We start from the raw sequence: 115,343 nt of genomic DNA on the forward strand, positions 1-115,343 counted from the left end.
CGCGCCGCCACCCCCAGCACCTCTGCCTCGACAAGGGCTTCGACTATGACGAGCCGCGCGCCTTGGCCCAGGAGTTCGGCTTCACCTTGCATCTGCGCACCCGCGGCGAGGAGATCAGGGCCAAGCGGCAGGCCAAAGCCAAGGCCAGACGCTGGGTGGTGGAGCGAACGCACTCCTGGCTCAACCGCTTCCGCTCCATCCTGATCCGATGGACCAAGAAGCCCCCCAACTACCTCGCCCTCCTCCACCTCGCCTGCGGCATCATCTCCTGGCGACATGCCCTACCGAGATAGGTTCTTAGCCCGCGTCGAGCTTTGCCTTCAGCACGTCATTCACCAGGGCCGGGTTCCCCTGCCCCTTCATGGCCTTCATCACCTGGCCGACGAACCAGCCGAACAGCGTCGGCTTCTCGCGGTACTGGGCGATCTTGTCAGGATTGGCCGCCAGGATGGCATCCACGGCCGCCTCGATGGCGCCGGTATCCGTCACCTGACGGAGCCCGCGCTCCTCCACGATGGTTCCGGGCGGCTTGCCCGTCTCGGCCATCGCCTCCAGCACCTCCTTCGCCATCTTCCCGGACAAGGTCCTGTCAGCGATCAGGTCCAGCAGCGCGCCGAGATGCTTGGCCGAGATAGGGCTGTCCTCGATCCCTCGCTCCATCTTGTTGAGGATGGCGAAGAAGTCGCCCATCACCCAGTTCGCCGCCACTTTCGGATCGCGCCCGGCCGCAACCTCCTCATAGAAGGCCGCCGTCTCCTTCTCCGCCACCAGCACGGAGGCGTCATAGGCGGAGAGGCCGAACTCGTTCACGTAGCGGGTGCGGCGGGCATCCGGCAGCTCCGGCAGACCGGCCTTCAGCTCCTCGATCCAGGCAGGATCGATCACCAGCGGCGGCAGGTCCGGATCGGGGAAGTAGCGGTAGTCATGCGCATCCTCCTTGCTCCGCATGGAGCGGGTGACGCCACGCGTGGTGTCGAAGAGCCGCGTCTCCTGATCGACCGTGCCGCCCGACTCCCACACCTCGATCTGCCGCCGCGCCTCGGCCTCCACCGCCTGCATGACGAAGCGGATGGAGTTGACGTTCTTCACCTCGCAGCGCGTGCGAAATTCCTCGCCCGCCTTGCGAACGGAGACGTTCACGTCGGCGCGGAGCGAACCCTGCTCCATGTTCCCATCGCAGGTGCCGAGATAGCGCAGGATCTGCCGCAGCTTCGTCAGATAAGCGCCAGCCTCCTCCGGAGAGCGCATGTCGGGCTCCGACACGATCTCCATGAGCGCGACGCCAGAGCGGTTGAGGTCGATATAGGATTTGCTCGGGTGCTGGTCGTGCAGCGACTTGCCCGCATCCTGCTCCAGATGCAGCCGCGTGATGCCGATCTCCTTCGTGCTGCCATCCGACAGCTCGACGGTGATCACGCCCGTACCCACGATCGGATGAGCGAACTGGCTGATCTGGTAGCCCTGCGGCAGGTCCGCATAGAAGTAGTTCTTCCGGTCGAAGCGCGACCAGGGATTCACCTGCGCGTTCAGCCCCAGCCCTGTCCGCACGGCCTGCGCCACGCATTCCCGGTTGATCACCGGCAGCATGCCCGGGAAGCCCCCATCCACGAAGCTCACCTGGCTGTTCGGCTCCGCGCCGAACTCGGTCGCGGCCCCGCTGAACAGCTTGGCCTTGCTGGTCACCTGGGCATGGACCTCCAGCCCGATCACCAGCTCCCAGGGGCCGGTCTCGCCCTCGATGGTGTAGCTCATGCGAAAGCCCTCACCTGCGGCCGCGCCGTCAGATCGGCGGCACGCTCGATCGTCGTGCTGACCGCGAACACGGTTTCCTCGTCGAAGTTCCGGCCCAGAACCTGCAGCCCCAGCGGCAGCCCCTGGCGGTCGAAGCCCGCCGGCACCGTCATGCCCGGAATGCCGGCCAGGTTGGCCGTCACGGTGAAGACGTCGTTCAGATACATCGCCACCGGATCATCCTGCTTCTCCCCCACCGGGAAGGCAGCCGAAGGCGTCGCCGGCGTCAGGATGGCATCCACCTTGGTGAAGGCTTCGTCGAAGTCGCGCTTGATCAGCGCACGCACCTTCTGCGCCTTCAGGTAATAGGCATCGTAATAGCCGGCGCTCAGCACATAGGTGCCGATCATGATGCGGCGCTTCACCTCGTTGCCAAAGCCCGCGGCACGGGTGCGCTCATAGAGGTCCTTCAGATCCTCGCCATCCACACGCGCGCCGTACCGAACGCCGTCATAGCGCGCCAGGTTCGAGGACGCCTCCGCCGGCGCCACGATGTAGTAGGTCGGCAGCGCGTACTTCGTGTGCGGCAGGGAGATGTCGACGATCTCCGCGCCCTCCCCGCGCAGCCAGTTCAGCCCCTGCTGCCAAAGCGCCTCGATCTCGTCGGGCATGCCCTCCAGCCGGTACTCGCGCGGCACGCCGATGCGCAGCCCCTTCACCCCGCGCGCGCAGGCCGCGGCGAAATCGGGCACGGGCAGGTTGGCGGAGGTACTGTCCTTCGGATCATGGCCGGACATGCTCTCCAGCAGGATCGCGCAATCCTCCACGGTGCGCGCCACCGGGCCCGGTGTGTCGAGCGAGGAGGCGAAGGCCACTACGCCCCAGCGCGAGCAGCGCCCATAGGTCGGCTTGATGCCCGCGATGCCGCAGAAGGCCGCCGGCTGGCGGATCGAGCCGCCCGTGTCGGTCGCGGTCGCGCCCAGGGCCAGCCGCGCGGCCACCGCCGCCGCCGAGCCACCGGAGGAACCGCCCGGCACCAGCGTGGTGCCGTCGTCATTCCCGCGCTTCCAGGGGTTCTCGACCCCTCCGAAGGCCGAAGTGGCATTGGAGGAGCCCATCGCGAACTCATCCAGATTCGCCTTGCCGAGGAAGACCGCGCCGTCCCGTAGCAGGTTAGCGGTCACGGTGCTCTCATAAGGCGGCACGAACTCGCCGAGGATCCGGCTGGCTGCCGTGGTCCGCACGCCCTGGGTGCAGAACAGGTCCTTGATCGCCAGCGGGATGCCTTCGAGCTTCCCGACCAGGCCGTCGGAGCGCCGCTTATCGGAGGCCCGGGCGGCCTCCAGGGCGCGCTCGGCCGTCACGGTGACGAAGGCGTTCAGCCGCGGGTTCAGTGCCGCGATGGCATCCAGATGCGCCTGGGTCAGCGCCTCGGAGGTGACGAGGCCCTCGTTCAGCGCCTCAATGGCGCCGCGGATGGTGAAATCAGTGGGGTTCATCACTCGACAACCTTCGGAACGGCGAAGAAGGCGCCGGCACGGTCCGGCGCATTGGCAAGCACCGCCTCCGCCTGGCCACCATCCGTCACCACGTCCTCGCGCATGGGCATGGCCGTGCCCCCGGCGCCGGAGAGCGGCTCCACGCCGGTGGTGTCCACCGACTGCAGCTGCTCGATCCAGCCCAGGATGCCATTCAGCTCGGCTTGCAGGCGCTGGTCCTCCCCCTCCTCCAGATGGAGCCGGGCGAGGGACGCGACGCGCCTCACGGTCTTCAGGTCGAGCGACATGAACGGAAGGATCCTAAGTCAGGGCTTGTCCAGGGGGAGGAAGCCGCCAGCCCCCCCGAAGTCAAGGGGCGTCACCTTCCGACCTGCCCTGCCGACGGGCATTATCGGCGCAGAATGATCAGACCAACGCCTTGCGTCGCAACGCAGCCGGGATGCCCCCGCATGGCCAGCCTCCTCCCGCTCCTTCTCAGCACGCTCCTGGCCGCCTGCGCTGCCCCCCTGTGCCAGCCGGAGGCGGGGGACAGCCTTCCCGTCACCCTGTCCAGCGGGCTGCCCGTTGTGCCCGTGGAAACCAATGGCCGCCGCCTGCCCTTCCTGCTCGACACGGGCGCCAGCGTGACCGTCCTCCGTCAGGAGGGTGCCGCGGCGCTCGGCCTTCCCGTAGACCGGCTACGCGGCACCACCATACGCGGGGTGGGCGGCGACTCTCGCCTGTCCAACGCTTTGCTGGCGCGGATGCAGGTCGGCTCGCGGATGTTGCGGAACCTCACTCTGCCTGTTTCCCAGCACGGCGATCCGGATCACTTCCGCTTCGCCGGCACGATTGGCGCGGACCTCCTTCGGGTCTCGGCGCTGGAACTGGACATCCCCGGATCCCGGATTGCCCTGCACGACGCGCCCGGCTGCGCCACCTCCCCCCCGCCCTGGCCGCTGCAGGCCAGCATCCCGGTCAGGATCCTGCCCAGCGGGCTGGTACTCATCCCCGCCACCCTGAATGGCCGTGCGACCCACGCCCTTTTCGACACCGGCGCCGCCCGCAGCGTGCTGCGTGCAGACCGCATCGCTGACTATGGAATTCCGCCTGAGGCCACGCAGGGAAGGCCCGCCGGCTACGCCATCGGCGCCGGGCCCGGCAGGGTGGACTTCCACATCCACCGGGGCACGACCCTGGAGATCGGCGGGGAAACCATCGCGGACATGCCGATCGTGCTTTCCTCCCTTCCCCCGACCCTGCCCGTGGACCTGGTGATCGGCCAGGACTACATCGGGGCGCGGCGCCTCTGGTTGTCCTATGCCGGGCGACGCCTGGATGTCGCGGCAAGCGCAGGACGCTGAGGCCATGCCCATCACCCCCCTCCCGTCTCTGCGCGCCGCCCTGCCCCGCCATGCGCGGCTGATCGGGCTGGACCCCGGCAGCAAGACCATCGGCATCGCCCTCTCGGACGTGCTGCTGATGCTGGCCACCCCTTATGCCGGCCTTCCCCGGGCCAAGCTGGCCGCCAATGCCGCCGAAATCCGCCGCATTGCGGAGAAGGAGGGCGCCGCCGGCCTGGTCTGCGGCCTGCCGCTGGGTATGGACGGCTCCTTCGGTCCCGCCGCCCAGGCGGCGAAGGACTGGGCCATGGCCTTGTCGGACGCCACCGGCCTGCCCGTGGCGCTCTGGGACGAGCGCCTTTCCTCCTCGGCGGTGAACCGCATGATGATCGAGGCCGACCTTAGCCGCGCCAAGCGCGCCAAGGCCGTGGACGCGGCCGCCGCGGCCTACATGCTCCAGGCGGCACTGGATGCGACCCGTCCCGCAGCGGATCAGCCCGGCGGCTTTTCCATGTAATGGGCCTCCGGGTCGTAGCGCCGCAGCACCGCCTCCAGCGCCGGCTCCGGCACCACCCCGAAGCCCTGGCGACGCCAGAATCCCTGCGTCCCGCCGAGCGCGACGAGCGCCATGGGCAGCCTGCCCGCCGTCGCGGCGAGCTGCCGAATCGCCTCGCCCCCCGCCCCCGTGCCCCGCGCCGCCGGAAGCAGGGCGATATCATGCAGGTAGAGCACCTCGGCGCTCCGGGGCAGCGTGCCCAGTAGCGTGTTGAGCGCCGGCGGACGTTTCCGGTGCCAGGGATGGGCCAAGACATAGCCCGCCGGCAGCCCACCGATCTCCAGCATCAGGCAGCCGGAAGGTGCCAGACGCAGGCGCTCGGCGAAGACCGCATCCGATTCCGGATGGGCGGGATGCACCGCCGCTGCGATGGCCGAGACGGCCGGCAGATCCGCCCCCCGCATCGGCCGCCATCCCCAGGCCACCGCAGCCAGCGCCTTCCCTGGCAACCCCGCCTCCCCTACACAGCCCATGGCGCGACTCCGCGCCGCCCGTTCCTGTCCGCCGCGCGAGGCCCCATGCCCCTCTATCCGCACCGGCACCTCCTCGCGCTGCAAGGGCTCGAGCCTCCCTACATCGCCGAGCTGCTGGACCTCGCCGAGTCCTACGCCCTGCTGAACCGCGGCGGAAAGACGCAGCGGGACGTGCTGCGCGGCCTCACCCTCATCAACCTGTTCTTCGAGGACAGCACCCGCACCCGCACCAGCTTCGAGCTGGCTGGCAAGCGGCTGGGCGCGGATGTGATCAACATGTCCGTCTCCACCTCCTCTGTGAACAAGGGCGAGACGCTGCTCGACACAGCCTCGACCCTCAACGCGATGAAGACGGACCTGCTGGTGATCCGCCACGCCCAGTCAGGCGCCCCGGCCCTGCTCTCCCAGAAGGTGGAGGCCGGCGTCATCAATGCCGGCGACGGTACGCATGAGCACCCGACCCAGGCCCTGCTGGATGCCCTGACCATCCGCCGCCACAAGGGCAGCCTGGACAACCTGACCGTCGCCATCTGCGGCGACGTGCTGCACAGCCGGGTCGCCCGCAGCAACATCCACTTGCTGCTGGCGATGAACTGCCGCGTCCGAGTGGTCGGCCCACCCACGCTGATCCCGGCAGAGGTGGAGGAGTTGGGCGTCGAGGTCTTCCACGACATGAAGGCCGGGCTGAAGGACGCCGACGTGGTGATGATGCTGCGTCTCCAGAAAGAGCGCATGGCCGGCGGCCTCGTCCCCTCCGCCCGCGAGTTCTTCCGCTTCTACGGGCTGGACGCCGCCAAGCTGCGCCATGCCAAGCCCGACGCCATCGTCATGCATCCTGGCCCGATGAACCGGGGCGTCGAGATCGACAGCGCCGTGGCGGACGATCCCACCCGCAGCGTGATCGGCGAGCAGGTGGAGATGGGCGTCGCCGTCCGCATGGCCGTGCTCGATGTGCTGGCGCAGAACCGGCGGCGGAACAGCTGATGACCCTGATCCTCAACAATGCCCGCCTGATCTGCCCGGCCACGGGGCGGGACTCTCCCGGCAGCATCCTGGTCGAGAAGGGGCTGATCGCCTCCCTGGACGGCACCGGCGCGCCCGAGGGCGCCACGGTGGTGGATTGCGGCGGCGCGATCCTCGCACCGGGGCTGATCGACCTCCGCGCCTCGCTCGGCGAGCCCGGCCATGAGCATCGCGAGACCATCGAATCCGCCGCCGAGGCGGCGGCGGCGGGCGGCATCACCACCCTCTGCGCCCTGCCGGACAGCGACCCGGCGCTCGACGAGCCGGCCACGCTGCAATTCATGCTCCGCCGGGGCGAGATCACCGGCAGCCTCTCCATCCTCCCCTATGGCGCCGCCACCCGCGGATGCGCCGGGAAGGAGATGACGGAGTTCGGCCTGCTGCGGGAGGCCGGCGCCATCGCCTTCACAGACGGCACCCGCGCCATTGCCGATGCGCGAACCATGCGCCTCGCCCTCTCCTACGCCCGGGCCTTCGGCAGCTTCGTCGTGCAGCACCCCGAGGAACCGTCCCTCACCCGCAACGCGGCCGCGACCGAGGGCGAGATGGCTACCCGCATGGGCCTCCCCGCCGCCCCCGCCGCCGCCGAGGCCATGATGGTGGCGCGCGATATCGCCCTCGCCCGCCTCACGCGCGGCCATGTGCATTTCGCCCATGTCTCGACTGGCGCCGCGCTGGACCTCATCCGCGCCGCCAAGTCCGAAGGGCTGCGCGTCACCTGCGACACCGCGCCCCCCTATTTCGACCTGAACGAGACGGCGATCGGTGACTTCCGCACCTATGCCAAGCTCTCCCCGCCCTTGCGGCGGGAGGCGGACCGGAAGGCCGTTGTCGCCGCGCTGGCCGATGGTACGATCGACGCCGTCGCCTCCGACCATCAGCCGCGGGACGCCGATGACAAGCGCGTGCCTTTCGCCCAGGCCGAAGCCGGCGGCGCCGGGCTGGCGACGCTGCTCGGCGTCACCCTGGCCCAGTTCCATTCCGGCGCGCTGTCCATGACGCGCGCCCTGGAGCTGCTCACCGCCGGTCCGGCGAAGCTGCTGGGGCTGGAATCCGGCCGCCTCGCCGCCGGCGCCCCGGCCGATCTCGTTCTGTTCAGCCCCGACCGCGCCTGGAAGGTCGAGGCCGGGCGACTGCCCGGCAAGGCGCAGAACTCGCCCTTCGATGGGCGGGCGCTGGAAGGCCGGGTGCTTGGCACCTGGAAGGCCGGGAAGCGCGTTTTCGGATGACCGCCGCCTATGCCGCCATCCTGGGGCTGCTGCTCGGCTCCATCCCCTTCGGGCTGATCCTCACCCGCGCGGCCGGGCTGGGGGACATCCGTGCCATCGGCTCCGGCAATATCGGCGCCACCAACGTCCTGCGGACCGGCAATAAGAAGCTCGCCGCGGCCACCCTGGCCCTGGATTTCCTCAAGGGCGCGGCGGCGGTCTGGCTGGCCGCCGCGCTGTTCGGCCCGGAGGCGGGCGGGATCGCCGCCATCGGTGCCGTGCTCGGCCATTGCCATCCGCCCTGGCTGGCCTTCCGCGGTGGCAAGGGGGTGGCGACGGCGCTCGGCGTGTTCCTGGCCCTTGCCTGGCCCGTCTTCGTGGCCGCCGGCCTTACCTGGCTCGCCATGGCGAAGATCTCGAAGATTTCCTCCGCCAGTGCCCTCACCGGCATGGCCATGGCGGCGCTGGTCGCCGTTCTTTGGGGTGGCTGGCCGTTCTTCTGGCCGGTGGCGGTGATCGTGATCTACGTCTTCATCCGCCACCACGCGAATATCCGCCGCCTCATCTCGGGCACCGAGCCCCGCATCGGCCAGGGCAAGTAGTGAGCCCGGCCGAATCCCTCGCCCGCCTGCGATTGGCACGCACCGAGGGGATCGGCCCACAAAATTTCCGCCGGCTGATGGCGCGCCACGGCAGCGCGGCCCTGGCCTTGCTCGCCATTGCGTCGGACCGGACCGCCGCTTTACCGCGCCCGAGCCCGGCAGCGTGGAGCGCGAGCATGACGCCATCTTGGCCATGGGCGGCCAATGGATCCATCTAGGCGCCCCGGACTACCCGCCACTCCTCGCTTCGATCGAGGACGCGCCCCCGGTCCTGGCCGCCCTCGGCGACGCCACGCTTCTGCCCAGCCGGCAGGTAGCCCTCGTCGGCGCCCGCAACGCCTCCGCCGGCGGCCGGCGCATCGCCGAGGACATCGCGGAGGCCCTGGCGGAGGCCGGCGTCACCGTGACCTCCGGCCTCGCCAGGGGTATCGATGCCGCGGCCCATCGGGGGGCACTGCGCTGCGGCCGCACCATCGCTGTCATACCTGGCGGGCTGGACGTGGCCTATCCGCCCGAGAACCGGGAGCTGCAGGACCGCATCGCCGAGCGGGGCCTCGTCCTGGCCGAGGCCCCGCTCGGCACCGCCCCGCTGGCGCGCCATTTCCCCCGCCGGAACCGGATCGTCGCCGGCCTGTCCCTTGGCGTCGTGGTGGTGGAGGCGGCGCCGCGCTCCGGCACCCTCATCACCGCCAGGCTCGGGGCCGAGGCCGGGCGAGAGATCCATGCGGTGCCTGGCAGCCCGCTGGACCCACGCTGCCAGGGCTCCAACGACGTGCTCCGCCAAGGCGCACACTTCTGTGAACGCGCCTCCGACGTGCTGAAAACCCTGCCCGCGACCGCCGAGGCGATACCGGTCTTCCGCCCTCGCCCCTCGCGCGTGCGGTCGTACCCGCGCCCGCGACGCGCGAGGAATCAACGGCTTCCGACCTCCTCTCACTGATCGGCGCCGACCCGTTGGCTGTTGACGAGGTCCTTCGGCGCTGCCACCTCTCCCCGCCAAATGCCCGTGCCGCGCTTCTGGAGCTGGAGCTGGAGGGCTTGATCGAGGCGCTGCCCGGAAACCGTGTCGTGCGGTCCGGCATTCGGCGCGCAGAGGAATTGGAGGGCTAGCAGGCCCGTAATGACAGACGTCGTCGTCGTGGAATCGCCCGCCAAGGCGAAGACCATCAACAAGTATCTCGGCTCCGGCTACACGGTGCTGGCCTCCTTCGGCCATGTCCGCGACCTCCCCGCCAAGGACGGCTCTGTCCGGCCGGAGGAGGATTTCGCCATGGACTGGTCTTCGGAGGACCGGGGCGAGAAGCAGGTGCGCGAGATCGCCCAGGCCCTGAAAGCCGGCCATGCCAAGCGCCTCTACCTCGCCACCGACCCGGATCGGGAGGGCGAGGCCATCTCCTGGCATGTCCGCCAGATGCTGGAGGGCAAGAAGGCGCTGAAGGGCATCGAGGTCCACCGGATCACCTTCAACGAGATCACCAAGGGCGCGATCCAGCACGCCATCGCCCATCCGCGCGACCTGGATGTCCCCCTGATCGACGCCTATCTGGCGCGCCGCGCGCTGGACTACCTCGTGGGCTTCACCCTCTCCCCCGTGCTGTGGCGCAAGCTGCCCGGCAGCCGTTCGGCGGGCCGGGTGCAGTCGGTTGCCCTGCGGCTCATCACCGATCGCGAGGCGGAGATCGAGGCGTTCAAGGCCCGCGAGTACTGGACGATCGAGGCCGCTTTCCGCAGCCTGGCCGGCGCGCCCTTCATCGCGCGGCTGACGCATCTGGAAGGCAAGAAGCTCGAGCAGTTCGACCTGCCGAACGAGGCCGCCGCCCATCATGCCAGGGCGCTGGTCGAGGGTGGCCAGTTCACTGTCTCCTCGGTCGAGAAGAAGCGAGTCCGCCGCAACCCGCCGCCGCCCTTCACCACCTCCACCCTGCAGCAGGAGAGCAGCCGCAAGCTGGGCTTCGGTGCGCAGGCGACCATGCGCCTCGCCCAACAGCTCTATGAGGGCGTGGATATCGGCGGCGAGACCGTCGGCCTCATCACCTATATGCGTACCGATGGTGTCACCATGGCGCGGGAAGCCATCATGGGCATCCGCGACCATGTGAAATCCGCCTTCGGCCCCGACTACCTGCCCGGTGCCCCACGCGAATACACCTCCAAGGCGAAAAATGCCCAGGAGGCTCACGAGGCCGTCCGCCCGACGGACGTGACCCGCACGCCACAGCAGGTCGCCCGCTACCTGAATCCTGACCAACGCCGCCTGTATGACCTCGTCTGGAAGCGCGCCGTTGCCAGCCAGATGGCATCGGCCGAGATGGACCAGACGGCGGTGGACCTGGACGATTCCGCCGGCAAGGCACGCCTGCGCGCCACCGGCCAGGTCATCGCCTTCGACGGCTATCTGAAGCTGTACCGCGAGGATATCGACGACAGCCGGCTGGCTGCCGATGACGAGAACAAGACTCTCCCCCCGCTTCGCGAGGGCGAGGAGCCGAAGCGCGGCGAGGTCACGGCCAGCCAGCACTTCACCCAACCCCCGCCCCGCTATTCCGAGGCGAGCCTGGTGAAGAAGATGGAGGAGCTCGGCATCGGCCGCCCCTCCACCTATGCCTCCATCCTGCAGACCTTGCAGGACCGCGAATACGTGCGGATCGAGCAGCGCCGCTTCATCCCCGAGGACCGCGGCCGGCTCGTCACTGCCTTCCTCGTCTCCTTCTTCGAGCGCTACGTGGACACGAACTTCACGGCGGCGCTGGAGGAGAAGCTCGACGACATTTCCGGCGGCCGCGCCGAGTGGCGCGAGGTGATGCGCGAGTTCTGGAGCCACTTCCGCGAGGCGGTGGACGCGACCAAGGACCTCAAGATCAGCGACGTCATCGACGCGCTGGACGAGGACCTCGGCCCGCATTTCTTCCCGCCTAACGAAGGTGGCACCGACCCGCGTCTCTGCCCGAACTGCCAGCAGGGCCGGCTCGGCCTGCGCCTGGGCCGGACGGGCGCCTTCATCGGCTGCTCGAACTACCCGGAATGCCGCTACACCCGCCCCCTCGCCGTTCCCGGCGCGGAGGGCGAGGAGGCGGCGAATGACGGCCCGCGCAGCCTCGGCACCGATCCAGTCACGGGCCAGGAGGTTTCCATGCGCCGGGGGCCCTATGGCCTCTACGTCCAACTCGGCGAGCCCGGGACGGATGAAAAGGGCAAGGCCACCAAGCCGCGCCGCGCCTCGCTGCCGCGCGGGATGGATCCGGAAACGCTCACGCTGGAACGGGCGCTGGCACTGCTGAACATGCCGCGCGTCATCGGCCTGCATCCGGAGACGGGCGAGGAGATCACCGCCAATCTCGGCCGCTTCGGGCCCTATCTGAAGATGGGGGCCCTGTCGCAGAGCGTGCAGCCGGGTGACGACATCCTTTCCATCGGCATGAACCGCGCCATGGAGCTGATGGCCAATGCCAAACCGCGCGGCATCGCGCTGGGAACCCATCCCAAGGATGGCGCCCCAGTGGAGGTGAAGCGCGGCCGCTTCGGTCCCTTCGCCCAGCACGGCAACACCGTCGCCTCCCTGCCACGCGGCGTGCAGATGGAGGACTTCACCCTCGACCAGGCCGTCGCGCTGCTGGCCGAGAAGGGGAAGGTGCTGGCGCCAAAGAAGGGGGCGGGCGGCCGTAAGGCACCGGCGAAGAAGGCGGCCGCCACCGCTGAAGCCACCGCAAAGGCCCCGGCCCGCGCGAAGCCCGCGGCCAAGGCTGCCGCGAAGCCGGCTGCGAAGAAGCCCGCCGCGAAGAAGCCGGCCACCAAGAAGGCTCCGGCCAAGGCGGCGGCGAAGCCGGCTGCCGGCAGCAAGCGGTCGGGCTGAGTTGGCGACGCGTCCCCCGCGCAAGCCCCGCCTCGGCGGGCCCGGCCCGGCGGGACGCGATGACCGGCCGCCCGGCAACCAAGGCCAGCGCCTGCCCCGCGCCGGGGCGGACGGCGAGCCCAACCCGCTGCCAAGCCGGGAGAAATTGCGCGCCTTCCTCCGCACCGCCACGGGCCGTGTCGGCAAGACGGAGATCAGCCGCCATTTCGGCCTCTCCACCGATCAGCGCCCTGCCCTGCGCGCCCTGATGGCCCAGCTGAAAGAGGACGGCAGTATCGCTCCCGTCGGCCGCCGCACCGTCCGCCACAGCGCCACCCTGCCCGACATGGCCGCGCTGGAGGTCTTCGGCACCGATGCCGATGGCGAGCCCATGGCCCGGCCCATCACCTGGGAGGGCGTGGAGAAGCCTGTCGTCTACATGCGCCCCGAGCGCCCAGGGCAGCCGGCCCTGGCGCCGGGCGACCGCGTGCTCGCTCGCATCACGCGAGTCGGCGGCAACAAATATGAGGGGCGCACCTTCAAGCGGATCGGCACCGGATCGCCGTCGCGCATCCTCGGCATCTACGGCAACGGCCTCGTCGAGCCCGTGGACCGCCGCGCCCGCGCCAGCTGGGTCATCCCCCCCGGCCAGGAAAACGGCGCAGAGGATGGCGAGCTGGTCCAGGCCGAGCCCATTCCCGGCGGCTCGCGCGAGCGCTTCATGGGGCCGAAGCCCGCCCGCATCGTCGAGCGGCTGGGCCGCATGGACGAACCCCGCGCCGTCTCCCGCCTCTGCATCGCCGCCCATGGCATTCCGGACGAATTTCCGGAGGAGGTCATCCAGGCGGCTGAACGCGCCCGGGCCGTGCCACTCGGCAGCCGCGACGACCTGCGCGACACGCCCCTCGTCACCATCGATGGCGAGGATGCGCGCGACTTCGACGACGCGGTCTTCGCCGAACCCGATGGCGATGGCTGGCGCATCATCGTCGCCATCGCCGATGTCGCGCATTATGTCCGCACCGACGCCCCGCTGGACCGCGAAGCGAAGCACCGCGGCAATTCCGTCTACTTCCCCGACCATGTCGTGCCGATGCTGCCGGAGGCGCTCTCCAACGGCTGGTGCAGCCTGAAGCCGGAGGAGGATCGCGGCTGCCTCTATGTCGAGATGCGTTTCGACCGGGAGGGCACGAAGACCGGCCACCGATTCGGCCGTGGCCTGATGCGCTCCGCCGCACGCCTCACCTATGAGAAGGTCCAGGCCGCGCGAGATGCCGCCGAGGACGCGGGGCTGGAAAAGGACCACATTGCCCGACTCTACGGCGCCTTCGAGGCCCTGCTGGCCGCACGCCTGCGGCGCGGTACCCTCGATCTCGACATCCCCGAGCGCCGCGTGATCCTGGACGACCAGGGCAAGGTGCTCTCCGTCGCCCCGCGCCCGCGGCTCGACAGCCACCGGCTGATCGAGGAGTTCATGGTCGCCGCCAATGTGTGTGCGGCCGAGGAGCTGGAGCGGCTGCACCAGCCCTGCATGTACCGCATCCATGACCGCCCCTCGGACGAGAAGATGGAGACGCTGCGGAGCTTCCTCGGCGGCTTCGGCATCACCCTGCCTCCATCTAACCAGGTGAAGCCGCGCGACTTCGCCCAGGTGCTGGACAGGATGAAGGACGCGCCCGAGTCGCGCCTGATCAGCGAGACCATTCTCCGCGGCCAGTCCCAGGCCGAGTACAATCCGGAGAACATCGGCCATTTCGGCCTCGCCCTGCCGCGCTATGCGCATTTCACCAGCCCCATCCGCCGCTATGCCGACCTGCTGGTGCACCGCGCCCTGATTCGCGGCCTCAAGCTGGGTGACGACGGGCTGACCGACGCCGAGGCAGGCGGGATGCAGGACATCGGAGAGCACATCACCAAGACCGAGCGCCGCGCAGCGCTGGCCGAGCGCGACGCGGTGGACCGTTACCTCGCCGCGTACATGGCAGACCGCGTAGGCGCGCAGTTCTCCGCACGCGTTTCGGGCGTGACACGCTTCGGGCTCTTCGTGACACTGGAGGAGAACGGCGCCAGCGGAATCGTTCCGATGAGTGCCCTTCCGGACGACCAATGGCTTCACGAGGACGCGGCGATGCGCCTGATCGGCCGCCGCACCGGATTGACCTTCACGCTCGGACAGGAGGTCGAGGTGCGGCTGGCGGAAGCCGTGCCGCGCACCGGCAGCCTGACCTTCCAGCTTATGCAGGGCGATCCCCGCGCGACGCGCGGTGCCCGGACGGGCGTGCCGCCACGCGGCCGGCAGAAGATCACCGCGCGCAAGCCGAAGCCGGGCAGCGAGAAGCGCCGGCACTGAGCGCGCCGCGGGACCTCTTCCGCCGGGCACTGCGCTTGGCGCGGCCGCTGCTGGCCGGGGCAGCACTGCTGGCGGCCCTCGCCTCGCCCGCCCAGGCGCAGGACATGGCTGCCACATTGCGGGCCGCCTTCGCGGCCATCGCCGAACGGCATCTGGAGGTCACGGAGCCGCCGCTGGTCGGTCTCTGGGCGCTGAGGGGGCTGGAGTCCATCGACCCCTATCTCTCGGCCACCCGGCGCGGCCAGGCGCTCGTCCTCGCCTTCTCCGACCAGCTCTCGGCCGATCGGCTGGCTGGCAACAGCCCGTACAGCGTCGCCGACGCCGTGGCCGCCCTTTACACGGAGGCCGAGCGGCAATCGCCCGCCCTCCGCCGCGCGGGCCGTCAGGCCATGCTCCAGGCAGGATTCGAGGAGGTGTTCAACCATCTCGACCCCTACAGCCGCTACACCACGGCGGAGGATGCCCGGCAGGGCCGCGAGCGGCGGCTGGGCGCGGCCGATCTCGGCCTCACCCTCGTGCGGGCCGGCCGGAACGGCGTCGCGGTGGGTGAGGTCACGAGGGACGGCGCGGCCGCGCAAGCCGGACTCCGCCCAGGCGATCGCCTGCTGGAAGCGGATGGCATCACCATCGGCGCGGAGGATCTGGGCCAGGCGCTCGCCGTGTTGGAAGGCCCGCCGGGCAGCAGCCTGCTGCTCACCGTCCGGCGCGGGCGGCGGAGACTGGAGCTGCTGCTCACCCGACGTGCCTCGCCGCCTCTTTCGGTCTCGGCCGAGACGCGCGACGGCGTGCTCTGGCTCCGCGTGCCGCTCTTCTCTGCCGCCACCGCCTCGCAGCTGGACCGCGCCCTGGGGGACATTCCGGCCGAGGTCGCGCCGCTCGGCGTGGTGTTGGACCTCCGCGGCAACCGCGGCGGGCTGCTGCAGCAGGCGATCCAGGTGGCCGATTCCTTCATCAGCAGCGGCCCGCTGGCCTTCACTGAGGGACGCCACCCCGATTCGATCCGCCGTTTCAACGCCAGCGGCTCGGATTTCGCCAATGGCCGGCGGCTTGTGGTGCTTGTGGATGGCCGCACCGCCTCGGCCGCCGAGGTGGTGGCAGCAGCGATCGGGGACCGCGGACGAGGGCTGGTCGTGGGCAGCAGCACCATGGGCAAAGGGCTGATCCAGATCCTCGTCCCCCTTCCGAATGGGGCCGAGCTGGCACTGTCCTGGTCCCGCATCCTGGCGCCCCTGGGCTGGCCGCTGCAGATGCTGGGCGTGCTGCCCGTCCTCTGCACCAGCAGGGGCGAGGAGGAGACGGCGCGGAACCTGGCGACGCTGGGCACGCCGGACAGCCCGATGGCGGTCCCCCTCGCCCGCGCCCGTGCCGCGCGGGCGCCGGTGCCGCTGAGCGAGATCGCCGCGCTCCGCAACGCCTGCCCACCCAGCGAGGGCCGGGACGCCGACTTCGCTGTCGCCCGTGCGGTGCTGGAGCGACCAGATCTTTATCACGCCGCCTTGGCCCGCTGAGGCCCCGGCCGGCGCCTTTATGCTTGACGCGCGCGCGTCGGCCGCTAGGTTGCGGCCCCTTCGCGAACCGGCGCCGGCCGGTGAACGCCCCTGTGGAATCGAGTCATGGCCAAGTCCAACACCATCCAGATCCGCCTCGTCAGCTCTGCCGACACTGGCTACTTCTACGTGACCAAGAAGAACACGCGGAACGCGACCGGGAAGATGGAGAAGAAGAAGTACGACCCGGTGGCGCGCAAGCACGTCACCTTCCGCGAGGCGAAGATCAAGTAATTGCCGGGCGGGCCCTCGCCCGCCCTTGCTGCGACTTCCACAGAGACGCCGCGCAGGGGCCTCCCTGCGCGGTTTTCGTGCGTGCGGCCTTCACTCAGGATGGTGGCAGATGGCCTCCACCGGGTTGCCGGCCGGGTCCTTCAGGAAGGCCGCGTAGTCCCTGGGTGACACGCCGGGCGCAGCCCGAGCGCGCCGTGATCCGTTCCGCCTGCTGCCAACGCTGCGTGCCAGAAGGCCTCCACCGACGCACGGCCTAGCGCCTTAACGCACCAATGCCATCCGGGAACCGCACCCGGTGCGCCGGCGACAGGATGGAAAGGTAGCTCCGCCCCGGGTTCTTGCCATCGCCGCATCGTGGAACCGCTCTGCGCGGCCCAACCCCGAGACGGCGACGGAGATGTGGTCGAACATCCCCGGCCCCGGCCCGCGTTCAGGCAGCCTCGGCGCGCAGCACCACCCGGCCGGTTACCTTGCCGTCCCGCAGCCGCTGCAGCACCGCATTCGCCTCTGGCATCGGCTCGGTGGTGACGGGCAGCGCTGCCAGCTTGCCTTCCTTTGCCAGGGCCATGACGGAGCGAAGATCCGCCAGGGAGCCGACATAGGAGCCCTGCACGGTCAGGGCGCGGATGGCCATGAGCGGAAGGGGCAAGGTCAGTTCCCCGCCGAAGAGGCCGACCTGCACCAGCACGCCGCCCTTGCCGAGGGCATCGAAGGCGAAGCGGGCGGTGGCACTGCCGTTCACCAGGTCGATCACCGCCAGCGCCGGCCCGCCGCAGGCAGCCACGATGGCTGCCGTCGCGTCACCCTGCGCCAGGACCGTGTCCGTGGCCCCGGCTGCCTTGGCGGCTTCCAGCTTCTCCGCCGAGAGGTCCACCGAGACGATCCGCTTATGGCCCAGTGCCTTCAACATATGGATGGCGTTCAGCCCCAGCCCGCCCGCGCCTACGAGCACCACCGGACGGTCCGGCGGTATCTTGCCGAGCTTCTTGATCGCCGAATGCACCGTGATGCCGGAGCAGGCATAGGTCGCGGCCACCTCCGGACGGATCCCGTCCAGCGGCACAAGATACTGCGCATCCGGCACCAGCACATGCGTCGCGTAGCCGCCATGCCGGTAGATGCCGAGGGTGCGCGCCGCATTGGGGCACATGTTGTCTTCCCCGGCCGCGCAGCGCTCGCATTTCCCGCAGCCGATCCAGGGGAAGACGACTTTCATCTCCCCGGCCGCGACACCCTTCGCATCCGGCCCCATCGCGGCGACGCGGCCGACGATCTCATGGCCCATGGCCAGAGGCAGGGACATGCCGCGATCCTGCATGGAAAGCCGGCCGCGGCTGCCGAGGTCATAACCGCCTTCCCAGATATGCAAGTCCGAGTGGCAGACGCCGCAATGCGTCACCTCAATCAGGACTTCGGTGCCCTTGGGCTCCGGCGTCGGCCAGTCCAGGGCCTGCAAGGGTTGGCCGGTCTCCACCACTGCCCAGGCGCGCATTCGGTCGTCCTCCTGATCCTTTGGAGGGATGGCACACCGCCGCTCCGGTCAGGTCAAGCGCCGACCCCTGGTGCCGACGGCCCGATGGCGCTACTGCCGCCCGACTATTTCGGAGGAAAACGCCATGGAACGCCGCGCCCTTCTGGGCCGGGCCGGACAGGCCGCGACCCTTGCCGCCGGTACCGCAACCCTCGCCGCACCCGCTATCGCCCAGACGGCGCAGCCAACGCTGCGCTGGCGCTTCACCTCGTCCTACCCCCGTACGCTGGACGCCATCTTCGGCGCCGGCGAGGTCTTCGCCCGGGCCGTGGCGGAGTTGACGGACGACCGGTTCCAGATCCGCGTCTTCTCCGCGGGCGAGATCGCGCCGCCGCTCCAGGCGCTGGATGCGGTGCAGTCCGGCAGCGTCGAATGCTGCCACACCACCAGCTTCTTCTACACCGGCAAGAACGAAGCCTTTGCCTTCGCTACCGGCCTGCCCTTCGGCCTGAACACGCGCCAGCAGAATGCCTGGATGTATCAGGGCGACGGCATCGAGCTGATGAACGAGATGCACCGCAAGTTCAACGTCTACGGCATGCCGCTGGGTGCCACGGGCGCGCAGATGGGGGGCTGGTTCCGCAAGGCGCTCGGCCCCGCGAGCGACCTGAAGGGGCTGAAGATGCGCCTCGGCGGGCTGGCGGGCGAGGTGCTGTCGCGCCTTGGCGGCGTGCCGCAGCAGATCGGCGGCGGCGACATCTATGCCTCCCTGGAACGCGGCACGATCGACGGCGCCGAATGGCTCGGCCCCTATGATGACGAGAAGCTCGGCTTCGTGCGCGTCGCGCCCTTCTACCACTACCCCGCCTGGTGGGAGGGCGGCGCCAGCACCTATTTCTACGTCAACCTGGACCAGTGGAACGCGCTGCCGAAGTCCTACCAGGCCGCCATCCGCACCGCCTGCGCCGAGGCCACCCACTGGATGGTGGCGCGCTACGATATTCGCAACCCGGACAGCCTCCGGCGCCTCATTGCCCAGGGCGCGCAGCTCCGCCCCTTCTCGCGCGACATGATGGACAACTGCCTGCGCGTTTCGCTCGAGATCGAGAAGGAGCTGGTGGCGAAGAACCCGGATTTCGCGAAGATCCACGAGAGTTGGTCCAAGCACCGCGACGACATGCGGGCCTGGCACCGGGTGGCCGAACTCTCCTTCGACAACTACGTCGCCCAGGCCAGCGCACGGCGCTGAGGACGAAGGGAAATCGGGGCGCAAGGGGATCGACTGGCGGGGGGCTGGTGCGGCATGAAGGCACCGGCCCCCAGGCCCAGGGGCCGGATCAGTGCCAGGACGACCCCCGCCATGCCCCGCATCCTCCGCATCGCCGCGGCCCAGATGGGCCCCAACCAGCGCGCCGACAGCCGCGAGGCGATCCTCGCCCGCATGATCGCCCTGCTCGAGGAGTCGGCGGACAAGGGCGCGAAGCTGGTGGTCTTCCCGGAACTGGCCTTCACCACCTTCTTCCCGCGCTGGCTGCTCGAGGGCGCGGAGCTGGACGCCTATTACGAGACGGCCATGCCTAACCCGGCCGTGCAGCCCCTTTTCGATCGCGCCCGTGCGCTCGGGGTGGGGTTTTATGTCGGCTATGCCGAGCGTACCGAGGACGGAAAGCGCTTCAATAGCGCCATCACCACCGCCCCCGATGGCTCGATCATCGCGAAATACCGCAAGGTGCATCTTCCCGGCTCGGTCGAGCCGCGCGCGGGTGACCGGTTCCAGCAGCTGGAGAAGCGCTACTTCGAATACGGCGATCTCGGCTTCCCCGCCTTCCGTGGTCCGGCGGAATGGGGAGCCCCCGTCATGGGCATGCTGGTCTGCAACGACCGGCGCTGGCCGGAGGCCTGGCGCGTTTACGGGCTGCAGGGCGTGGAGCTGATGCTGATGGGCTACAACTCCGCCGCCTATGACCCGAATGGCGGCAGCACCGAGAATGAGGAGATCCGGAGCTTCCACTCGACGCTGGCCGCGCAGTCCAACGCTTATATGAATGCCACCTGGGCGGTGAGCGTGGCCAAGGCCGGCAATGAGGACGGCTCCGGCCTGATCGGCGGCTCCGTCATCGTCGACCCGAACGGGGTGGCCGTGGCGCAGGCGAAGACCCTGGGTGATGAGGTGCTGGTGGCGGATTGCGACCTCGACCTCTGCCGCCAGGGCAAGGAGAAGATGTTCAACTTCGCCGCCCATCGCCGGCCAGAGCATTACCGCCGGATCGTGGATCAGGTGGGTGCAGTGCCGCCGGCCTGAGCCCGCCGAGGCGTCGAGAGCACCGCGAAATCAGTCCGACACAGCGCGGGCACGCGGCGCTCAGGGTCACACTAACTAGTTTACAAAGCTTTCTGACTTCAGACACTGTGTTGCACCGCGTCGCAGCAGAATCGCGCCGCAACGCCTGTTTTGAGGCTCAGGAGGCTTCTGGATGACCAGATTTGGTAAACTTGCCTTTGGACGCCGCGCGGGGCTGACCGGCGCAGCGGCTGCTACCGTGGCGCTTGGCGCCCCTCGGTCCGCGAAGGCCGCGGGCAAGCGTATCTTCGTCCTTGTGCACGGCGCCTGGCATGGCGGGTGGTGCTACCAGCGCGTTGCCGACAAGCTCGCAGCGGCTGGCCACAAGGTCTACACGCCGACGCTCACGGGCCTCGCCGACCGCTCGCACCTCATGCGTCCCGACATCACGCTGAAGACGCATGTGGATGACATCGTGAACCTGATGAAGTGGGAGGACCTTACGGACATCGTCCTGTGCGGGCACTCCTATGGCGGTGCCGTGGTGTCCGGCGTGGCTGAGGTCATGCTGCCGCAGATCGCCTCGATCGTGTTCCTCGATGCCTTCATGCCCGAGAGCGGGCAGACCATCATGGAGCTTTCGCCGGCCAGCCGGGACAACGTGTTGGCATCCCAGGCGCGCGGCGTGATCTCGCTCCCGGCGCCGCCGGCGCGGGTCTTCGCCGTGAACCCGGCCGATCAGGCCACGGTCGACGCCAAGTGCACGCCGCAGCCGATCCGAACCTTCACCGAAGGCCTCACCATCACGGGTGCCCGGGAGCGGGTGCGCAAGAAGACCTATGTCCGAGGCGAGCAATATGCCCGCGACGCCTTCGACGCCTCCTACGAGAAGGCCCGGCGCGACGCCTCCTGGACGGCGCACCGCCTGCCATGCGGCCACGACGTAATGCTCGACATGCCGGACAGGACCGCCGAAATCCTGCTGCAGGCAGCCGCGGATTAGGTAGGGCACGCCGAACGGCAGCCGAGCGGAAGAGGCGGGAGTGGCAGGCGCGGGTCGGCACCCCGGGGGAAAGCCCCTTATCGCGGGCGCCGTCTGCGCCCCTGGGTCGCTACCGCTTCGGCGCCGCCGGGGCGCGCGCCGAGACGAGTGCCCGCCGGATCTCGGCCTCGGCCTCGCCAAGCGCCTTGGTGGCGGCCACCCGGCGCTCGCGGCCTTCCTGCGCAATCCGAAGCGAATCCTCGATCGTCGAGACCAGGGCGACATTGGCCTTCTGCACCGCCTCCAGATCCACCACCCCGCGCTCGATCTCCGTCCGCACTTCGATATTCGCGCGGCGCAGCCCCTCTGCATTGGCCGTCAGCAGCTCGTTCGTCAGGTCTGTTGCCGCACGCACCGCCTGCCCGGCCTCGCGCATGCGCTGTAGTGCGAGCGCCTGCGCCAGCTGCGTGCGCCAGAGCGGAACGGTATTGGCCAGCACCGAGTAGATGCGGCCCGCCAGTGCCTTGTCGTTCTCCTGGATCAGCCGGATCGAGGGCAGAGCCTGCATCGCGACCTGGCGAGTCAGCCGCAGGTCGTGCACGCGGCGGTCCAGGTCCTCCCGCGCCGCGCGGAGGTCCCTCAGCCGCTGCGGTGCCAGGGCGTCATTGGGATCCTCGGCGGCGCGCTCGGCAGCCGGGATGGCCTCGGCATCGGTGCGCGCCAGCACAGCCTCGCCCGCCGCCACATGGTCGGCCAGGGAATGGAACCAGCCCAGCGTCGCCTCATAGAGGCGCTCCAGCCGCTCCACATCCTCCATCAGCCGGGTGCGATGCGTGTCCAGCTTGTCGCCGATCGCCTCCACCTGGCCACGCACGCTTTCGTAGCGCTGCAGGATGGCGGCGGTCTCGGTACCGGCACGGCTGAACAGGCGGGCGATCAGGCCGGGCTTGGAATCCAGTTTCGTCACGTCAAAGCCGCGCAGGGTCGCCAGCAGCTTGGACAGGGAATCTCCCGCCTCGCCGACCGAATCGCTCCGTGCCGCGCCCAGCATCGCATCGGCGGCCGAGGCCGCGCGGCCCTGCGCCTCCTGGCCGAAGCGGGTGATGCTGACGGGGTCGTTCAGGTCGATCCGGCTGGCAAGTTCCGTCACACGTTCCGGCGCAGGTTGCAGCGTATCCTCGCTCACGCGATCCCCTCCTGATGCAGACGGTCCTGAAGGACCTTCACCTGGATCTCCAGCGCCTCGGTCTCGGCGGCGCGCAGATCCTCCGCGGACTGCCGGGCTGCCCTGGTGAGGTCCTCCAGCAGGACCGGCAGCGTCTCCGGCGGGCGGGCGCCCTGGGCCAGGCGCGCGGCGATGCGCTCGAGCCCGTCCACCCCCACGACCAGCACCCGCCGCGCCTGGCCGGCGGCATCGGGGCGCAGCGCCAGCTCATCCAGCAAGCCGCGCATGGCGGTGGCGGGCGGGAGCAGCCGCGGATCGCTGGCCTGCAGGGCGGCGATCCGGGCGCGCAGCGGGTCCAGCGAATCCGGCGGTGGCGCCGGCTGCGGCGGTGGAGGCGGCGCGGCCTCGGTCACCCCCTCGTACAGCAGGCGGGCGCCACCCCAGGCCATGAGGCCGAGCACCACGGCGCCGACCGGTCCCGTACCTCCCGCGAAGCCGGCCGCGAGCCCCGTTCCCGCCCCGAGCAGTAATCCGGCGCGGCGCGCGTCGCCGTGCCGGGCACGGGCGAGCCGCGCCATCGCCAGCCCCACACCTGCGAGCCCGGCGACGCAGCCGCCGATCAGCCGCCCCTCCCCGCTCGCGAGGGCGAAGAAGAAGGCCGGGATGAAGGGCAGCGCGAAAAGGCCGATCGGGATGCCGCGCAAACCTGTCCACCAGCGCGGCAACTTGTCGAACCCCCGGTAGGGGCCGCGGGGCGCGTTCAATCGAATAGCCTCACCAGCACGTGGATGAAGGACAGCAGCCCGGTGAAGCCCAGGCCGGCAGCCAGGAGCGCCAGTCCAGCAAGGCGCCGTGCGGGGGTGGGGAGGAGGACAGGATTCATCGCGCGCCGAAGATCGGCCCGCGGGCGCCTTGCTTCAAGCTCCCGCGAGCACCAGGGCGCCGCCGACCCGCAGCAGCGCGGTTGGCGGCACCTGTTCGCGGCGCGGTGCCGCGGTGGAGGACTGCACCAATAGCCCGGCCCCGGCGGAGGAACGCCCCGCCGGGTTCCGGCGACGGGCTCGCAGCCTCTACAGCTTCACCCGCAGCATCCGGGCCAGCTCACCCACGATGCCGGCACGGAAGGCGAGGACGCAAAGGACGAAGATGCAACCCTGGATGACGGTGACCCAGGCGCCAAACGGAGCGAGGTAAGTTTGCATGCCGACCACGGCGGCGGCGCCGATCACCGGCCCGAAGAGCGTCCCGAGACCGCCCAGCAGCGTCATCAGCACGACCTCGCCCGACATGGCCCAGTGGACATCGGTCAAGGTTGCGATGCCCACCGTAATGGCCTTGGCGCCCCCCGCGATACCGGCGATCCCGGCCGAGAGCACGAAGGCGACGAGCTTGTAGTCATCGGTCCGGTAGCCCAGCGAGGTGGCGCGGGGCTCGTTCTCGCGGATGGCGGTCAGCACCTGGCCAAAGGGCGAGTTGATGACGCGGTGGATCAGCAGGAAGCCCAGCAGGAACAGGCCCGCGATGAACCAGTAGAGGCTCATATCGGCCCGCAGGTCGATCAGGCCCAGGAAGGCACCGCGCGGGATGGCCTGGATGCCATCCTCGCCGTGGGTGAAGGGCACCTGCACGCAGACGAAGTAGATCATCTGGGCCAGCGCCAAGGTGATCATGGCGAAGTAGATGCCCTGGCGGCGGATGGCGATCCAGCCGAACACCAGGCCAAGCCCTGCACCGGTGACGCCGCCGAGCAGGATGGCGAGCTCCGGCGTCAGCCCCCAGACCTTGGCCGCATGGGCCGCGACATAGCTACCCATGCCGAAATAGGCGGCGTGCCCGAAGGAGAGCAGGCCGACATAGCCGATCAGCAAGTTGAAGGCGCAGGCGAAGAGGGCGAAGCAGAGCAGCTTCATCAGGAACTGCGGGTAGAGAAAATAGGGGCAGGCGATCAGAGCCGCCACCATGATGAGCAGCGCGATTCCCTGCGCGCGGGTGAAGCCGAAATAGCCCTGGTGCGTCGCGACGGGCGGGATCCCGGCGGCCGGGACCCCGGGCGGCGCGGTGGTGGCGGATGCCATGATCAGGCCCTCCCGAAGAGGCCGGCGGGGCGTGCGAGCAGCACGATCGCCATAATGACGAAGATGACGGTGGCGGAGGCCTCCGGGTAGACCACCTTGGTCAGCCCCTCGACGAGGCCGAGCGCGAAGCCGGTGAGCACCGAGCCGAGGATGGAGCCCATGCCGCCGATGACCACCACCGCGAAGACGGTGATGATGAAACTCGACCCCATACCCGGGTTCACGGAGTAGATGGGGGCCGCCAGCACGCCTGCGAGCGCGGCCAGCGCCACGCCCCCGGCATAGGTCAGCGTCACCATGCGGGGCACGTTGACGCCGAAGGCCTGGACCAGCGGCGCATTCTCGGTGGCGGCCCGCAGATAGGCGCCGAGCCGGGTCTTCTCGATCACCAGCCAGGTGGCCAGGCAGACCACGAGGGCGGCGACCACCACCCAGACGCGGTACTTCGGCAGCATCATGAAGCCGAGGTCGATCGGTGCTCCGGTGAGCGAAGTGGGGGGTGAATAGGGCAGACCCGAGGAGCCGAACTGGTTCCGGAACAGCCCTTCGATGATCAGGGCAAGGCCGAAGGTCAGCAGCAGCCCATAAAGATGGTCCAGCTTGTAGAGCCGCGAGATCATCAGCCGCTCGATCACCACGCCAAAGGCGCCGACGATCAGCGGCGAGAGGATGAGCGCCCCCCAATAGGGGATGCCCAGCCAGTTCAGCAGCATCCAGGCGACGAAGGCGCCCATCATGAACTGTGCGCCATGGGCGAAGTTGATGACGTTCAGCATGCCGAAGATAACGGCCAGGCCCAGCGACAGCAGCGCATAGAAAGCGCCGTTCACCAGTCCGAGTACGATCTGCGGCGCCGACATCTCAAGTTGGAAAAGCAGTTCCTCGAGCAAGGCGCGTCACCCGTCATGGGCGGGGGGCACGAGGCCCCCCGCGTTGCTGGTCAGGTCCGAACGAGGGAGCAGCCGCCCTCGGCCATCGGGCGGAACGCCTCCTCGGCCGGGGTGGTGCGGATGAGCTTGTAATAGTCCCAGGGTCCCTTGCTCTCCGCCGGTGACTTCACCTCGAAGAGGTAAGAGGGATGCAGCTTGCGCCCATCCTGGCGGATGCTGCCGGCGCCGAAGGCGTCGTCATCCGTCGGCATGGCCTTCATCCGCACCACCGTCTCCGCGCCGCTGGCCTTGGCCTGGGCGACGCCCATCTCGGCCGCCACCTTGAGATAGTGCAGCGCCGCGCTGTAGCAGCCCGCCTGCCACATGGTCGGCATCGCACCACCGAGTCCGGACTTCAGCTTGTTGGACAGCGCACGGGTGCGGTCGTTCAGGTCCCAATAGAAGGTTTCACTCAGCGACAGCCCCTGCGCCGTCTGCAACCCAAGGCTGTGCACGTCGCTGATGATCATCAGCAGCACGGCGAGCTTCTGCCGGCGCGTCAGGCCGAACTCGGCCGCCTGCTTCACGCTGTTGATCGTATCCACGCCCGCATTTGCCAGACCAACGACCTTGGCGCGGGATTGCTGCGCCTGGAGCAGGAAGGAGGAGAAGTCGGTCGTGCCCGGAAAGGGATGCCGCACCGAGCCCAGAACGCGCCCGCCCGCCTTCTTGACCACGTCGCCCGTGTCCCGCTCGAGGGCGTGGCCGAAGGCATAGTCCGCGGTGATGAAGAACCAGCTGTCGCCGCCGGACTTCACCATGGCGCCGCCGGTAGAATTGGCAAGCATCCAGGTGTCATAGGTCCAGTGGATGGTGTTCGCGTTGCAAGCCGGCCCGGTGAGGTCGGCGGTGGCGCCCGTGGAGTTGAGCATGATGTTGTTCTTCTCCTTCACCACGCTGTTCACAGCGAGGGCGCAGGAGGAGGTCGCGACATCGATGATTACATCCACGCCGTCGCGGTCGATCCACTGGCGGGCGATGGTGGAGGCGACGTCCGGTTTGTTCTGGTGGTCGCCCATCAGAACTTCGACATTGATGCCGCGGCCCGTCACGCCGCTGTCCTGCACCGCCTGGCGCACCGCGGCCACCGAGCCCGGCCCGCAGCCGTCGCGATAGGTGCCGGACATGTCGGTGAGCACGCCGAGTTTCAGCGTGTTGTTCGCCTGGGCGCGAGCGCTGCGCCAGGGCAGCGCGCCCAGTACCGGGAGGGCGGCGGCCCCACCCAGGATCGTACGGCGGTCGATGGTCATTCCGGTTCGTCTCCCAAATGCTTCTGCTTGTTATTCGAGGTGCGCGGCGCCTTCAGGCGCCCACCTGCCTAGACCCCGAGATAGGCGTGCAGTCGTTCCAGGCTGCCAGCCATCTCCTGATTCGTGACGCTGTCGACGACGCGCCCATGCTCCATGACATAGTGCCGGTCGGCCACTGTCTGGGCGAAGCGAAAGTTCTGCTCCACCAATAGCACAGTGAAGCCGCGCTGCTTAATCTCCCGGATCATCCGGCCGATCTGCTGTACGATCACGGGCGCAAGCCCTTCCGTCGGCTCGTCCAGCAGCAGCAGTGGCGCCCCGGTCCGCAGGATGCGCGCGATCGCCAGCATCTGCTGCTCGCCGCCCGATAGCTTTGTCCCCTGACTCCGCGCCCGCTCCTTCAGGTTCGGGAAGAGCGCGTGGATGGTCGGGATATCGAGCCCGCCGCTACGCACCTTCGGCGGCAGCATCAGATTCTCGGTGACGTCCAGGCTGGCGAAGATGCCGCGCTCTTCCGGGCAATAGCCGATGCCGGCGCGGCCGATCTGGTCCGGGCTCATCCGGATCGTCTCGCGCCCCTCGAAGACGATCGAGCCACTGCGACGGCCGACCAGCCCCATGATAGCGCGCAGCGTGCTCGTCTTGCCCGCGCCGTTGCGGCCGAGCAGCGTGACCACCTCGCCCGGGCGGATGTCGAGGCTGACCCCGTGCAGAACATGGCTCTCGCCGTACCAGGCCTCGAGATCCCGGATGGCGAGCATCATGTCGGTCGTTATGCCCGGCATGGCGGGCGGCAGGACGTCAGGCATGCGCCGCCACCTCGCCCTGGGATCCGCCGGAGACCGACGGGTCGCTGCCGAGATAGGCCGCGACCACCTCCGGGTTGCGCGAAACCTCGGCATATGGCCCCTCGGCCAGCACCCGCCCGCGCGTCAGCACGGTGATGGTGTCGCACAGCCCTTCCACCACCTTCAGGTTGTGCTCGACCATCAGCACCGTCCGTCCTTGCGCCACACGGCGGACCAGCGCCACGATGCGGTCCACATCCTCATGAGTCATGCCTGCGGTGGGCTCGTCCAGCAGCATCAGGTTCGGATCGAGCGCCAGCGTGGTGGCGATCTCAAGGGCCCGCTTGCGGCCATAGGGCAGCGTGCCCGCCGGGGCCTGGGCGTAGACGCTCAGCCCCACATCAGCCAGCAACTCCATCGCACGGTCGTCATAGCGCCGCAGCACCGCGTCACTGCGCCAGAAGTCGTAGCTGCCGCCCCGCTCACGCTGCAGCGCCACCCGCACGTTCTCGAGTACCGTCAGATGCGGGAAGACCGCCGAAATCTGAAAGGACCGGACCAGGCCGAGGCGCGCCACCTCAGCCGGCTTCATCGGCGTGATGTCGCGCCCATCATAGCGGATCACCCCACGGCTGGGCTGCATGAACTTGGTTAGCAGGTTGAAGCAGGTGGTCTTACCGGCACCATTGGGGCCGATCAGCCCATGGATCGTCCCCCGCCTAATCCGCAGCCCAACATCGGAGACCGCGACAAACCCGCGGAACTCCTTCGTCAAACCCTCCGTCTCGAGGATGTAATCCCGCACTCGGTCCGCCTCATTCCCTGTGCGCCGTCTACGCGGCTGGAACGAAACCATGCCGGGCCGGCCTGGGCCGCGCAAGCGGATTGCAGAAGGGGTGGAGGCGGCAGGGGAGGTGTGGTCGGAGTGACGGGTTCCGGACCGGCGCCGCCCACCGTGCTTGGCTACCCGCCTTTCAGCGAATACAGGGGCTTACCTGCCTTTCGACCAGCCTCTGCGCTGCGCTTTTCTGCGCTTCTGCTCATGTTCAGCAAGGACTCGTTCGTTCCGTCGGTGGCCGCCGGCCGAACCTCACACTGGGTGGTGCCATAGCTTGCCAGCGGCCTTCGCGGAAGTATGTCGCCGCCTTTGGCTATCCGAGCGTGTCGGCTTAAGGCACCGGCTGACGCGCCTTGCCGCGGCAACTGCCGGCCGGCCAGTCAGGCCTCCCCATTTTCGGTCGGGCGGCCGGGCCCCTCGCCCGGAGGCGCACTTCCCGCCTCAAATGCCCCCTTCATATGACAGCAGTTCCATAGCACCTGTGTGGCTCAGCCCGACCACTTGCGAGCCCACTGCGCGAAGATCAGCCTGCCAGGCTGCGTCGGCTTGCGGCAATGCACCAGCACCATCGCAGGATTGCCGACACTTGCTGACACCTCAGTCAGGCATGTCCATCAAGCGGAATGGCCTCTTGGATCGGACTAATCCGTTCGGGCTACCCCCATATTGCTTCTTGGCGTGTCAATGCCATGGCGCAAGATGCAGCAGAACCGTCCGACGCAGGGGGATATGTGGTGCCGTTCCTTCAGAATTCGCGCGGCGGATCTGAGGCTCCGTCGATATCGCTGAGGGATCGGAGTCATGCGACCGAGTGCGCTCCTGGTCTGCATGCGGCGGGAGCCGTCATCGCTGCCCAAACCTCATGCTTCTCGGTCCGCCGGGCGATTACGGGAGGGCACAGACAAACACGGTGCGAGCACCTTTCCACGGTCGCCGCAGCGTCTCGGAGCAACTGGCGGGATCGAGGAGGGCCCATGACACGGCGAGCACCTTGTTGGCCGGAGGCTCGGACACACTCAACCTTCTCGGGCATCGCGTAGATCGATGACGGGATCACGAATAGCTGCACTGCACGGCCGCAGGCCCATCGGACGGCGTCTGACGCCGCCGTTTCGCGTGGACTGCCGCGTGCATCCTGCAGAGGCCGCTCCCAGCTCGCACTGCTGCGCAGCAGCCCTCCAGCTGCCACTTACCCGAGCTGACTCGGCCCGGCACCGGAGGAACGCCGCAGATGTGGGATAAGCCGACATTGATGCGGGCGTCCTGGACCGTGATCGACCAGGGGATCGTCAGTGTCGGAACCTTTCTGGCCAGTATCCTTCTGGCTCGGCACCTTCCAGCCACCGAATACGGGACCTATGCCCTGCTGTTCGGCGGGATGTTCGCGCTGCAGCTCATCAACGCCACCGTTCTGTTTCATCCACTGTCGGTTCTGCTGGTCCTTGCCCATGAATCGGAGCAGCCAAAGTTGCTGAAGACGACGCTTGTGCTGATCACCGGCCTTTCCGCGGTGCTCGGAGCGTTCCTCGGCTTCGCTCTGCTCCTCTTCGGCCGATCCGACCTCATTCTGCCCGCGCTGTCGTGTTTCCTGCTTTGGCAACTTCAGGAAGGCATGAGGCGTGGACTACTCGCTGAATTCCGCCACCGCGTCGCCTCGATCGGCGATGCAGTAAGCTATCTGGGCCAGGTCGCAGTCATCCTCTGGCTGGCAACATGGGCGACGCTCGATCTGACGAATGCGCTCTATGCACTAGCCATAACCTCGGGACTGGCAGCGGCTCTGCAATGCTGGCAACTCCGTATCCGCTTCAGCACCACTCTCGCGCTGCGGCGCACGATGACAGAGTTCTGGGCCGTCGGCGGCTTCTGGGCACTCGGAAACGGGCTTCTGTCGAGCCTCCGCTACCAGATGCTGTCATGGGCGCTGACGATCGGCGCCGGTCCTGCGGCCGCGGCAAACCTGCAGGCCGCCCTCAATATCGTCAACTTGTCCAACCCGCTCATAATGGGCCTATGCAACATCATCCCTCAGGCCGCGGCACAAGCCAGCACGGGCGGCATGATGGCGGCATGGCGGGCGACCAGACGATATCTCGTCCTAGCCGTGCCGCCGCTTCTCGCCTTTGCTTCGGTGGTCTTGATCGCACCCGAGCAGATCCTCCAACTCGTGTATGGGCCGGAGTCGGTGTATCTTGGCCTTTCGCTCCCAGTTCGTCTGCTGATCATCGCCGCCCTCGCCGGCTACTCCACCGACCTGGTCGTTTCCTTCTTGCACGGCTTCAAGGCCGTACCGTTCGCTTTCGCTATCAACGCAATCGGCGCGCTGACGACGGCCGCCCTTGCCCTGGCTTTGATCAAGCCGTTTGGGCTTACCGGGAGTTGCCTTGCGCTGATCGGAGCGAATGCTGCGCGGCTCGTCGCCACGCATGTCGTGTTGACGCGAATAGCCGCAAGCGAAGATCGCCAGCCGGCATGATCACGGACATGTCCCCTTTGTCGAAGACCACGGCTGAATTCTCGGCGCTGGCTCGGGCAAGGGCTAGCACCCTGAGTGCCTCAGCCGGTGCAGGCGAGTACCTCAGGCCCCTCACTCCGTGTCCACCTGACCACGAGGCACTTGGTACTAAACCGGTCCAACTTGCTGAGCCGACGCATTTCACTGGCGAGACCCGCCTCAGCCTTATCACCCCCATTCGATCGCGCAGCCTGCTCGCAGGTTCGCTCGCCCGGAGACGGAGCCGTCGACGACATTGGGAGCCGAGCGATGCATGAGAAGGAAAATTTCATTCAGTGGCTGAGAGCGCTCGCGGCGATGGAAGTCGTGATCTGGCACTCAGATCTCGTGGCGAAGCATTTCTCGCCCATGAAGATTCAAGGCTCGCCTTACGATTATCTCGGCGGCTTCGGAGTCGAACTTTTCTTCATCATATCTGGCTACGTCATTTGCCTCAGTGCACCGCGATACGCGACGGGCACATCCTTCATTCTGGCGCGCTTCGCCCGCCTGGCGCCTGTCTACTGGTTCTTCACCGCGATGGTCTTTCTGGCTAGTTGGATCAATCCGCAGTGGAGCCAGGGGTCGCTCGACTCCTCTGGGACCGCGATCGCGAAATCCCTGCTGTTCCTTCCGCAGCTGGAGATGCCGATTCTGGCGCCGGGCTGGTCGCTTGAGCATGAGATGATTTTCTACGCAGTCGTGGCGCTCTGGCTTATGGCGTTCGGTACGCTGAGAGCCGCAGGGCAGACCGGCGTGGCAATCGTGCTGCTCGCGTTTGGATGCGCAGGCTTCTTTCTCGGCACCGGCTTAGCCAGACGCCTTTGGGACTACCACGTCCTCAGCCCGTACATGCTGGCATTCGCCATTGGCTGGCTTTTCTGTCTGGCACACGCGGCAGTCGGGCGCTCAAAGATGCTGCTGTACGTTGCCCCTTTCGCCATCATGCTGCTGCTTGCGATAGCGCCCATCGAGCTCGGTGAAAGGCCATTACTGCACCGCATCGCGCTCGCAGCAGCACTTTTCGTCTTCGCCTGCAGCATGCGCAGCCTGCTTGAAGCTGCAACTCCGCTCAACCGCATGATGGCGCGAGTTGGGGATGCCTCTTACAGCATCTATCTTTCTCATTGGTTCGGCCTCTCCGTCATCGGTAAATTGCTCGGCTTCATCGGTCCGGCCGGCGGTTTCGATGCGCTGGCGCGATTGCTGGCCGCGCTCGTTTGCGTTGCAGTCGGGCTTGTGATCTTCGAGCGTTTCGAGGGTCCTGTAGATCGCTTTTTAAAGGGCGTGATACGGCCGAAACGGGAGCCTGCTTCGAAGCGGGCCGCTGACACCATTCCCGCTAATGCGGCACATGTGATCATTCGAGGGCCAAGGCCGGCTGGTCCTCCGCACGGTTTGATCGGCAGGGATTACTCCTCGTGAGCTCCTAGCGCGGCTACACTGGACCGGGATCATGATGAATCGCCGGGATCGAGTTATGAAACCAGGGTAAAGGAGTGAGCTTGCCAGGTAGATGTATCCGCTTGCTGACGTCGCAGATGGAAGCTGCGACGTCGCCGGGGGAGGGAGAAAATAGGTGGCTCGTCAGACCGTCCTGAAGCAACAGAAAGCGGCACGCTCACGCCGCTGCCAGCGCCACCGCAGGGAGAAGGTTCAGGTTCATCAACCGCTCCAAGTACCAAAAGCCTAGCTGACCAATGGAAGTTGAAGAACGCCGCTCCCCTTGCACAGCAGTAGTGCGTAATGGAGGAAACAATGCCGAACCACAACAAAAGCCGATCTAAAGGCACAGGAAAGTGCCTTATTCTTGCAACAGGGTCCAGCCTCCAGTATCGGACCCTCAGATGTGCGGCGGCATATTTTGACGAAGCCTATGTACTTGGTACTGCTGAAGCACGGCCACTTTCCTTATCATTCGCCTGCAAAGGCTTTTATGAAACACCGGTCGGTAAAGACCATATCCACGATCTGAGTATTTCCCTCGTAAACAAAATATGCTCGGAGATGAGGATCGGGCACGTACTTCCAAGCGACGGTTCAACAACGCGCTATTTGACTGCCTCCAAGGGTTACCTCAACCCAATATGCTATCCAGTTCCAACCACACAAACCTTTGACACGCTGGACAATAAACTCCTTTTTACTGAGCTCTGCGGAAGCTTGAACCTGCCCTGCCCGGCCACATACTTCGCCGAGAACGAAGCAGCGGTTCTAGAACTGGCTCGGCGAGGAGAGATAACTTCGCCATCCGTGGCAAAGCCCCTCAACATGTTTGGCAGCTTCGGCGTGACCAAGCTTGTTTGGAGTTCACCGACTGACTTGGTTGGACAGGTTACATACAAGCCCATCCTCATTCAAAAATACATCGGCGGCATAGACGTAAGTGCGTTTTTCCTGTGCAGGCAGGGAACAGAAATCGCGTCCGTCCTTTACCGTAAAAATCATCGGCAGCTTGAGTTCATCGAAATTCCGGAGATCATGGATGCATGCAGAAGAATTAACGAACACTTCAGGTATGACGGCGTTATCGGATTTGACGTTCGCATCAGCCCGGATGGGTCATTTTACTTTCTGGAGTGCAACCCGAGGTTCTGGTACAATATGCACGTAGCCTACATCGCCGGTCTTAACTTCGTGGCGCTGGGTTTCGGAAGCAGCTCATCGGCTGCTCCTCCATTAAGCATCAAGGGTGTTTCCGTGATAAACCCAAAGCCTCTGTTGCGAAAAATAGCAACGCCTTGGAAGCTAGATGATCTGGATAGGCAGGCGCTTGGCTACTTCAGGCATGATCTTCTGTCGAACTTGTGGATGCTGCAGCAAAGAATGAGCCGAGATGGACGGGTAGCACATGGGCAGCAACTCTGACGCGGGCATGCCCCTGGCCCTGCGGTAGGCGTGGTCAGGGTAAGTGTCATCTGAGACCTGCGCGCCGCGGCGAGTTACGTCCCCGTTCGGCCGGATCGTTATCGCTATACCGGCACCACCGAGGCTTAGAGCCTCCGCGCTAAGTAGAGGTCCGCTCGGCCGCTAGAACATGCAAGCACTGCGAACCGGCATAGTATCGTTGCCGCAACATCCTTGCTCATCACCGTCTGCATGGAACGTGCGGGCGAATGAACTCCACACAGACCATAATGACGGCTGCTTCCCTGCTCCATCCTAGCATGGTCCCGCTTTACGCTTGAGCACCCAAACCGCTCCTGCTCGCGCTTAGACAATCGGCCCAGACAGACAGGATCTCGGCTGTGCACCTGATCCTTACGGCAGGTCAGCCTAAAGTCGAAGTGTCGCATGTTCGCAAAATGCCAGAGGTCATGTTCGAACGGCGCGCCACTGCTTTGGCGATCTGACGTCCTTCTGGGTGCCTTTTCCGCCGCCGAGGCGCTTCAAGCCAAGTTGGGTGCAGTTCACTACCCGCGCGATGAAATGGCAGACGCAAGATCCTATGGCGAGTCCGCCACAGACCATAAGGGCGCTGGACTCTCCCATCGAAGCTTCTGCGGTGCGACGCCTCCCGACTCATCAGCAATGCACGCCCAGCGCTCGAGTCACACCTGTTGCGTGAGTTCTACAATATTCATCTCGTTTCAGGGGAATGACGCCCCGGTTCTGTTCCTTCTGGTCAGCAGTTCAACGTCAATAGTTCGTGACATCCAACTCGACAATCAAAATCCTTTGATCATCCGTGTCTAAATTATGATACATCAAGGCGTTTGAATTGATCCTGTCTCAATAATCATCACGCTCGCGCCGAAGCGGACCGTCCCAAACGCCCACATCTCTACCAGCACGGGATAAGCGTTCGAACGCGATCATCCAGCGGGGGAATGTCCCGGCAGAAGGCTCAACAGACGAGAGCAGGACAACGCTCCCCTGCTCTGAGGTTGCATTTCATTGTGGTCAATAATTCGTTTGTCGAACGTCCATCGGCGGTTATTGTTTCTCAACGGCAATATCTTCCCCCAAGCCGTTGGCTCGCTCACCACGGACTTCAGACCGTCTGCACGTTCTGATTGAACCTGCTCGTCCATGACGCGCGACCTTTAGCAAGGACTGACCCAGCATGTCCCAAAAGCGTCACACCGAATGGAATGATCCAGAACCCATCAATGCGGTCTTGGTAGCCTCGCAGAGGCTGTTCCGAGAAGCACTCCAACGCATCCTTGAGGCTCCACCACTGACAGTGGTCGGCCAGGGTCCAACCTTGGACGACGCCCTCACCCACCTCCCCCCCGGCACCCCCCTACACCTGGCCATCTATAATTTTGCCTCCGACGCAGAGGCGGAACGCGAGCTGGTGAATGTCCAAGCCTCGCGCGAGCGGCATCCGGGCATGAAATCGATCGTCCTGACTGATTGCCAGGAGCCAACGGTGCTGCTGAAGGCGGTACGCATCGGCGTCGAGGCCTTTCTCTCCCGAAATGTCTCTGTCGACGTTCTGCATCGGACACTGGAACTCGTCCTCCTGGGCCAGTATCTCCTGCCAACCGGCCTCGCCAACTTGCTGCTGGATCCGGTACGGGCGCCCCCCACGCCTGCCCCCCAAAGCGAGGCCAGCCCGCCCCCGCTGGAGCTCGCCCTACCTGATCAGCGGCGTACTACTGCGCTCACCCCGCGCGAGTGCGAAATCCTGCAGTGCATCACTGACGGCCGATCGAACAAGGAGATCGCACGCGACCTCAACCTTACCGAGGCGACCGTGAAAGCGCATGTGAAAGCACTGCTTCGGAAGACACAAATGACCAACCGCACGCAGGCTGCAATTTGGGCAGTCTCGCGGAACTTCAACTTCGGCGGGAATGTGGCGGCCGATGTACCGTCACCTCTCGCTCCTGAACATCAAGCAGTCTTTTCGCCGATGACCATGCCGATCCGCAAAATGATCGACATGGCCTGAACGGAACACTTCACTGCCGACTGCATTTAGATCCGCGCGGTGCCATCAGCACCGCGCGTATGCATCCTCAAGCCGGACGATGTCGTCCTCTCCCAGATACGAACCAACTTGTACCTCGATAAGTGCCAGCGGGATCCGTCCCGGGTTGACGAGGCGATGCACGCAACCGAGTGGCAGGTAGATGCTTTCGTTCTCCCGGAGTAGCACCTCCTCGGTATCCCGCACCACCAGAGCCGAGCCCTCGACCACGACCCAGTGCTCGGCACGGTGGAAATGCTTCTGCAGGCTGAGCATCTTACCCGGCTCGACGACGATCCGCTTCACCTGAAAACGGGATTGCAGGATGAGCGTTTCATAGAAGCCCCAGGGCCGGTAGCAGCGGTTGTGGCTCAGCGCTTCCTTGCGCTGCGTTCCCTGCAGGCGGCGCACAACCTCCTTCACCTGCTGCGCCTGGTCCCGATGCATCGCGAGGACCGCATCCGGGGTGACGACCACAACCGCATCCTTCAGCCCGACGACGGCCGTCAGGATCCCATCACTCCGGACGTAGCAATCCTCCGACTTCACGAGCAATGTGTCGCCGACGGCAACATTGCCCTCCTTGTCCTTCTGACCAAATTTCCAGATCGCGTCCCAGCTGCCAATATCGCCCCAGCCCATATCGGCCGGCACAACGGCCGCATGGCTGGTTCGCTCCGCCACCGCGTAATCAAGGCTGAGGCTCGGAGCAGCGCTGAAGGCGGCGAAGTCAAGCCGGATGAAGTCAAGATCCTGCCTGCACTGCCGCACGGCATCATTGACGCGCTCCGCCACCTCCGGCGCATGCTCCCGCAGTTCCCGCAGCAAGCTGCGGGCCGTGAAGACGAACATGCCGGAGTTCCAGAGATGCCGGCCAGACGCGACAAAGCCCGCCGCGACATCGGCAGGCGGCTTTTCCTCGAACCGCGTCACGACATGGGCACCTGGCACAGCATCGAGCGCCGCGCCGACCTCGATGTACCCGTAACCGGACTCCGGAGCCGTCGGCTGGATTCCGAAGGTCACGATGCTTCCGAGCCGCGCAGCAGCTGCGGCCACTGGGAGCAGACGGTGCAGAGCCTCTGTGTCCGCGATCATGGCATCGGCGGCCATGATCCATATCATCGCGTCCGGATCCTCTTCGGACACCAGCAGTGCCGCTGCCGCCGCCGCCGCCGCGCTGTCACGGCCAACCGGCTCAAGGATGATGCGAGAGTCCGTGACTCCCGCGGCAGCGAGCTGCGCTGCAACCAAGAAGCGATGCTCCTGGTTGCAAACCACGACCGGTGGGGCAAAGTCTACTCGACCAGCCGGATCGGTGCAGGCCCGCAGCACCGTCTCCTGCAGCATGGTCCTGTCGGAGATCAACGGCCACAGCTGCTTCGGAAAGCTCTCGCGCGAAACAGGCCACAGGCGTGTTCCGGAGCCCCCCGACAGGATGACAGGCACGATCCGGGTAGCCACAGGCACGACGTCATTCGTCAGTACTTCGTTAGCCCGAAGCAACTCGAGGCCGAGCTCGTCACTGACCAGCGCCGGATGATGTTGAGAATTCACGTGCATCGATGTGATCCTTGTGAGTGGCTACGAGGCAGCGTCCTACTCGGCGCCAACCGCCAGTTCCGACCGCTCGGCCAAGCGTTCAGCGAAGTACGCAATCGTCCGCCGGAGCCCCTCCTCCAGTGGCACGCAAGGCTCCCAGCCCAGCACCTGTCGTGCTCGGGTAATGTCGGGACAGCGCTGCGTCGGGTCGTCCTCGGGGAGCGGGCGGTTGACGATCCTGGAGCGCGCCCCGGTGAGGGTGATGATCTGCTGAGCCAGGGTCTGCATCGAGATCTCATGCGGATTGCCGAGGTTGATCGGGCCCGTCACATCGTCGTCGGCGTTCATCATCGCGATCATGCCGCCGATAAGATCGTCGACGTAGCAGAAGGCGCGTGTCTGCTGTCCGTCACCATAGATGGTGATGTCCTCGCCACGCAGCGCCTGAAGGATGAAGTTCGACACGACCCGCCCGTCACTGTCGTGCAGCCGCGGGCCATAAGTATTGAAAATTCGGACGACGCGAATCCTCACCCGGTGCTTTCGTGCATAGTCAAAGAAGAGAGTCTCCGCGCACCTCTTGCCCTCGTCGTAGCAAGCGCGCGGACCGAGCGGATTGACGTTGCCGCGGTACTCCTCGGTCTGCGGATGAACATCGGGATCACCATAGATCTCGCTGGTCGACGCCTGGAGAATGCGCGCTCCTACCCGCTTGGCCAGGCCAAGCATGTTAATAGCTCCGACGACGCTGACTTTTGTCGTCTGCACCGGGTCGTACTGGTAGTGCACCGGAGAGGCCGGGCAGGCCAAGTTGTAGATCTCGTCCACCTCCACATAGAGTGGCAAGGTGATGTCGTGGCGGAGCACCTCAAATTGAGGATGCGACATGAGGTGGGCGATATTCTCGCGCCGACCGGTAAAGTAGTTGTCGACACAGAGCACGTCGTGTCCGGCGCCGAGGAGGCGTTCACACAGGTGCGAACCTAGGAATCCGGCGCCGCCTGTGACCAAGATCCGCTTGTGGCCTGTCTTCATGGGGGTCCCTCTGTGGCTGGACTGATATCGTCGCCGGGCGCCAGGATGGCTCCGCCTAACGGGCTCCGCGCGCGCTCAGCACCGCGGGGAAGGTCTTGAGGAAGATGTAGAGGTCGAGCCAGAGCGACCAGTTCCGAATGTAGAAGCTATCGATCGCCTCCTGCCGCGCTAGGTCCGCGTTGCTGCGGTCCGACACCTGCCACAGTCCGGTGAGCCCTGGCTTGACGCTCGCGCGGAGCGCCTGGAATTCGGGATTGAAACGCCCGACATGATAGGCGGGAAACGGCCGCGGACCGACCAGGCTGAGATCGCCGCGCACGACATTCCAGAGCTGGGGTAGCTCATCAAGGCTGCTGCGGCGCATGAAGTTGCCGATCCAGGGGAGCACGCGCGGGTCGTTCGCCAACTTCATGTGGCTGTCCCATTCGGCGCGTGCTTCAGGGTCCCTTGCGAGCAGCTCCGCCAGCAACACATCGGCGTTGAGGTGCATCGTGCGCAACTTCAGCACCGAGACGGTCCGGCCTAGGTGGCCGACCCGCGGCTGGACGTAGATGGCGGGACCTGGGCTGATCAGTCGGATCAGGATCATCAGGATGCCGATTACCGGCGCCGCCGCGAGGAGCATCGGCACTGCAATACAAAGCTCAGCCGCGCGCTTTATGCGGCGATGCGTCGAGGCCTGCGCCCGGTTTGCTACCTCAAGCCCCAGTGCACCCCCGAGGTCCCGTGATCTCACCCGCAGGGCCGGCAGGTTGACGCCCGCAGGCATGGCGATGATGCGTCGGAATGGAAGGTTGGCGACCTCGAACTGCGGGCAATCCGGCGAAACCGCAATCAGGACAGCAGGGCTGCCACCAAGGTTGCGCGCGGCTTCATCGATAGTGCCAAGATAGGGCACTGGCATTCCGCCATCGGTAGGCGGCGCGTCGGCGACAAAGCCGATGGGCCGCAATCCCAAGTTCGACTGACGCAGCAGGGCCTCCACAACACCCGCGGTCGCAGCGCCGTGGCCCAGCAGAATAGCCTGTGTCCCCCACGCCGAGTGGCGGATCAGGAGCGGCCGCAACAGCACTTCGAAGGCGAGCCCGAGCAAACCTGCGAGCAGGCCGCCGATCGCCAGGGTGGGCAGTGCCTCCGTCTCCAGATGGCCTAGTAGTGCGAGGCCGGTGATCGCCAGACAGGGCGCCACCAGCGCGCCAACCACCCGGAGCCTCAGCCGCTCCAGAGAAGCGTGGCCTGCAGTGTCATAGAGGCCCAGCCAAAGATGAACCGTGCCCACAGCACCGGCGAGCGCCAGCACTAGTACCAGCGGCACGACAGAAGAAGGCGGGTCCGCCAAGCTCTGCAGCAGAAAGGCCCCGACCGTGGCAAGCAACACTGCCATCATGTCCGCGAGCGGCAATGCCAGCCAACGTTGCAAGGCACTCCGCCAGCCTGGCTGCCGAAGAAGGTCCAGCAATGGCCGACCGTGTGCGGCGAAGCCCGCAGCCGGCGTCGAATACATCTCACTCATCTGATATGCTCCGGCGCCGGAAGGGACGAGACCTGGCCGATCAGTCGGCCGCGTGCGTCAACTCAGGCTCGCTGTTGCTGACTTCAGCAGGCGCATTTACACGCGAGGAAATCCAGGCGTAGGTTGGCACAATGCCCTCCCGCACCGAACGGCTCGGCTCCCAGCCGAGGATCTCGCGCAAACGGCTGTTATCACTGTTGCGGCCGCGAACTCCTTGCGGCTTGGACGTGTCGTGGCGCTTGCGGACGGACTTACCCGCCACCTCCGACACGATGTCCACCAGCTCGTCGATCGTGACCAGTTCGTCGGTCCCCAGATTCAGCGGCGCGCTGTAACCAGACTCCATGATGCGGTGGATGCCTTCGACGCAGTCATCCACATACATGAAGGAGCGGGTCTGCTGGCCATCGCCCCAGATCTCGAGGTCTTCCCCGTCAGCCAAGCCGGCAATCTTGCGGCAGATCGCCGCCGGCGCCTTCTCGCGCCCACCGTCATAGGTGCCGAGCGGGCCGTAGACGTTGTGGAAACGCACGACACGCGTTTCGATGCCGTGATCCTGCCCGTAGTACTCGCACATCTTCTCAGCGAACAGCTTCTCCAGGCCGTAGCCTTCCTCCGGCGCCGCCGGCCAGGCGTCGTCCTCACGCAGCGGAACCACCTCGGGGCTAGTCTGCAGGTGGTGCGGATAGACGCAGGCCGAGGACGAGTAGAGGAAGCGCCGCGCGCCGGCCTGCTGCGCCGCGTCAAGCATGCCGATGTTCATCAGCGTGTTATTTCGCGCGATGACGGCGTGGTTGCCGGTGATGTACCCGATCCCGCCCATGTCCGCAGCCAGGTGATAGATGTCGTCGATGTCCTGGGCCGCAGCCGCACAGTTCACCGGGTCCCGAAGGTCACCGACGAGAAACTCGTGGGCCAGCGTGTCGCTATACTCCGGGGACTTGATGTCCGCGCCGCGGACCCAGAACCCTTTGCCCACAAGGTACGAAACCAGGTGGTGCCCGATGAAGCCACCAGCGCCAGTAACCAGAACTCGCTTTGCAGCCATGGCGAGAATTTCCCTTTGCCAAGCGTCATGCCTGTTCTCAGGTATACGGCGGTGACGGTTGGGCGCATCGTGAGCAAAGGGAGTATCTCCTATCGAGCCAAGGTGCCTTCATCATTCCCCTGCAGGTATCGAGATGGCATGGCGAGTTGCCCCGCCGCGCGCAGCACGAAGGCCGGGTTATTTCTCAGGTACCGGGCGGAGAGGCGGCGCGGCTCCGACGCCATTCGGAAGAGCCATTCCAAGCCGTTTCTCTGCATCCAGCGCGGCGCCTGCGGAATCTCGCCTGCGATGAAGTCGAATGCAGCACCGACGCCGATCAGAACGGGGGCGTTCAGCCGGTGAACATGCCGGGCCATCCAGCGCTCCTGCTTCGGGGTGCTGAGGCCCACCCAGACGATATCGGGGTTGGCATCGTTGATCTGACGAATCTCCTCTTCGTCCTCTTCTTCCGTTAGGGGGCGGAAGGGCGGCGCGAGGCTTCCGGTCAGTTGCAGCCCCTCGTAGGCACGGGCGAGAGAATCGCTGAGCTTGGACAACGTGCCGGGCCGGCTGCCGTAAAGGAAAATACGGTAGCCCCTTTCGGCCGAAACCGCGCACATAGCGCGCATCAGATCCGGGCCGTATACCCGCTCAACGCTGCGCTGGCCTAGCAAATGCGACATCCAAACCAGTGGCACACCGTCCGGTGTCACCATGCCGGCCGCATTGTGAATGCGCAGCAGCTCCGGATCGCGCTGGCTTTCCATGACCCCGTGAACGCCGGTGACGCACACATACTGGCGATCGCGCGTCAGGATCCATCGCTCGATGGTCGACAGCGCCAGTTGCATCGTCAGCGCGCTAACCCGAACGCCCAGGATGTTCACCCGCGCCGTAGGCTGAAGGCTCTCCATATGCGTCGCTCCCACCGTGGATGCTGCGTTATAACCGATCGGGCGGTGGCGGCATGCCTTCTCCCGCAGCGCAGGAGGATGAGGGTTCAGCCGCCCGGGCGTCGGGATAATCCGAAGGGACTACTCCCAATTCGCGCTTCGGAACGGCGGCTTACTGACTGCATGATTAGGCATCGCCGTTCCGGATCGTCGGACGCTGCAGTGCAGTTTCCGGCGTCTGGCTCCTGGCTCACGATGAGGGAAACAGCGCGGTGGGTTGCCATCCTTTCGATATCGCGCGTGACCCAACACTCCCGCCATGCACGTGATAACAGGACACCCCGATGCGCATCCTCATCACAGGTGGTAACGGCTATGTCGGGCGGCATCTTGTCGATCTGCTTCATGGAGAACACCAGCTCTGCGCCGTAGACCGGCTCCGCTATGGCGGCTGGCGCTTCGCCGAGGATATCCGCCGCACCATCCGCCTTGAGGCGATCGACATCCGAGATGCGGCTGCGGTCGAGCGCGTCATGACGTCCTATGCGCCAGACGTGGTGATTCATCTTGCGGCGATCCATTACATCCCGGAATGCGAGGCCAAACCCGCCCTTGCGGTCTCCACCAATGTCGACGGCACCTTGAACCTGCTGACGGCCTGCCCGGAGGGCGCGCGCTTCGTCTTCGCGAGTTCCGGTGCCGTCTACCGCCCAGAGGACCATCCGCATTCGGAGCTCCATTCGGAACTCTCACCCAGCGACATCTATGGCCTGACCAAACTTCACGGCGAGCACTACGTTCGCCAGATCGCCGCCGGGCGCGGCTTGCAGGCGATCATCGTACGCCTGTTCAACGTCATCGGCCCCGGTGAGACGAATCCCCACCTTCTGCCCGAGATCGTCGCACAGCTGAAGGCTGGGCGCAGCACGATCGAACTGGGCAATCTCGAATCGAAGCGGGACTACATCAGTGTCCGCGATGCGGCAGCCGGCTTCCGAGCGGTTGCCTTGGGCGGGCAGCTCACAGCGGGCGAAACCTGTGTCGTGAATCTCGGGACCTCCTCCGCATATTCGGTGATCGAGGTGATCGAGAAGCTTCGGCGGATCTCAGGGCAGGATTTCGGCATCCGCCAGTCCCGCGGACGTGTCAGGCGCGTCGACCGGCCGTTCCTGGCGGCCGATACGCAGCAGATGGCAAGGCTCTTCGGCTGGTCGCCGTCCTATACCATCGACGATACGCTCGCTGAGCTTTGGTCGGCACCGGACCTCGATGAGGTTCTGGTGGCAAGATACCGGTGAGCGCCGACGTAATGCCCGGCTGGGCCGCGACACATCCGCTGCGGGTCCTTGCGACCGTTGTCGTGCCGCCACATCTCAGTGTAAGCGGCGGCGCGAGGGCTGCAGAGCAGCTGAGTGCAGCGCTCAGCCCGCATTGCGACATCACTTTCGCCAGTATGATGACCGGCACTGGCAGCGGGGCGGATTCGCCGATGCCGCGCCTCCCAGTGCGATCCTGGCTTCCGTCCGGTGTACCCTGGTCGCGCCTGCCATCCCGTTACAGCACCTTGTTCTACCGTTCCGACCTGCCCGGGCTTGTCAGTCGCGGACAGTACGATCTTGTGCATCTGCACAATCCGATGCCGGCGTTGGAATTTGAGCGCACCGCCAGGGCCTGCCTAGCGCGGCGCATTCCTTATGTGATTTCGACCCACGGCTTCAATGAGATCGCCAATGGTGGCGAGATCTACGGTTTTGGTGCCACCAAACGTCTGATCTGGCAGCGCCTTGTGGTCGAGCCGGTAGCGCGGGCGGTGCGGCAGGCGGCCGGCATCTTTGCCCTGTCACCGGCCGACACGGCAATTGTCGCGGCGATGGGATTCTCAGGGCCGGTTACTCTGGTCTCGAACGGCATCACGATGCCGGAGGCGGGCGACGAACACCAGGACCGGGTTGCTCTTGCGCGCCTTGGCATTCCCGCAGAACCGGTTGCCGGCGAGATCACTTGCATGTTCCTGGCGAACCATACGCCAAACAAGGGCCTGCCGCAGCTTCTCAAGGCGTTCAGGAACCTCGATCGACCATTCCTGTTGATCGTCGGGGGCGAGCAACGAAGTGGCATCGACTACCAGGGCGCGATCGATGCGTGTCGCCTAGGCCAGCGGATCGTCGTGACTGGGCGGCTGAGCGACGCGGATGTTGGGGCCGTGTTCCGGCGGTCGGATCTGTTCGTCTTCCCAACCTTGGCGGATACGCTCCCGCTTGTCGTGCTGGAAGCCATGGCGCATGGCCTCGCTGTTGTCGCATCCAGCGTCGGCGGGATTCCGTTCCAGATTGGGGGCGGCTGCGGCACATTGGTGCCGCCCGGCGACAGCGAGGCACTGGCAGCGGCGGTGACGACCTTGGCAGATGATCGTGCGCAGCTCAGTTCCTTCGGTGAGCGGGCGCGGCAGCGAGTGCTTGAACGCTTCACCTGGAGGCGGGCGGCGGACCAGGCTCTGCTCGGCTACGCCAAGGCACTGTATGGGCACGAACGGGCGCCCGTTGAGAGTCTGCCGCTGATGGCGAATCGCAGTGCACATTAGCCCATATTGGGGCGCTTCCGCCGGATGGTCAGCGCTGGCGGCGCCAGCATTACGCCCGCCTGGTGATCACCTGACGCCACGGGATCCGGCACGCATGTTGATGATGTGTAGGCTTTTGGCATTGAGCCGGAAATCTAGCTCGCGGGAGATCGAACAATGATTGTGACAGTCGTGACGCCGACCTTGAACGGGATCGACTACTTGCCGGAGTGCATCGCCTCGGTTCGGCGGAATGAGACACGCGGCATTCAGATGGAACACGTGATCAAGGATGCCGGCAGCACGGATGGCACGATCGAATACGCGGAGTCCCAAGGACTGCGCGTGCTGAAGGGCAAGGACAGCGGCATCTTTGATGCAATCAACAAGGGATCCTTCGATTCGTCTGGGGAGCTTCTCGGCTTCCTCGGAGCGGATGACGTGATGCTCGATGGCGCCATGGAACACGTTGTGGATGCATACCGGCAGAGTGGGCGGCGCTGGGTAGTCGGCGGTATCCGCTGGATTGATGAGCGCGGCGGCGACCTTGGCAAACTTGCCGCACCGCCGAGCTGGATGAACGCGCGGATGCATGTGTGCCTCGGCTGGAATCCGATCATGCACATGGGGACCTACTTCTCGCGGGAGTTTTTCACAGAGTTGGGCGGCTTTGACATCGCCTACCGTGACTCCGGAGACTATGAGATGTTCGCGCGTGCGCTCGCCATTGCCCCCTATGCCCGGCTTGCGCGGCCGGTGGCCTGCTTTCGGCGCACGGGGTTGAATAACAGTGCGGTGAACTCCGTGCGGGCCTCCGAAGAGTGCCGGCGCGTGCTGGAAGGCTTCGGCCCGCGCTCAAACGGCGAGCGGCAGTTCTGGCGGTACGCCCTGAAGGCGTGGTTCAACTTTGCCAATCCTGAGTGGCTGATGTGGAAGATGTCGCAGCGGGTTCCGCTATGGCGCCAGGAAAAGGGCTATTTCTAGGATGGGTCCGGATATGCCCGGCTCGGGCTATGGGCAGTGGGATTACGGCTGTGGCAGCCCTGCCCCTTGAGCGGCCTGGGGACCATGTATTTTGTGACGGATTTCGCCGACCTGGGGCTTCTCCTCCCGCTGGTGGCACTGGTCGCCCTATCGCTCGCGGTAGTAGGGCGAAAAGGCCAGGCTGTGGTTTGGCTGCTGACCGTCACCGGAACCTTCGGCATGATGCTGGTGCTGAAGGTCCTGGCCTTCCTCACCCTTGGTGCGGACGAAGTGCCAGCCTGTTTGCTTTGCCTCAGCAACCCGAGCGGCCATACGGCCGCTGGCAGCGTGGTCTATGGCGGGCTGCTGGTGCTGCTGGGCGAAAGGCTCGCCTCGCGGCGGTCGTTGGCTCTGCTGGCGGGGGCGGGCTTCGGCCTCCTCTTCGGCATCAGCCGGGTGACGCTCGGGGTGCATTCCGTGGCAGATGTGCTGGTTGGAGGAGCGGTAGGGCTCATTGGAGCACTGGCGCTGGCTTGGCTGGCAGGGCTCCGCCGGTCGGAAGCGCCGGCAACTGGGCTCGTTCTCGTCGCTGCTGTCGCGCTCTTCGGGGTGCTGGCCTTTCACGGCAACCGGCTCGGCGCGGAGGAGGCGCTTCGGGCTATCTTAGCCGAGCTGAGGCCAGCTTGACCGGGGCATGCCGCAGCCTACCACCTCCAAATTGTTGTGTCGTCTCCACAATGGACGTTAGATCTGGGCGCAATTCCGAAACGGAGTCGCTGCAACCGCTGCCAAGCCTTGGTATCCTAGGGCTTCGCTGCGGTTTTGGTGGCGATCGTTTCTGCTGCGGGCCATTGCTCTCCCTCAATGGGAAGTCTGTTGGCCCCTGGCCACGGCTTTGTTCTCTGAAGGAGATGCGTTTGTTGCGCATTACTTACGTTGCCGCGGTGGTGCTCTTCGTGGCCGCTACTGAAGCCTCAGCTCAGACGATGGGGCCGGAGAGTGTCGCACGTGGCGTAACGGTCGCCACCCGGCCGCGGCCGGAGTTCGATCCGTTGGGCGTCCGGCTCGGTGGTTTCCGCCTGGATGGCTCGGTTGAAGGGGGGGCAGGCTTCAGCGACAATCTCGTGCCCGATGTGGGACGCAACCGCTCCGGCGCCTTCTTCGATGAAACCGTTCGGCTTGGGTTGAACAGCGATTGGACCCGCCACGCCATCGGCGTCACGGCTTCGCAGGCGACCCGGCAGCACGTACGGGACAGCGACCTCAATTGGCTGGACTACGCGGTGGGGCTCAACGGACGCTATGACATCGGCCGGGCCTCATCTCTCGGCCTCGAATACGACCACATTCGCGGCCATCTGGAAGTGACGGACTTCGACGCGGAGCAAGTTGGACTGACGCGTCCTGTCCCCTTCGATACGGACCGAGTAAGGGTGAACGGCACGGCGGCGATCAATCGCATTTCACTGACAAGCGCCCTCGAATACTACCGCATCCGCTACGAAGAGGAAGAGCGGGAAGGCCTGGGCGGCAGCGGTTTCGGCCGTGTATCCGGCAGGGACTATGAGCGCTTCCTTGGCGAAGCAGGCGTGGCCTACAACTTCTTTCCCGGGCGCGCGGTCACCTTCACCACGCGACTTTCTGATATCAATTACCGGCGAGAGGACCGCTCAGGGGTGAATTCCTTCACCTGGGAGGTACTGGGCGGTGTACGCTACGATTTGACTGGGTTGTGGGCAGTGCGCTTTGCCGCCGGCTACCGGCACCGGGACTATGAGGGCGCGGAGCTTCGGAGCCTATCCGGCCCGGCCTTCGAAGGGCAGATTGTATACCTGCCCTCGCTGCTGACCACCCTCACCCTGACCGCCAGCCGCACCATTGAGGAATCCATTCGCGCCGAGAGTGTCAGCTTCGTTCGGACGCAAGTCCGGCTGGGTGCGGATTATGAACTGCGCCGCAACATCATCCTCAGCGGGGAAGTGCGCGGCGAACGTCGGGAGTATCAGCAGCCGGACGAGAAGGTCACGGATCTTGTCGGGGTTGTCGGCGCCAGATTCCTGCTGAACCGCAACTTGTCGCTGATCGCCAGCTATCAGCATTTCGAACGCCTCCAGGCGCCCGGGGGCGCCCGTGAATTTGGCCAGAACCTCTTCCAGCTGCGGCTGAGATTTGCGTTGTGAGGCCACTTCCCGCCAACCGCCCGCAGGACCTGATGCGGGCCATGAGCACGGAGGCGCCGCAGTGTCCGCGGGTACCGGTGCTCATTCAACGATTCCACCAACGAATGGCGAGAACGCCAGACTGGAGGTTTCATGTCCGCTTCGCCGTCCCATTCCGGCCTCGCCAAGCGCCGCCCGAGGCTGCATCGGGGCGTATTCCGGGCCGTTCCGCTCCTCCTGATGCTCGCCGGCTGCGCTGCTCCGGGTTCTGACCTTCCCGTCCTGGCCGAGGAGTCGGTGGGCCCGTATCGGCTCGGGCCCGGCGACCAGGTGCGCATCACGGTCTTCAACGACCCGCGCCTGACCGGAGAATTCCGGGTGAACGACACGGGCACGCTTGCCCTGCCGCTGGTGGGCTCGGAACCCGCGCTCGGGCGCACCACCCAGGAGACGGAGCGCTCAATCGAAGCCAGTATGTTGAAGCGCGGTCTTTTCACGGAGCCGCAGGTAGCGGTTGAGGTGGTGACCTACCGGCCCATCTTCGTGCTCGGCATGGTCGAGCGTGGCGGGCAGACGCCTTACCAACCCGGCATGACGGTGCTCTCCGCCGTCGCTGTGGCAGGTGGCTTCAACTATCGCGCCGTGACCGACTATGTCGCCCTCACGCGAATCGGGCAGGACGGACGGGCGCAGGAATACCGTGCGGGGCGGAACGCTCTACTCCGCCCCGGCGATGTCGTGAACGTCTTCGAGCGCCGGTTCTGATGGCCCGCTCCGGCGCCTGCAGCAAATGGCCGGCGGCCGGCCTGGGAATGCTGTTCGCAATGCCCTTCCCCGGCCTTGCTTCGACCCAGCCGGCCTCAAGGCCGGCCCCGGTGGATCTTTGCCGCTCGGCCATTGCCGCCGCGGAGACAGCCGAGCGCCTGCCGCCCGGACTGCTGCTGGCCATCGGCCTCGTCGAGTCTGGACGACGGCACCCAGCCTCCGGCACCGTCTCGCCCTGGCCCTGGACAATCAACGTTGAAGGCACGGGCCGCTACTTCGAGACGCGGGAAGAAGCCGTTGCTGCAGTGGATGCGCTGCGCGCAGGGGGGGTGCGACTCATCGATGTCGGCTGCATGCAGGTCAACCTGCATCACCATCCGGCCGCCTTCGCCTCCACGGGCGATGCGTTCGATCCATCACGCAACGCCCTTTACGCCGCCCGCTTCCTGAAGCGCCTGCATGATGCCGCGGGAAACTGGATGACAGCCGTGGGTCGCTATCACTCCGCTACGCCTGGCCGCGGCGAACCCTATGGTGCCCGCGTGGCTGCGGCCTTGCCGGAGGGTCGGCGGGCCGCCGCCGTCGATACCCGGCGCGAGCGCCTGGTGGAGGCCTGGGCCCGGACGCTGGCGGCTAACCGCCAGCTGGCATCAAGCACTGCCGGCGCCCCGGCGCGGCCCGCCGCCTTCCAGAGTCCTGTTGATCGTATGGCGGCGGCTTGGTCTGCCATGCAGCCTGCCGGCGCGTCAGGACGGCCGCCGGCGGGCTCGGCCTCAAATGGACTCTCCCCTGAAATGTGGAGGCGGCCTACGGAGGCAGTTGCACGGCCGCGAACCGGACCGAGGCGTTCAGGATCGGAGGCGCGAAGGATTGGGCAGAGAACCCGGGTGCCGCCGCATCGGTTGATGGAAGTTGCCGGCGACATCCCCGATGCGGCGACGCCAATGGTTCAGGCAACGAGGTGAACTGGCGCGCTGGTGCTGGTTGCCCAAGGCATCAGGAAGACGAATCTCAAAACATCGGATCGGGCCGTGGCGGCCTAATTCAGGATCGGCGCGGCGCGCGTAGAGAGAAGCGCACCCGCTGCCAGGCAGATCGGTTATGGTGCTCTAGCAGGGGCCGCGCCGTTGCCCACCAGCAGTCACCGGAGCAACTCTTTCAGGTAGTTCGGACCAGACCCGGGGATCCACGCTCCTAGGATCACGTGTGATGCCGCGCCGCTGCACAAGCATTCTGCTGCCATTCTCCGAATGGCCCACCACATCCTTCCAGCTTCGCGCCCCTTCGCCGAGTTCCCAATGCATTCCGGATATGGTCGGCACAACGTACTCGTTGTTCTCCCATCGATTGGGCCACTGCAATGCAACCGCCTTGTTGAAGGCGGTCGTGAAGCCGTTGATGCCGCCAGAGTCCAGGTGAACAATGGTGTTGTGAGAAATGATGTTGTTCCTGGTATCCCAGGGGCCCAACACACCCCTTCCCCGGTCGTCATAGACCATGGTGATCCCATTCCCGACGCGGATGCCAACCTCCACATAATTGCATCGCACCCGCACGTTCTGGGAATTCTGAACCAGGATCTGCGATGGCGTGAGATGATCGCGACCGCCTTGGCCATTCCGAAGCACCACATTGCCTTCGATCACCGCATGGTAGGAGATCTCGTGCATGATGCCACTTTGCGCATTCTCCACGACAAGGTTCCCTTCATACCGGGTACCGATCATGTCGATGTCGCCCCAGAGGCCGACGCCGTTGTTGTGGTGCACGTAGTTGCCCGCCATGGTCACGTCGCGGGAGGCTGCGATCTTGACGCCACCTGCCTCCCAATACACGTCGTAACCGGCATAGTTGTTCCCAGAAATTTCGACGCCGTTGATTGTCGCGCCATGCGCCGATCCCCCACCGATCCCGAGCTGCCCATTCTCGTAGACACGCCCGCCCCTCACCACGAAGCCCTGGCCTAGGTTGAGCCCTGCCCCGTGGTTCCAGCGGACGACTAGATTGGTCAGGGTCCAGTTCCTGCCGGCATGGCCATGAACTGCACCGATCTGCGGTGCCGTTGCGTATTTCTCGATGGTAAGATTCTGGATGGAGACGTTCTCGGCATCGCCTCCTATGGCCATCCCCTCGCGGCCAATCTCGATCGTCCGTCCCGATGGATCGATCCCCAGAACCGCTTCATGCGACTGCGCATCGTAGAACCACGTGCCGGGCTTGATCTCACCGGGGGACGCGACGCGCCGGTAGAGGAGGTTGTCGACGAAGAGGTCCTCCCGGAATGCACCAAGTTCCGCACCTGGCCCCATTGGTCCCGTGGGTGCCAGGGCACGTGCCGGCAGCCTTGCCCGCCAAGCGACGCCGCTCCGCCTCCATCGGCCAAGGACGACGCTGCCGCTGAGAACGGCACCAGTTTCACCGACGAGGGTCTGCCCGTCGCGCGGAATAATGCTGCCCAGACGGTAAACGCCCGGCTTGAAGCGAAAGACGCTCCCGGCAGGGCTCGCGCGAATGATCGCGGGAACGTTCTGCGACGGATCCAAGGGAATGTCCACGACGGTTTCCTCGCCTTGATGCGGCAGGGCAACTTGCTGCGGAGGTCCGCCGCCCTGGCTTTTTGTCCGGTGGGCCCGGCGCCTTCATCGCCGAAGGCGCCACACCGTCCCGTCCGGCGCTAGAGCAGATCCCTCACGCAAAGGATCCTTCGGAAGCGCTAGACCGAAGCGTCTGAGGTGACCGGATCATGCTCTAGCTATCTTCGTAGGCTTCCAGGCCATTCCGCGATCTCACTTGCGACAGCACAATGCCGGAGATCGAGGCAGTCGCCTTCGACAGCCGCGCAACGCAATCCTGCACCAGGGCTCGCGGAGTCCGGTTCCACTGGACCACGAGCAAGGTCTGGTCGGCGACCTGCGCGAAGATCTCAGGCTCGGCGGCAACCGTGAGGGGCGAGGTGTCGATGATGATCAGATCGAAATCATGGGTCAGCCTGTCGATCGTCGAGCGCAACAGGCTGCTGCCGAGCAGCCGCTGAATGCCTTGCGTTGATCGCCCGACTCCCAGGAAGCAAAGACCGGAGTCGCCGATCTTGGCGATGACATCATCCAGCTCCCGCGTCTGGTCGAGGACATCAGCCAGCCCGGGGCTGGCCTGCAGGCCAAGCGAGCGAGTCAGCCTGGGCGCACGGACATCGCCGTCGATCACGAGGCACCTGTAGCCGATATGGGTTGCCAGATGCGCCAGCGACAAGCTCACATAGGTCTTTCCCTCGCCCGGCAAGCACGAGCCGATGGTCACGACGGTCCCACGACTTCCCGACTTCCCGATCATGATGCGGCCAAGCAGCATGTCGATGGATTCAGCGAAGCGGGATCGCTGCTCGTCGGACACATGCCCGCCGAAATTCTGCTTCTCGTTGCGGAGCTTGATCTTGGGGATGGCCGACAGCACGCTGATGCGCGTGGCGCGCTCGATATCCTGGATCCGCCTGAACCCGGGCTCGAAATGTACGATAACCCGCAGAGCAAAGGATGCGGCCAGGAGACCTGTGGCGACGCAGCCGGCCATCAGAATGATTGGGCTGAGGCTCGCGGGGTTGGTTGGTGGAACGGCAAGACCGATGACGCGGGCATCCCGCCGCAGGAAGCTCTCCTGAGCGACGACGTCCTTGATCCGCAGCAAGACGTTTTCATAGATGGCGCGGGTAGCGCCGGCATCGCGCTCAAGTGCGCGGAGTCCGATCGTTGCCGTGCGCAGTTCGCCGAGCCTGCGCGTCAGGGCTTCGATCTCCTGCTGAAGGCTGCTCTGCAGCGCCCGCGCGGCTTCCGCATCGCTTTGCATGCCGCCGCGGATACGGGCGGTTTCCTCGCTGATCGACTGCCGGACACGCGCAAGCGCACTCCGCCGGGCGACGAGGGTAGGCGATGCAGCCCCGTTCGTCGTCGCCAGCTCCGCAACCTCCTTGGCCAGTGCCGCTTCCTGAATCCGCAGCTGCTGGATGACCTGGGAGTTCAGCACCTCGCTTGTTCTCTCCAGCGAGGCATCGCTGCCGATCCGGTTCAGTCGGGCGGTGATATCCGCGAGGCGACTGCGCGCCTGCGACAGGGCCAGGTTCGCCTGGCTGAGCCGTTCCCCGATCAGCCCCGTACCATCGCCCTGTGTCAGGTCGTAGCGTGTCCTGTGAGCCTCGATGGACCGTTCCGTCGCGTCGAGTGAGCTCTTCAACTCGGCCATGCGCGTCGCGAGCCAGTCCGCCGTCTCGCGCGTTCCCTCGCGTTTCAGCTCCAGCGCCATCTCGATGTATTCGTGGGCGACCGCATTGGCGACTTCCGCGGCGATCTCGGCGTCATAGGCGCGGTAGGACACCGTGATGACGCGCGAGCGCTCCACCGGCGTGACCGTGATACGTTGCAGGAAGCGCGTGACGAGCGGCGCCTCCGCAGGCTCCTCACTGCCGGAATGCTCTTGCTGCCCCCTGAGGTAGGACAGCGCCAGAAAGATCCCCGTCTTCTTGGGATTGAGGTCTTCGACGACGCGCTCGGGCAAGCGGTCGAGGACACGCTGCGCCAGGTTCGGCGACTTCAAGACCTCCACCTCGCTGCGGACCGATTCGCTATCGAGGGTTATGCCGGCAACCGCGCTTTCAACGTTGAGCCGTAACCGTTCGTTCGGCTCGATAAGCACCCGGGTCGTTGCGACATAGGTGGGGGGTAGCGAAGCCACCAGCCATATCGAGGGTGCCGCGACGAGCGCGAAGACCAGCATGAACACAAGCCAGCGCTCCCGCAGAACGCCGATTATGTCACGCAGGTAGTATGTGTTCTCCGCATGTGGCCGATGCAGCTGCACCACACCAGGACTTGCCGGAAGAGTGACCGAGCTATCCATTATCATGCATCCTGATCAAGGGGGCGGTGCCGAAACTCATCTTTTCCATAACCGGACTTCTCTGCAGGCAAGGGTGACGACCAACAGAGGAAACCAGAACAGGTAGGAAAAGCTGTATTTCTGAAGTATTGGATTGAAGCTGATGAAGGTGCAGAACACCACGATAAGGATGTAGAGCGAGCGGAGCAGAGTGGTCGCCGCACCGTGCTGGGCTTCTTCCGCCACAACCAGGGAACGGCCGATCTGTCTGACCGCACCGAGCAGGCTGAGCGCGAAGAGGCTGTATCCGAGGATACCGCCTTGCCAAAGCATGATCATGAAGTCGGAATGCACCGGGGCTTGGCTGGCCGCTGCCAAGTCCACTCCAACTTCCGCGCCAGTTTCCCACCCATCGATAACGGATCCTACATTAACATTTGTGGTTCCGGTAAAGCCTTGTCCGGTTGCCCAGTGCGACTCCAAGATTGCTTCGCGGGCGAGTTCCAGCACAGCCATCCGGAAGGAATTGTTGCTGGTTGACCCGAGCAGGCCCTCCTTCACCATCGGCTCAATGCCGTAGATAAGATTGGTGAAATCAGGCATCGCAATGAAGATGATGGGAAAGAGCATCAGCACGCTCAGGAGTGCGTTGCCGACGGCCATTGTCAGCACCCGCCGTTGCAGCAGGAAGCCGAAGGCCATGGACAGCCCGATCGCGAGGCCCGCGATGAAAGTCGATGACGGGCGGATCAGCAGGCTGATGACGGTCAGGCTGCCCAGGAAGCAGAAGAGGCGCCAGCGCCCTTGAAGCGCCGACAAACACAGCGCGAAAATTGCGAAGAACGTGTTTTCGTGGATGGTCATGCTGAACCAGTCTTCGGGCACGAATTTCCAGAACAGAAAAACAACCTGGGACATCACGTGCAAGATCAGGAATGCGACCGAGAAAACCTCAAAAAACTTGGTAGTCGCATCGATGTCCATGCGGCTTTGGTCTTCGGGAATGAAGACCACAAGACCAACCAGCAGCATCGGGAATAATGCGGAAGAGTAGCTGATCATCTCGCCATCTGCGCGGCCCGCCACCAAAGCGAATATCGATATGATCGCCAGGATCAGAAAACCCAGCGGGTATAGGGGAAAGGTCGTGATTGATAAATTGACCGAGAACGTACCCGCGGCGACCAGCAAAATGGCCAGGAAGATCCCGTACTTCAGAAAGGAAAGCTGCGGCAGCAGAAGCGTGCATGCCCCGTCGCAAGCCACGACGATCATAAGCACCTTCAAAAGGCGAAATCTTGCGCTTTCCTGAAAATTCGCGGGCGAAACCATGGACGCCTTTCAGGATGACCAGATCACCGGCATTGGAATGAAGGTAATCAGACCAGCTTGTATGTGAGTCCTCAATGCGGCATCTGGTCGCGCGCCTGGAAATTGGGAGTAATATCGCCCCGGGCTTAACCCCAAAGGGGTAGCCACGATGGGTCAGTGGTGATCACGTTGATATTGTGCAGAGCTCGCTCACGGCGTCGCCGCTGTCGATCACCCAGGCCCTGTGTGCTGCGGCGGGCTCTCGTTTTGGGCCAAATCGAAGCGTCGTCGGTTCGGCAAGACAGATGCCGCCGACGCCCCCGGCCCGTAGCCGCAGCTCGGATCATCGCGTGTGTATTTGTGAGGCGAGGGGGTTTTGGTCGGAGCGGCGGGATTCGAACCCACGACCCCCAGTCCCCCAGACTGGTGCGCTACCAGACTGCGCTACGCTCCGGTGCGGCGGGGTCTAGCATCCGCCTGCCCGCCCCTCAACCCCGTTAGGGCCGCATTCGGTGCCGGTCAGCGAGAAGTGGCAAGGGCCTTGAGGCTGGCGGCAATGGATTCGAGCTCGTCGAGGCAGGCGCGAAGTTCCGTTCCCTCCGGCGGCAGTTCTGGCAGCGGCGGCTCATCGCCCTCTCCGGCGGCCTCCACCCCTTCCAGCCCACCCTCGCGCAGCAGGCGCTGCACGCCCTTGATCGTATATCCCTGGGTGTAGAGGAGGTCGCCGATCCGGCGCAGCAGGTTGATGTCCTCGGGCCGGTAGTAGCGGCGGCCACCGCCGCGCTTCAGCGGCTTCAGCTGGGGGAACTTCGTCTCCCAGAAGCGCAGCACGTGCTGCGGGATGTGCAAGTCCTCCGCCACCTCGCTGATGGTGCGGAAGGCATTGGGAGATTTGCGCGTGCGCGCCGGGGCGTCCGGGGCGCCCTCGCTCATCTCCTCAAGGGAGGCCGGGGTGATCTCGCCAAGCACGCTCATGCCGCTCATCGCGCTCCTGCTCAGTCCTCGCCCCGCGGCGGCGTCTCGCCGTTGATGCGGGCCTTCAGCACCTGGCTGGCGCGGAAGGAAAGGACGCGGCGGGGGGTGATCGGAACCTCCACGCCCGTCTTGGGGTTACGACCGATCCGCTGGGCCTTCTGCCGGACGGAGAAGGTGCCGAAGGCCGATAGCTTCACCGCCTCACCTGCCTCGAGCGTGCTGGAAATGCGGTTCAGAACATCCTCGAGCAGGGCCGCGCTCTCATTTCGCGAGAGGCCGACCTGCATATAGATCGCCTCCGCCAGCTGCGCGCGGGTGATGGTGTTCATGCGGCCATGCCCCCTCTCGCCATGGGGGGATTGGACCGTCCGCGCGCCGCGCCGTCAATCGACTCGGCGGCCAAGTGTGGACTCCAGCACGCAGTGTTGCCGAAATACCAAAGTGAGTCGCGTCCACCGGGACAGGGTTCAGTCGGGCGCCAGGCCCGACCGCGTCAGAACCGCGCGAGCGCAGCTCCCCAGGTCAAGCCGCCGCCGATGGCCTCCATGAGAACCATGTCCCCGGCCTTGATGCGCCCGTCCCGCACCGCCTCTGCGAGTGCCAGCGGGATGGAAGCCGCGGAGGTGTTGGCGTGCCGGTCCACCGTCACCACCACCCGCTCGGGTGGCAGGCCGAGCTTGCGGCCCATGGCGTCGATGATCCGCAGGTTGGCTTGGTGCGGCACCAGCCACTGCACGTCGGACTTGGCGAGGCCGTTCGCCGCCAGCGCCTCGTCCACGGCCGAAGCTAGCTTCGAAACCGCGTGGCGGAACACCTCGCGCCCGGCCATCCGCACCAACCCGCCCTCCACCTGCAGGATGTCGCCATGGCGGCCATCGGAATGCAGGTGGGTGGAGAGGATGCCGCGCGGATTGGGGGCACAGCCCGCATCCTCGGCGCGCAGCAGCACCGCGCCGGCGCCGTCGCCGAACAGCACGCAGGTCCCGCGGTCGGTCCAATCCAGGATGCGGGTGAAGGCCTCGGCCCCCACCACCAATACATTGCGGCAGTTACCGGCCCGGATCATCGAATCGGCCACGCCCACGGCGTAGATGAAGCCCGTGCAGGCCGCCGAGATGTCGAAGGAAAAGCCCCGGGTGACCCCGAGCTTCTCCTGCACGCGCGTGGCCGTGGAGGGGAAGGCCGAATCCGGCGTCGCAGTGGCGAGGATGATGGCATCCACCTCGGACGCCTCGGCACCGGCCTGGGCCAGCGCCGCGCGGCAGGCAGCCGTGGCCATGTCGGCGGTCGACTCACCCGGCGCGGCCATGTGGCGGCGGCGGATGCCGGTGCGCTCGCTGATCCAGGCATCGGAGGTATCGAGGTTGAACTCGGCCGCCAGCTCGTCATTCGTCAGGCTACGCGCGGGCAGATAACCGCCCGTGCCAGCAATCACCGCACGGATCATCAGCCGGCCACCGCCTGCTGCTTCTGGCCCAGCAGGGCGACGCCCGTGCGGATGCGGTCGTTGAAGCCGTGAGTCACCATGTCCATCGCCACATCCACGGCATGGGCGAAGCCGAGCGCGTCGGTGCCGCCATGGCTCTTCACCACCACCCCGTTCAATCCGATCAGCACCGCGCCGTTGTAGCGGCGGGGGTCCATCCATTCGCGCAGCCGGTCCAATGCCGGGCGGGCAAGCAGGTAACCCAGGCGCGCAGGCACGGAGGAGTTGAAGACCTGCCGCAGCAGGCTCCCCACGAGCTTCAGCGCCCCCTCCCCGGTCTTCAGCGCGACATTGCCGGTGAAGCCGTCGGTCACCACCACGTCCACCGTGCCGGCGGTGATGTCATGCCCTTCGACGAACCCTCGGAAGCCAGGGCCGATATGGCTCTCGCGCAGGATCTCCGCCGCCTGGCGAATCCGCTCGTCGCCCTTCAACTCCTCGGAGCCGACATTGAGCAGGCCGATGGTCGGCGCGGTCAGGCCTAGCACAGCGCGGGCGAAGGCATCGCCCATCACCGCGAATTCCACGAGGTTTCGCGCTTCGTAGGTGATGTTCGCGCCAAGATCGAGCAGCACCACGTCACCGCGCGCCGAGGGACCGATGGCGGCAAGCGCCGGCCGGTCGATCTCGGGCATGGTCCGCAGAACGATCTTGGCCAACGCCATCAGCGCGCCTGTATTTCCGGCGGAGACGACGCCATCCGCCTCCCCCGCCGCCACCGCGTCGATAGCAAGGCGCATGGAAGCGCGGCGGACGCGCAGCGCGGCCGTCGGCTTCATGTCGCCGGGAATCGAGTCCGGCGCATGGCGGATCGTGCAGATGGATGCAGCGCGCGGGCGGGTCGCGAGGCCGGCCTTCAGCCGCTCCTCGTCCCCAACCAGCAGGAAGCGGGCGCCGCGATGGCGATCCGCCGCCCGCTCAAGCCCGTCCAGCACGGCATCGGGGGCATGATCGCCCCCCATGGCGTCGACCGCGAGCGCGTACCGCTCCGCCGGTCCGGCGGCCCCGGATGCGGCCAATTCCGGCGCTCCTCAGCTATTCGGACGGAACGGACCGGACGAGATCAGGCGCGAACGGCGCCCTTGAGCGGCTTGCCGGCCGCCACGACCTCACGGCCATCATAGAAGCCGCAAGAGACGCAGATGTTGTGCGGGCGGCGCAGCTCGCCACAATTCGGGCAATCCGCATGCGCCTCACGGGGCAACGCCTGATGGCTGCGGCGCATGCCGCGGCGGGAGGGCGAAACTTTTCTTTTCGGAACGGCCATCGGTGCCGGGCCTTTCTATATGCAACGCGTCACGCGAACGGACGGGATTCTCGGGAGGCGCGCGCCTTACCACCCACCATCCGGCGGGGCAAGGGATACAGTGGCCGGGCGCCCGTTTCAGCGGCGTTATGCCGTGATTTCTCAAGGATCCCGGCAAGGAACGGAGGCCCCGCCGCTTAGAGGAGGAGGCTCGGGTCCGGGACGGCCTCTCAATGACGCTTGAGGCCGCGCAGGGCATCGAAGGGCGAGGCGGCGGCGGAGGTGGCTTCTGGCGGCAGCTCGGCATCCGGCGCGCGCGGATAGGGGTCGAGCGCCAGGGCGAGGTCCTGCGCAAGCGCCTCTCCCAGGTCGGCTGAACCATCCGGCTCGGATTCGATCTCGTCAGGCCCGTCGTCGATCTCCTCGGCCGGCTCCTCCCCGGGCGGGAGGATCCGCCAGTCGATGGCGGCCTCCACCGATTGCGGCACCGGCTCCAGCGTCACGACGCAGGCCTGCACCACCTTCGCGCGCAGCATGCCCTTTGCCCGGATCACCCCACCCGGCGCCAGCGAGAGGTCCAGATCCGCCGAAAGCGCGTCCAGCCCGAGCAGACCGAGCCGAGTGGTCAGGGCGGAACGCTCCTCCGGCGTGGCCTCGATATGCTCCGAGCGGCCCCGGGGCCCCACGGCGCCGGGACGCAGCAGGCGGCTCAGCTCGTGGCTCATGCCCGGGTCTCCGCAGGAGCCTCGGATGCAGCCCCAAATTCCACGCGGCCGGCCACGAAGCCCTCAAAGGGCTGCGCGGCCAGGGCTGCATCCAGCGCCACCGCATGATCCGCCAGGCGGAGCACGGCGCCCTCCGGCGGGTCGCCAGTCCAGACATTGCGAGCCAGCGCCGCCTCCAGCGCCGGGCGGTCACCAGCCTCCAGCGCGGCCTCATAGGCCAGCGCCCGGCCATGAAAGGCCTCCCACATGCGGCGGACGCGCTTGCCGATGGACATGTCGCCCACGCCCATCTCCCGCAGGTTCAGGTCCATGTCCGCGAACATCGCATCGAACACCGCCTGGGCCATGGCGCGGCCGCGCGGGTCCGGATCGCGATGCAGGCGACGGACCAGCAGGGCAGCATGAAGGGCAATCAGGTCAAAGCGCCCTTCCAGCGTGTCCGGCACGGCATCCGGCCCGAACAGTCCCGGATTGCGGGCGGTCGAAACCGCGGCGGTGTAGAGGGCGAAGCCGGCTCGCTCATGCTTGCGGCTGCGGAAAAGGCCAAAAAGGGCCATGGCGTTCGTGGGACTTCCCGTTGCGCGTTCCGTTGGAAACCCGGCGGCGATGCGAGGATCGGTTGACCGGGCGGCGGGGTGGTGGCAATCGAACCCGCGAGATGGCCCGCCCGATCGCTTCCGTCAATCCGCCCGCCACGCGCCGTGCCCTGCCGGGGCACCAAGCCGTGCGCGCCGCCCTCCTCGCCTTGGCGCTCGCCGCGCCACTCGGCGGCTGCGCCCTGTTCGGCGCCCCGGAGGAGGTGCGCGGGAACCGCGCCGATCCCGATCTCCTGAAGGAGATCACCCCCAACGTCTCGAGCCGGGCCGATGTCTCCGCCCTGCTCGGCTCGCCCAGCGCCACCTCCACCTTTGACCAGAGCGAGTGGTATTACATCAGCGCGACCAGCCACATCCGCCCCGGCCGGGTGCCGGGGATGGAGAACCAACGCGTGGTGGTGGTGAGCTTCGACGACCGCGGCATCGTCCGGGGCGTTCGGGAGCTCGGCGAATCCGACATGCGGAACGTGCCCGTGGTCGAGCGGACCACGCCGGTTCCGGGCAATGAGCGCTCCGTGCTGCAGGCGCTCTTTGGCAATATCGGCCGCTTCGGCCCGACCACGACCCAGCCGGATAGCCCCGGCCCGTCCGCCCCGTCCCCCTGATCGGCTACGGCTGCTCCGGCAGCCGGCCAAGCCTCATCCAGAGCGGATCCCCGCCGCCCGGCTCCGCATTCCAGGCCGGGCTCATCGTCGGGATGATCCCACGCCGGTTCCACCTGCTTCGTTCGATGGCTTAGATAAAGCCAGAGACATGCCTATAAGGCGGCATGTCCGAGATAGCCCTCAAATCCTCCTCCGACGCTCTGGCACAAGAGCGCGGGAACGTCGTCCGGCTCGCCATCGCGCAGGCGCTGGCCGGCGCAAACGCCACCATCGTCTATGCGACTGGCGCCGTCGTCGGGAACACGCTGGCTCCCGACAGGGCCCTCGCAACTTTGCCAATAACCATTTTCGTCATCGGCATGGCCGCTTGCACCCTGCCGGCCGGAGCCGTGGCACAGCGCTACGGCCGCCGGGCGAGCTTCCTGATGGGAACGGCCTGCGGCGTCCTCGTCGGCCTGATCGCCGCGCTTGCGGTGCTCATTAGCTCATTCTGGCTTTTCTGCGCCGCTACCTTCTTTGGCGGCGCCTATGCAGCCGTTGTCCTGAGCTTCCGCTTCGCGGCGGCCGAAGGGGTGCCGGCCGAACGGCGGCCCCAAGCGATCTCGGCTGTCATGGCGGGCGGAGTGTTCGCGGGAGTGCTCGGACCGCAGCTCGTCACCTACACCATGGACCTCTGGCCCCCGTATCTCTTCGTTGCCACCTACCTCGCCCAGGCGGCGGTGGCCGTCATCTGTGCAGGCGTCCTGCTGGGCGTCCGGCTGCCAGCCCCGAAGCGGGGCGACGCCGGCACCGGCCGCCCGCTCGCGGAAATCGCCCGGCAGCCGCGCTTCGTCGCCGCGGTCGTCGCGGGCGTGATCAGCTATCTGATCATGAATCTCATCATGACCTCTGCCCCGCTGGCGATGCGCCTCTGCGGGCTCTCGCAGAACAATGCGAATCTCGGGCTCCAGTGGCATGTGATCGCCATGTACGCCCCGTCATTCGTAACGGGTCGGATCATCAGCCATTTCGGGGCGCCGCGGGTGGTCATCGCCGGCCTGATCCTCACCGCCCTCTCGGCCGCGGCCGGGCTGGCCGGGATGAGCGTGGGGCACTTCTGGCTGGCCCTGATCCTCCTCGGCCTCGGCTGGAACTTCGGCTTCATCGGCGCATCAACCATGGTCGTCGAGTGCCACCGCCCGGAGGAACGGAACAAGGTTCAGAGCCTGAACGACTTCCTCGTGTTCGGGCTCATGGTGGTTGGCTCCTTCGCCTCGGGCGGGCTGCTGAACCACTACGGGTGGGAGATGGTGTGCTGGGTGGCGTTGCCGCCCTTGCTGATCGCGGCGGTGACGCTTTGGGTCACCGGTTCGTTCCGGCCCCGAGCCATGTCGCACGGCTGAACAACCGCCCGGCCTTCCCGGGGGCCACCAAGGCCCCTGGGAAGCGGGCCGACATCGTGAAGCTGGTCGGCCATGGGGCGGGACGCCCCCCGATCGCGGTTATCCGCATCGGTGTCGGACCGCAAATCCGCGGAAGTGGCTAATTCAAAAGTGGCTCCATCCGCCGCGCGGGAGGGTCATGGCCGTCCCGTCCTTTGCCAGCACGGTGACCTCGGCGAGCCCTTCCGTGAAGCACCCGATGCGTGTGACGGCCGTGCCGGCGGCGCGGGCGGCGGCCTCCACCCGCGGTGCATCCCCGCGACCGGCGGCGAAAAGCAGCTCGTAATCGTCGCCGCCGGTAGCGAGGCGCGGCAGCCAGGACGGGTCCGCCACAACCAGGGCCGTCGCGGCGGAGGAAAGCGGCAGCGCCGCCAGCTCCAGTACCGCCCCAAGCCCCGCCGCCCGGCAGAGATGCCCCAGATCCTGCGCCAGCCCGTCCGACACATCCATCGCAGCCCGAGCCACCCCGCGCAGGCCCCGCCCAAGCGCGAGACGCGGCTCCGGCAGGCGGTAGCGCCGTGCGAGATGGCCCCCGGAATCGGCGGCGACACGCCCCTGCAGCACGGCCAAGCCCAGCGCGCCGTCGCCAATCGTCCCCGAGACCCAGAGATCGTCGCCGGGCCGCGCGCCCTTTCGCCGGAGCGCCGAGCCGGGCGGCACGGTGCCGATGATGGTGAGGGAAAGGCAGGTGGGCCCCGGGGTGGAGACGGTGTCGCCGCCCAGCACATGCAGACCGAACTCGCGCTGGTCGGCCGCCAGCCCGGCGGCGAAGCCCTCCAGCCATTCGGGCCCGGTCGCGCGCGGCAGGGCCGTGGTCATCAGATAGGCGAGCGGCTCCGCCCCCATGGCGGCGAGGTCCGAGAGATTCACCCGAAGCAGCTTGCGGCCGATCGTCTCCGGCGGGTCCCCGGGCAGGTAATGGACGCCCTCCACCATCGCATCAGCGGCCAGCACCAGCTCCCTCCCCTCCGGGGGCACCAGGAGGGCGGCATCGTCCGACAACTCCAAGGCTCCCTCCCCCGCCAACCCACGAAAATGCCGGGCGATCAGGGCGAATTCAGGAGGCAGGCTCACCGGCGCGCGACGGGATCAGGGGCGCTGCTGAAACTCGTCCCCGCGCATCTGCCGGGCGAGCGCATCGAGCACGCCATTGGCGAAGCGCGGCTCCTCCCCGTCGAAGAAGCCGTGGGCGATGTCCATGTATTCGTTGATCACCACGCGCGCAGGCGTGTCGGTGCCGCCCCAAAGCTCGGCGGCGGCGGCGCGCAGGAGGGCGCGCAGCACCGGGTCCAGCCGCTCCATCGACCAGTTGGCCGAGAGATGACCGGAGATGGCGGCGTCGATCGCCTCGGAATCCTTGGCGGCGCCGCGGACGATCTTGCTGAACAGGGGAACGTCGGCCTGCGGCACCCGGCCATCCTCGAAGCCGGCATCGCTGTTCAGCGTGCCGATCCGGTGGCGCACGAACTGGTCAATCACCGTCTCGGCGCTCTCGCCGCCAGCTTCGGATTGGAACAAGGCCTGCACGGCAGCCACGCGGGCGCCGGTGCGGGGGCGGCCTGCATTGGGGCGGGGGTTCCGCTTCGGTGCTTGGCTCATGCGGTCGTCTCCGCGAATCGTCGGGCCAGGGCGATCTGGCCAATCATGGCGTTGGCCGCTTCCACGCCCTTGTTGTGCCGGTCGGGCGAGGAGCGAGCGATCGCCTGCTGAATGCTATGGACGGTGAGAAGCCCAAAGCCGATGGGCGCAGCGGTTTCCACAGAGATGTCCATCACGCCCCGGCAGGCCTCACGGCAGATGTGGTCGTAGTGATCAGTTTCACCCTTCACAACGCAGCCGAAGACCAGATAGCCCTCATACTTCCCCGTGTGGATCGCCATCCGCAGTGCAGCGGGCAGTTCGAAGGCGCCGGCGACATCCACCACCTCCGCCTCGGCGCCCAGCCCGGCTAGAACGGCGAGCGCCCCGTCCACCATGCCGCCCACCACATCGGCGTAATAGGGCGCCTGGATCACGAGCACGCGCGGCGGTGGGCCGGCGAGTTCCGGGGGGGCGCGGAGCGGGGCGTCGGCAGTGCTCAAGGGGCGTCTCCGATCGGGCGGATGTCGGTGATGGTCAGTCCGTAGCCCTCGAGGCCCACCACATGGCGCGGGTGGTTCGAGAGCAGGATCATCTCGCGGACCCCGAGATCGGCCAGGATCTGGGCGCCGATGCCGTAGTCGCGCAGTTCGGGCGCCGACTTCTCGCGGCCGGCGCGCACCCGCTCGGACAGAGCAGTGGCCTTTACGTCGCGGATCAGCACCACCACGCCACGGCCCTCGCGGGCGATCTCCTCCATTGCCTGGTGCAGGTCCTTCGGGCCGTGCCGCCCGGTGATGTCGGAGAGCAGGTTCACCGCATGCATGCGCACCGGCACCGGGCCCGGGCGCGACAGGTCTCCCTTCACCAGGGCCACATGCTCCCCGTATTCCAGCGTGTTGGCATAGATGACCACCCGCCAGGGGCCGGCCGGGGCGTCATCCAGCGTCCCTTCCTCCACCCGGCGCACCAGGCGCTCGGTGCGGCGGCGATGGGCGATCAGGTCGGCGATGGTGCCGAGCTTCAGCCCGTGATGCTGGGCGAAGGAAACGAGGTCCGGCATGCGCGCCATGCTGCCGTCGTCATTCATGATCTCGCAGATCACGCCCGAGGGGTTCAGCCCGGCAAGGCGTGCGAAATCCACCGCCGCCTCGGTGTGGCCGGCGCGGACCAGCGTGCCGCCCTCCCGCGCCACCAGCGGGAAGACATGGCCGGGGGTGACGATGTGCTCGCGCCCCAGCTCGGAATTGATGGCGACCGCCACGGTGCGGGCGCGGTCGGCGGCGGAGATGCCGGTGGTCACCCCGTCCCGCGCCTCGATCGAGACGGTGAAATTGGTCTGGTGCCGGGTGCCGTTGGACTGCGCCATCAGCGGCAGGCCCAGCTGTTCCACCCGGTGGCGCGTCATCGCCAGGCAGATCAGGCCGCGCGCGTGGCGGGCCATGAAGTTGATGGCGTCCGGCGTCGCGAACTGGGCGGGGATCACCAGGTCGCCCTCATTCTCCCGGTCCTCGTCATCCACCAGGATGAACATCCGGCCGCGCCGCGCCTCCTCCAGAAGCTCCTCGGTCGGGCTCAGGAAGTCGGCGAAGCTGGTGGTGCGGGTCTGGGTGCTCACGCGGGGAACTCCCCCATCTCGAATTGGCGAAGGCGGGCGACGTAGCGGGCCAGCATGTCGATCTCGATATTAACCCGTGCCCCGGGGGCCAGCGCGCCCAGCGCCGTCACCTCGGTGGTATGGGGAATGAGGTTCACGCCGAAGGTCTCCCCATCCACCGCATTCACGGTGAGGGAAACGCCATCGATGGTGATGCTGCCCTTCTCCGCCACGAAGCGAGCAAGGCCGTGCGGAAGCCGGAAGCTCCAGCGATGCGAGCCGTTTTCAGGGGTAATCGAAAGGACCTCCGCCACCCCGTCAACATGGCCGGACACCACATGGCCGCCCATCTCGTCGCCCATGCGGAGGGAGCGCTCGAGATTGATCCGCGTCCCCTCCCGCCAGCCGCCGAGCGTGGTGCGGGACAGGCTCTCGGCCGAGATCTCCACCTCGAACTGGTCCTGCTCCAGCGACACCACGGTCAGGCAACAGCCCGCGCAGCAGATGGAGGCGCCGATCGCCACGTTCTCCAGCCAGCCCGGCGGGGTGGCGATGGCCACACGCATGTCCTGTCCGCCGCCCATCGGGTCGAGGCGGCGGATCGTGCCAAGAGCGGTAACGATACCGGTGAACACGGGGCGGGTTCCGTCTGGTGGTGGCGGGCGGAGCAGGGGATGGCCCGCGTGGCGCCATGTGGCAAGGGGTCGGCGGCGCGGGTCAGCTCGGCGCGGCGGAGGCCGGCAGGATATCGGCCTCGATCAGCCAGGATTCACCGGCCGGGCGGCGGCTGGTGACGCGCAGCCGGGGCATAGCCGCCAGCCGGTCCACGCCGAGGGATTCCAGTCCCGACCGCCCATCCCCACCCATCAAGGCGGGGGCGGCGAACCAGGCGAGGCGATCCACCAGCCCGGCACGCAGCAGGGAGGCGCCGAGCACGGCGCCTCCCTCCACCATCAACCGGGTGATGCCCCGCGCGGCCAGGGCACGCAGCAACGCCTCCGGCTCCAGCCCGCCTTCCGGCGCGGCGGGGATGTCCAGGAACTCGGCCCCGCACTGCTCCAGCGCCGCCAGGGCAGCGGGATCATGCCCCGGGACGGTCGCGATCCAGGCCGGCGCATCGGCATTGAACAGCCGGGCGGCAAGCGGCGTGCGGAGCCGCCCGTCGGCAATCACCCGCACCGTGGGCATGGGGGCATAGCCAGGCAGCCGGCAGGTCAGCTCCGGGTCATCGGCCAGCAGCGTACCGCTTCCGGCCATGACCGCATCATGCGATCCGCGCAGCGCATGGGCGAGGCGGCGGGCCTCCGGGCCGGTGATCCACTGGCTCTCTCCCGTGCGGGTGGCGATACGCCCGTCCAGCGTCGTGGCGAGCTTGAGCGTGACCATGGGCAGGCCGCAGCCGAAGCGCTTGATGAAGCCCGCATTGGTCCGGCGGGCCTCCTCCTCCAGCAGCCCGACCTCGACCGTGATCCCGGCGTCGCGCAGCCGCTGCAGGCCCACGCCATCGACGCGCGGATCGGGATCGCGCAGCGCGACGACGACGCGCCCGACGCCGGCGGCAATCAGCGCATCGGTGCAGGGCGGCGTGCGGCCCCAGTGGCAGCAGGGTTCCAACGTGACATAGGCGGTGGCGCCCTTCGCCTGGCCGGCGGCGGCGCGCAGCGCCTCGGTTTCCGCATGGGGACGGCCGCCAGGGCGGGTATGGCCGCGCCCGACCACGCGCCCATCCCGCACGATGACGCAGCCGACCGAGGGATTGGGCCAGGTATTCCCCAGGCCCCGCGCCGCCAGGGCAAGGGCCGCCCGCATATGCTCTTCATCAGACACGGCAGGCCGTTTGCGCGCCCCCTTGGCGCTTGTCCAGGGCCGCCCTCAAGGATCAGCCGTTGTCCAGGGATCCCAGGAAGGCGTGGAAGTCCTTCGCGTCGCGGAAGTTCTGATAGACGCTGGCGAAGCGCACATAGGCGACGGGATCGAGTTCCCGCAGCACCTCCATCACGCGCAGCCCGATAGCCCTCGAGGTCAGCTCCTCCGCCCCTTCCGACTCCAGCCGCCGCTGGATGCCGGTGACAATGCGCTCCACCTGGTCCTCGTTGACCGGGCGCTTGCGCAGCGCCACGCGGATCGAGCGGGCGAGCTTCTCACGGTCGAAGGCGACGCGGCGGCCATCGGTCTTCACCACCGTCAGTTCGCGGAGCTGGACGCGCTCGAAAGTGGTGAAACGGGCGCCGCAGGCATTGCAGGACCGGCGCCGGCGTATCGCGGCGCCGTCCTCCGCCGGACGGCTGTCCTTCACCTGCGTGTCCTCGGACTGGCAGAAAGGGCAGCGCATCCGGCTTGGGCTTCTTAGCTGCGGTAGATCGGGAAGCGGGCGCAGAGAGCGTGAACCGCCTCGCCTGCTTCCTTCTCGGCCGCCGCATTGCCCTCGGGCGAGTTGGCGCGGGAAAGCCCGCCCAGCACCTGCCCGATCAGCCGCCCGACCTCGCGGAACTCCGCCTCCCCGAAGCCGCGCGAGGTGGCGGCGGGGGAACCCAGGCGCACGCCGGAGGTGACGAAGGGCTTCTCCGGGTCGAAGGGGATGGCGTTCTTGTTCACCGTCAGATGGGCTCGGCCGAGAGCTGCCTCGGCGGCCTTCCCGGTCAGGTTCTTCGGGCGCATGTCCACCAGCACCAGGTGGTTGTCCGTGCCGCCGGTCACCAGGCCGAAGCCCTGCTCCTTCAGCTCCGCGGCCAGGGCCCTGGCATTGTCCACCACGGCGCGGGCATAGGTGCGGAACTCGGGACGCAGCGCCTCGCCCAGGGCCACAGCCTTGGCGGCGATGACATGCATCAGCGGCCCGCCCTGGGTGCCCGGAAAGACGGCCGAGTTCAGCTTCTTCGCCAGGGCCTCGTCATTCGTGAGGATCATGCCGCCACGCGGGCCGCGAAGCGTCTTGTGGTTGGTGGTGGTCACCACATGGGCATGGGGGAAGGGCGAGGGATGCGTGCCGCCCGCGACCAGCCCGGCGAAATGGGCCATGTCCACCATGAAGATGGCGCCCACCTCATCCGCGATCGCCCGGAACTTGGCGAAGTCCCAGGTGCGGGCATAGGCGGAGCCGCCGGCCAGGATCAGCTTGGGGCGGGTCTCGCGGGCGATCCGCGCCACCTCCCCCATGTCGATCATCTGGTCCTCGCGCCGCACCGTGTAGGGGGCGACCTTGAACCACTTACCGGAGTAGTTGACCGGCGAGCCATGGGTCAGGTGCCCGCCCGCGGCGAGGTCCAGCCCCATGAAGGTGTCGCCGGGCTGGAGCAGGGCGAAGAACACTGCCGCATTGGCCTGGGCGCCTGAATGGGGCTGCACATTGGCGAAGGCGCAGCCGAACAGCGCCTTCGCGCGCTCGATCGCGAGCGTCTCGGCGATGTCCACCACCTCGCAGCCGCCGTAGTAGCGCTTGCCCGGCAGGCCCTCGGCATACTTGTTCGTCAGCACGGAGCCCTGCGCCTCGAGCACGGCGCGGGAGACGATGTTCTCCGAGGCAATCAGCTCGATCCCGTCCTGCTGGCGCACCAGCTCGCGGGAGAGCACCTCGGCGATCTCGGGGTCGATCTCCGAGAGCGGGGCGTTGAAGAAGCGGTCAGCGCTGGCGGCGGGCGACTGTTCGTTCATGGCGTGCGGGTCCAGTCCGGAGAGAGCTTCAGGACCCGGCGGTCATGACGGCCGCCGGCATAGGGGGTGGCGAGAAAGGCGCGCAGCGCCTCAAGCGCGGGCTCCGGGCCGATCATGCGGGCCCCGAAGGCAATGATGTTGGCGTCGTTATGCTCGCGGGAGAGCCGGGCGCCGGTCGCATCATGCACCAGGGCGCAGCGGATGCCGTGCACGCGATTCGCCGCGATGGAGATGCCGATCCCCGTGCCGCAGACGAGCACGCCGAAGCGCGCCTGGCCGTTGTTCACGGCGCTGGCCACGGCGCTTCCGAAATCGGGATAGTCCACGCTCTCGGGACCATGGGTGCCCATGTCGAGCACGGAATGTCCGGCTTCCTCCAGCGCCTGGCGGAGGGTGGACTTGAGGGCAACGCCGGCATGGTCGGCGCCGACGGCGACGGTGAGAGGGGCGATCATCGCGGCCGTCTACCATGGGTTGCGGTCTGGTTGAAACGGTGCCGCTACTCCTTGCGGGCGGGTCCGCCATGCGGCACTCGTGCCCCGCCATGTGCGGCGAGAAAGGCGGGGACCCGGCGCAGCGTGTCCTCCCGCGCCGCCGAATCCGTGCCCATCCGCGCCATCCCGTCCCCGCGCGCAGTCAGGTCCAGGCCGGACAGGACCCGCTGCGGCATGCCGGGCTGATCGAAGCCATGCGGGGCATCGGGATATTCCACCACCTCCACCGGCCCTGCGCCGGCGGCGCGGGCGCGCGCGGCGGCCAGACGGCAGGGGGCGGCGGGCGTCCAGTCATCCGCCCCGCCCAGCAGCATCAGCACCGGCGCGGCCGGACGCCAGGGCGGCGGCTCCTGCCCCGGCCTGGCGCAGCCGGGATAGAGGGCCATCGCGCCGCGCAGCAGCCCGGCCGGTACGGGCGCGCCAATGGCGGCCAGGGCCGTGCTGCCCCCATGTGACCAGCCCAGAAGGAAGGCGCCGCCCGGCTTCGCCCAGGGTTGGGCCACGGCCCAGGCGGCGGCTGCATGGGCGTCGGCCCGCCGGGTGGTTTCGGGCAGGATGCCATGCTCCCCGCCCGAGCAGACCTGGGTGACGCCACGGCTGCCGAAGCTGTCCGGGAAGATGACAGGATGGCCCAGCGCCTTCAGCCGCGCCGCCCAATCCGCCCCCGCGCCGGCAGGGACAGGGGCGCGCCGGGTCCACCGAGGCCGCCGCAGCCATGCAAGGCGACGACCGGTATGCCGGCCGCCCCATCCGCCGGCCGGACAAGTAGGGCACGCAGCACCACCTCGCCCGGGCCAGGGATGGAGACCGGCTCCGCCGCCCCCGCCGGGGCGGTGGCGAGGATGGCCAGGGGGAAAAGCCATTTCATGCGGTTCCAGCGCCCCTCGCCCGCTCCGGTTTCGGCTTGGCGGCCCCGCCACTTGGCGCGACAAGACGCCATGCGCCACCACGCCCCCTTCCCCACTGCCCGCCCCCGCCGGAACCGCCTGGACGACGCCACGCGCCGCCTAGTGGCCGAGAACCGGCTCTCGGTGGATGACCTGATCTGGCCGATCTTCGTCACCGAGGGACATGGGCAGCGCCAGGCCGTGGCTTCCATGCCCGGCGTCGAGCGGGTGTCCCTGGACCTGCTCGCGGACCATGTCGGACCGGCCGTGGAGCTGGGCATCCCGGCCATCGCCCTCTTCCCGGTGACGCCGCAGGAGAAGAAGGACGCCGAGGGCACCGAGGCGAAGAACCCCGAGAACCTGATGTGCCGTGCGGCACGGATGTTGACGCGCGACTTCCCGGGACTGGCATTGGTGGGGGACGTCGCGCTCGATCCCTATACCGACCACGGCCATGACGGCGTGATCCGCAACGGCTACGTCCATAACGACGAATCGCTTGAGGTGCTGGTCGCCCAGGCGGTGGTGCAGTCCGAGGCCGGGATCGGCATCGTCGCGCCGTCTGACATGATGGATGGCCGCGTCGGCGCCATCCGCGCGGCGCTGGATGCCAGGCACCTCATCCACACGCGGATCATGGCCTACTCGGCGAAATACGCCTCCGCCTTCTACGGCCCCTTCCGCGACGCGGTGGGATCGGGCGGCGCGCTGAAGGGCGACAAGAAGACCTACCAGATGAACCCGGCGAATTCGGAGGAGGCGCTGCGCGAGGTGGCCGCCGATCTCGCCGAGGGCGCGGATATGGTGATGGTCAAGCCGGGCATGCCCTATCTCGACATCATCCGGCGCGTGAAGGACGAATTCGCCGTGCCCACCTTCGCCTATCAGGTGAGCGGGGAATACGCGATGATCGCGGCAGCTGCGCAGAACGGCTGGATCGACCGCGAGAAGGCCATGCTGGAAAGCCTGATGGCCTTCCGCCGCGCTGGCGCAGATGGCGTGCTCACCTATTTCGCGGTGGATGCCGCGAGGCGCCTGCGCGCCGGCTGAACCGGCGCGCAGAACATTTGATCAAATCGCCGGGCGGCGCATCCGCCGCCGCGCCGGCGGGGCCACCACGGCCGGGGCGGCGAAGGCGGCGCGCATCTGCTCGCCCACGAAGGCCTGGGCCTGCCGCGCCTTGCCGAGCACCGCATCGGCGCCGAAAAACTCATGCGTCACGCCGGGATAGAGCACGTGCTGCACCGGCACACCGGCGGCGCGCAGCCTGTCCGCCAGCCGCGCCCCGTCGGACTGCAGTGGATCGATCTCGGCATTCACGATGATGGCCGGCGGCAGCCCCGCGAGGTCCTGGCGACCCGCGACGTTCAGCCGCTGGTCCTGCAGGTCTGCCGGGCCGCGCGTGTAGTTCCGCACGTACCAGAGAAGCGACTCCCGCCCGAGCGGGCGCGCATTCGCGAATTCGTTGTAGGAAGGCGTGTTCACGTCGGTGCCCGCCACCGGATAGATCAGCGCCATGGCGCGCGGAAGCGCGATGCCGGTCTCGCGCGCATAGATGGCGGCGTCGATCGCCAGGTTGCCGCCGGCGCTTTCGCCCGCAATCGCGATCCGCGATGGATCCCCGCCAACCGAGGCGGCATTCGTCACGGCCCACATCCAGGCGACGTTCGCGTCGTCATGCGCCGTGGGGAAGCGGAACTCCGGCCCCTGGCGGTAATGCACCGAGAGCACCAACGCACCGCTCTCGACGCAGAGCGCGCGGGCGGAGGCGTCATAGGCATCGAGGCCGCCGACGACCCAGCCGCCGCCATGGAAGTAGACGATCAGCGGCAGCGGACCGGGACGCCCCGGGATCGGGCGGTACAGCCGCGCCTGCAGCGGCGTCGGCAGCGTGTTAAGGGTCATGTCCTCGAAGCTGCCAATCACACGCTGCGGATTGGTGTTCTGCATCTCGAGGGCACGAGCCCGAACCGCATCGGCGAAGGTCGGCTGCGCCCGCGCCTGCGCGGGGCTGAGCATCTCGACCGGCCGCACGCCCAGGCGCGAATAGGTCGCCAGCAGCGCGCGCTGCTCGGGATCGGCACGCCCGCTCGGGTCGACGGACAGCACCGCCTCCTGGGACGGCTGGACGCAGGCGGAGGTGAAGGCGGCCAAGCCCAGCGGGAGTAGCATTGCTCCACGCCGCGAAACCATTTTCATGTTGAAATCTCCAGCAAGGCCAGATCGGCACTGGGGGCTGGAACGTCACGGCCAGTGGCCGGTTGCCGGAGCTTTCCGCGGTGCAGAAGCCCATGAAAGCGCGTGTGACGGAATCGGCCGGGCCGAGTCGCCATGCCCATGCAAGTGACTGGCGAGGCCGTTCGGCGAGTGGAATGTCCGGCCGCGCCAGGCCGTTGGCGCAGGGGACCAGCACGCTGGCCGGTTTCGAGGTCAGTTTTTCCGACCGGACAGGGGCGCCCGTGGATGCCCCTGCCCGGCCAGTCGGTCAGGCGATGCCGTCAGCCTTCAGCTTGGCCACCTCAGCCTCGTTCAGCCCAAGCCGCGCCAGCACCTCCTCCGTGTGCTGGCCGAGCACCGGTGCGGCACTGCGGTAGCTCGGCGGCGTGGCGGAGAGGCGGACCGGATTGGCGATCACCTGCACGGTCTCGCCGCTGGCATGATCCATCTCCACGATCACTCCGCGCGCCTGCACCTGCGGATCGGCGAAGACGTCCTTCAGCGTGTTGATCGGCCCGCAGCCGATCTTCACCGCCTCCAGCGCGGCCACCCAGTCCTTGGTCGTGCGTGAGCGCATGACGGGGGTGAGCGTGTCGGTGACGAGCTGCCGGTTCTCCACGCGCTTTGCATTGGTGGCGAAGCGCTCGTCGGCCAGCAGCGCCTCCTGCCCCGTCAGCTTGCAGAAGCGCTCGAAGGTCGGGTCATTGCCGACCGACAGCACGATATAGCCGTCCTGCGTCGGGAAGACCTGGTAGGGTACGATGTTCGGGTGCTGGTTGCCGAGGCGCTTCGGGTTCTCTCCGCTTGCCAGGAAGTTCGAGGCTTGGTTCGCCAGCCAGGCGACGCTGGTATCCAGCATGCCGATGTCAATCCGCTGCCCCTGGCCCGTGGCGTGGCGGTGGTTCACCGCCGCCAGCACGCCGATGCAGCCATAGAGGCCGGAGAAGAGGTCCGCGACGGGCACGCCCACCTTCTGCGGCTCGCCCTCGATCTCGCCGGTCAGGGACATGACACCGCCCATGGCCTGGATCAGCGCGTCATAGCCCGGGCGCGGCGCATAGGGGCCGGTCTGCCCGAAGCCGGTGATGGAGCAGTAGATCAGGCGCGGATAGCGGTCCTTCAGATCCTCCCAGCCCAGCCCGTACTTGGCCAGGGCGCCAACCTTGAAGTTCTCCACCAGAATGTCGCACTCGGCGAGCAGCTTGTGGATGATCGCCTGACCCTCCGGCTTGGCGATATCGAGGGTGACCGACTTCTTGTTGCGGTTCACGCCGACGAAATAGGCGCTCTCCTGCGTGCGCGGCACATAGGGCGGCGCGAAGCCGCGCGTGTCGTCGCCGGCGCCGGGGCGCTCAATCTTGATCACCTCAGCGCCGAGGTCGCCGAGCATCTGGGTGCAGGTGGGGCCAGCCAGAACGCGCGTCAGGTCCAGGACCTTCAACCCATCCAGCGCCCCAGGAGCCAATCCAGCGACCATGCTCAGGACGCCTTGGCGACGGCGCGGGGCTTGTCCTTGCGCGATGGCGCGGACCTGGCGGGCACCAGCAAGGCGTCCACCTCGCCGGAACGCACCACCGTACCGCCTCGCGCGAAGGCCTCGTGGTTCCGCTCGATCTCGTCGCGCTCGTAGAGGTAGTTGACCATCAGTCCGTAGGATTCCTGCATGCCGCGGGGCGCCGTGTTGCCCAGCCAGTTGATACGTTCAAGGCGCGCGCCGTTGCCAAGATGGAAGCGCGCCACGGGATCCATCCGCCCGCCCGGATTCGTCAAGTACGCGGCGCAGAGCCGCAGCAGCGGCAGGCGCAGCGCCTCGGCCCGCGCGGGGTCCTTCCACCAGTCGGGCTCGGTGAGCGGCAGGGCCAGCTCGGCATCCGCCGCGCCCTCGGCGATCCGCTTGTCCAGCCATCGGCGGAAGCCCGGGATCGGCGAAAGGGTGGAGAAGCGGGTGAGATGCGGCAGCTCCGCCTTCAGGTCCTCGACCACCTGCTTGATGAGGAAGTTGCCGAAGGAGATGCCCCGCAGCCCATCCTGGCAGTTGGAGATGGAGTAGAAGATGGCCGTATCGGCCTCCGCCGCCCGCGCTTCGGCCCCTGCCTCGCCCTCCGCGTCCAGCAGCGGCTGGACGGCGGAAGCAAGGCCCTGCACCAGCGCCACCTCGACGAAGATCAGCGGCTCGTGCGGCAGCGAAGGGTGGAAGAAGCCGTAGCAGCGCCGGTCGGCCGCCAGCCGCCGGCGCAGGTCGTGCCAGCCGGCGATCTCATGCACCGCCTCGTAGCGGATGATCTTCTCCAGGATCGCCGCCGGGGTCTGCCAATCAATGCGCCGCAGCTGCAGAAAACCGCGGTTGAACCAGGAGACGAAGAGGTGATGCAGATCCGATTCCAGCGGCTGCAACGCCGGCTCATCGCGCACCTCTTCCAGCAGTTGCCGGCGAAGCTCCACCAGCGCCGCCGTGCCGCCCGGCGACATGTTCATGCGCCGCAGCAGTTCCTGGCGCGGCGGCTCGGCGCTGCGCGCTAGGCGGGTGGCATTCTTGGGGCAAGGGTCCGCCAGATAGGCCTCCGCCGCTTCCCGCAGCAGGTCCGGATTCGGCCCGAAGCTGGTCGCCATGAAGAGGTGGAAGGCCGCCCGGTCGGCCGGGGCAAGGTCCCGCAACGCGGACATCACCTCGCGCGCCACGGCCGCGCCCGAAGCCTCGCCGCGCTCGGTCAGCAGTGCCTCCGCCAGGCGCTTCGCGCGCTCCAGCGGGGGCGCGGAATCATTAGGCACGGAGGCGAAAAGCCGCCCGCGGTCGGCGATGGACGACCAGAGACGCTCGATCCAGGAACGGCTGCTGGCGGGGGCGGCGTCAGACGGCGCATCCTGGTCGACGGTGGTTGCGGCCTCAGACATGCCTTCTCTCCAACTCGGGGCGCAGGGGGCTGACGCACCCCTCTCAGATTGGCTGCGCCGCCCCGGCCCGGCAAGGCACGGTTGCGCCAGGATGGCATGCTTTACCGGATGCGCTTGCCGTTCGCGGCGCCCGGAGGCACCCTCCCCGCCCCTTGCCGGACCGCTGGAGGAAACGCCCATGCTCGACCGCCCCCATACCACCCCCGAGGCGCCCACCACGGATCCTTTCGTCCTGGCCAAGGCGCTGTCAGGACTGCATTTTGTCGGCGGCCGCTATGTCCCCGCCCAGTCGGGCAAGAGCTTCGCCGTGGTGAACCCCGCAACTGGCGAGGAGGTGGCCCGCGCCGCCGAGGGTGACGCCTCCGATGTCGAGGCCGCGGTGGCGGATGCCGCCCGCGCCCAGAAGGAATGGGCAAAGATGCCCGCCCGCAAGCGCGGTGCCCTGGTGGCACAATGCGCCGCGCTGATGCGCAGCCATGTGGAGGAGTTGGGCCGCCTCATCGCCCTCGAAACGGGTAAGGCGCTGCGCACCGAGAGCCGGGTCGAAGCGAATACGGTCGCTGACATCCTGGAGTTCTTCGGCGGGCTGGGTGGCGAGCTGAAGGGCGAGAGCGTGCCCTTCGCGCCCGACGTGCTGTCCGTGACGGTGCGCGAGCCGCTGGGGGTGGTCGGCGCCATCATCCCCTGGAACGTGCCGATGCTGCTGATGTCGCTGAAGGTCGCGCCCGCGCTGGTGGCCGGCAACAGCGTGGTGGTGAAGAGCGCCGAGGAGGCGCCGCTCGCGGTGCTGCGCATTTGCGAGCTGATGAACCGCATCCTGCCGCCGGGCGTGTTCAACATGATCTCCGGCTATGGCCCGGAATGCGGCGCGCCGCTGGTCTCCCACCCCAAGGTGCGGAAGGTGACCTTCACCGGTTCGGTCGAGACCGGGAAAATCGTCTACCGGGCCGCCGCCGAGAAGCTGATTCCGGTGACGCTGGAGTTGGGCGGCAAGTCCCCCATGATCGTCTTCGCTGATTGCGACTTCGACAAGACCCTGGCCGGCGCCCTCACCTCCATGCGCTTCACCCGCCAGGGGCAGAGCTGCACCGCGGCGAGCCGCATCTATGTGGAGCGCCCGATCTTCCAGAAGTTCGTCGACGCCATGGCCGAGCGGGTCGACCAGATGGTCATGGGCGACCCGCTGGACGAGAAGACCGACATCGGCACCATCATCTCCAAGGATCAGTTCACGAAGGTCGACGGCTTCATCCAGGAGGGCAAGGCGACCGCCGGCGCCAACGGCCGCGCCTGCTCCGCCATGCCGAAGGACCAGGCGCTGAAGAAGGGATTGTTCATCCAGCCGTACATCTTCACCGGCCTGACGAAGGACAGCCGCCTGGTGCGCGAGGAAATCTTCGGCCCGGTCACCTGCATCTTCCCCTTCGACGATCCCGAGACGGTGCTGGCCGAGGCGAATGACAGCGAATACGGACTGGCCGCGAGCCTCTGGACCAACAACCTGAAGGTCGGGCTGAACCTGGCGCATAAGCTCGAGGCCGGTCTGGTGCAGATCAACCAGAACCTCGTTGTACAGGCGAACCTCTCCTATGGCGGCGTAAAGTCCTCCGGGCTTGGTAAGGAGGCTTCGCTGGAGGCAATGCTGGAGCACTTCACCCACAAGAAGACCATCATGGTGAACATGGGCTGAGCCGACCCTTCGCCGCGGGGGCCCGCCCGAGCTGCATCAGCTCCGCGGCGGGCCCCACGTCACCCGAACCCCAGGGGGCTTGCTCCTCACACCGGGCGGCAACTCAATCCAGCCGCACCCCGCCCCGCTTCACCACATCCCCCCATTTCGCCACCTCCGCCTTCACGAAGGCCGCGAAATCCGCCGGCTCCGTCGCCTCGACGCGAAAGCCCTGCTCCGCGAAGGCTTCCCTGATCTCAGGAGCCCGCATCGCCTTCGCCACCTCGGCATGCAGGCGCGCCAGGATCGCGGGCGGCGTGCCGGGCGGCGCGAAGACGCCCTGCCAGGACTCCGCCAGGAAGCCGGGTAGCCCCGCCTCGGCCACGGTCGGCAACTCGGGCAGCAGCGGGTGGCGCTCCGTCCCCGTCACCGCCAGCCCCCGCACGCTGCCGGCGCGTAGATGCGGCAGAATCACCAGCACATCCGCGAAGGCAGACTTCACCAGCCCCGAAATCAGATCCGTCGTGGCCTGGGCGGAACCCCGATAGGGCACATGCGTCAACTCCACGCCGGCGGCGAGGGCGAACATCACCCCAGTAAGGTGCATAGAGGTGCCGTTTCCCGGCGTGGCATAGGTGATCGCGCCGCGCTCGGCCTTCGCCGCGGCGATGTAGCCCGCCAAGCCGCGAATGGGCAGGCCGGGATTCACCGCAACAACCAAGGGCGCCGACACCACGCGCGAGACCGGCGAGAAGCCCGCGACCGGATCATAGGGCAGGTTCGGGAAAAGGCTCGCGGCGATGGCATTGCTGCCTGTTACCCCCATCAGCAGCGTGTGTCCGTCCGGCGCCGACTTGGAGACGTAATCCGCCCCGGTCGTGCCACCGGCGCCCGGGCGGTTCTCCACCAGCACCGTCTGGCCCAGCGAGGGCGACATGCGCTCGGCCAAGCGGCGGGCCAGGACATCGGTGCTGCCACCGGGCGGAAAGGGCACGACGAGGCGGACTGGCTTCGAGGGCCAGGGCTGGGCGCGTGCGGCCGGCGCGGAGACCAGCCCCAGCGCACCCATTCCCAGGGTACGGCGCGTGACACGAAGGCTCATTCCCCATCCTCTCCTGCTCGGGATCATCCATTTCGCTGCGGACCCATGCAGCCCGCATGCCGTTCACGCCGCGCGCCGGAAACGCGTCGGCGCAAAAGGGGCGAGATCAATCTGCGGCATCCGCCCGGCGACGAGATTTGCCACTTCTCTCCCCGTGCTCGCCGCGCCGCACATGCCGATATGCCCGTGACCAAAGGCGAACCACGCATTCCCCGCGCGCGGTGCGGCGCCGATCACCGGCAGGCTGTCCGGCAAGCAGGGCCGGTGCCCCATCCACTGCGTGGTGCGGGAGGTGTCGAGATGGGGGAACATTTCCTTCCCGCGCGCCAGCAGCACATCCGCGCGCGCGAAGTTTGGTGGCGCCGAAAGCCCCGCGAACTCGACCGATCCTGCGAGGCGCAGCCCCATGCCCATGGGGTTCACCATCATGTTGTGCTCCACCGCCATGACGGTGTGGCACAGCCCGAGGTTGTTGCTCGCGACAGTCACATGGTAGCCGCGTTGAGTCTCCAGCGGGACGGGCGGACCCAGCTGCCGCGCCAGCCGCGCCGACCAGGCGCCGCCTGCCAGCACCACGCCATCACATTCGAGCTCGCGCCCACCTTCGAGCTGCACCGCCGTGACATCGGTTCCGCTCATCCGGAAGCCGGTGGCACGCGCCCGAACCGCCGTCGCGCCATCCACCTCGCAGCGGGCGTAAATGGCACGGGTGAGCGCGGCCGGATCGGTGGTGGAGCCGTTCTCCGGCGCCAGGATGCCGAAGCGGAACCGGCCCTTCAGATCCGGCTCAAGCGAAACCAACTCCTCCTCCCCCACATCGCGCAGCTCGACGCCGAGTGAGCGGCGGACGTCCATCCCCCATTTCCACTGCCGCGCTGCCTCCGGCCCTGAATAGACATAGAGGCAACCGCTACGCGTCATCAGCGAGGTAGCGCCGGCGCGCTGCAGGATCGGCTCGTAGCAGTCGAAGATGGGTGACAGCAGCCCGCGCAGCGCGCCCGCGATCCGGACCACCTCGGCGGGCTCGCTGGCGCGCAGGAAGCGCAGCAGCCAAGGCGCGACCACCGGCGCATAGCGCCAGCGCACCGAAAGTGGGCCGAGCGGGTCCAGCAGCCAGCGCGGCACCCTCTTCCACATCCCCGGCATCCCCACCGGCAGGCAGGCGGAGGGCGAGAGGGATCCGGCATTGCCGAAGCTCGTCGCCTCGGCTGGGCCCAGCGGGTCGATGAAGGTGACGCGATGCCCGTCCCGCTGCAGCCAGGCTGCGCAGCAACTGCCGACGATGCCGTTCCCGATGACCGCTATATGCATCCCTGAACCTTACCCGATCCGCCGCAACGGCCGCGCTATGACCAGCAGCGCCGCCCCGGCCAGGAGCAACGGAATGGCCGTCAGCGACCAGTCGCGCCGGGCCGCCGCCGCGATGGCAATCGGCCCCAGCACTTGGCCGATATTGTTGAACTGGATCACCAGCCCCAGCACCGGCCCCACCAGCGCTGCTTCGGGCACGGCTCGCGGCGCGAGTGCGAAGAGCGAACCGGGGATGAGCCCACCCACCGCCGAGCCCAGCAGAGCGGCCGCAATGGCCAGAGCAGGCGGGAGGGGCGCGGCGAAGGCGATTGCCGTCAGGATCGTCATCGCCGCACCCGCCCAGCCCATCATGGCCGCGGGATGCCAGCCGATGCGGATGAGTGCCGCCGCTGTGAGGTTGCCTGCCATATTGGCAATAGCCGCCGCCGCCCCCGCCAACCCCGCGGCCGGAAGCGAGAGCCCGAAGCCCTGCACCAGACGGGCCGGCAGGAAGCCCGCGATGCCGAAATACAACACCGCATAACAGGCGAAGCTTCCCGCCACGAGAAAGGGCGACCGCGCCTGCCACAGCGCCACAACCTGGTGCCGCAGGCTCGTGGAGGCCGGGGCCGTCCGCCCGGTGTCCCGCGGCAGCAACGCCGCAAGCATCAGTGCCGCGCCGAACGGGATCAGCGCGCAGACAGCCCAGGCGACGCGCCAGCCCTGCGCCTCCACCAGCGGCGCTCCCAGTACTCCGAGCGCGACGCCTGTCGGCATGAACACGCCCCAGCCCGACATCGCCAAGCCTCGGTCAGCTGGCGCGGCGCGGGTGGCGATGAGGGTGGGGGCAGAGACCACCACGGCCAGGAAGGCCGCACCCTCCACGGTGCGAGCGAGATAGAGCGCCGCCACCCCGGGCGCCGCCGCCGCGGCCAGCCCGGCAGTGCCCAGGACGCAGAGCCCCATGAGGAGCGATCGCCTCGCCCCCGCCCGTGACGCCAGCAGCCCGGCCATCACCCCGCCGGCTGCGGCCATCAGCGAGAACACCGAGATGAGCCCCGCCGCCCCGCCTAGCCCGATGTCGAGCGTTTCGCCGATGGCGAGCAGCGAAGGCGCCACTTTGCCGAGCTGGACGGCCGCCGCGATCCCGGCCACGATCAGCGCGCCGATCTCGCGCCAATGAGTGACCTCCGGCGCGGGCGCCTCAGCCATTCCGCCCGGTCGCGAAGAACCAGCCGATCAGCCGCCGCTCCAACCACAGGAAGCCGCGGTTCAGCGCGTAGCCGAGCACGGCCAGCACCAGCACGGCGGCATACATCTCCTCCGCCCGCCCAGCGAACTGCATCAGCACAAGGTAATGCCCCACCCCCTGCTCCCCGGCGATCATCTCCGCGACCACGGTGGTGACGAGCGCAAGCGCCAGCGCCACGCGGAGCCCGGCCATCACATAGGGCAGGATGGCCGGCAGGGTGACGCGGAAGAGCCGCCGCCAGGCCGGCACGCCAAAGGTGCGCGCCATGGCGATCTGGTCCGCCTCCACCGCGCGCAGCCCCTGCGCCGTGTTCGTCAGCACCGGGAAGAAGGCGGTGATGGCGGCAATGGTGACCTTCATCGTGTTGTCCAGTCCAAGGAACAGCACGAGCGGCGGGATGATCGCGGGGATGGGGATCGGCCGCAGCAGCTCCACTGTCGGCCCCAACATCCGCGCGGCGAAGCGGCTGGCGCCGAAGAGCAGTCCCAGCGCCACCCCCGCCAGCGTGCCCGCCGCAAGCCCCACAAACATCCGCGCGAGGGTGGAGGCGACCAGCATCGGCATCTCGCCCGACAGCGTGTCCCTTACCAGCGCCGCCAGCACGCGGGAGAGCGGCGGCCAGTTGGGGCTGTCCACCATGCCGGTGCGGGCCGAGACCTCCCAGAGGAGGAAAAGGCCGAGCACCAGGAACAGACCGGAAGTGGGGCGGAACCGCCGTGGCGCCGCTATGGTCCCGCCCGCCACCTCAGGCCTTCGCCGTGCGGAAGATCAGTTCGGAAGGCGCGGGATAGCGTCCGCCCAGCCCGAAGCGTGTCATGGTGGCGATCACCTCCGCAATCTCCGCCTCGGTGACGTCCTTCACATAGACGGTGAAGCCGCAATCCTTCAGCCGCTCGACCGGCACGCGGGAGAAGCCCGAGATCAGCTCCAGCAACTCCGGCTTGCCGAGCCGCTCGTTCACCCAATCGGTGCCCTTGTGCAGCCCGCGCGCGAAGCGCTCGAACACCTCGCCATTCTTCTCCAGGTCCTCCTTCATGGCGACGTACTGGGCAACGGAGGAAGAAGGTGCCGTCTCCTGGATGAACCAGCCGATGCGTTCCAGCTTGTCGCCATGGGTCTGCAGGGCGGCGGTGACGAAGGGCTCGCTGAAGAGGCCGGCATCGATCTGGCCGCCGGCCAGCGCATCGGCCATCTGCGGGAAGGGCACCTCCACGGCCGTCACCTTCTTCCAGTCGCCGCCGGTCTTGTCGATCCAGGCCATGCCGCGCAGCCAGACGACGTTGTTGCGGGTGTTGGAGGCGACGCGCTTGCCCTCGAGCTGCCTGCCGCTTGTGATGCCAGAGCCCTTGCGGACCAGGATCGCCATGTTGTCCGGCGGCGCCGCCTGGGAACGCACGGCGGCCGCCGCGAAGCGGAAGTCCAGCCCTTCGCGCACGCCCAGCAAGGCCGAGACGGTGTTGGTGAAAGCCATGCGGAACTGGCCCGCGACCACGCCCGGCAGGCCGGTGGCGCCACCCGTGGTGGCGGAGGTGTCGATCTCGATCCCTTCGGCGGCAAAATAGCCATGCCGGATGGCCGCATGCAATGGCGCCACGTCGAGCACGGGAATGACGCTGACGCGCAGCCTGGTCAGCGCCTGGGCACGCAGGGCGGGAGCCATCAACGGTAGGGCGAGGCTTGCGCCGAGCGCGGCGCGACGGGTGATCTCGGTCATTCTCGAAGTCTCCTCGTTTGTATTGGGATCAGTTTCGGGTCTGCCAGTGCAGGGCGCGGGCTTCGGCCCAGGCGAAGACCGCATTCAGCGCGAGCCCAACCAGCGCCAGGATCACGAGCCACGCATACATCTGCCGGATCAGGAAGCTTCGCTGCATGTCGAGGATGAGGAAGCCAAGGCCCCCCTGCCCCGTCAGCATCTCCGACAGCACGGCGATGATGAGGGCGAGCCCCAGGCTTGTCCGCATCCCCGCCAGGATGAAGGGCAGCGAAGCCGGCAGCACCACATGCCAGAGCGCGCGTGCCGTGCTCCACCCATGGGTGCGCGCGGAATCCAGCAGCACGCGATCCACTCCGCGCACGCCCTGCAGCGTGTTCACCAGCACCGGGAAGGTCACAGCCAGCGCGACCGAGGTGATCTTCATCGTGTCGCCGATGCCAAGGAACAGCATCAGCGGGGGCACCAGCGCGGCTTTGGGGATCGGCCGCATCATCTCCACCAGCGGCTCCAGCAGCCGATAGGCCGCGCTCCACCAGCCCATCGCCGTGCCCAGGGCGATGCCCACCACCGAGCCGATGGCAAACCCGATGAACACCAGCCGCAAGGTGGAATAGAGCGGCCCCAGCACATCGCCCGAGAGGAGCAGGTCCCGCAGCACCTCCCAGATCGCCGTCGGCGGCGGCATCAGCGCCCGCCGGACCAGCCCCGCCTGCACCGCCCATTCCAGCCCCGCGATCAGCAGGGCCAGGAACAGGAGCCCCGGAACCAGCCCGAGAAGCCGCTCAGCCCGCATGGCCGCCCCGGGTCAGTAGGGAGTCCAACAATTCATGCCGCAATTCGAGGAACCGGGCCGTCTCGCGCACCTCCACGGCGTCGCGCGGCCGGGGCAGCCCGGTCTCGACGACGCGTGCGATGGTGGAGGGCCGCTTGGTCAGCAGCGCGACGCGATCGGAGAGGGCGACCGCCTCTTCCACGTCATGCGTCACAAGCACGACGGTCAGCGCGCGCTTTTCCCACAGTTCCAGGATCAGCCGGTGCAGGTCGAGCCGCGTCAGCGCGTCTACGGCGCTGAAGGGCTCGTCCATCAGCAGGATCTTCGGCTCGGCCGCCAGCGCACGGGCGAGGGCCACGCGCTGCTGCATGCCACCGGAAAGCTGCCAGGGAAAATGATCCCCGAAGCCTGTCAGCCCCACCGATTCGAGCTGCGCATCCGCCGCCGCGCGCGACTTCGCCCGCGACATGCCGGGCCGGTGCTCCACCGCGAAGGCCACGTTGTCCCGCACGCTGCGCCAGGGCAGCAGGGAGCGCCCGTATTGCTGGAAGACATACACTGCCTCGGGCGGCGGACCACTGACCGCGCGCCCGGCCACGCGAACCGTGCCGGCGCTGGGCTCCATCAGCCCTGCGGCGATCTGCAACAGGGTGGACTTGCCGCAGCCGGACGGGCCGAGGATCGACAGGAACTCCCCCTCCCGCACCGAAAGCGACAGCTTGTCCATTGCCAGTGTCGCCGGGCCGCCGCGAGCGGGAAAGGATTTCTCCACCGCCTCCAGTTCCAGGATCGCCATGTCCCCGCCCCCTGCATCCGCTTCCGGGAACGCGGCTCACGCCTCCGGCGACCGCGCCCTAGAAGAGCTCGAAATACTCCCGCTGCTCCCATTCCGAGACCTCCGCCTCGAAGCGGGCGATCTCGGCACGCTTGATGCGCAGGAACCAGTCTATGAAGCCCCGGCCGAAAGCCTCGCCTGCCGTTTCGCTCCTGTCCAGCGCGTCCAGCGCCTCGGCCAGGCTGCGCGGCAGCGGCGGCGCCTCGGTTTCATAGGGTGTGTCGGCCGGCGGGCCCGGATCGCGGGCCTGCGCGATGCCGTCCAGTCCGAACTGAAGCTGTGAGGCCATGTAGAGATACGGATTGGCCGCCGGCTCGCCGACGCGATTCTCCAGCCGCGTCGCGCGATCCCCCGGCCGCCCGAGGGCGCGCACCATGACGCCGCGGTTGTCGATTCCCCACACCGCCCGGTCCGGCGCCAGCGACAGTGGCCGGTAGCGGCGGTAGCCGTTGATGGTCGGTGTGGAAAAGGCGGCGGCGGCCCGCGCGTGGTACAGCAATCCGCCCAGATAGTGCCGCGCCGTCTCCGACAACAGCGCCCCGCCCTCGCCGACGAAGGCATTGCGCCCGTTGCCAGCATGGGTGAGCGACTGGTGCAGGTGCCAGCCGGAGGACATGACGTTCGGGATGCGTGGCCGGCACATGAAGGTTGCGTGGTAGCCATGCCGCCGCGCCACCTGCTTCACCGCCGAGCGGAACAGGATCGCGGTATCGGCCGAGGCCATGGCGTCCTGCGCATCGAAGGTAAACTCCACCTGGCTCGGCCCGTATTCCACCTCCATGGAGCGCAGCGGCAGGTCGAGCGATTCCACCGCGTTGCGCAGGATCTCCAGCACCGGGTCGATCGCGTCGTAGCGGCTTTCAGTGAGATAGTTGTAGCCCTGGCTCAGCAATGCGACCTCGGGCGGCGTGCCCGGCTGTCCCGCATCCTCCGGCGCCATCTTCGGATCGAGCAGCCGGAACAGGTGGAACTCGAGTTCGATGCCGGTGGTGAAGCCGAAGCCCATCCCCGCCGCCCGCTCCAGCGCGCGCCGCAGCTGGTAGCGTGGCGAGAGCGGCACGGGCCGCCCATCCAGGAAATAGGCGTCGCAGAGCAGCCAGCCCGTATGCGGCGCCCAGGGCAGCACGCGGAAGCTGGCGGGATCCGGCAGGATCAGGAAATCCGCCGCCCCCTGCATTTCCTTCATCCCCATCCCCGCGCCGGCGGTGAAGACCGGCCAGGCGGTGCGATGCGCGCTGTCCTTCAGCAGCATCGTGGTGGTCAGGGCAATGCCGTCACGCAGCGCGCGGGCCGCATCGGCCGCCACCACCGTCTTGCCGCGCAGGATGCCATGCTGGTCGGGCCAGGAAAGGCGCAGCACGCCGATCCCCTCCCCCTCGATCCGCCGGATCACCTCCTGCGCCTGCATGCGGGCCATGTCGTCGCGCAATCCGTGCCGGTCCACGAAGCTCATCGGGCCGATGCCCCCGCCGCCGCGCTCACTCCGCGGCCAGTGCCAGGGCGGGTGGCGACCAGGGCGCGGCGGCCCGGCGGCGGGCCACGGCGGCGCGCCAATGCGCCTCCCAGCCTTCGGTCGGCGCCATGCCGTCAATCGTCGCGGGGCCCGTCATACCCGCCGCCTCAGATGGGCCGACAGCCAGCATCGGCGCCTTCCCTTCCTCCACCGCCGCCATGGCGCGCATCAGCAACCGGCGGTTGGCGGCAATCGCCTTGTCGGTGGAGGCAAGATGCTCCCGCGTGCGGTCCTGGATCGCGCCCTGGCTCTCCACCGCCCACTGGTCATGCGTGTTGATGTCGTGGCCCATGCCCGTATAGGTCTGGCTCGCCTGCTCCTGCGGGTCGTAGCCGTATTCGTTGCGGCTGTTCCGGCGCGGCAGGTAGTCCGGCAGCGCGTAGGTCTCGAGCCTCTGCGCGCGCATCGTCGCATGGTCCACCGGCGCGCCGAAGCTGGTGAAGATCGCGATCCAGTAGCAGCGGGTGTCATCCACCGGCATGTGCCATTGGGTGATGGTCATCTCCGCGCTCATCGGGATGACGAAGGCCTGCGGAAAATACAGGTTGGTCACGCGCACATGCGTGGTCTGGTCGCTGATGCGGCGCAGCGCCGTCAGGCGCAGCCCGTAATCCGTGTTCTCCACCTCGATCTGCGGACGCGGGAACTCGCGGAGCACATAGGTCATCGGCAGGTCGGAGCCGTCCGAGGCGCCGCGGAACTGCTTGCCGTAGGCTTCCTTCTCGTCGCCATCCTCGAAGAAGCGGTGCAGGAAGGAGGCATGCGCGGGATCGATCCCGACCTCCAGCGCCTGCAGCCAATTGCACTCGATCAGCCCCTTGAAGGCGAAGGTGTGCGTGCCGGGCGCGACGAAGCAATCGAAGGCCGGCAGCGCCGGCGCCTCCCCCTCGCCCAGATAGGCGAAGACAATGCCGGAGCGCACCTGCACCGGGTAGGAACGCGTGCGGATGCGCTGGCAGAGCGTGCTGCCCTCCGGCTCCGCCGGGGTCTCCAGGCAGCGCCCGTCGGCGGCGAAAAGCCAGCCATGGAAAGGGCAGCGCAGCCCCCCATCCTCCAAACGCCCATAGGCGAGGTCGACGCCGCGATGCGGGCAGTCGCGGTCGATCAGCCCTATCGTTCCCGCCTCGTCTCGGAACAGCGCGAAATTCTGCCCCAGCGCCTTCACCGGCCGGACGGGCCGCGGACCTTCCAGCTCATCCAGCAGCGCGACGGGTTGCCAGTAGCGGCGCAACAGCGCGCCTCCTGGCGTGCCAGGGCCAACCTGCGTCAGCCGGCGGTTCTGCTCCGCGCTCATCATGGCAGCAGGCCCTCCAAAATGTTCGGTGACCGAACGTTAGTGCGATTGTAGGACATGCTCTTCGCTTGGCGCAACGCAGCCCCGCGATAGAAGAAGGGATGGACGATGCCCAGACTGGGTGCCGAAGCGACCGAGCGGCGTGCACGCGCGGACCATGGCCCCGAGCATTCAGAGGCCCTGGCGCGTGGGCTCGCGATCCTCGCCTCCTTCGGTCCTGACTGTCGCCAGATGACCCTGGCCGAAACGGCCCGGATGGTGGACCTGCCCCGCGCCACCGCGCGCCGCGCCCTGCACACGCTCCTGAATCTCGGCTTCCTCGAAAGCGACGGTCGCCTTTTCCGCCTCACGCCGCGCGTGCTGCGCCTGGCCTCCGGCTATCTCGGCTCCAACGGCGTCTCGTCGCTGCTGCAGCCGCGCTGCGAGCGGATCGCCGCCGCCACAATGGCCGCCTGTTCCGCTGCCATGCTCGATGGAGGAGAAATCGTCTTCGTCGCCTACGGCCAGCCGTCGCGGCTGGTGTCCTTCAACAGCATGGTCGGCACCCGGATGCCCGCCCATTGCACCGCCCTCGGGCGCGTGCTGCTCGCAGCACTTCCCGATGCGGATCTGGACCCCTGGCTTGGCAGCCTGCGCCCAGAGCCGCTTACGCCACGCACCGAGACCGATCCCGCGCGGCTTCGCGCCGCAATCCTTGCGGCTCGCGATTCGGGGTATGCGCTGGTGGAGGAGGAGATGGAGCCAGGCTTCCGCTCCCTCGCCGTGCCGCTGCAGCGCTATGATGGGAAGGTCGTCGCCGGCCTCAACATCGGCGCACCGCTTGCCCTGCACCCCGATGGCGACATGGCGGCGCGGATGCTGCCGCTGCTACGCGAGGAGGCTGCGGAACTGGCGGCGCAGCTCGTCTGAACCGCAATCGCTCCACACCGCCCAACTTGCCGCCACCTGAACCGTTCTTTACGCCACAAGTCATGGTTGTGGAGGATCTGTGCAGCGGCATGCGCCAATGCGGGACGGCCCTCCCCAGACGTCCGGCGGCAGGCCGGAGGATCTGCGGACCGCCCTCGCCGAGGCGCGGGCGGAAGCCGCCTCGCTACAGAACCGGCTGAAGGCAGCCGAGCGGCAAAGTGCGGTCAGCCGCGCCCTCGCCTCCGCCCGCTTCGCCGCGGCGGAAGAGGACGACCCGTTGCTGGGGGCGGCGCTGCAGGACCTCTGGTTCCTCACCGTCGAACTGGAGGAGGCGAATGCCGCGCTCGGCCGCGAAGTGGCGGAGCGGCGCGCCGAACTGGCCGCAATCGACGCCGCCCTGCGTGAAAGCGAGGAGCGCGTGCGGCTCGCCCATCGCTATGCCGGGGCGGGCGCCTGGGACTGGGACCTCACCACCAACGGCGTCACATGGTCGGAGGAATACCGCGACCTGCTCGGCCTTGGCCGCGAATCCGAAGCCTCCTACGAGGGCTGGCTCGCCGGCGTGCTGCCGGAGGACCGCGCCGAGACGGAGCGGGTCCTGCGCCAGGGCATCGAGGAAGCCCAGCCTGAACTCGAGTTGGAGTACCGCACCCAGCATCCCACGCGCGGCCTGCTATGGCTGGCCTGGCGCGGCCGGCTGCAGCGCGCCACCGATGGCACGCCCCTCCGCGTCACCGGACTGTGCATCGACATCACGGCCCGCAAGCGTGCCGAGCTGGCCCTGCGCGATGCCAATGCCAACCTGCAGCGCGAAGTCGAGCGCGAGGTGGCGGCGCGGGAGGCCGCGCAGGCGCGCCTCACCCAGACGTTGAAGCTGGAGGCGCTGGGCCAACTCACCGGTGGCGTCGCGCATGACTTCAACAATCTTCTGGCAGTGGTGACCGCGGGCATCTCCCTCATCGCGCGCACGGAGGATCCGGCGCGGCGGGAGAAGCTGCTTGCCAGCATCGCGCAGGCCGCGCAGCGCGGCGCAGACCTCACCCGCCGCCTGCTCACTTTCGCACGCCGCCAGGCATTGCGGCCCGAGTCCGTGGCACTTGGCCCATGGCTCGGCGAGATCAATGCGCTGCTGTCCCGCTCGTTGCGCGCGGATATCACCGTACGGATCGATGCGCCGGAGGATCTCTGGCCAGTGCTCGCCGATCCGTCCGAGATGGAGCTGGCGCTGACGAATCTCGCCCTGAACGCACAGGACGCCATGCCACGCGGCGGAACACTGCGCATCACGGCGCGGAACGTCACCCTCGCGCGCACGGAGCATGCCGAAGGCCTCAGCGGCCCCTTCCTCCAGCTCGAGGTGGAGGACACTGGCACGGGGATGACACCCGAGGCGCTTTCCCGCGCCTTCGAGCCCTTCTTCACCACCAAGAGCGGCGGGACCGGTCTTGGCCTCGCGCAGGTCTATGGCTTCGCGCGGCAGAGCGGCGGCCTGGCGCGCGTTGTCAGCCACCCTGGCAGGGGAACCTGCATCACCCTTTTCCTGCCCCGTGCCCATGCTCCGTCCGGCGAGGCCGCCGCGCCCGCGGCCACCACAGAAGAACGCCCGCTGCGCATCCTGGTCGTGGAGGATGATGAGGCCGTCGCCGCGCTGGTGATCGACATGCTTCGCCACCTCGGCCATCTGGCGATACGCGCGACCGATCCGGCCGATGCGCTGGCGAAGCTGGAGGACGGGATCGAAGCCGATCTGGTCTTCACTGACGTGCTGATGCCCGGCGGCATGGACGGGCTGGACCTTGCCCAGGCCATCCGGGCGAAGCGTCCGGCGCTGCCGGTGCTGCTCACCAGCGGCTATGGCGGCGCGCCGGCCCGCGTGGCCGAGGCAGGGCTGCCCCTGCTCCGCAAGCCCTACAACCTCGATGCGCTCCGCCAGGCCCTTACCGCCGCGGCAACCGCCCACTGACACCTGGCCGGCTGACACCGGACTGTCATTCCGCCGGCATGGCCAAGGGGCCGGAACCCGGTCCATACCGGGCCATGGTCCTCGCTTCCCGGCACGCCCGCTCCCCCTGGCGCTGGCTGCGCCGCGCGATCCTGCTGCTGGTCGCGATTCCCGTCCTGCTGCTCCTCCTGGCGGCGGGCGCGGTCTGGCTGACTCTGCCGGGCGAACAGGCGGCGCTTCGCCTGGCCGGCCTCTCCGCCCCTGTCGGCATTGATTTCGACGCGCATGGCATCCCGCGCATTCGCGCGCAGTCCGAGCGCGACGCCGCCATGGCCATGGGCGTGCTGCATGCGCGGGACCGGCTGTTCCAGATGGAGATGACCCGCCGCGGCGGCGCCGGACGGCTGAGCGAGCGGGCCGGCCCCTCCACCCTGCGGCTGGACCGCTACGTCCGTACCCTCGGCCTGCGCCAGCGCGCCGAGTCCGACCTCGCCGCCCTGCCGCCGGAGGCGCGGGACCTGCTGGACGCCTATGCTGCCGGGGTGAATGCCTGGACCCGCGCCCGCGGCCGTTTCGCCGCCCCGGAATTCCTGTTGCTGGGCATTCCGGAGCCATGGAAGCCCTCGGACAGCCTGCTCTGGGGCAAGATCATGGGCCTCTGGCTCTCCGGCAATTGGCGACTGGAGACCGAGCGCGCGAGGCTGGCGACGATCCTCCCTCCTGAGCGCATGGACCAGCTCTGGCCCTCGGATGAGAGCGTGGGGCGCCCCGACCTCGCCTTCCTGCCCGAGCCGCGGCGCTTCGCCGACCTGCTGGGTGCGACGCCCCGGTGGGGCGAGGATGCGCCCCTGCCCGAATCCGCCTCCAATGCCTGGGCGGTGGCGCCCTCGCGCTCCACCACGGGCGGCGCGCTTCTGGCCTCCGACCCGCATCTCGCGCTGCAGGCGCCGGTGCTGTGGTACCTCGCGCGGATCGAACTGCCGGGCGGCCGCTTCCTGGCGGGCGCTACCGCCCCCGGCGTGCCCATGGTGGTGATCGGCCGGAACGAGCGCCTCGCCTGGGGCTTCACCACCACCCATTCCGACACGCAGGACGTTTTTGTCGAGCGCCTCGCCGGCCCCGATGCCTATGACACGCCCGACGGCCCTCGCCCCTTCACGCTGCGGGAGGAACGCATCGCCGTGCGCGGCCAGGACGACGTGGTGCTCCGCGTCCGCGAGACACGTCATGGTCCGGTGATCTCAGACCTGGACGACAATCCGCCCGGCGACCGCGTGCTCGCCGTCTCCATGGCCAGCCTCGCCCCGGAGGACAGCCAGGCGGCGGGGCTGATGGCGCTGAACCGGGCCGGTTCCATCGCTGAGGCGCGGGGGGCAGCGGCGCTGATCGCCTCGCCTGCGCAGAACCTGATGGTAGCCGACGCGGTGGGCGGCATCGCCATGTTCCTCACCGGGCGTACCCCGTTGCGCAAGGCGGGCGACGGCACCCTGCCCGTCCCCGGCTGGGACGGCGCCCATGACTGGACCGGCTGGGTGCCCTTCGATGCCATGCCGCATGTCGTGGCGCCGGCCGGCGGGCTGCTCGCCAATGCCAACAACCGCGTGCAGCCGCCCGGCAGCGACGTCTTCCTCGGCCGCGACTGGTTCGGGGACTGGCGCTTCCGCCGCATCGGCGAGCTGCTGCACCAGCGGCCACGCCACGCCCCCGGCGACTTCGCGGCGATGCAGGCCGATTCCGTCAGCCTCCTGGCGCGGGAGATGCTGCCCCTTCTCCTTGCCCCGCCCCGTCCCACGGGACCGGCGGGGATGGCGCGCGACCTGCTGCTCAGCTGGGATGGCGCGATGCGTCCGGAACTGCCGCAGCCCCTGGTCTTCAATGCCTGGATGCGGGAGCTGGGCCGGATGGCGCTGGCTGCCGGTGGCGTGCCGGACGGCGCCTGGAACGCGGGGCCGGAATTCCTCCGCACCCTGGCCACGCCCGGGGGCGCCGGCTGGTGCGGACCGGAGGGCTGCGAGGCCCTCTCCGCCCGCGCCCTGGAGGCGGCGGTGGCCAGCCTCGCCCCGCGCTTCGGCCCCGATCCGGCGTCCTGGCGCTGGGGCGACGCGCATCGCATCCGGCTGGAGCATCCGCTGCTCCGCTTCGTCCCCCTGCTCGGCGACCGGCTGCGCATTGAGGCCCCGACGCCGGGCGACGGCGAGACCGTCAACCGCGGAAGCATGGCGCGGGATTTCTCCAATGTGCACGGGCCAGGGCTGCGCATCGTGATGGACCTCGCCTCGCCCGACGGCGTGGCGGCCGCGATCGCCACCGGGCAGTCCGGCAACCCCTTTTCCCGCCATTGGCGCGACATGACGCCTGGCTGGGTGGCGGGTCGGCTCGAGCCCCTGCCGGCCAATGCGCCCGCCGCGGCCCGTTTGCGCCTGGACCCGCAGGACTCCGCTCCCTAGATCAAGGCAGCCCTGCCTTCGCAAACCCGGGCGGAACAGTGAAACCCCATGCCCGGGCGCCGCGCTTGCGCGATGGCGCGAGACCATGGACGGCGGCGCCCGTTCCGTTGAAACTAGGTTCCACATGCTGCACCGCGCCCAACGCCGACCGCAGTTCTTCTACACCACCGCTCCCCTGCCCTGCCCATACCTGGCCGGGCGGACGGAACGGAAGGTGGTGACCGAGCTCTCGGGCCCGGAAGGGGAAGCGCTGCATGACCGCCTCTCCCGCGCCGGCTTCCGGCGCAGCCACAACATCGCCTATGCGCCGGTCTGCCCGGGCTGCCAGTCCTGCATCCCCATCCGCATCGTGGTGGACGACTTCCAGCCCAGCCGCACCCAGCGCCGCATCCTGCGCGCCAATGCCGGGGTGGTGGCGCAGGAGGTGCCGGCGCGCGCCACCGCCGAGCAGTTCGCCCTGTTCCAGCGCTACCAGCGCGCCCGCCATCGGGACGGCGACATGGCCGCGATGGGCTTCTACGACTACCGCGCCATGGTCGAGGACACGCCGATCACCACCATGCTGATCGAGTTCCGCGAGGCGCCGGACCGGCTGATCGGCGCCTGCCTGACCGATTGGCTGAAGGACGGCCTCTCCGCCGTCTATTCCTATTTCGAGCCGGAGCATGCCAACCGCTCCCTCGGCACGCTGGCGATCCTGCAGCTTGTGGAACGGGCCCGGGAGCTCGGCCTGCCCTATGTCTACCTGGGCTACTGGGTCCCTCAGAGCGCCAAGATGGCCTACAAAGCCGGCTTCAAGCCCAGCGAGATCCTGACCAACGGCGCCTGGCACCCGCTGCGCGAAGGGGCGCCGCCCATGACGGCCCTGGTGCCGGAAAGCGCCGTCTAGGGCCTTCCCGGCAGCGGCCCACAAGCCTTCACGTCGCCCGGGGAGCGCCCCCGGGCCTCGCCTCAGCCGCCGAAGCGGTTGGACTTCGGGAAGCCGTTCGGCGGCATCTTCCCCGCCCCGCCGCGATTGCCGCGCCAGGGGGCCAACGCCGTCTCTGTCCGCGTCCGGTCGCCGAGCTGCCAGGTGAGGCCATCCGCCTTGGCGAAGACCTTCACATCCGCCAGCCCGCCATCGCGATAGCCCTGCAGCGCCACGCCACGTCCGCGCGACATCTCCGGCACCTGCTCCAGCGGGAAGACCAGCAGCTTGCGGTTCTCGCCCACCACCGCGACCGTGTCGCCCTCCACCGGGGCGCAGGCCGCCAGCATGTCCGGCGCATCCACCACCAGCACCTGCTTGCCCGTGCGCTTCTCCGCGAGCAGATCCTCGCTCTTTGCCACGAAGCCGCGCCCGGATGCCGAGGCGAGGAGGAACTTCATCCCCTCCTTCCAGACGAAGGCGGAGAGGATGGAATCCTCGTTTCCCAACTCCACGATCAACCGCACCGGCTGTCCGTCGCCGCGTCCGCGCGGGATGGCATCCGCCTTGATCGTGTAGGCACGGCCGTTCGAGGCGAGCAGGCCGATGCGGTCCGTCGTCTCGGCATGCAGCAGCAGGGCGAGGCTGTCGCCCTCCTTGAAGCGAAGCTCCGCCGCCGGGTCGATGTGCCCCTTCTGCGCGCGCAGCCAGCCCTTCTCGGAAAGGATGATGGTGATCGGCTCGCGCTCGACGAACTGGGATTCGTCGAAGACCACCGCCACCGCCTCGGTCTGCACCGTGCGCCGGTCGCCCAGCGCGCCGGAGCCGAACTTCTGCCGAGCCTCCTCGATCTCATCGCCGATCTTCGTCCACTGCGCCTTCTCGCTGCCCAGCAGGCGCTGCAGCCCCTTCAGCTCCTTGGTCAGACGCGTGTGCTCGCGCCGGATCTCCATCTCCTCCAACTTGCGCAGGGCGCGCAGGCGCATGTTGAGGATGGCCTCGGCCTGGGTATCCGTCAGGCCGAAGGTCTTGATCAGCGCATCCTTCGGATGGTCTTCCTCGCGGACGATGCGGATCACCTCGTCGAGGTTGAGATAGACGATGAGATATCCGTCAAGGATCTCGATCCGTCGCTCGATCGCGGCGAGCCGATGCGAGGAGCGGCGCACCAGCACCACCTGGCGGTGATCGAGCCAGGAGCGCAGCACCTCCTTCAGCCCCATCACGCGCGGCGTGCGCTCGGCATCCAGCACGTTCATGTTCAGCGGAATGCGGCTCTCCAGCGGCGTCGCGCGAAACATGCTCTCCATCAGCATGGCGGGCTCGATGCTGCGGGTCTTCGGCTCCAGCACCATCCGCACCTTGTCCGTGCTCTCATCGCGCACATCGGCCAGCAGTGGCAGCTTCTTCGCTTCCAGCAACTCCGCGATCTGCTCGATCAGGCGCGACTTCTGCACCTGGTACGGGATCTCGGTGATGACGATGTGCCAGGTGCCGTTCTTAAGCTTCTCGACTTCCCATTTCGCGCGCAGCCGGAAGCCGCCGCGGCCGGTCTCATAGGCGTTCAGGATGCTGTCCGCGGGCTCCACCATCACGCCGCCCGTGGGGAAGTCAGGCCCGGGCATATGGGCCAGGAGCTCGGCCGTGGTCGCACCCGGGTTGCGGATCAGTTCCAGCGCGGCGGCACACGCCTCGCCGGCGTTGTGCGGCGGGATGGAGGTCGCCATCCCGACGGCGATGCCGTTCGCGCCATTGGCCAGCAGGTTCGGGAAGGCCGCCGGCAGCACCACCGGCTCCTGCTCCTCGCCGTCATAGGTCGCGCGGAAATCGACGGCATCCTCGTCGATGCCATCGAGCAGCGCCTTGGCGACCTCGGTGAGCTTCGCCTCGGTGTATCGCATGGCCGCGGCGTTATCGCCGTCGATATTGCCGAAGTTCCCCTGGCCCTCGACCAGCGGGTAGCGCGCCGCAAAATCCTGGGCGAGCCGCACCAGCGCCTCATAGACCGAGGAGTCGCCGTGCGGGTGGTACTTACCGATCACGTCGCCGACCACGCGCGCGCATTTCTTGAAGCCGCCCGCCGGATCCAGCTTCAGCTGCTGCATCGCCCAGAGCAGGCGGCGATGGACCGGCTTCAGCCCGTCCCGCACATCCGGCAGGGAGCGCGCCATGATGGTGGACATGGCATAGGCCAGGTAGCGCTCGGACAGCGCACCGGCGAGCGGCGTCTCATTGATCCGGCCGCCCTCGGGGAGCGTCTTGAGGTCGTCGGGCAAGGTGGTCGGCCCTTGTGTTCTATGTTCGTTCAGGATCTTCCGTTCTAGCAGGCCGTGCGGGACGGCGCCAGGGCGAGGCTCCGCCCGTTGCGGTGCGCGGCATGGCGGGGCTAGCACAGGGCACAAGGATCAGGAGGTTGCCACATGGCACAGGCCCTCACTTCGGGACCCAGGGACTGGCCATTATTCCGGCCGGTGGCCATCGGCCTCGCCGCCATACTTGCGGCCTTCCCGCTCCTCCCGGCCTTCGCCGCCCCGTCCGATGGGGTGCTGCTCATCCCTGTCCAGAGTGGCCCCGCGAAGAACCCCGTGCCCCCTCCGGCCACGGCGCGCCCCGCCCCGCAGACAGCCCAACCTCCCTATGCCCTGAGCCCCGAGGAGGCGGCGAGCACCCCGCCGCTGCAGCCCGGCCGCCCGGTGCAGCTCAGCCTCCGCCGGGGTCAAACGGCCTATTTCCGCGCGGCGCCTGAGGCGGGGGAAGCCTGGTCCGTCGTCACCCGCCGCCTGGGCCGCAACACCGACACTGTCCTGGCCGGGCTCGACGAGAATGGTCAGATGGTGGCCGAGGACGACGATGGCGGCGACGAGAACCTCGCCTCCCGGCTCGAGGTCCAGCCTGGCGACGGCGTCCGCACCATCCGCGTCGGCACGCTGGAGAATGCCGGTGGCCGCTTCGAGCTGGTGCTGACCCGCGAACAGCCCCAGCCGCCTCCGGATTTCGCCACCAGCCAGTCTGCCGCCGCCGCCCGCCCGCCGCTGTTCCTTGGCCAGCCCGTGCATATCCGGCTGCGGCGGCATCAGCAGGCCTTCTTCGCCCTGCCGGAGGACCGGCGCGACCTGGTCGCCGCCACCCGCAACCTCTCCCGCAACACAGACACGGCCCTGGCCCTGCTTGATGGCAAGGGCCAGGTGCTGGCGGAGAACGACGACGGCGGCGACGGCCTCGCCTCCCTCCTCTCCGTCTCCCAGGAGGCGACGGGACCGCTGACGCTGCGGGCCAGCCTCGTCGATGGCGGAACGGGCGAGTTCGACCTCGTGCTGGAGCGCGAGGCCCCCGCACCGCCGCCTGACTTCCCCACCACGCTGGAGGCCGCGCGCGCCCGCGACCCCCTGATACCTGGCCAAGTGGTGCGGATTGAGATGGGCCGGAACGGCCAGGCCGTCTTTGCCCTGCCGGATGGCCAGCCGCTGATCCTGTTCACCCGCAACCTGCGGAACGAGGCCGATACCGTCCTCGCCCTGCTGGATGCCCAGGGCGACGTGATTCTCGAGGATGACGATGGCGGGGATGGTCTCGCCTCGCGCATTTCCACCACCGATGCGGGGCGCCCGGCCGCCTTCGTTCGGGCGAAGCTCCTCGACGGCGGGCGCGGTGGGTTCGACCTTGCCGCCGAAGCCGCCGCGGCACCAGCCGCCGGCCAGGAAGTGGCCAACAGCATCGAGGAGGCCGCGCGCCGCCCCGCTCTCATCCTGGGCGAGGCCATGCGCATCCGCCTCGCGCCCGGGGAGCAGGCCGTGGTCGCCCTGCCGCATGACGGCCGCCCGGCCATTGCCATGACCTTCGGCCTCGGCCGGGACGTGGACACGCTGCTCGCCGTGCTGGATGCCGATGGCCAGGAGTTGGCGGAGAACGACGATGCGGAAGGCCTGGCCTCCCGCGTCGAGGTGCCGGCCACGCCGCGGCCCGCCTATTTGCGGGTCGGCCTAGTGGAGGACCGGGGCGGTGCCTTCAGCCTCGTGCTGGTGCGCCCGACCCCCTGATCAGTCCTCCCGCCCCGGCACTTGCACCGGGACGGGTAGTGGTCCGGCCGCGGCGGCCCGTTCGGCTTCGGCCAGCGCGGCCACGCGGTCCGACAGTGCCTGCCGCGCGGCCGGAAGCGGGCGATGGCGCGCCCCGAAGGCGTCGCGCGCCAGGAAATGGCTGGTGAGGCGCAGCGCGTCCAGCCAGTCCGCGGGCCCGCTCGGCAGGCTTTCCTTCCGGAGGAAGGGCGGCAGGCGCAGCATCCGGTCGCCATAGGGAGCGGCGATGTCGGAACGCACCGCGCGCCCCGACTTCGGCGAGACATGGGTGAGATCGCCCGTGTCGCCCGTCATGGCGCAGCGCGACAGGTCCAGCCCATAGCCCAGCTCCGCCAGCAGCAGCATTTCCCAATGGATGTAGTCCGGGATCACCTCGGCCGCGCCGCGCTGGAGGTGGGCGACGACTGGAAGCAGCCCACGAAAAGCGGCGGGATGCGGCTCGCGCTCCGGCAGTGCCTCGGCGGCGACGGCGCAGGCGGAGGACAGCAGCGCCAGCGCGAGCGGGTCCTCCATGGCCAGCGCCGCGGCCGGGTGGACGAGTTCGCCGCTGAGCGCCCCGAGTTGGTCCGACAGCCGCGCGACCCAGCGCGCCTCCACCAGATTGCCCGGCAGCCAGGTGGCAACCTGACCACGGGAGGCGCCGCCCTTCACCAGCCCGGCATGGCGCCCCTGCTGCTCCGTCAGCAAAGTGACGACGGCCCCGCCCTCCCCGAGGGGGCGGCTATCCAGCACGATTCCAGGCGCGGTCCATTCCATGACGGGAAGATGGGCCTCCGGTGGTAGCTGCGCCACTCTCGGGCGGCGCGGACCCCGCCCGGCGAAGCGCTAGTCCAGGTCCTCGAGCCCGAGGGCACGCAGCCGGCCGCGCTCCTCATCCCAGCCCGGCCGGTCCTTCACATTGAGGAACAGGTGGACCGGCCGCTCCAGCAGCTTGGTCAGCTCCGCCCGGGCACGCTGGCCGATCTCGCGGATGCGGGAGCCCCTGTCGCCGATCAGGATCGCCTTCTGCGAGGCCCGGCCGACATAGATGGTGCAGTCGATGCGGACGGAGCCGTCCTTCCGCTCCTGCCAGGATTCGGTCTCCACCGTGGCATGGTGGGGCACCTCCTCATGGGTCTGGCGCAGGATCTGCTCGCGCACGATCTCGGCGGCCAGCATGCGGTCGGTCACGTCCGACAGCTCATCCTCCGGGAAGAGCCAGGGGCCCTCCGGCATCGCCTCGCAGAGTCGCGTGCGGAGCCGGTCCACGCCATCCCCCGTCTCCGCACTGATCATGAAGGTCTCGGCGAAGGAAAGAAGCTCGGTCAGCTCGGCCGTCAGCGGCAACAGGCGCTTGGTATCGAACAGGTCCGTCTTGTTCAGGACCAGCCAGAGCGGCGGTGCGCCCCGGGCGAGCTTGCGGATGATGGCGCGCAGCGGCTCGGTGATGCCGGCACGGGCATCCACCACCAGCATCGCCAGATCGGCATCCTGCGCGCCGCCCCAGGCGGCCGCCACCATGGCGCGGTCCAGCCGCCGGCGCGGGGAGAAGATCCCCGGCGTGTCGGTCAGAACCACCTGCGAGCGGCCCTCGGTGAGGATGGCGCGGATGCGGAAGCGCGTGGTCTGCGGCTTGTTGGAGACGATCGAGACCTTCGCCCCCGCCAGCCGGTTCACCAGCGTGGATTTGCCGGCATTCGGCGCACCGAGCACGGCAGCCAAGCCGGCGCGCGTCGAGCCCTCGGGCGGCGCGGCGGCGTCTGAGCCTTCCTCAGCCACGGGCCAGCTCCGTCAGCAGGGCCTCGGCCGCCAGCTGCTCGGCGGCGCGCTTGCTGTCGCCGCTCGCCTCCGCCGACTTGCCGCAGGCGCGCACCGAGACGGTGAAGAGCGGCGCGTGCGACGGCCCCTCGGTGCTGACCATGGTGTATTCCGGCAGGCCCAGGCCGCGCCCGAGCGAGTATTCCTGCAGCCGGCTCTTGGCCGACATAGGCGGGGTGGCATCTGCCTCCATGGCCACGGTCCACTCCCGCCGGATGAAATCACGCGCCACGTCGAGCCCGCCATCGAGATAGAGGGCACCGATCAGCGCCTCGGTGCCGTCGGCCAGCACATTAGAACGCTGCCGCAACCCGGTGCGACCCTCGGCGGGCGGAATGCGCAGGGCGCTGGGCAGGCCGATGGCCTCGCCCACCTTCGCCAGCGTCTCGGCGGCCACGAGCACGGCGAGGCGCTTGCCCAGCTCCCCCTCGCGCTCCTCCGGGAAGCGTTCGGAAAGCCATTCCGCCATGCAGAGCGCCAGGACGCGGTCGCCAAGAAATTCCAGCCGCTCGTTCGAATCGAGCTGGCGGCGCTTGGGATCTGCGGCGGAGCGGTGGGTGAGCGCCTGCTCCAGCAGCGCTGGATCGCGGAAGGCGTGACCCAGCCGCCCGGCCAGGGCGGCGACAGGGGGCTTCACGGGGACCATGCCCCGGTGCGGAGGCGGCGCATCACCGCACGCCCGAGAAGATACGGGACCAGCGCACGGCAAAGGGCCAGGCCCAGAACTCATACCAGCTCGCCGAGCCGTCCCAGGAGAAGAAGATGAACTCCGCCCGGCCGACGAGGTTATCGACCGGCACGAAGCCGACATAGTTGGTCGCCCGGCTGTCGAGGGAGTTATCGCGGTTGTCGCCCATGGCGAAGACATGGTCGGTGGGGACCACGAATTCCTGGGTGTTGTCATAGGGGCCGTCATCCGAGGCCTCCAGGATCTCATGCGTGCGGCTGGGCCCGTTGGCGCTGGGCGGCAGCGTCTCGCGGTACAGGCGGACGGTCAGGCGCGGCCCGTCCCCCTCCACCGTATAAGGCCCGACGGCGGTGCGCGTCACTGGCTGCCCGTTCACACGCAGGATTCCCTGGCGCACCTGGATGCGGTCGCCCGGCAGGCCGACGATGCGCTTGATGTAGTCGGTGGTGCCGTCGCGCGGCAGCTTGAAGACGGCCACGTCCCCGCGGGCCGGCAGGCTGCCCATGATCCGCCCGCTGAACAGGTTCGGACTGAAGGGCAGCGAGGCGCGGGAATAGCCGTAGGAATACTTCGACACGAACAGGTAATCGCCCACCAGGAGCGTGGGGATCATGCTGCCGGACGGAATGTTGAATGGCTCGAAGGCGATGGTGCGGATGCCGACGGCAATCAGGCCCGCGTAGAGGATCGTCTTCAGGCTCTCCAGCCAGCCGCCGGAGGACTTCTTGCTCATCGTATGCTTGCTCGCGGCCTCACCCGGCCGGCCGAACGCCCCCAAAATCCCACGAAGGGGGCTCGGGTCGGGCCGCCGCAGGGCCGTTGGGTGCGCCAGATGGGGCGGGCTGTCAAGGAAGCGGGGCCGGGAGGGGCACCGCCGAAATGATCACCACGGCCTCCGCATAGGGATATTCGTCCGTCATGGTGAGCGAAACCTGGGCGGCATGGCCGGGCGGCGTCAGGGCCGCCAGGCGCTCCGCCGCCCCGCCCGTCATCCGCAGCGTGGGCTGGCCGGAGGGGAGGTTCACCACGCCCAGATCGCGCCAGAACACTCCGGCCCGAAAGCCGGTGCCGAGTGCCTTTGATGCCGCTTCCTTTGCCGCGAAGCGCTTCGCATAGGTGGCGATGCGGGTCCGCTCCCCCCGCCGCTCGGCCTTGGCGCGCTCCGTCTCCGTGAAGATGCGGGAGAGGAAGCGCTCGCCATGGCGCCCGATGGTCCGCTCGATCCGGCGGATGTCCACCATGTCGTTGCCGAGGCCGATGATCATGCCAAGGGAACCCTAAAGAAGGGGATCACGCCTTCGCCCGCTCCACTTGCTCGATTCCCGGAAGCGCGCGCAGGGCCGCGATCACGCTGGAGAGGTGGCGCAGGTCCTTCACCTCCAGGTCCACGTTCAGCTCCGCAAAGTCCGAGGCACGGTGGAGGAAGCGCAGCGACTGGATTCGCGCCTCCTGCTTCGCAATGGCGGTCGTCATGCCCGCGATGGCCGGGCCTTCGTTGGAGGTGACCACGGAGAGCCGCGCCACATGCTCGCCCGCAGCCCCTGGCTGGGTGTCCCAGTCCACGTCTATGAAGCGCTCCGGCGTCGCCGCGAAGGCTTCCAGCGTATGGCATTCCTGCTTGTGGATGGTCACGCCCCGCCCGGTGGTCACGATGCCGACGATTCGGTCCCCCGGCACCGGATGGCAGCAGCCGGCGAAGCTCACGGCCATGCCGGATACGAGCCCGGTGATGCCATGCGCCACCTCGCGCCCCTTAGTGACCCGGTGCGGCACCGTCGCACCCGGCTTGCCCCGCGCGCGGGTGAGGGCCAACGCCTCCAGCGGACTCGTCGCCGCGCGGGGTGGGCCGCGCAGCTCCGGCACCGCGGCATGGAGCACGTCGCGCGCCGTGATGTTGCCGTTGCCGACGGCGATGCACAGCTCTTCGAAGCCTGGCTGCTTCAGCGCCTTGACGGCCGGATCCGCGATCTTCTCGGAGAAATCCAGCCCTTCCTGGCGGAAGGCGCGGGCGATGGCCTGGCGGCCGTTCTCGCGGCTCTCCTCGCGCTGGCGGGCCAGCACGGTGCGGCGGATGCGGGCGCGGGCCTTGCCGGTGACGACGAAGCGTTCCCAGGACGGATTGGGCGTGCCGCCCCGCGCCGTGATGATCTCGACCTGATCGCCGTTCTCCAGCTGGTGGCGCAACGGCACGATGCGGCCGTTGATCTTCGCGCCGACGCAGCTGTCGCCGATCTGGGAATGAACGTGATAGGCGAAGTCCACCGGCGTCGCTCCGCGCGGCAGGGCGATCAGGTCCCCCTTCGGGGTGAAGCAGAAGACCTGGTCCTGGTGGAGGGCGAGCTTCGTGTTCTCCAGGAAGTCCTGCGCCTCCCCGGCATTCTCCAGGATCTCGAGAAGGTCCTTCACCCAGGGGAAGCGCTTGCGGTCGCGCGAGGCGTTCACCACGCCGTCGGGCCCCTGTTTGTAAATCCAGTGGGCGGCGACGCCGAACTCCGCCACCTCATGCATCTCCGGTGTGCGGATCTGCACCTCGATCTTGGCGTTCCGCCGCTCCGGCACCGTCACGCCGGTATGCAGCGATTGGTAGCCATTGGGCTTGGGTGTGGAGATGTAGTCCTTGAACCGCCCGGGAACGACGCGATAGGCGGAGTGGATCGCCCCCAGGGCCGCGTAGCAATTCGCCTTGTCGTCGGTGATGACGCGGAAGGCCATGATGTCCGACAGCTGCTCGAACTCGACCTTCTTGGAATGCATCTTCAGCCAGATGCCATAAGCGGATTTCTCGCGCCCCTGGATGTCGATCACCGGTACGTCGGCATCGCGCAGGCGCCGTCGCAGGTCCTCGGCGATCTCGGCGATCAGGTCGGCGCCCTGTCCGCGCAGGAAGGCAAGGCGGGCGGTGATGGTCTGGGAGGCATCGGGCTGCAATTCCCGGAAGGCCCGGTCCTCCAACTCGTCCTTCACCGCCTGCATGCCGATGCGCTCGGCCAGCGGCGCATAGATCTCCATCGTCTCGCGCGCGGTGCGGGCGCGGCGGGGCTGCTGCGGCACGAAATGCAGCGTGCGCATGTTGTGCGTGCGGTCGGCCAGCTTCACGAGCAAGACACGGATGTCCTCGCTCATCGCCAGCACCAGCTTGCGGAAGTTTTCGGCCTGCTTGGTCCGCTCGGATTGCAGTTCGAGTCGCGTCAGTTTGGTGACGCCGTCCACCAGCCGCGCGATCTCCGGGCCGAAGTCCCGGGACAGGACCTGCAGGGTGACGCCTGTGTCCTCCACCGTGTCGTGCAGCAGGGCGGTGGCGATGGTGGCGGCATCCAGCCGGTATCCGGCCAGGATATGCGCGACGGCGACGGGATGGCCGATATAGGGGTCGCCATTGTCGCGCTTCTGGTCGCGATGCGCCTTCTCGGCGACGCGATAGGCCCGCTCGATCATGGCGCCATCGGCGCGGGGGTCGTAGCCGGTGACCAGTGCCGCAAGGGCGGCGCCGGGATCGGCGCCCAGCCCGGCATCGCCCAGCGGGTCGATGCCGGTAGAATTGCCCCGGGCTTCGGGCCCCGTGTCGTCGGGCGCCATGCTGTCGGGCGGGCGGGTGGCCACGCCCTCGGGCGCCCGGACGGGGCCCGCAACGGCACCGGGGGGGTTGGGAAACCCGGCGCCGTCGTTCATCGGATGGTGCGTTTCCGCGCGGTCAGCGGCGGCCGCCCAGCTCGGCGGCAATCGCGGCCTCGAGGTCGTCGCCGGACATGTCCTCGACCTGCATGCCGGCCTCGGCCGCCTGCTCGTCGCTGACATCCATGACGCCGAAGATGTTCTCGTCGGTGGCGATCAGGTCGATCACCTCCTCCTCCACCGGCTCCGGCTCCGGCGCGCGCAGCAGGGACTTGATGATGTCCTGCTCCAGCCCGTCCAGCTCGACGGTCTGGTCGGCGATCTCGCGCAGGGCGATGACAGGGTTCTTGTCGTTGTCCCGATCCACCGTCAGCTCTTCGCCGCGCGATATGGCGCGAGCGCGCTGAGCGGCGAGCAGGACGAGGTCGAATCGGTTAGGAACCTGGAGGATGCAGTCCTCGACCGTGACGCGGGCCATGGCGGACTCCGTAGTTGTGTGCGGGCGAACGGGTCAGATAGAGAGACCCGGCCCCGAAGGCAAGTCCGCGTGAGGGCAAGCTTCTCCGTCACCCAAGCCGCCGCATGGGCGCGGGTGGCAGTTCCGACAGCAGCGTATCGATCGTAACCCCCGCCACGGGATGGGTCCAGCCCGGCCAGACCTCCCGCAGGGGCTCCAGCACGAAGCGGCGCAGATGGGCGCGGGGGTGCGGGACCACCGGGTCCGGCGCGGCCCGGATCAGCGCCCCCATGGCGATGATGTCGAGGTCGAGGGTCCGGGGCGCGTTGGGATAGGGCCGCACCCGCCCCGCCGCCGTCTCAATGGCCTGCAGCGCGGTCAGCAGGGCGGCCGGATTGGCCTCTCCCCGCAGCCGGACCACCCCGTTCAAATACCAGGGGCTCCCGGGCGCAGGCGGCTCGGGCGCCGTCTCCCACCAGCCGGAGGTGGCAACCAGGGACAAGCCGCAGATCCCGTCCAACCCGGCGGCGGCGGCGCGGCATGTGGCGAGCGGCGCCGCTCCGTCCGGACCGGGCAGGTTGGCGCCGATCGCGACCAGCGTGTCGCCCACCGGATCAGGAATACCGCTCCTCCATCCAGGGGTCGCCGCGGTCGTGATAGCCGCGCACCTCCCAGAAGCCGGGGCGGTCCTCGGCGATCACGGTGATCCGCCGGATCCATTTCGGGCTCTTCCAGAAATACAGGTGCGGCACCACCAGCCGCAGCGGGCCGCCATGCTGGCGCGTCAGTTTCGTTCCTGCCCAATGGGTCGCGAGCAGGTTCTCCTGCCGGTCGAGATCGGCCAGAGGCAGGTTCGTGGTGTAGCCGTCATGCGATTCCATGGTCACGAACCGCCCCTCGGGCCGCAGCCTGGCTCGCGCCAGCAGGTCGGTGACGGAAATCCCGCGCCAGTCGTTGTCGTAGCGCGACCATTGGGTCACGCAATGGATATCGTTGCGCCGCTCCTCCTGCGGCAGGGCCATCAGTTCCGCCCAGGACAGGGAGAGCGGGTTCTCCACCAGCCCGTCCAGGTCCAGCCGCGCGGCGGCCTCGTCCACGCTCGGCTGAATGCCGAGGTCCAGCACCGGCCAGTCCGTCACCAGCCGCTGCCCCGGGGGCAGCCGGTCGCGCTCCGGGTCCCCGGCCGCGCCGGTCAACAGCCGCCCTTCCTCCGCCCATCGCTGCTTGGTGCGGACGAGCTTCTCTCGGATGCCTTCAGGGTTCGTCTTGTCGGTCATGCCGGAGAGGTGCGCGCGCCCGCGAGCGGATGCAACCGGGGAATCAAGGATGCGCGTCGATCCAGGCGTCGATGGGCGGCCCCCAGACCTCCGGCCCGCCTCGCCCATAGAACAGGTCATGCCCGTCCTTCCCCCAGGCCGGCAGCAGGTGGAAGCGCGACCGTCCGCCTGCCGCGGCATGGGCGGCCTGGGCGTCGCGCGCCAGCGCGGGGGAAAAGAAGCTGTCATTCGCGGTGGCCAGCCACAGCAGCGGCAGCGGCTCCGCCCCCCGCCGCGCCAGTCGCGCCGCATCGGCGACGAGCAGGTCCGGCCGGCAGTTCACCCCGGGCTGGTCGTTCCGATGGCCGCCGCGCCCGGGCGCCACGGCGACGATGGCGGTGACGCCCGGCGGCGGGTCGGCAGCCAGGGGCAGCATTCCCCAACCGCCCGCAGACTGGCCGATCACCGCGATTCCCTCGGGCAAGATGCCTGCCACACCCCGCGCCCGGATGATCGCAGCCCGCACGTCGCGCGCCGTTTCCAGTACGCCAGCGGCATAGCTGGGTGATTCGCAGGAGCCAAAGCTCTCGCTCCAGGCGCCGCGATCGGCACCGTAGCCTCGTCGGAGAGGCGCCAGCACCGCCTGCCCGCGCGGCAGGAAATGCCGGGCTACGGCGGAGCCGCAGGGCAGCAGCCCATAGCGGGCCCTCGCCGCCCGCCCCGCGCCCGGTGATCCATGGTTGATCACGACAAGCCGCGCCGGCCCGGGTCCCTCGGGCCGGCAAAGCCGCGCGGGAATCGAGCGAACCGAGCCGTCCCCGCCAGCCACGATGACGGTCAGCACCTCCTCGCTTCCCCCCGTGCCGGCGCAGCCAGCCAAGGCAAGGAATGCGAGCAGGCCGAGGAGCCGCATCCGGGGGGTACCTCCACGCGGTCCGCGCTGCGATCCGCTGAGGCCTATCATCCCATCGCCGCCATAATCCTGCGCGATGCGTTATCGGTCCGGCGCTGATTCATCAAGCCGGGCCGCCTGCCGCACCGATGCCATGCCTCCGTTCGCTTCTGCGGATGGCGAAGGGTAACGGGGCATGGGCGCGCGGATGATCGGCTCTACAATGGATGGGTGCGAAACCTGACTCCCATGACCCATGCCCCCGCCGTATCGCGCCGGGGCACGAATCTTCTCATGCTTGGTGGATTGCTGGGGAGCCTGCCCATGGCGGGCTGCGCCCTGAAGCCCGATGCCATCCCACCGGTCGCCGCCGGCCCCAACCGGTTCCGCGAGGGCTCCGGCTCCGCGGCCTGGCCGGACCCCATCTGGTGGCGCGGCGTCGGCTCACCGGAGTTGAACCGGCTGGTTGCCCGCATGTCCACGGAGAACCTCGACCTGGCCGTCGCCTCGGCGCGCATCCGGCAGGCGGATGCCTCGGCGCGGATCGCCGGCTCCGCCCTGCTGCCGCTGGTCACCGCCGGCGCCGACGCCTCCCGCAGCGAAACCGGCGGCCGCCGGGGCACCATCACCACCCGCTATTCGGCTGACCTCGCCGCCTCCTATGAGGTCGATTTCTGGGGCCGGAACCGCAATGCGGCGGAATCCGCGCGCCTTTCCGCCGCCGCCGCCCGCTTCAACCTCGGCACCGCCCTGCTGACCGCCCAGGCCTCGGTCGCCAACACCTATTTCACCATCCTCGAAGCCCGGCAGGCGCTTCGCATCCAAGAGGAGAACCTGAGCGCCGCACGCCGGGTATTGGCCGTGATCCGCCAGCAGGTAGCCGCCGGCACGGCGACCGGCCTCGATCTGGCGCAACAGGAAACGGTGGTGGCACAGCAGGAAGCAGCCGTGCCGCCGTTGCGCCAGACGGTGTCGCAGAACACCGCCACCCTGGCCGTGCTGCTCGGCCTCGCACCGGCGGAGCTGGACGTGTCGGGCGAGGGCTTCGAGGGACTCGACGTTCCCTCCCCGACCCCGGGCCTTCCCTCCGAGCTGCTCGCTCGCCGGCCCGACGTGCTGGCGGCGGAGGCGACGCTCGCCGCCGCCAATGCCAATGTGGCCTCGGCGCGCGCGGCGCTCCTCCCAAGCATCACCCTGTCGGCCCAGGGCGGCTTCGAATCGCTGCTGATCGGCACGCTGCTGCGGCCGGATGCGCAGTTCCTCTCCATGGCCGCGAGCCTCGCCCAGACCGTCTTCGACGGCGGCACCCTGCGTGGCCGGGTGGAGCTGGCGCGCGGTGAGCAGGAGGAGCTGCTGGCGAATTATCGCCTCACCATCCTCTCGGCCCTGTCGGACGTGGAGAGCGCCCTGGCCGCGCTGCGCGAGACCACTGAGCAGGAGCGCCTTCTGCGCGAGGCCGAGCGCCGCGCCACGCGGGCCTATTCCATCGCCGAGGGGCAGCTCCAGGGCGGTATCATCACTCTCATCACCCTGCTGACCGCCCAGCAGACGCTGTTCACCGCGCGCCGGAACCTGTCGCGAGGCCGGCTGGAACGTTTCCAGGCAGCGGTGGGCCTGTTCCGGGCGCTCGGAGGCGGGTGGGGCCCCGGCGCATCGCCGCCGGCACCGGAGGTCAGACGATGAAGCGCGGTTTCGCCTGGTTCCTGACCCTGGTGCTGCTGCTGGGCGCCGGTGGTGCCGGCTGGTGGTGGTGGCACGGACGCCAGGGCGCCCAGGACCCGAGCGCGGCGCGCGACCAGAACCAAGCCCAGGGTCCCCAGGGGCGGGGTGCCGGTTCGGGCGGCTCTGGCCGGGCACGTCGGCCGGGCGGCGGCGTCCCCGTGCCCGTCACCGTGGCCGAGGCAGCGCAGCGCGACGTGGCGCTGACGGTCGACGCGCTCGGCACGGTAGTCCCGCTGCAGAGCGTGGTGGTCCGCACCCAGCTCGATGGCCAGCTGATGGAGGTGAATTTCCAGGAGGGCCAGGAGGTCGCGCAGGGCGCGGTGCTGGCCCGGGTGGATGACCGCAGCGTGCGGGCCGCCCTGCAGCAGGCCGAGGCCAAGAAGGCGCTCGACCAGGCGCAGCTCGCCAATGCACGGCTGGACCTGCAGCGCTACGAGGGGCTGGCGCGCAACGCCGGCGTGACCCGCCAGCAGCTGGACACGCAGCGTGCCCAGGTGGCGATGCAGGAAGCGCAAGTGCAGCAGGACCAGGCCGCCATCGACCAGGCGCGCACCCAGCTCGGATTCGCCACCATCACCTCGCCGCTCGCCGGCCGCATCGGCATCCGGCAGGTCGATCCCGGCAACATCGTGCGCTCCTCCGACACCAATGGCATCGTGACCGTGACGCAGATGGCGCCGATCGGGGTCACCTTCACCCTGCCGCAGCAGGAGCTGCCCCGTCTGATGCGGGCGATGGCCGCCGGCACGGTGCCGGTGCAGACGCTGCCCGGGCCGAGCAACGCGCCGGTGGTGCACGGCACGCTGCTGACGGTCGACAATTCCGTGGACCCGACCACCGGCACGATCAAGGCCAAGGCTCATTTCCCGAATGATGACCGCGCCCTCTGGCCTGGCGCCTTCGTGAACCTGCGGCTGCGGATCGAGGTGGTGCCGCAGGCGACAGTGGTGCCGCTGGTCTCCATCCAGCGCGGGCCGGACGGACCCTATGCCTTCGTGGTGAAGCCGGACCGGACGGTGGAACAGCGTCCGGTGACCATTGGCCAGACGACGCAGAGCGATGCCGTCGTCCAGGCCGGCCTGCAGCCCGGTGAGCGGGTCGTGACCTCGGGCGGGCTGCGGCTGAGCGCCGGCACCACCGTCGCTGTCGCGGATGAGAATGCGCCCAACCGTGTCCCGGGCAGCCGCCCGCGCCGCACGGCGGATGCCCAGGGAACCACCAATTGAACATCTCGGCCCCCTTCATCTCTCGGCCCGTGGCGACGACCCTGCTGTCGATTGCCGTGTTGCTGGTGGGACTCTGGGGTTACTGGCGGCTTCCCGTCTCCTCGCTGCCGGAGGTGGAATTCCCGACCATCGAGGTTTCCACCCAGCTTCCCGGCGCCTCACCAGACACGGTCGCGCTGGTCGTCACCGCGCCGCTGGAGCGGCAACTTGGCCAGATCGCGGGCGTCACCGTGATGACCTCCACCTCCGGCCCGGGCACCAGCCGCATCGCGCTGCAATTCGCGCTCGACAAGGACATCGACGAGGCGGCGCAGGACGTGCAGTCGGCGCTGGACGCCGCGCGCGGCACGCTGCCGAGCACCCTTCCCTACCCGCCGAACTACGCGAAGGTGAATCCGGCCGACCCGCCGATCATCACCCTCGCCCTTACCTCGGACACCCTGCCGATCGCGCGGCTATCCGATACGGCGGATTCGCTGCTGGCCCAGAAGCTCTCACAATCGGCCGGCGTCGGCCGCGTGACGGTGCAGGGCAACATGCGCCCGGCGGTGCGGCTGCGGATCGACCCGGCGCGCCTCGCCGCCTATGGGCTTTCGATGGCCAATATTCGCACGGCGGTGAGCGGCGCCAATGCCAACACGCCGAAGGGTTCGCTGGACGGGCCGCGCCAGGCCTCCACCATCATGGCCAACGACCAGATCAGCGCCCCCTCCGAATTCGCCGACATCATCGTGGCCTATCGCAACGAGGCCCCGATCCGCCTGCACGACCTGGGCCAGGCGGTGGAGGGCCTGGAGAATGACCGCAACGCCGCCTGGTTCAACGGTGACCCGGCGGTGATCCTGGACGTGCAGCGCCAGCCCGGCGCCAATATCGTGGACACCGTGGCGCGGATCCGCGCGCAGCTTCCCGTGCTGGAGCGCGGCTTGCCCGCCGACATCCGCATGTCCGTCGTCTCGGACCGCACCGAAACCATCAAGGCCTCCGTGCGGGAGGTGGAGCTGACGCTGGTGCTCTCCACCGTTCTGGTGGTGGGGGTGATCTGGCTGTTCCTGCATTCGGGGCGCGCCATGATCGTCCCCGCCGTCTCCCTCCCGCTGTCCATCATCGGCACATTCGCCGTCATGTCCTGGCTGGGCTTCTCGCTCGACAACCTCTCCCTGATGGCGCTGGTGATCGCGACGGGCTTCGTCGTGGACGACGCCATCGTCATGATCGAGAACATCGTCCGCCATATCGAGGAGGGGATGGAACCGCTCGCGGCGACCTATCTCGGCGCGAAGGGCATCGCCTTCACCATCATCTCCCTCACCGTTTCTCTCATCGCGGTCTTCATCCCTCTGCTCTTCATGGAGGGGGTGGTCGGGAGGCTGTTCCGGGAGTTTGCCCAGACGCTGACAGCCACGGTGCTTGTCTCCATGGTCGTCTCCCTCACCCTCACGCCGATGATGTGCGCCCTGCTGCTGCGCCCTGCGACGAGCAAGCGGAACTGGATCTCACGCGCCTCGGACCGGGTCTTCGACAGCGTGCTGAGCGGCTACCGCCGCGCGCTGGGCGTCACCCTGCGCTTCCAGGCGCTGACCCTTCTGGTGGCGCTGGGCACGCTCGGGCTGACCGTCTGGCTCTACATCATCATCCCCAAGGGCTTCCTGCCGGCGCAGGATACCGGGCTGGTCCAGATCGCGACCGAGGCCCCCGGCGACGTCTCCTTCACCCGCATGTCGGCCCTCCAGCGCGAGGTGGCGGAGGTGGTGCGGAGCGACCCGGCGGTGCAGGCCACTACCTCTGTCGTCGGCGCCGGCACCATCAACGCCACGCTGAACGGCGGCAGCGTGACCGCCGTGCTGCGCCCGCGCGAGGAGCGCTCGGAAAGCGCCCAGGAGATCATCGCGCGCCTCGCCCCGCGGCTGGCGGCGATCCCGGGCATCGTCAGCTACCCCCGCGCCGTGCAGGACATCCAGATCGGCGCGCGGGCCAGCACCACCCAGTACCAGTTCACCATCGTGGACGCGGATGCGGCGGAGCTGGCGGCCTGGTCGCCCCGCATCCTAGCCGCGCTGAGAAACCTGCCGGAGCTGCTCGACCTGTCCAGCGACCAGCAGCAGGAAGGGCTGCGCATCGCCGTGGATGTGGACCGCGCCCGCGCCGGGCGGCTGGGCGTGAGCATGCAGACGATCGACGACGCGCTCTACGACGCATTCGGCCAGCGCCAGATCTCGACCATCTACGCCCAGAACAACCAGTACCGCGTGATCCTGGAGGCCTCGGAGGACTTCCTGACCGATCCCCACCGGCTCGGCCTTCTGCGCGTCGCCGGCAGCACGGATGGAACGGCCAGCGTCGTGCCGCTGTCGGAAATCGCCCGCATCAGCCGCAGCTCCGGCCCGCTGCAGGTGACGCGGGAGAACCAGTTCCCCGCTGTCACCTACTCCTTCAATCTCGCCGAGGGCGTGGCGCTCGGGCAGGGCATCGCGGCCGTCGAAGGGGCGCTCCGGCAGCTCGGCGTGCCCCCCACCATCACCGGGCGCTTCGCCGGGGATGCGGCGGAGTTCAGCTCCTCGTTGAGGAGCCAACCCTGGCTGATCCTGGCGGCGCTGGTCGTGATCTACATCACCCTCGGCGTGCTCTACGAAAGCCTGGTCCACCCGCTCACCATCATCTCCACCCTTCCCTCCGCAGGGATTGGGGCGCTGCTGGCGCTGGAGCTTTTCGGGCTCGACCTCTCGGTGGTGGGCATCATCGGCATCCTGCTGCTGATGGGCATCGTGAAGAAGAACGCGATCATGATGATCGACTTCGCGCTCGACGCGCAGCGCGAGCGTGGCCTGCCGCCGCGCGAGGCGATCTTCGAGGCCGCCATGCTGCGCTTCCGCCCGATCACCATGACCACCCTGGCGGCACTTCTCGGCGCTCTGCCCCTGGTGTTCGGCCATGGCGCCGGCTCGGAGCTGCGCCTGCCGCTCGGCGTCTCCATTGTCGGCGGGCTGCTGCTCTCGCAGCTGGTGACGCTCTTCACCACGCCCTCGGTCTATCTGGCGCTGGAGTGGGTCCGGGCACGGCTGCAGCGCCACCCTGCCCCGGCCGCGGCACCCGCCGAGTGAACCCGCGCCCATGAACCTCTCGGCGCCCTTCATCGCGCGACCGATCGCCACATCCCTGCTGGCGATCGGCATCGCGCTGGTCGGGCTGGTGGCGCTGTTCCGCCTGCCGGTCGCCTCCATGCCGCGGGTGGACATCCCGACCATCGTCGTCTCCACCAGCCAGCCGGGCGCGAGCCCGGAGACCATGGCGAGCACGGTGGCGGCACCGCTGGAGCGCCGGCTCGGCACCATTCCGGGGGTGACGGAGATGACATCCTTCTCCTCCCTCGGTAGTGCGACCATCATCATCCAGTTCGACCTCGCCCGCACGCAGCGGGAGGCGGCGCAGGACGTGCAGGCGGCGGTGAACGCGGCGCGCCAGGACCTTCCCTCTGGCCTGCCCAACCCGCCCCGCATCCGCAAGATCAACCCGGCCGACGCGCCAATCATGATCCTGGCGATGACCTCCGACACCGTCTCGGGCCCCGCCGTCTATGACGCCGCGGACTCCCTCGTGGCGCAGCGGCTCGCGCAGGTGCCTGGGGTGGCGCAGGTGGATGTCAGCGGCGGCGACCAGCCGGCGGTGCGCGTGGCGGTGGACCCCGCCGCCGCCGCCGCCGCAGGGATCGCGCTCGACGACATACGCACGGCCATCACCCGCGCCAATGTCACCCAGGCCACCGGCTATATCGAGGGTCCGGAGCAATCCGCCGCCATCCGCACCAATGACCGCATCGATACGGCCGATGCCTATCGCGAGATCGTGGTGAAGGCTCAGGGCGGTGCCATCGTGCGGCTCGCCGACATCGCGCGCGTGCAGGACGGCACCCGCAGCCGCCGCCAAGCCGGCTATTTCAACGGGCGCCCAGCGATCCTGCTCGTCGTGCGGAAGCAGGCGGACGCGAATGTCATCGAGGTGATCGACGGCATCAAGGCCATGATCCCGCAGGTGGAATCCTGGGTGCCAGCCGGCGTCCACCTGGATGTGATGAGCGATCGCTCCACCACCATCCGCGCCTCGGTAGAGGAGGTGCGGCTGACGCTGGCACTGACCATCGCGCTGGTGGTGGGGGTGGTGGCTGTGTTCCTGCGGCGCTGGGCCCCGATCCTGGCCGCCAGCGCCGCCGTGCCGCTCTCCCTGCTCGGCACCGTCGCGGTGATGTGGTGGATCGGCTACTCGCTGAACAACCTCTCCCTCATGGCGCTGACCATCTGCGTCGGCTTCGTCGTGGATGATGCCATCGTCATGATTGAGAACATGGCCCGCCACCGGGAACGCGGCATGCCGCCCATGCAGGCGGCGCTGGTGGGAGCGAAGGAGATCGGTTTCACCGTTCTCTCCATCACCGTCTCCCTCATCGCCGTCTTCATCCCGCTGCTGGCCATGGGCGGTATCATCGGCCGCATCTTCCGCGAGTTATCCGTTACCCTGGCGGTGGCGGTGGCCATCTCCGGAATCGTTTCCCTCACCCTGACCCCGATGATGGCGGGCTGGATGGAGCGCACCGGCCCCGAGAAGCCGCCGGGCCTCCTCGCCCGGGCCTTCGAGGGCGCGCTGGGCGCCACGTCGCGTGGCTATATCCGCAGCCTGGCCGTCCTGCTGCGTTGGCGCCGGCTGATGCTGCTGGCGACTTTCGGCCTGATGGCCCTGACCGTCTGGCTTTACGTCATCGTGCCCAAGGGTTTCCTGCCCACCCAGGACACCGGCCTCCTCCAGGGAAGTGTGCAGGCCGCGCCGGACACTTCCTTCGCCACGATGGAATCCCTGCTGCGCCGCGCAGTGGACATCGTCGCGGCCGATCCTGCGGTGGCGAGCGTCGGCGCCACGGTCGGTGGCAGCAGCGGGTTCAGCTCATCCAATCGCGGCAACATGTATGTCACCCTCAAGCCAGTGGAGGAGCGCAAGGAGACGGCGGAGCAAGTCATCGCGCGCCTCCGCCAGCCGCTGGGCCGCATCCCCGGCGCCAGCGTCTTCCTGCGCCCCAATGAGGACGTGCGCATCGGCGGCCGCCAGGATGCCGGCCGCTTCTCCTATGTCCTGCTCGGCGGCGATATCGAGGAGCTGCGCCAATGGACGCAGACCATGGTGCAGGCCATCCGCAACGTCCCGGGCATCAACGACGTGACAAGCGACCAGGACCGCGCCGGCCTCGTCACGCGCGTGGAAGTCGACCGCGCCGCCGCCGCCCGGCTGGGCGTGCAGCAGACCGAGATCAACGCCACGCTGAACAACGCCTTCTCCCAGCGCCAGGTCTCGACGATCTACCGCTCCCGCAACCAGTATCGCGTCGTGCTGGAGATCAGCCCGGACCTGCAGCAGGGCCCGACCGACATCTCACGCATCTACGTTGCCGGCCAGGGCGATACGCAGGTGCCCCTCTCGGCCATCGCCCGGGTGGTACCGGCCTCCGCACCCCTGGCAGTGACGCATCAGGGTGGCTTTCCCGCCGCCGCCATCTCCTTCAACCCCGATGAGGGGTTGACGGTGCAGGAAATCCAGCAGCGCCTGGAGGAAGTGCAGCGCCAGGTACAACTGCCCAGCACCATCCGCCCGCAATTCGGGGGCAATGCCGCGGCGGCGCAGTCCTTCACGCGGGACATGCCGCTGCTGATCCTGGGCGCCTTCCTGGCGATCTATGTCGTGCTCGGCGTGCTCTACGAGAGCTACGTCCATCCGCTCACCATCATCTCCACCCTGCCCACCGCCGGGCTGGGCGCGTTGCTGGCGCTGCTGGTGACGAACACGCCGCTGACGGTGATCGCACTGATCGGCGTGATCCTGCTGCTCGGCATCGTGAAGAAGAACGCCATCATGATGGTGGACTTCGCCCTCGCGCATGAACGCAGCGAGGGCGGCAGCAGCGAGGAGGCGATCCTGGCCGCCTGCCGGGAGCGCTTCCGGCCGATCCTGATGACGACGCTCGCCGCCTTGCTCGGCGCCGTGCCGCTGGCGCTGGGCACCGGCACGGGCTCCGAGCTGCGCTCGCCGCTCGGCATCGCCATCATCGGCGGGCTGATCGTCTCCCAGGTTCTGACGCTCTACACCACGCCCGTCATCTATCTGGCGCTGGACTGCCTGCGCTGGCGGGACGCGCCCCGCCCGGTGCCCGCCCCGGCGGAATGAGCCGGGTCTTGCGGCCCGCCCCGAAGGGAGGCCTGCTACAGGCTCCGATCGGAGACGCCGCATTGAACCCCATCGAATCCACGGCCGGCCTTCTCGCCTGGGCGCGCCGTGGCCCTGCCCTGCTCGGCCTGCCGGAGGAGCTGCGCCCCGGCAGCCTGGAAGTGGCCGAGGCCATCCAGCACGAGACCCTGGCCGTGCTGAGCGACCGTGCCGGCGGGTGGAAGCTGGGGCGCCATGGCGGGCACCCGTTCAGCGCTCCCCTCCCGGCTTCCCGCACGCTCCACGCCGGGGAAGAGGCGTCGGTGACGCTGCCGCCCGACAGCCTGATCGAGATGGAGATCGCGATCCGCTTCCGTGCCGCGGTCCCACCCGCCGCCGTCGCGACGCTCGAGGCGGATGCCCTGCTGGGGCTCGCCAGCATCGCGGTCCTATTCGAATTTGTGCACAGCCGCTTTGCGCCGGATGCCGTGACGGGGCCGTTGGACCGAATCGCGGACTGCCTCGCTAATCACGGCGCCGCCGTCCGGACCACGCCCCTGCCCTGGTCCCTTGCGATGCTGGACAATCCGCCGGCAGTGCGCCTCTCGCAGGACGGCGCCGTGATCGCACGCCATGAGGGGCCACATGTCGCTACCCCGGTGGGCGCGCTGATCGAGGCCTGGATCACCCGCCTGCGGCGCGAGACACGCGGCATCGCGGCGGGCGAGGTCGTCACCTTCGGCAGCCTGACCGGGATGCTTCCCATCCCGCCGGAAGGCGCACGCTACGAAGGGAAGATCGAGGGGCTCGAGCCCCTCCGCTGCACCATCTCCATCGCCCCACCAGCTGGCTGAGGCACGGCCGGGTCAGCCCCGGTCGCGCATCACCCGGGCCTTGTCGCGCTTCCAATCGCGTTCGGCGATGGCGTGACGCTTGTCGGCCTTGGTCTTGCCCTCGCCCAGGCCGAGGGTAACCTTGGCCACGCCGCGATCGTTGAAATGGATGTCCAGCGGCACGAGCGTCGCGCCTTCGCGCGAGACCGCGCCGGCCAGCGTCTCGGCCTGCTTGCGGTGCAGCAGCAGCTTGCGGGGGCGGCGCGGCTCGAACTTCGCCACCACGCTCCCGGCCTGCCATTCGGGGATGTAGAGGTTGAAGATCCACATCTCGCCGTCGCGCTCGCCGGCCCAGGCCTCCGTCAGGGTCGCGCGTCCGGCGCGCA

General features: G+C 68.0%; 104 protein-coding genes and 1 tRNA gene (1 of these 105 running past the window's edge). 41 read left to right on the forward strand and 64 right to left on the reverse strand.

Annotation, left to right across the window (positions count from 1 at the left end; genetic code table 11):
• Positions 1-293 (forward strand): transposase (locus GSE44_RS10455; RefSeq protein ID WP_159348745.1); only part of this gene is annotated, 293 nt, incomplete at its 5' end.
• Positions 294-297: 4 nt separating this feature from the next.
• On the opposite strand, the gene gatB is transcribed toward GSE44_RS10455, so the two are convergent.
• From gatB to gatC, 3 genes are read right to left on the reverse strand one after another with little or no spacing between them, the layout of a single operon-like run.
• A complete protein-coding gene (gatB, locus tag GSE44_RS10460) occupies positions 298-1,752 on the reverse strand; it encodes an Asp-tRNA(Asn)/Glu-tRNA(Gln) amidotransferase subunit GatB (RefSeq protein WP_159348746.1) in 1,455 nt (484 codons plus the stop codon).
• On the reverse strand, positions 1,749-3,230 hold the full coding sequence (gene gatA, locus GSE44_RS10465; RefSeq protein WP_159348747.1) for an Asp-tRNA(Asn)/Glu-tRNA(Gln) amidotransferase subunit GatA: 1,482 nt from the start codon (positions 3,228-3,230) through the stop codon (positions 1,749-1,751). Before gatA ends, gatB begins: the two co-directional genes overlap by 4 nt.
• Entirely contained in the window at positions 3,230-3,517 is a 288-nt protein-coding gene (gene gatC, locus GSE44_RS10470) for an Asp-tRNA(Asn)/Glu-tRNA(Gln) amidotransferase subunit GatC (RefSeq protein WP_159348748.1), read from the reverse strand. Before gatC ends, gatA begins: the two co-directional genes overlap by 1 nt.
• Before the next feature lie 162 nt (positions 3,518-3,679).
• On the opposite strand from gatC, the gene GSE44_RS10475 reads away from it, so the two are divergent.
• Positions 3,680-4,573, forward strand: coding sequence for a retroviral-like aspartic protease family protein (locus GSE44_RS10475; RefSeq protein WP_159348749.1), 894 nt, complete (start codon positions 3,680-3,682; stop codon positions 4,571-4,573).
• A gap of 4 nt (positions 4,574-4,577) precedes the next feature.
• A complete protein-coding gene (ruvX, locus tag GSE44_RS10480) occupies positions 4,578-5,069 on the forward strand; it encodes a Holliday junction resolvase RuvX (protein ID WP_159348750.1) in 492 nt (163 codons plus the stop codon).
• On the opposite strand, the gene GSE44_RS10485 is transcribed toward ruvX, so the two are convergent.
• Complete coding sequence (locus GSE44_RS10485; protein WP_159348751.1) at positions 5,045-5,581, reverse strand: GNAT family N-acetyltransferase; 537 nt, start codon at positions 5,579-5,581, stop codon at positions 5,045-5,047. The genes ruvX and GSE44_RS10485 overlap by 25 nt on opposite strands.
• A 45-nt stretch (positions 5,582-5,626) precedes the next feature.
• Between GSE44_RS10485 and GSE44_RS10490 the strand changes: the two genes are divergently transcribed.
• The 10 genes from GSE44_RS10490 to rpmG all read left to right on the forward strand — a co-directional run bounded on the left by GSE44_RS10490 (position 5,627) and on the right by rpmG (position 16,374).
• Positions 5,627-6,565: an aspartate carbamoyltransferase catalytic subunit gene (locus tag GSE44_RS10490; protein ID WP_159348752.1), complete on the forward strand. Its 939-nt coding sequence runs from the start codon at positions 5,627-5,629 to the stop codon at positions 6,563-6,565.
• Complete coding sequence (locus tag GSE44_RS10495; RefSeq protein WP_201306029.1) at positions 6,562-7,833, forward strand: dihydroorotase; 1,272 nt, start codon at positions 6,562-6,564, stop codon at positions 7,831-7,833. The genes GSE44_RS10490 and GSE44_RS10495 overlap by 4 nt, the downstream gene beginning before the upstream one ends.
• Entirely contained in the window at positions 7,830-8,414 is a 585-nt protein-coding gene (plsY, locus tag GSE44_RS10500) for a glycerol-3-phosphate 1-O-acyltransferase PlsY (RefSeq protein WP_159348754.1), read from the forward strand. The genes GSE44_RS10495 and plsY overlap by 4 nt, the downstream gene beginning before the upstream one ends.
• Positions 8,414-8,632, forward strand: a complete 219-nt coding sequence (locus GSE44_RS26410; RefSeq protein WP_328799069.1) for a hypothetical protein — start codon at positions 8,414-8,416, stop codon at positions 8,630-8,632. Before plsY ends, GSE44_RS26410 begins: the two co-directional genes overlap by 1 nt.
• Positions 8,578-9,354, forward strand: coding sequence for a DNA-processing protein DprA (gene dprA, locus GSE44_RS10505; protein ID WP_235924703.1), 777 nt, complete (start codon positions 8,578-8,580; stop codon positions 9,352-9,354). Before GSE44_RS26410 ends, dprA begins: the two co-directional genes overlap by 55 nt.
• Positions 9,354-9,524 carry a DprA-like winged helix domain-containing protein gene (locus GSE44_RS10510; RefSeq protein WP_235924713.1) on the forward strand — a complete coding sequence of 57 codons (171 nt, stop codon included), beginning with the start codon at positions 9,354-9,356 and terminating at the stop codon, positions 9,522-9,524. The genes dprA and GSE44_RS10510 overlap by 1 nt, the downstream gene beginning before the upstream one ends.
• Positions 9,525-9,534: 10 nt before the next feature.
• Positions 9,535-12,264, forward strand: coding sequence for a type I DNA topoisomerase (gene topA, locus GSE44_RS10515; protein WP_159348755.1), 2,730 nt, complete (start codon positions 9,535-9,537; stop codon positions 12,262-12,264).
• Position 12,265: 1 nt separating this feature from the next.
• Positions 12,266-14,593: a ribonuclease R gene (gene rnr, locus GSE44_RS10520; protein WP_235924704.1), complete on the forward strand. Its 2,328-nt coding sequence runs from the start codon at positions 12,266-12,268 to the stop codon at positions 14,591-14,593.
• 35 nt (positions 14,594-14,628) lie between these two features.
• The gene (locus tag GSE44_RS10525; protein ID WP_159348756.1) at positions 14,629-16,101 is read left to right on the forward strand and encodes a S41 family peptidase; all 1,473 of its coding nucleotides are present in this window, start codon (positions 14,629-14,631) and stop codon (positions 16,099-16,101) included.
• 105 nt (positions 16,102-16,206) lie between these two features.
• Positions 16,207-16,374 carry a 50S ribosomal protein L33 gene (rpmG, locus tag GSE44_RS10530; protein ID WP_140881882.1) on the forward strand — a complete coding sequence of 56 codons (168 nt, stop codon included), beginning with the start codon at positions 16,207-16,209 and terminating at the stop codon, positions 16,372-16,374.
• A 430-nt stretch (positions 16,375-16,804) separates the two neighbouring features.
• On the opposite strand, the gene GSE44_RS10535 is transcribed toward rpmG, so the two are convergent.
• Complete coding sequence (locus GSE44_RS10535; RefSeq protein WP_159348757.1) at positions 16,805-17,866, reverse strand: alcohol dehydrogenase; 1,062 nt, start codon at positions 17,864-17,866, stop codon at positions 16,805-16,807.
• Between the two features lie 124 nt (positions 17,867-17,990).
• Here GSE44_RS10535 and GSE44_RS10540 point away from each other — a divergent pair, with 124 nt between their 5' ends.
• The 3 genes from GSE44_RS10540 (at position 17,991) to GSE44_RS10550 (ending at position 21,129) form a co-directional block, all read left to right on the forward strand.
• Positions 17,991-19,094 carry a TRAP transporter substrate-binding protein gene (locus GSE44_RS10540; protein ID WP_159348758.1) on the forward strand — a complete coding sequence of 368 codons (1,104 nt, stop codon included), beginning with the start codon at positions 17,991-17,993 and terminating at the stop codon, positions 19,092-19,094.
• Positions 19,095-19,205: 111 nt separating this feature from the next.
• A complete protein-coding gene (locus GSE44_RS10545) occupies positions 19,206-20,147 on the forward strand; it encodes an N-carbamoyl-D-amino-acid hydrolase (RefSeq protein WP_159348759.1) in 942 nt (313 codons plus the stop codon).
• A 172-nt stretch (positions 20,148-20,319) separates the two neighbouring features.
• Positions 20,320-21,129: an alpha/beta fold hydrolase gene (locus GSE44_RS10550; RefSeq protein WP_159348760.1), complete on the forward strand. Its 810-nt coding sequence runs from the start codon at positions 20,320-20,322 to the stop codon at positions 21,127-21,129.
• A gap of 109 nt (positions 21,130-21,238) precedes the next feature.
• On the opposite strand, the gene GSE44_RS10555 is transcribed toward GSE44_RS10550, so the two are convergent.
• The 8 genes from GSE44_RS10555 to GSE44_RS10585 all read right to left on the reverse strand — a co-directional run bounded on the left by GSE44_RS10555 (position 21,239) and on the right by GSE44_RS10585 (position 28,120).
• Complete coding sequence (locus GSE44_RS10555) at positions 21,239-22,294, reverse strand: toxic anion resistance protein (protein WP_159348761.1); 1,056 nt, start codon at positions 22,292-22,294, stop codon at positions 21,239-21,241.
• Entirely contained in the window at positions 22,291-23,037 is a 747-nt protein-coding gene (locus tag GSE44_RS10560) for a hypothetical protein (RefSeq protein ID WP_159348762.1), read from the reverse strand. The genes GSE44_RS10555 and GSE44_RS10560 overlap by 4 nt, the downstream gene beginning before the upstream one ends.
• Positions 23,034-23,156, reverse strand: a complete 123-nt coding sequence (locus GSE44_RS26225; protein WP_268893648.1) for a hypothetical protein — start codon at positions 23,154-23,156, stop codon at positions 23,034-23,036. Before GSE44_RS26225 ends, GSE44_RS10560 begins: the two co-directional genes overlap by 4 nt.
• A gap of 187 nt (positions 23,157-23,343) precedes the next feature.
• The gene (locus GSE44_RS10565) at positions 23,344-24,348 is read right to left on the reverse strand and encodes a branched-chain amino acid ABC transporter permease (protein ID WP_159348763.1); all 1,005 of its coding nucleotides are present in this window, start codon (positions 24,346-24,348) and stop codon (positions 23,344-23,346) included.
• Positions 24,349-24,350: 2 nt separating this feature from the next.
• Positions 24,351-25,238 carry a branched-chain amino acid ABC transporter permease gene (locus GSE44_RS10570; RefSeq protein ID WP_457852163.1) on the reverse strand — a complete coding sequence of 296 codons (888 nt, stop codon included), beginning with the start codon at positions 25,236-25,238 and terminating at the stop codon, positions 24,351-24,353.
• A gap of 50 nt (positions 25,239-25,288) precedes the next feature.
• Entirely contained in the window at positions 25,289-26,527 is a 1,239-nt protein-coding gene (locus GSE44_RS10575; protein WP_159348764.1) for an ABC transporter substrate-binding protein, read from the reverse strand.
• A gap of 68 nt (positions 26,528-26,595) precedes the next feature.
• On the reverse strand, positions 26,596-27,336 hold the full coding sequence (locus GSE44_RS10580; protein ID WP_159348765.1) for an ABC transporter ATP-binding protein: 741 nt from the start codon (positions 27,334-27,336) through the stop codon (positions 26,596-26,598).
• On the reverse strand, positions 27,329-28,120 hold the full coding sequence (locus tag GSE44_RS10585; RefSeq protein ID WP_235924705.1) for an ABC transporter ATP-binding protein: 792 nt from the start codon (positions 28,118-28,120) through the stop codon (positions 27,329-27,331). Before GSE44_RS10585 ends, GSE44_RS10580 begins: the two co-directional genes overlap by 8 nt.
• Positions 28,121-29,384: 1,264 nt before the next feature.
• Between GSE44_RS10585 and GSE44_RS10590 the strand changes: the two genes are divergently transcribed.
• From GSE44_RS10590 to GSE44_RS10605, 4 genes are all read left to right on the forward strand, one after another.
• Complete coding sequence (locus GSE44_RS10590; RefSeq protein ID WP_159348767.1) at positions 29,385-30,629, forward strand: lipopolysaccharide biosynthesis protein; 1,245 nt, start codon at positions 29,385-29,387, stop codon at positions 30,627-30,629.
• A 288-nt stretch (positions 30,630-30,917) separates the two neighbouring features.
• A complete protein-coding gene (locus GSE44_RS10595; RefSeq protein WP_159348768.1) occupies positions 30,918-32,072 on the forward strand; it encodes an acyltransferase family protein in 1,155 nt (384 codons plus the stop codon).
• A 333-nt stretch (positions 32,073-32,405) separates the two neighbouring features.
• A complete protein-coding gene (locus tag GSE44_RS10600; RefSeq protein WP_159348769.1) occupies positions 32,406-33,515 on the forward strand; it encodes an ATP-grasp domain-containing protein in 1,110 nt (369 codons plus the stop codon).
• Between the two features lie 1,339 nt (positions 33,516-34,854).
• Entirely contained in the window at positions 34,855-35,547 is a 693-nt protein-coding gene (locus GSE44_RS10605; protein WP_159348770.1) for a helix-turn-helix transcriptional regulator, read from the forward strand.
• Between the two features lie 45 nt (positions 35,548-35,592).
• On the opposite strand, the gene GSE44_RS10610 is transcribed toward GSE44_RS10605, so the two are convergent.
• The 5 genes from GSE44_RS10610 to GSE44_RS10630 all read right to left on the reverse strand — a co-directional run bounded on the left by GSE44_RS10610 (position 35,593) and on the right by GSE44_RS10630 (position 41,596).
• Complete coding sequence (locus GSE44_RS10610) at positions 35,593-37,128, reverse strand: mannose-1-phosphate guanylyltransferase/mannose-6-phosphate isomerase (RefSeq protein ID WP_159348771.1); 1,536 nt, start codon at positions 37,126-37,128, stop codon at positions 35,593-35,595.
• A 36-nt stretch (positions 37,129-37,164) separates the two neighbouring features.
• Positions 37,165-38,142: a UDP-glucuronic acid decarboxylase family protein gene (locus GSE44_RS10615; protein WP_159348772.1), complete on the reverse strand. Its 978-nt coding sequence runs from the start codon at positions 38,140-38,142 to the stop codon at positions 37,165-37,167.
• A 55-nt stretch (positions 38,143-38,197) separates the two neighbouring features.
• Entirely contained in the window at positions 38,198-39,655 is a 1,458-nt protein-coding gene (locus GSE44_RS10620) for an exopolysaccharide biosynthesis polyprenyl glycosylphosphotransferase (RefSeq protein ID WP_159348773.1), read from the reverse strand.
• A gap of 40 nt (positions 39,656-39,695) precedes the next feature.
• Positions 39,696-40,703, reverse strand: coding sequence for an NAD-dependent epimerase/dehydratase family protein (locus tag GSE44_RS10625; RefSeq protein ID WP_159348774.1), 1,008 nt, complete (start codon positions 40,701-40,703; stop codon positions 39,696-39,698).
• An 89-nt stretch (positions 40,704-40,792) separates the two neighbouring features.
• Positions 40,793-41,596, reverse strand: a complete 804-nt coding sequence (locus tag GSE44_RS10630) for a WecB/TagA/CpsF family glycosyltransferase (RefSeq protein ID WP_159348775.1) — start codon at positions 41,594-41,596, stop codon at positions 40,793-40,795.
• Between the two features lie 323 nt (positions 41,597-41,919).
• On the opposite strand from GSE44_RS10630, the gene GSE44_RS10635 reads away from it, so the two are divergent.
• From GSE44_RS10635 to GSE44_RS10665, 7 genes are all read left to right on the forward strand, one after another.
• On the forward strand, positions 41,920-42,873 hold the full coding sequence (locus GSE44_RS10635) for an NAD-dependent epimerase/dehydratase family protein (protein WP_159348776.1): 954 nt from the start codon (positions 41,920-41,922) through the stop codon (positions 42,871-42,873).
• Positions 42,870-44,156, forward strand: a complete 1,287-nt coding sequence (locus GSE44_RS10640) for a glycosyltransferase family 4 protein (RefSeq protein WP_235924706.1) — start codon at positions 42,870-42,872, stop codon at positions 44,154-44,156. Before GSE44_RS10635 ends, GSE44_RS10640 begins: the two co-directional genes overlap by 4 nt.
• 156 nt (positions 44,157-44,312) lie before the next feature.
• Complete coding sequence (locus tag GSE44_RS10645; protein ID WP_159348777.1) at positions 44,313-45,119, forward strand: glycosyltransferase family 2 protein; 807 nt, start codon at positions 44,313-44,315, stop codon at positions 45,117-45,119.
• A 66-nt stretch (positions 45,120-45,185) separates the two neighbouring features.
• The gene (locus GSE44_RS10650) at positions 45,186-45,785 is read left to right on the forward strand and encodes a phosphatase PAP2 family protein (protein ID WP_159348778.1); all 600 of its coding nucleotides are present in this window, start codon (positions 45,186-45,188) and stop codon (positions 45,783-45,785) included.
• A 230-nt stretch (positions 45,786-46,015) separates the two neighbouring features.
• Entirely contained in the window at positions 46,016-47,278 is a 1,263-nt protein-coding gene (locus GSE44_RS10655) for an outer membrane beta-barrel protein (RefSeq protein WP_159348779.1), read from the forward strand.
• A 132-nt stretch (positions 47,279-47,410) separates the two neighbouring features.
• Positions 47,411-48,022: a polysaccharide biosynthesis/export family protein gene (locus GSE44_RS10660; protein WP_159348780.1), complete on the forward strand. Its 612-nt coding sequence runs from the start codon at positions 47,411-47,413 to the stop codon at positions 48,020-48,022.
• Between the two features lie 110 nt (positions 48,023-48,132).
• On the forward strand, positions 48,133-48,987 hold the full coding sequence (locus GSE44_RS10665; protein WP_159348781.1) for a lytic transglycosylase domain-containing protein: 855 nt from the start codon (positions 48,133-48,135) through the stop codon (positions 48,985-48,987).
• Between the two features lie 144 nt (positions 48,988-49,131).
• Here GSE44_RS10665 and GSE44_RS10670 read toward each other — a convergent pair whose 3' ends face one another.
• From GSE44_RS10670 to GSE44_RS10720, 11 genes are all read right to left on the reverse strand, one after another.
• Entirely contained in the window at positions 49,132-50,577 is a 1,446-nt protein-coding gene (locus GSE44_RS10670; protein ID WP_159348782.1) for a right-handed parallel beta-helix repeat-containing protein, read from the reverse strand.
• Between the two features lie 193 nt (positions 50,578-50,770).
• Positions 50,771-52,909, reverse strand: coding sequence for a GumC family protein (locus GSE44_RS10675; protein WP_159348783.1), 2,139 nt, complete (start codon positions 52,907-52,909; stop codon positions 50,771-50,773).
• 36 nt (positions 52,910-52,945) lie between these two features.
• The gene (locus GSE44_RS10680; RefSeq protein WP_159348784.1) at positions 52,946-54,220 is read right to left on the reverse strand and encodes a hypothetical protein; all 1,275 of its coding nucleotides are present in this window, start codon (positions 54,218-54,220) and stop codon (positions 52,946-52,948) included.
• A 356-nt stretch (positions 54,221-54,576) separates the two neighbouring features.
• Positions 54,577-54,653 (reverse strand) — tRNA-Pro (locus GSE44_RS10685).
• Between the two features lie 65 nt (positions 54,654-54,718).
• Positions 54,719-55,183: a MerR family transcriptional regulator gene (locus GSE44_RS10690; RefSeq protein ID WP_328799070.1), complete on the reverse strand. Its 465-nt coding sequence runs from the start codon at positions 55,181-55,183 to the stop codon at positions 54,719-54,721.
• An 11-nt stretch (positions 55,184-55,194) separates the two neighbouring features.
• Entirely contained in the window at positions 55,195-55,503 is a 309-nt protein-coding gene (locus GSE44_RS10695; RefSeq protein ID WP_159348785.1) for an integration host factor subunit alpha, read from the reverse strand.
• A gap of 164 nt (positions 55,504-55,667) precedes the next feature.
• Positions 55,668-56,621, reverse strand: a complete 954-nt coding sequence (locus tag GSE44_RS10700; RefSeq protein ID WP_159348786.1) for a beta-ketoacyl-ACP synthase III — start codon at positions 56,619-56,621, stop codon at positions 55,668-55,670.
• Positions 56,621-57,679 (reverse strand): phosphate acyltransferase PlsX, encoded by a 1,059-nt coding sequence (gene plsX, locus GSE44_RS10705; RefSeq protein ID WP_159348787.1) that lies wholly within the window; start codon positions 57,677-57,679, stop codon positions 56,621-56,623. Before plsX ends, GSE44_RS10700 begins: the two co-directional genes overlap by 1 nt.
• 44 nt (positions 57,680-57,723) lie before the next feature.
• Positions 57,724-57,927 (reverse strand): 50S ribosomal protein L32, encoded by a 204-nt coding sequence (gene rpmF / locus GSE44_RS10710; RefSeq protein ID WP_159348788.1) that lies wholly within the window; start codon positions 57,925-57,927, stop codon positions 57,724-57,726.
• A gap of 209 nt (positions 57,928-58,136) precedes the next feature.
• Positions 58,137-58,631 carry a YceD family protein gene (locus GSE44_RS10715; protein WP_159348789.1) on the reverse strand — a complete coding sequence of 165 codons (495 nt, stop codon included), beginning with the start codon at positions 58,629-58,631 and terminating at the stop codon, positions 58,137-58,139.
• A complete protein-coding gene (locus GSE44_RS10720) occupies positions 58,628-59,188 on the reverse strand; it encodes a ubiquinol-cytochrome C chaperone family protein (RefSeq protein WP_159348790.1) in 561 nt (186 codons plus the stop codon). Before GSE44_RS10720 ends, GSE44_RS10715 begins: the two co-directional genes overlap by 4 nt.
• A gap of 101 nt (positions 59,189-59,289) precedes the next feature.
• Here GSE44_RS10720 and GSE44_RS10725 point away from each other — a divergent pair, with 101 nt between their 5' ends.
• Both GSE44_RS10725 and GSE44_RS10730 read left to right on the forward strand, forming a co-directional pair.
• Entirely contained in the window at positions 59,290-59,832 is a 543-nt protein-coding gene (locus GSE44_RS10725) for an outer membrane protein assembly factor BamE (RefSeq protein ID WP_159348791.1), read from the forward strand.
• A gap of 164 nt (positions 59,833-59,996) precedes the next feature.
• Positions 59,997-61,214, forward strand: a complete 1,218-nt coding sequence (locus GSE44_RS10730; protein ID WP_159348792.1) for an MFS transporter — start codon at positions 59,997-59,999, stop codon at positions 61,212-61,214.
• 144 nt (positions 61,215-61,358) lie between these two features.
• On the opposite strand, the gene thiL is transcribed toward GSE44_RS10730, so the two are convergent.
• The 11 genes from thiL to GSE44_RS10785 form a co-directional block, all read right to left on the reverse strand.
• Positions 61,359-62,327, reverse strand: coding sequence for a thiamine-phosphate kinase (gene thiL / locus GSE44_RS10735; protein ID WP_159348793.1), 969 nt, complete (start codon positions 62,325-62,327; stop codon positions 61,359-61,361).
• Between the two features lie 15 nt (positions 62,328-62,342).
• The gene (nusB, locus tag GSE44_RS10740; RefSeq protein WP_159348794.1) at positions 62,343-62,852 is read right to left on the reverse strand and encodes a transcription antitermination factor NusB; all 510 of its coding nucleotides are present in this window, start codon (positions 62,850-62,852) and stop codon (positions 62,343-62,345) included.
• Complete coding sequence (gene ribH / locus GSE44_RS10745; protein ID WP_159348795.1) at positions 62,849-63,334, reverse strand: 6,7-dimethyl-8-ribityllumazine synthase; 486 nt, start codon at positions 63,332-63,334, stop codon at positions 62,849-62,851. Before ribH ends, nusB begins: the two co-directional genes overlap by 4 nt.
• Positions 63,331-64,449: a 3,4-dihydroxy-2-butanone-4-phosphate synthase gene (gene ribB, locus GSE44_RS10750; protein WP_159348796.1), complete on the reverse strand. Its 1,119-nt coding sequence runs from the start codon at positions 64,447-64,449 to the stop codon at positions 63,331-63,333. The genes ribH and ribB overlap by 4 nt, the downstream gene beginning before the upstream one ends.
• The gene (locus GSE44_RS10755) at positions 64,446-65,063 is read right to left on the reverse strand and encodes a riboflavin synthase (RefSeq protein WP_159348797.1); all 618 of its coding nucleotides are present in this window, start codon (positions 65,061-65,063) and stop codon (positions 64,446-64,448) included. The genes ribB and GSE44_RS10755 overlap by 4 nt, the downstream gene beginning before the upstream one ends.
• Positions 65,064-65,145: 82 nt before the next feature.
• Positions 65,146-66,255 carry a bifunctional diaminohydroxyphosphoribosylaminopyrimidine deaminase/5-amino-6-(5-phosphoribosylamino)uracil reductase RibD gene (ribD, locus tag GSE44_RS10760; RefSeq protein ID WP_159348798.1) on the reverse strand — a complete coding sequence of 370 codons (1,110 nt, stop codon included), beginning with the start codon at positions 66,253-66,255 and terminating at the stop codon, positions 65,146-65,148.
• Between the two features lie 52 nt (positions 66,256-66,307).
• Entirely contained in the window at positions 66,308-66,760 is a 453-nt protein-coding gene (gene nrdR / locus GSE44_RS10765) for a transcriptional regulator NrdR (RefSeq protein ID WP_159348799.1), read from the reverse strand.
• Positions 66,761-66,774: 14 nt separating this feature from the next.
• Positions 66,775-68,079, reverse strand: coding sequence for a serine hydroxymethyltransferase (glyA, locus tag GSE44_RS10770; protein ID WP_159348800.1), 1,305 nt, complete (start codon positions 68,077-68,079; stop codon positions 66,775-66,777).
• The gene (gene rpiB / locus GSE44_RS10775) at positions 68,076-68,534 is read right to left on the reverse strand and encodes a ribose 5-phosphate isomerase B (protein WP_201306025.1); all 459 of its coding nucleotides are present in this window, start codon (positions 68,532-68,534) and stop codon (positions 68,076-68,078) included. Before rpiB ends, glyA begins: the two co-directional genes overlap by 4 nt.
• A 44-nt stretch (positions 68,535-68,578) precedes the next feature.
• The gene (locus tag GSE44_RS10780; protein WP_268893649.1) at positions 68,579-69,286 is read right to left on the reverse strand and encodes a dienelactone hydrolase family protein; all 708 of its coding nucleotides are present in this window, start codon (positions 69,284-69,286) and stop codon (positions 68,579-68,581) included.
• Positions 69,214-69,441 (reverse strand): hypothetical protein, encoded by a 228-nt coding sequence (locus GSE44_RS10785; protein ID WP_159348802.1) that lies wholly within the window; start codon positions 69,439-69,441, stop codon positions 69,214-69,216. The genes GSE44_RS10780 and GSE44_RS10785 overlap by 73 nt, the downstream gene beginning before the upstream one ends.
• Before the next feature lie 70 nt (positions 69,442-69,511).
• Between GSE44_RS10785 and hemB the strand changes: the two genes are divergently transcribed.
• Positions 69,512-70,510 (forward strand): porphobilinogen synthase, encoded by a 999-nt coding sequence (gene hemB, locus GSE44_RS10790; protein ID WP_159348853.1) that lies wholly within the window; start codon positions 69,512-69,514, stop codon positions 70,508-70,510.
• Positions 70,511-70,531: 21 nt separating this feature from the next.
• Here the strand turns inward: hemB and GSE44_RS10795 are convergent, their stop codons facing one another.
• From GSE44_RS10795 to GSE44_RS10805, 3 genes are all read right to left on the reverse strand, one after another.
• Entirely contained in the window at positions 70,532-71,659 is a 1,128-nt protein-coding gene (locus tag GSE44_RS10795) for an alpha/beta hydrolase (RefSeq protein WP_159348803.1), read from the reverse strand.
• A 286-nt stretch (positions 71,660-71,945) separates the two neighbouring features.
• Positions 71,946-73,154 (reverse strand): CaiB/BaiF CoA transferase family protein, encoded by a 1,209-nt coding sequence (locus GSE44_RS10800; protein ID WP_159348804.1) that lies wholly within the window; start codon positions 73,152-73,154, stop codon positions 71,946-71,948.
• Between the two features lie 2 nt (positions 73,155-73,156).
• Entirely contained in the window at positions 73,157-74,569 is a 1,413-nt protein-coding gene (locus tag GSE44_RS10805) for a malonyl-CoA decarboxylase (RefSeq protein WP_159348805.1), read from the reverse strand.
• Positions 74,570-74,747: 178 nt separating this feature from the next.
• Here GSE44_RS10805 and GSE44_RS10810 point away from each other — a divergent pair, with 178 nt between their 5' ends.
• Positions 74,748-76,259, forward strand: a complete 1,512-nt coding sequence (locus GSE44_RS10810; RefSeq protein WP_159348806.1) for an aldehyde dehydrogenase family protein — start codon at positions 74,748-74,750, stop codon at positions 76,257-76,259.
• 103 nt (positions 76,260-76,362) lie between these two features.
• Here the strand turns inward: GSE44_RS10810 and GSE44_RS10815 are convergent, their stop codons facing one another.
• The 9 genes from GSE44_RS10815 to GSE44_RS10855 all read right to left on the reverse strand — a co-directional run bounded on the left by GSE44_RS10815 (position 76,363) and on the right by GSE44_RS10855 (position 86,013).
• Entirely contained in the window at positions 76,363-77,340 is a 978-nt protein-coding gene (locus GSE44_RS10815; protein ID WP_159348807.1) for a Bug family tripartite tricarboxylate transporter substrate binding protein, read from the reverse strand.
• Positions 77,341-77,403: 63 nt separating this feature from the next.
• Complete coding sequence (locus GSE44_RS10820; protein WP_159348808.1) at positions 77,404-78,651, reverse strand: NAD(P)/FAD-dependent oxidoreductase; 1,248 nt, start codon at positions 78,649-78,651, stop codon at positions 77,404-77,406.
• A 9-nt stretch (positions 78,652-78,660) separates the two neighbouring features.
• A complete protein-coding gene (locus GSE44_RS10825) occupies positions 78,661-79,842 on the reverse strand; it encodes an MFS transporter (RefSeq protein WP_159348809.1) in 1,182 nt (393 codons plus the stop codon).
• Complete coding sequence (locus GSE44_RS10830; RefSeq protein WP_159348810.1) at positions 79,835-80,626, reverse strand: ABC transporter permease; 792 nt, start codon at positions 80,624-80,626, stop codon at positions 79,835-79,837. Before GSE44_RS10830 ends, GSE44_RS10825 begins: the two co-directional genes overlap by 8 nt.
• A 1-nt stretch (position 80,627) precedes the next feature.
• A complete protein-coding gene (locus tag GSE44_RS10835) occupies positions 80,628-81,596 on the reverse strand; it encodes an ABC transporter substrate-binding protein (RefSeq protein ID WP_159348811.1) in 969 nt (322 codons plus the stop codon).
• Between the two features lie 28 nt (positions 81,597-81,624).
• Positions 81,625-82,389 carry an ABC transporter permease gene (locus GSE44_RS10840; protein ID WP_159348812.1) on the reverse strand — a complete coding sequence of 255 codons (765 nt, stop codon included), beginning with the start codon at positions 82,387-82,389 and terminating at the stop codon, positions 81,625-81,627.
• Entirely contained in the window at positions 82,379-83,164 is a 786-nt protein-coding gene (locus tag GSE44_RS10845; protein ID WP_201306026.1) for an ABC transporter ATP-binding protein, read from the reverse strand. Before GSE44_RS10845 ends, GSE44_RS10840 begins: the two co-directional genes overlap by 11 nt.
• A 58-nt stretch (positions 83,165-83,222) precedes the next feature.
• Positions 83,223-84,656 carry a glutamine synthetase family protein gene (locus tag GSE44_RS10850; protein WP_159348813.1) on the reverse strand — a complete coding sequence of 478 codons (1,434 nt, stop codon included), beginning with the start codon at positions 84,654-84,656 and terminating at the stop codon, positions 83,223-83,225.
• A gap of 25 nt (positions 84,657-84,681) precedes the next feature.
• Positions 84,682-86,013: an aromatic ring-hydroxylating dioxygenase subunit alpha gene (locus GSE44_RS10855; protein WP_159348814.1), complete on the reverse strand. Its 1,332-nt coding sequence runs from the start codon at positions 86,011-86,013 to the stop codon at positions 84,682-84,684.
• A gap of 105 nt (positions 86,014-86,118) precedes the next feature.
• Between GSE44_RS10855 and GSE44_RS10860 the strand changes: the two genes are divergently transcribed.
• The 4 genes from GSE44_RS10860 (at position 86,119) to GSE44_RS10875 (ending at position 92,197) form a co-directional block, all read left to right on the forward strand.
• Positions 86,119-86,919, forward strand: a complete 801-nt coding sequence (locus tag GSE44_RS10860) for an IclR family transcriptional regulator domain-containing protein (RefSeq protein ID WP_159348815.1) — start codon at positions 86,119-86,121, stop codon at positions 86,917-86,919.
• A 97-nt stretch (positions 86,920-87,016) separates the two neighbouring features.
• Positions 87,017-88,882 (forward strand): ATP-binding protein, encoded by a 1,866-nt coding sequence (locus GSE44_RS10865; protein WP_159348816.1) that lies wholly within the window; start codon positions 87,017-87,019, stop codon positions 88,880-88,882.
• 74 nt (positions 88,883-88,956) lie between these two features.
• Entirely contained in the window at positions 88,957-91,308 is a 2,352-nt protein-coding gene (locus GSE44_RS10870; protein WP_159348817.1) for a penicillin acylase family protein, read from the forward strand.
• A gap of 124 nt (positions 91,309-91,432) precedes the next feature.
• Positions 91,433-92,197, forward strand: a complete 765-nt coding sequence (locus GSE44_RS10875) for an arginyltransferase (RefSeq protein WP_159348818.1) — start codon at positions 91,433-91,435, stop codon at positions 92,195-92,197.
• Positions 92,198-92,259: 62 nt separating this feature from the next.
• On the opposite strand, the gene parC is transcribed toward GSE44_RS10875, so the two are convergent.
• Entirely contained in the window at positions 92,260-94,491 is a 2,232-nt protein-coding gene (gene parC / locus GSE44_RS10880) for a DNA topoisomerase IV subunit A (RefSeq protein WP_159348819.1), read from the reverse strand.
• A gap of 144 nt (positions 94,492-94,635) precedes the next feature.
• Between parC and GSE44_RS10885 the strand changes: the two genes are divergently transcribed.
• Positions 94,636-96,252 (forward strand): hypothetical protein, encoded by a 1,617-nt coding sequence (locus GSE44_RS10885; RefSeq protein ID WP_159348820.1) that lies wholly within the window; start codon positions 94,636-94,638, stop codon positions 96,250-96,252.
• Here the strand turns inward: GSE44_RS10885 and recO are convergent, their stop codons facing one another.
• The 10 genes from recO to GSE44_RS10935 form a co-directional block, all read right to left on the reverse strand.
• A complete protein-coding gene (gene recO / locus GSE44_RS10890) occupies positions 96,253-97,047 on the reverse strand; it encodes a DNA repair protein RecO (RefSeq protein ID WP_159348821.1) in 795 nt (264 codons plus the stop codon).
• A 69-nt stretch (positions 97,048-97,116) separates the two neighbouring features.
• Entirely contained in the window at positions 97,117-98,049 is a 933-nt protein-coding gene (gene era, locus GSE44_RS10895) for a GTPase Era (RefSeq protein ID WP_159348822.1), read from the reverse strand.
• Positions 98,042-98,734, reverse strand: coding sequence for a ribonuclease III (gene rnc / locus GSE44_RS10900; RefSeq protein ID WP_159348823.1), 693 nt, complete (start codon positions 98,732-98,734; stop codon positions 98,042-98,044). The genes era and rnc overlap by 8 nt, the downstream gene beginning before the upstream one ends.
• A 22-nt stretch (positions 98,735-98,756) precedes the next feature.
• Positions 98,757-99,509, reverse strand: coding sequence for a signal peptidase I (gene lepB / locus GSE44_RS10905; RefSeq protein ID WP_159348824.1), 753 nt, complete (start codon positions 99,507-99,509; stop codon positions 98,757-98,759).
• Positions 99,510-99,621: 112 nt separating this feature from the next.
• On the reverse strand, positions 99,622-100,041 hold the full coding sequence (gene acpS / locus GSE44_RS10910; RefSeq protein ID WP_159348825.1) for a holo-ACP synthase: 420 nt from the start codon (positions 100,039-100,041) through the stop codon (positions 99,622-99,624).
• 25 nt (positions 100,042-100,066) lie between these two features.
• Entirely contained in the window at positions 100,067-102,445 is a 2,379-nt protein-coding gene (locus GSE44_RS10915) for a RelA/SpoT family protein (RefSeq protein ID WP_235924708.1), read from the reverse strand.
• Between the two features lie 22 nt (positions 102,446-102,467).
• Complete coding sequence (rpoZ, locus tag GSE44_RS10920) at positions 102,468-102,866, reverse strand: DNA-directed RNA polymerase subunit omega (RefSeq protein ID WP_159348826.1); 399 nt, start codon at positions 102,864-102,866, stop codon at positions 102,468-102,470.
• 88 nt (positions 102,867-102,954) lie between these two features.
• Entirely contained in the window at positions 102,955-103,455 is a 501-nt protein-coding gene (gene folK / locus GSE44_RS10925; RefSeq protein ID WP_235924709.1) for a 2-amino-4-hydroxy-6-hydroxymethyldihydropteridine diphosphokinase, read from the reverse strand.
• A gap of 4 nt (positions 103,456-103,459) precedes the next feature.
• Positions 103,460-104,122, reverse strand: coding sequence for a sulfite oxidase-like oxidoreductase (locus GSE44_RS10930; protein WP_159348827.1), 663 nt, complete (start codon positions 104,120-104,122; stop codon positions 103,460-103,462).
• 43 nt (positions 104,123-104,165) lie between these two features.
• Entirely contained in the window at positions 104,166-105,014 is an 849-nt protein-coding gene (locus tag GSE44_RS10935) for an alpha/beta hydrolase family protein (RefSeq protein ID WP_159348828.1), read from the reverse strand.
• Between the two features lie 228 nt (positions 105,015-105,242).
• On the opposite strand from GSE44_RS10935, the gene GSE44_RS10940 reads away from it, so the two are divergent.
• From GSE44_RS10940 to GSE44_RS10960, 5 genes are all read left to right on the forward strand, one after another.
• Positions 105,243-106,676: an efflux transporter outer membrane subunit gene (locus GSE44_RS10940; RefSeq protein ID WP_235924710.1), complete on the forward strand. Its 1,434-nt coding sequence runs from the start codon at positions 105,243-105,245 to the stop codon at positions 106,674-106,676.
• Positions 106,673-107,941: an efflux RND transporter periplasmic adaptor subunit gene (locus GSE44_RS10945; RefSeq protein WP_159348829.1), complete on the forward strand. Its 1,269-nt coding sequence runs from the start codon at positions 106,673-106,675 to the stop codon at positions 107,939-107,941. The genes GSE44_RS10940 and GSE44_RS10945 overlap by 4 nt, the downstream gene beginning before the upstream one ends.
• On the forward strand, positions 107,938-111,042 hold the full coding sequence (locus GSE44_RS10950; protein ID WP_159348830.1) for an efflux RND transporter permease subunit: 3,105 nt from the start codon (positions 107,938-107,940) through the stop codon (positions 111,040-111,042). Before GSE44_RS10945 ends, GSE44_RS10950 begins: the two co-directional genes overlap by 4 nt.
• A 10-nt stretch (positions 111,043-111,052) precedes the next feature.
• Positions 111,053-114,145 carry an efflux RND transporter permease subunit gene (locus GSE44_RS10955; RefSeq protein WP_159348831.1) on the forward strand — a complete coding sequence of 1,031 codons (3,093 nt, stop codon included), beginning with the start codon at positions 111,053-111,055 and terminating at the stop codon, positions 114,143-114,145.
• Between the two features lie 62 nt (positions 114,146-114,207).
• A complete protein-coding gene (locus tag GSE44_RS10960; protein ID WP_159348832.1) occupies positions 114,208-114,978 on the forward strand; it encodes a hypothetical protein in 771 nt (256 codons plus the stop codon).
• Between the two features lie 12 nt (positions 114,979-114,990).
• Here the strand turns inward: GSE44_RS10960 and smpB are convergent, their stop codons facing one another.
• Positions 114,991-115,343 carry the 3' portion of an SsrA-binding protein SmpB gene (gene smpB, locus GSE44_RS10965; protein WP_159348833.1) on the reverse strand. It continues 133 nt past the right edge of the window, so the window shows 353 of its 486 coding nt (coding positions 134-486); the start codon falls outside the window, past its right edge; the stop codon is at positions 114,991-114,993.

It is taken from the genome of Muricoccus harenae (assembly GCF_009848505.1).
Classification (GTDB): Bacteria; Pseudomonadota; Alphaproteobacteria; order Acetobacterales; family Acetobacteraceae; genus Roseomonas; species Roseomonas harenae.

Bases quoted from the DNA above. Each gene is read 5' to 3' on its own strand.
- gatB (WP_159348746.1), bottom strand. From the start codon at position 1,752: ATGAGCTACACCATCGAGGGCGAGACCGGCCCCTGGGAGCTGGTGATC.
- gatA (WP_159348747.1), bottom strand. From the start codon at position 3,230: ATGAACCCCACTGATTTCACCATCCGCGGCGCCATTGAGGCGCTGAAC.
- gatC (WP_159348748.1), bottom strand. From the start codon at position 3,517: ATGTCGCTCGACCTGAAGACCGTGAGGCGCGTCGCGTCCCTCGCCCGG.
- GSE44_RS10475 (WP_159348749.1), top strand. From the start codon at position 3,680: ATGGCCAGCCTCCTCCCGCTCCTTCTCAGCACGCTCCTGGCCGCCTGC.
- ruvX (WP_159348750.1), top strand. From the start codon at position 4,578: ATGCCCATCACCCCCCTCCCGTCTCTGCGCGCCGCCCTGCCCCGCCAT.
- GSE44_RS10485 (WP_159348751.1), bottom strand. From the start codon at position 5,581: ATGGGCTGTGTAGGGGAGGCGGGGTTGCCAGGGAAGGCGCTGGCTGCG.
- GSE44_RS10490 (WP_159348752.1), top strand. From the start codon at position 5,627: ATGCCCCTCTATCCGCACCGGCACCTCCTCGCGCTGCAAGGGCTCGAG.
- plsY (WP_159348754.1), top strand. From the start codon at position 7,830: ATGACCGCCGCCTATGCCGCCATCCTGGGGCTGCTGCTCGGCTCCATC.
- topA (WP_159348755.1), top strand. From the start codon at position 9,535: ATGACAGACGTCGTCGTCGTGGAATCGCCCGCCAAGGCGAAGACCATC.
- rpmG (WP_140881882.1), top strand. From the start codon at position 16,207: ATGGCCAAGTCCAACACCATCCAGATCCGCCTCGTCAGCTCTGCCGAC.
- GSE44_RS10535 (WP_159348757.1), bottom strand. From the start codon at position 17,866: ATGCGCGCCTGGGCAGTGGTGGAGACCGGCCAACCCTTGCAGGCCCTG.
- GSE44_RS10540 (WP_159348758.1), top strand. From the start codon at position 17,991: ATGGAACGCCGCGCCCTTCTGGGCCGGGCCGGACAGGCCGCGACCCTT.
- GSE44_RS10545 (WP_159348759.1), top strand. From the start codon at position 19,206: ATGCCCCGCATCCTCCGCATCGCCGCGGCCCAGATGGGCCCCAACCAG.
- GSE44_RS10550 (WP_159348760.1), top strand. From the start codon at position 20,320: ATGACCAGATTTGGTAAACTTGCCTTTGGACGCCGCGCGGGGCTGACC.
- GSE44_RS26225 (WP_268893648.1), bottom strand. From the start codon at position 23,156: ATGAATCCTGTCCTCCTCCCCACCCCCGCACGGCGCCTTGCTGGACTG.
- GSE44_RS10565 (WP_159348763.1), bottom strand. From the start codon at position 24,348: ATGGCATCCGCCACCACCGCGCCGCCCGGGGTCCCGGCCGCCGGGATC.
- GSE44_RS10575 (WP_159348764.1), bottom strand. From the start codon at position 26,527: ATGACCATCGACCGCCGTACGATCCTGGGTGGGGCCGCCGCCCTCCCG.
- GSE44_RS10580 (WP_159348765.1), bottom strand. From the start codon at position 27,336: ATGCCTGACGTCCTGCCGCCCGCCATGCCGGGCATAACGACCGACATG.
- GSE44_RS10590 (WP_159348767.1), top strand. From the start codon at position 29,385: ATGTGGGATAAGCCGACATTGATGCGGGCGTCCTGGACCGTGATCGAC.
- GSE44_RS10595 (WP_159348768.1), top strand. From the start codon at position 30,918: ATGCATGAGAAGGAAAATTTCATTCAGTGGCTGAGAGCGCTCGCGGCG.
- GSE44_RS10600 (WP_159348769.1), top strand. From the start codon at position 32,406: ATGCCGAACCACAACAAAAGCCGATCTAAAGGCACAGGAAAGTGCCTT.
- GSE44_RS10610 (WP_159348771.1), bottom strand. From the start codon at position 37,128: ATGCACGTGAATTCTCAACATCATCCGGCGCTGGTCAGTGACGAGCTC.
- GSE44_RS10615 (WP_159348772.1), bottom strand. From the start codon at position 38,142: ATGAAGACAGGCCACAAGCGGATCTTGGTCACAGGCGGCGCCGGATTC.
- GSE44_RS10620 (WP_159348773.1), bottom strand. From the start codon at position 39,655: ATGAGTGAGATGTATTCGACGCCGGCTGCGGGCTTCGCCGCACACGGT.
- GSE44_RS10625 (WP_159348774.1), bottom strand. From the start codon at position 40,703: ATGGCTGCAAAGCGAGTTCTGGTTACTGGCGCTGGTGGCTTCATCGGG.
- GSE44_RS10630 (WP_159348775.1), bottom strand. From the start codon at position 41,596: ATGGAGAGCCTTCAGCCTACGGCGCGGGTGAACATCCTGGGCGTTCGG.
- GSE44_RS10635 (WP_159348776.1), top strand. From the start codon at position 41,920: ATGCGCATCCTCATCACAGGTGGTAACGGCTATGTCGGGCGGCATCTT.
- GSE44_RS10645 (WP_159348777.1), top strand. From the start codon at position 44,313: ATGATTGTGACAGTCGTGACGCCGACCTTGAACGGGATCGACTACTTG.
- GSE44_RS10660 (WP_159348780.1), top strand. From the start codon at position 47,411: ATGTCCGCTTCGCCGTCCCATTCCGGCCTCGCCAAGCGCCGCCCGAGG.
- GSE44_RS10675 (WP_159348783.1), bottom strand. From the start codon at position 52,909: ATGGATAGCTCGGTCACTCTTCCGGCAAGTCCTGGTGTGGTGCAGCTG.
- GSE44_RS10680 (WP_159348784.1), bottom strand. From the start codon at position 54,220: ATGGTTTCGCCCGCGAATTTTCAGGAAAGCGCAAGATTTCGCCTTTTG.
- GSE44_RS10690 (WP_328799070.1), bottom strand. From the start codon at position 55,183: ATGAGCGGCATGAGCGTGCTTGGCGAGATCACCCCGGCCTCCCTTGAG.
- GSE44_RS10695 (WP_159348785.1), bottom strand. From the start codon at position 55,503: ATGAACACCATCACCCGCGCGCAGCTGGCGGAGGCGATCTATATGCAG.
- GSE44_RS10700 (WP_159348786.1), bottom strand. From the start codon at position 56,621: ATGATCCGTGCGGTGATTGCTGGCACGGGCGGTTATCTGCCCGCGCGT.
- rpmF (WP_159348788.1), bottom strand. From the start codon at position 57,927: ATGGCCGTTCCGAAAAGAAAAGTTTCGCCCTCCCGCCGCGGCATGCGC.
- GSE44_RS10715 (WP_159348789.1), bottom strand. From the start codon at position 58,631: ATGAGCCACGAGCTGAGCCGCCTGCTGCGTCCCGGCGCCGTGGGGCCC.
- GSE44_RS10720 (WP_159348790.1), bottom strand. From the start codon at position 59,188: ATGGCCCTTTTTGGCCTTTTCCGCAGCCGCAAGCATGAGCGAGCCGGC.
- GSE44_RS10725 (WP_159348791.1), top strand. From the start codon at position 59,290: ATGGCCCGCCCGATCGCTTCCGTCAATCCGCCCGCCACGCGCCGTGCC.
- GSE44_RS10730 (WP_159348792.1), top strand. From the start codon at position 59,997: ATGTCCGAGATAGCCCTCAAATCCTCCTCCGACGCTCTGGCACAAGAG.
- nusB (WP_159348794.1), bottom strand. From the start codon at position 62,852: ATGAGCCAAGCACCGAAGCGGAACCCCCGCCCCAATGCAGGCCGCCCC.
- nrdR (WP_159348799.1), bottom strand. From the start codon at position 66,760: ATGCGCTGCCCTTTCTGCCAGTCCGAGGACACGCAGGTGAAGGACAGC.
- glyA (WP_159348800.1), bottom strand. From the start codon at position 68,079: ATGAACGAACAGTCGCCCGCCGCCAGCGCTGACCGCTTCTTCAACGCC.
- rpiB (WP_201306025.1), bottom strand. From the start codon at position 68,534: ATGATCGCCCCTCTCACCGTCGCCGTCGGCGCCGACCATGCCGGCGTT.
- GSE44_RS10785 (WP_159348802.1), bottom strand. From the start codon at position 69,441: ATGAAATGGCTTTTCCCCCTGGCCATCCTCGCCACCGCCCCGGCGGGG.
- hemB (WP_159348853.1), top strand. From the start codon at position 69,512: ATGCGCCACCACGCCCCCTTCCCCACTGCCCGCCCCCGCCGGAACCGC.
- GSE44_RS10795 (WP_159348803.1), bottom strand. From the start codon at position 71,659: ATGAAAATGGTTTCGCGGCGTGGAGCAATGCTACTCCCGCTGGGCTTG.
- GSE44_RS10800 (WP_159348804.1), bottom strand. From the start codon at position 73,154: ATGGTCGCTGGATTGGCTCCTGGGGCGCTGGATGGGTTGAAGGTCCTG.
- GSE44_RS10805 (WP_159348805.1), bottom strand. From the start codon at position 74,569: ATGTCTGAGGCCGCAACCACCGTCGACCAGGATGCGCCGTCTGACGCC.
- GSE44_RS10810 (WP_159348806.1), top strand. From the start codon at position 74,748: ATGCTCGACCGCCCCCATACCACCCCCGAGGCGCCCACCACGGATCCT.
- GSE44_RS10815 (WP_159348807.1), bottom strand. From the start codon at position 77,340: ATGAGCCTTCGTGTCACGCGCCGTACCCTGGGAATGGGTGCGCTGGGG.
- GSE44_RS10820 (WP_159348808.1), bottom strand. From the start codon at position 78,651: ATGCATATAGCGGTCATCGGGAACGGCATCGTCGGCAGTTGCTGCGCA.
- GSE44_RS10825 (WP_159348809.1), bottom strand. From the start codon at position 79,842: ATGGCTGAGGCGCCCGCGCCGGAGGTCACTCATTGGCGCGAGATCGGC.
- GSE44_RS10835 (WP_159348811.1), bottom strand. From the start codon at position 81,596: ATGACCGAGATCACCCGTCGCGCCGCGCTCGGCGCAAGCCTCGCCCTA.
- GSE44_RS10840 (WP_159348812.1), bottom strand. From the start codon at position 82,389: ATGCGGGCTGAGCGGCTTCTCGGGCTGGTTCCGGGGCTCCTGTTCCTG.
- GSE44_RS10845 (WP_201306026.1), bottom strand. From the start codon at position 83,164: ATGGCGATCCTGGAACTGGAGGCGGTGGAGAAATCCTTTCCCGCTCGC.
- GSE44_RS10850 (WP_159348813.1), bottom strand. From the start codon at position 84,656: ATGAGCTTCGTGGACCGGCACGGATTGCGCGACGACATGGCCCGCATG.
- GSE44_RS10855 (WP_159348814.1), bottom strand. From the start codon at position 86,013: ATGATGAGCGCGGAGCAGAACCGCCGGCTGACGCAGGTTGGCCCTGGC.
- GSE44_RS10860 (WP_159348815.1), top strand. From the start codon at position 86,119: ATGCCCAGACTGGGTGCCGAAGCGACCGAGCGGCGTGCACGCGCGGAC.
- GSE44_RS10865 (WP_159348816.1), top strand. From the start codon at position 87,017: ATGCGGGACGGCCCTCCCCAGACGTCCGGCGGCAGGCCGGAGGATCTG.
- GSE44_RS10870 (WP_159348817.1), top strand. From the start codon at position 88,957: ATGGTCCTCGCTTCCCGGCACGCCCGCTCCCCCTGGCGCTGGCTGCGC.
- GSE44_RS10875 (WP_159348818.1), top strand. From the start codon at position 91,433: ATGCTGCACCGCGCCCAACGCCGACCGCAGTTCTTCTACACCACCGCT.
- GSE44_RS10885 (WP_159348820.1), top strand. From the start codon at position 94,636: ATGGCACAGGCCCTCACTTCGGGACCCAGGGACTGGCCATTATTCCGG.
- recO (WP_159348821.1), bottom strand. From the start codon at position 97,047: ATGGAATGGACCGCGCCTGGAATCGTGCTGGATAGCCGCCCCCTCGGG.
- rnc (WP_159348823.1), bottom strand. From the start codon at position 98,734: ATGGTCCCCGTGAAGCCCCCTGTCGCCGCCCTGGCCGGGCGGCTGGGT.
- lepB (WP_159348824.1), bottom strand. From the start codon at position 99,509: ATGAGCAAGAAGTCCTCCGGCGGCTGGCTGGAGAGCCTGAAGACGATC.
- acpS (WP_159348825.1), bottom strand. From the start codon at position 100,041: ATGATCATCGGCCTCGGCAACGACATGGTGGACATCCGCCGGATCGAG.
- GSE44_RS10915 (WP_235924708.1), bottom strand. From the start codon at position 102,445: ATGAACGACGGCGCCGGGTTTCCCAACCCCCCCGGTGCCGTTGCGGGC.
- rpoZ (WP_159348826.1), bottom strand. From the start codon at position 102,866: ATGGCCCGCGTCACGGTCGAGGACTGCATCCTCCAGGTTCCTAACCGA.
- GSE44_RS10930 (WP_159348827.1), bottom strand. From the start codon at position 104,122: ATGACCGACAAGACGAACCCTGAAGGCATCCGAGAGAAGCTCGTCCGC.
- GSE44_RS10935 (WP_159348828.1), bottom strand. From the start codon at position 105,014: ATGCGGCTCCTCGGCCTGCTCGCATTCCTTGCCTTGGCTGGCTGCGCC.
- GSE44_RS10940 (WP_235924710.1), top strand. From the start codon at position 105,243: ATGACCCATGCCCCCGCCGTATCGCGCCGGGGCACGAATCTTCTCATG.
- GSE44_RS10945 (WP_159348829.1), top strand. From the start codon at position 106,673: ATGAAGCGCGGTTTCGCCTGGTTCCTGACCCTGGTGCTGCTGCTGGGC.
- GSE44_RS10955 (WP_159348831.1), top strand. From the start codon at position 111,053: ATGAACCTCTCGGCGCCCTTCATCGCGCGACCGATCGCCACATCCCTG.